Annotated in this window: 68 protein-coding genes, 3 rRNA genes, 10 pseudogenes and 2 riboswitches (2 of these 83 only partly in view); of the genes and pseudogenes, 30 read left to right on the forward strand and 51 right to left on the reverse strand. The window is 72.2% G+C overall.

The genetic code is table 11. The features are described from left to right. From ACXKR8_RS10185 to ACXKR8_RS10230, 10 genes and pseudogenes are all read right to left on the reverse strand, one after another. A protein-coding gene (locus ACXKR8_RS10185) for an ABC transporter substrate-binding protein (RefSeq protein WP_458272582.1) crosses the window boundary here: on the reverse strand, nt 1-313 show its start. The gene continues 1,370 nt to the left of window position 1, outside the view; the window shows 313 of its 1,683 coding nt (coding positions 1-313); it begins with the start codon at nt 311-313; its stop codon lies beyond the left edge, outside the window. A 140-nt stretch (nt 314-453) separates the two neighbouring features. Then, on the reverse strand, nt 454-864 hold the full coding sequence (locus ACXKR8_RS10190; RefSeq protein ID WP_458272583.1) for a nuclear transport factor 2 family protein: 411 nt from the start codon (nt 862-864) through the stop codon (nt 454-456). Continuing rightward, on the reverse strand, nt 861-1,295 hold the full coding sequence (locus tag ACXKR8_RS10195) for an ester cyclase (RefSeq protein ID WP_458272584.1): 435 nt from the start codon (nt 1,293-1,295) through the stop codon (nt 861-863). The genes ACXKR8_RS10190 and ACXKR8_RS10195 overlap by 4 nt, the downstream gene beginning before the upstream one ends. A 29-nt stretch (nt 1,296-1,324) precedes the next feature. Next, nucleotides 1,325-2,116, reverse strand: a complete 792-nt coding sequence (locus ACXKR8_RS10200) for an SDR family NAD(P)-dependent oxidoreductase (protein WP_458272585.1) — start codon at nt 2,114-2,116, stop codon at nt 1,325-1,327. Next, nucleotides 2,101-8,271, reverse strand: a pseudogene (locus tag ACXKR8_RS10205) (SDR family NAD(P)-dependent oxidoreductase); the annotation flags it as partial. The gene ACXKR8_RS10200 and the pseudogene ACXKR8_RS10205, both read right to left, overlap by 16 nt. Nucleotides 8,272-8,351: 80 nt before the next feature. After that, entirely contained in the window at nt 8,352-8,711 is a 360-nt protein-coding gene (locus ACXKR8_RS10210) for an acyl carrier protein (RefSeq protein ID WP_462100437.1), read from the reverse strand. A 374-nt stretch (nt 8,712-9,085) separates the two neighbouring features. After that, nucleotides 9,086-21,328, reverse strand: a pseudogene (locus ACXKR8_RS10215) (SDR family NAD(P)-dependent oxidoreductase); the annotation flags it as partial. 58 nt (nt 21,329-21,386) lie between these two features. Beyond that, nucleotides 21,387-30,533 carry a type I polyketide synthase gene (locus tag ACXKR8_RS10220; protein ID WP_458272586.1) on the reverse strand — a complete coding sequence of 3,049 codons (9,147 nt, stop codon included), beginning with the start codon at nt 30,531-30,533 and terminating at the stop codon, nt 21,387-21,389. A gap of 146 nt (nt 30,534-30,679) precedes the next feature. Next, nucleotides 30,680-30,850 carry a helix-turn-helix domain-containing protein gene (locus ACXKR8_RS10225; RefSeq protein ID WP_462100438.1) on the reverse strand — a complete coding sequence of 57 codons (171 nt, stop codon included), beginning with the start codon at nt 30,848-30,850 and terminating at the stop codon, nt 30,680-30,682. Beyond that, nucleotides 30,823-33,387 (reverse strand): AAA family ATPase, encoded by a 2,565-nt coding sequence (locus ACXKR8_RS10230; protein WP_462100439.1) that lies wholly within the window; start codon nt 33,385-33,387, stop codon nt 30,823-30,825. The genes ACXKR8_RS10225 and ACXKR8_RS10230 overlap by 28 nt, the downstream gene beginning before the upstream one ends. Before the next feature lie 452 nt (nt 33,388-33,839). Between ACXKR8_RS10230 and ACXKR8_RS10235 the strand changes: the two genes are divergently transcribed. Beyond that, nucleotides 33,840-34,220, forward strand: coding sequence for a hypothetical protein (locus tag ACXKR8_RS10235; RefSeq protein WP_458272588.1), 381 nt, complete (start codon nt 33,840-33,842; stop codon nt 34,218-34,220). Nucleotides 34,221-34,349: 129 nt separating this feature from the next. Further along, nucleotides 34,350-35,676: pseudogene (locus ACXKR8_RS10240) on the forward strand (GNAT family N-acetyltransferase). On the opposite strand, the gene glmS reads toward ACXKR8_RS10240, so the two are convergent. The 3 genes from glmS to lnt all read right to left on the reverse strand — a co-directional run bounded on the left by glmS (nt 35,663) and on the right by lnt (nt 39,458). Beyond that, entirely contained in the window at nt 35,663-37,489 is a 1,827-nt protein-coding gene (glmS, locus tag ACXKR8_RS10245; protein WP_458272589.1) for a glutamine--fructose-6-phosphate transaminase (isomerizing), read from the reverse strand. The pseudogene ACXKR8_RS10240 and the gene glmS sit on opposite strands and share 14 nt — an antisense overlap. 45 nt (nt 37,490-37,534) lie before the next feature. Beyond that, complete coding sequence (locus tag ACXKR8_RS10250; protein WP_458272590.1) at nt 37,535-37,798, reverse strand: hypothetical protein; 264 nt, start codon at nt 37,796-37,798, stop codon at nt 37,535-37,537. 88 nt (nt 37,799-37,886) lie between these two features. Continuing rightward, nucleotides 37,887-39,458 (reverse strand): apolipoprotein N-acyltransferase, encoded by a 1,572-nt coding sequence (gene lnt / locus ACXKR8_RS10255; RefSeq protein WP_458272591.1) that lies wholly within the window; start codon nt 39,456-39,458, stop codon nt 37,887-37,889. A 198-nt stretch (nt 39,459-39,656) separates the two neighbouring features. Between lnt and ACXKR8_RS10260 the strand changes: the two genes are divergently transcribed. Beyond that, nucleotides 39,657-39,920, forward strand: a complete 264-nt coding sequence (locus tag ACXKR8_RS10260) for a hypothetical protein (protein ID WP_458272592.1) — start codon at nt 39,657-39,659, stop codon at nt 39,918-39,920. A 10-nt stretch (nt 39,921-39,930) separates the two neighbouring features. Here ACXKR8_RS10260 and ACXKR8_RS10265 read toward each other — a convergent pair whose 3' ends face one another. The 3 genes from ACXKR8_RS10265 to ACXKR8_RS10275 all read right to left on the reverse strand — a co-directional run bounded on the left by ACXKR8_RS10265 (nt 39,931) and on the right by ACXKR8_RS10275 (nt 45,972). Then, nucleotides 39,931-40,914, reverse strand: coding sequence for a phospholipase D-like domain-containing protein (locus ACXKR8_RS10265; protein ID WP_458272593.1), 984 nt, complete (start codon nt 40,912-40,914; stop codon nt 39,931-39,933). Nucleotides 40,915-41,096: 182 nt separating this feature from the next. Then, nucleotides 41,097-44,111: a tetratricopeptide repeat protein gene (locus ACXKR8_RS10270; protein WP_458272594.1), complete on the reverse strand. Its 3,015-nt coding sequence runs from the start codon at nt 44,109-44,111 to the stop codon at nt 41,097-41,099. A gap of 1 nt (nt 44,112) precedes the next feature. Then, nucleotides 44,113-45,972: an HSP90 family protein gene (locus ACXKR8_RS10275; protein ID WP_458272595.1), complete on the reverse strand. Its 1,860-nt coding sequence runs from the start codon at nt 45,970-45,972 to the stop codon at nt 44,113-44,115. 461 nt (nt 45,973-46,433) lie between these two features. Here ACXKR8_RS10275 and ACXKR8_RS10280 point away from each other — a divergent pair, with 461 nt between their 5' ends. From ACXKR8_RS10280 to ACXKR8_RS10290, 3 genes and pseudogenes are all read left to right on the forward strand, one after another. Continuing rightward, a complete protein-coding gene (locus tag ACXKR8_RS10280; protein WP_462100440.1) occupies nt 46,434-47,144 on the forward strand; it encodes a helix-turn-helix domain-containing protein in 711 nt (236 codons plus the stop codon). A gap of 240 nt (nt 47,145-47,384) precedes the next feature. Then, nucleotides 47,385-48,953 (forward strand): tetratricopeptide repeat protein, encoded by a 1,569-nt coding sequence (locus tag ACXKR8_RS10285; protein WP_462100441.1) that lies wholly within the window; start codon nt 47,385-47,387, stop codon nt 48,951-48,953. A gap of 151 nt (nt 48,954-49,104) precedes the next feature. Beyond that, nucleotides 49,105-50,450 (forward strand): annotated as a pseudogene (locus tag ACXKR8_RS10290) (pyridoxal phosphate-dependent decarboxylase family protein). 7 nt (nt 50,451-50,457) lie between these two features. On the opposite strand, the gene ACXKR8_RS10295 reads toward ACXKR8_RS10290, so the two are convergent. Beyond that, complete coding sequence (locus ACXKR8_RS10295; RefSeq protein ID WP_458272598.1) at nt 50,458-50,871, reverse strand: organic hydroperoxide resistance protein; 414 nt, start codon at nt 50,869-50,871, stop codon at nt 50,458-50,460. A gap of 94 nt (nt 50,872-50,965) precedes the next feature. Between ACXKR8_RS10295 and ACXKR8_RS10300 the strand changes: the two genes are divergently transcribed. From ACXKR8_RS10300 to ACXKR8_RS10310, 3 genes are all read left to right on the forward strand, one after another. Further along, nucleotides 50,966-51,508, forward strand: a complete 543-nt coding sequence (locus ACXKR8_RS10300) for a MarR family winged helix-turn-helix transcriptional regulator (RefSeq protein WP_462100442.1) — start codon at nt 50,966-50,968, stop codon at nt 51,506-51,508. Next, on the forward strand, nt 51,501-51,788 hold the full coding sequence (locus ACXKR8_RS10305; protein ID WP_458272600.1) for a DUF5302 domain-containing protein: 288 nt from the start codon (nt 51,501-51,503) through the stop codon (nt 51,786-51,788). The genes ACXKR8_RS10300 and ACXKR8_RS10305 overlap by 8 nt, the downstream gene beginning before the upstream one ends. A gap of 110 nt (nt 51,789-51,898) precedes the next feature. Beyond that, a complete protein-coding gene (locus ACXKR8_RS10310) occupies nt 51,899-53,629 on the forward strand; it encodes a VWA domain-containing protein (RefSeq protein ID WP_458272601.1) in 1,731 nt (576 codons plus the stop codon). Nucleotides 53,630-53,641: 12 nt separating this feature from the next. Here ACXKR8_RS10310 and ACXKR8_RS10315 read toward each other — a convergent pair. Continuing rightward, nucleotides 53,642-54,987, reverse strand: a pseudogene (locus tag ACXKR8_RS10315) (aminotransferase class I/II-fold pyridoxal phosphate-dependent enzyme). Nucleotides 54,988-55,067: 80 nt separating this feature from the next. Between ACXKR8_RS10315 and ACXKR8_RS10320 the strand changes: the two are divergent. The 3 genes from ACXKR8_RS10320 (at nt 55,068) to ACXKR8_RS10330 (ending at nt 58,639) form a co-directional block, all read left to right on the forward strand. After that, entirely contained in the window at nt 55,068-55,709 is a 642-nt protein-coding gene (locus ACXKR8_RS10320) for an FMN-binding negative transcriptional regulator (protein ID WP_458272603.1), read from the forward strand. 254 nt (nt 55,710-55,963) lie between these two features. Next, entirely contained in the window at nt 55,964-57,382 is a 1,419-nt protein-coding gene (locus ACXKR8_RS10325; protein ID WP_458274942.1) for a sugar porter family MFS transporter, read from the forward strand. Nucleotides 57,383-58,111: 729 nt separating this feature from the next. Continuing rightward, nucleotides 58,112-58,639 (forward strand): NUDIX domain-containing protein, encoded by a 528-nt coding sequence (locus ACXKR8_RS10330; RefSeq protein WP_458272604.1) that lies wholly within the window; start codon nt 58,112-58,114, stop codon nt 58,637-58,639. Between the two features lie 290 nt (nt 58,640-58,929). Here ACXKR8_RS10330 and ACXKR8_RS10335 read toward each other — a convergent pair whose 3' ends face one another. Together ACXKR8_RS10335 and ACXKR8_RS10340 are read right to left on the reverse strand one after the other, a co-directional pair. Beyond that, complete coding sequence (locus tag ACXKR8_RS10335; RefSeq protein WP_458272605.1) at nt 58,930-59,832, reverse strand: dihydrodipicolinate synthase family protein; 903 nt, start codon at nt 59,830-59,832, stop codon at nt 58,930-58,932. A gap of 52 nt (nt 59,833-59,884) precedes the next feature. After that, entirely contained in the window at nt 59,885-60,847 is a 963-nt protein-coding gene (locus ACXKR8_RS10340; protein ID WP_458272606.1) for a redoxin family protein, read from the reverse strand. A 202-nt stretch (nt 60,848-61,049) separates the two neighbouring features. Between ACXKR8_RS10340 and ACXKR8_RS10345 the strand changes: the two genes are divergently transcribed. Further along, nucleotides 61,050-61,202, forward strand: coding sequence for a hypothetical protein (locus ACXKR8_RS10345; protein WP_458272607.1), 153 nt, complete (start codon nt 61,050-61,052; stop codon nt 61,200-61,202). A 112-nt stretch (nt 61,203-61,314) separates the two neighbouring features. Next, nucleotides 61,315-61,701 (forward strand): hypothetical protein, encoded by a 387-nt coding sequence (locus tag ACXKR8_RS10350; RefSeq protein ID WP_458272608.1) that lies wholly within the window; start codon nt 61,315-61,317, stop codon nt 61,699-61,701. Nucleotides 61,702-61,748: 47 nt separating this feature from the next. On the opposite strand, the gene ACXKR8_RS10355 is transcribed toward ACXKR8_RS10350, so the two are convergent. Continuing rightward, the gene (locus ACXKR8_RS10355) at nt 61,749-62,312 is read right to left on the reverse strand and encodes a Clp protease N-terminal domain-containing protein (RefSeq protein ID WP_458272609.1); all 564 of its coding nucleotides are present in this window, start codon (nt 62,310-62,312) and stop codon (nt 61,749-61,751) included. Between the two features lie 206 nt (nt 62,313-62,518). On the opposite strand from ACXKR8_RS10355, the gene ACXKR8_RS10360 reads away from it, so the two are divergent. Continuing rightward, nucleotides 62,519-63,229 (forward strand): HAD domain-containing protein, encoded by a 711-nt coding sequence (locus tag ACXKR8_RS10360; RefSeq protein WP_458272610.1) that lies wholly within the window; start codon nt 62,519-62,521, stop codon nt 63,227-63,229. Here ACXKR8_RS10360 and ACXKR8_RS10365 read toward each other — a convergent pair. Beyond that, the gene (locus ACXKR8_RS10365; RefSeq protein WP_458272611.1) at nt 63,207-63,881 is read right to left on the reverse strand and encodes a PadR family transcriptional regulator; all 675 of its coding nucleotides are present in this window, start codon (nt 63,879-63,881) and stop codon (nt 63,207-63,209) included. The genes ACXKR8_RS10360 and ACXKR8_RS10365 overlap by 23 nt on opposite strands. Nucleotides 63,882-64,089: 208 nt before the next feature. On the opposite strand from ACXKR8_RS10365, the gene ACXKR8_RS10370 reads away from it, so the two are divergent. Together ACXKR8_RS10370 and ACXKR8_RS10375 are read left to right on the forward strand one after the other, a co-directional pair. Further along, nucleotides 64,090-65,121 (forward strand): hypothetical protein, encoded by a 1,032-nt coding sequence (locus ACXKR8_RS10370; RefSeq protein WP_458272612.1) that lies wholly within the window; start codon nt 64,090-64,092, stop codon nt 65,119-65,121. Between the two features lie 152 nt (nt 65,122-65,273). Further along, on the forward strand, nt 65,274-66,017 hold the full coding sequence (locus ACXKR8_RS10375) for a variant leucine-rich repeat-containing protein (protein ID WP_458272613.1): 744 nt from the start codon (nt 65,274-65,276) through the stop codon (nt 66,015-66,017). Nucleotides 66,018-66,065: 48 nt separating this feature from the next. Here ACXKR8_RS10375 and ACXKR8_RS10380 read toward each other — a convergent pair whose 3' ends face one another. Then, entirely contained in the window at nt 66,066-66,755 is a 690-nt protein-coding gene (locus tag ACXKR8_RS10380; RefSeq protein ID WP_458272614.1) for a hypothetical protein, read from the reverse strand. A 164-nt stretch (nt 66,756-66,919) separates the two neighbouring features. On the opposite strand from ACXKR8_RS10380, the gene ACXKR8_RS10385 reads away from it, so the two are divergent. Next, on the forward strand, nt 66,920-67,870 hold the full coding sequence (locus ACXKR8_RS10385; RefSeq protein ID WP_458272615.1) for a hypothetical protein: 951 nt from the start codon (nt 66,920-66,922) through the stop codon (nt 67,868-67,870). Nucleotides 67,871-67,883: 13 nt separating this feature from the next. Here the strand turns inward: ACXKR8_RS10385 and ACXKR8_RS10390 are convergent, their stop codons facing one another. Both ACXKR8_RS10390 and ACXKR8_RS10395 read right to left on the reverse strand, forming a co-directional pair. Continuing rightward, nucleotides 67,884-69,311: an MFS transporter gene (locus ACXKR8_RS10390; RefSeq protein ID WP_458272616.1), complete on the reverse strand. Its 1,428-nt coding sequence runs from the start codon at nt 69,309-69,311 to the stop codon at nt 67,884-67,886. 47 nt (nt 69,312-69,358) lie between these two features. Continuing rightward, nucleotides 69,359-69,986, reverse strand: a pseudogene (locus ACXKR8_RS10395) (PadR family transcriptional regulator). A gap of 86 nt (nt 69,987-70,072) precedes the next feature. On the opposite strand from ACXKR8_RS10395, the gene ACXKR8_RS10400 reads away from it, so the two are divergent. From ACXKR8_RS10400 to ACXKR8_RS10410, 3 genes are all read left to right on the forward strand, one after another. Further along, on the forward strand, nt 70,073-70,519 hold the full coding sequence (locus ACXKR8_RS10400) for a nuclear transport factor 2 family protein (protein WP_458272618.1): 447 nt from the start codon (nt 70,073-70,075) through the stop codon (nt 70,517-70,519). Between the two features lie 95 nt (nt 70,520-70,614). Beyond that, nucleotides 70,615-71,181: a SigE family RNA polymerase sigma factor gene (locus tag ACXKR8_RS10405; protein WP_458272619.1), complete on the forward strand. Its 567-nt coding sequence runs from the start codon at nt 70,615-70,617 to the stop codon at nt 71,179-71,181. Beyond that, nucleotides 71,178-71,840, forward strand: coding sequence for a SecDF P1 head subdomain-containing protein (locus ACXKR8_RS10410; RefSeq protein ID WP_458272620.1), 663 nt, complete (start codon nt 71,178-71,180; stop codon nt 71,838-71,840). The genes ACXKR8_RS10405 and ACXKR8_RS10410 overlap by 4 nt, the downstream gene beginning before the upstream one ends. A gap of 1 nt (nt 71,841) precedes the next feature. On the opposite strand, the gene ACXKR8_RS10415 is transcribed toward ACXKR8_RS10410, so the two are convergent. Continuing rightward, nucleotides 71,842-72,648, reverse strand: a complete 807-nt coding sequence (locus ACXKR8_RS10415; RefSeq protein ID WP_458274943.1) for a CPBP family intramembrane glutamic endopeptidase — start codon at nt 72,646-72,648, stop codon at nt 71,842-71,844. Nucleotides 72,649-72,753: 105 nt separating this feature from the next. Then, entirely contained in the window at nt 72,754-74,280 is a 1,527-nt protein-coding gene (locus tag ACXKR8_RS10420; protein WP_458272621.1) for a glutamate--cysteine ligase, read from the reverse strand. Nucleotides 74,281-74,693: 413 nt separating this feature from the next. Between ACXKR8_RS10420 and ACXKR8_RS10425 the strand changes: the two genes are divergently transcribed. Together ACXKR8_RS10425 and ACXKR8_RS10430 are read left to right on the forward strand one after the other, a co-directional pair. After that, a complete protein-coding gene (locus ACXKR8_RS10425; protein ID WP_462100443.1) occupies nt 74,694-75,326 on the forward strand; it encodes a hypothetical protein in 633 nt (210 codons plus the stop codon). 272 nt (nt 75,327-75,598) lie between these two features. After that, nucleotides 75,599-75,790, forward strand: coding sequence for a DUF5999 family protein (locus tag ACXKR8_RS10430; RefSeq protein WP_458272623.1), 192 nt, complete (start codon nt 75,599-75,601; stop codon nt 75,788-75,790). A gap of 80 nt (nt 75,791-75,870) precedes the next feature. Here the strand turns inward: ACXKR8_RS10430 and gcvP are convergent. Continuing rightward, a pseudogene (gcvP, locus tag ACXKR8_RS10435) lies at nt 75,871-78,766 on the reverse strand (aminomethyl-transferring glycine dehydrogenase). A gap of 53 nt (nt 78,767-78,819) precedes the next feature. Then, nucleotides 78,820-78,921, reverse strand: a riboswitch (glycine riboswitch). Nucleotide 78,922: 1 nt separating this feature from the next. After that, nucleotides 78,923-79,015: riboswitch (glycine riboswitch) on the reverse strand. Between the two features lie 150 nt (nt 79,016-79,165). On the opposite strand from gcvP, the gene ACXKR8_RS10440 reads away from it, so the two are divergent. Further along, nucleotides 79,166-80,449 (forward strand): PRC and DUF2382 domain-containing protein, encoded by a 1,284-nt coding sequence (locus ACXKR8_RS10440; RefSeq protein WP_458272625.1) that lies wholly within the window; start codon nt 79,166-79,168, stop codon nt 80,447-80,449. 45 nt (nt 80,450-80,494) lie between these two features. Here the strand turns inward: ACXKR8_RS10440 and ACXKR8_RS10445 are convergent, their stop codons facing one another. The 14 genes from ACXKR8_RS10445 to ACXKR8_RS10510 all read right to left on the reverse strand — a co-directional run bounded on the left by ACXKR8_RS10445 (nt 80,495) and on the right by ACXKR8_RS10510 (nt 96,603). Further along, the gene (locus ACXKR8_RS10445; protein WP_458272626.1) at nt 80,495-81,961 is read right to left on the reverse strand and encodes a DNA polymerase IV; all 1,467 of its coding nucleotides are present in this window, start codon (nt 81,959-81,961) and stop codon (nt 80,495-80,497) included. A gap of 46 nt (nt 81,962-82,007) precedes the next feature. Further along, entirely contained in the window at nt 82,008-82,751 is a 744-nt protein-coding gene (locus ACXKR8_RS10450) for a SanA/YdcF family protein (protein ID WP_458274944.1), read from the reverse strand. A gap of 62 nt (nt 82,752-82,813) precedes the next feature. Next, on the reverse strand, nt 82,814-83,497 hold the full coding sequence (locus tag ACXKR8_RS10455; RefSeq protein ID WP_458272627.1) for a MerR family transcriptional regulator: 684 nt from the start codon (nt 83,495-83,497) through the stop codon (nt 82,814-82,816). Nucleotides 83,498-83,708: 211 nt separating this feature from the next. After that, nucleotides 83,709-84,182: a bifunctional nuclease family protein gene (locus ACXKR8_RS10460; RefSeq protein ID WP_370149843.1), complete on the reverse strand. Its 474-nt coding sequence runs from the start codon at nt 84,180-84,182 to the stop codon at nt 83,709-83,711. Nucleotides 84,183-84,229: 47 nt separating this feature from the next. After that, nucleotides 84,230-84,985 carry a transcriptional regulator FtsR gene (ftsR, locus tag ACXKR8_RS10465; protein ID WP_458272628.1) on the reverse strand — a complete coding sequence of 252 codons (756 nt, stop codon included), beginning with the start codon at nt 84,983-84,985 and terminating at the stop codon, nt 84,230-84,232. A gap of 19 nt (nt 84,986-85,004) precedes the next feature. Continuing rightward, on the reverse strand, nt 85,005-85,826 hold the full coding sequence (locus tag ACXKR8_RS10470; RefSeq protein ID WP_458272629.1) for an FHA domain-containing protein: 822 nt from the start codon (nt 85,824-85,826) through the stop codon (nt 85,005-85,007). A gap of 109 nt (nt 85,827-85,935) precedes the next feature. Next, nucleotides 85,936-86,769, reverse strand: a complete 834-nt coding sequence (locus ACXKR8_RS10475) for a DUF881 domain-containing protein (RefSeq protein WP_458272630.1) — start codon at nt 86,767-86,769, stop codon at nt 85,936-85,938. Between the two features lie 42 nt (nt 86,770-86,811). After that, on the reverse strand, nt 86,812-87,144 hold the full coding sequence (locus ACXKR8_RS10480; protein ID WP_458272631.1) for a small basic family protein: 333 nt from the start codon (nt 87,142-87,144) through the stop codon (nt 86,812-86,814). After that, nucleotides 87,141-88,040, reverse strand: a complete 900-nt coding sequence (locus ACXKR8_RS10485; RefSeq protein WP_458272632.1) for a DUF881 domain-containing protein — start codon at nt 88,038-88,040, stop codon at nt 87,141-87,143. The genes ACXKR8_RS10480 and ACXKR8_RS10485 overlap by 4 nt, the downstream gene beginning before the upstream one ends. A gap of 130 nt (nt 88,041-88,170) precedes the next feature. Continuing rightward, the gene (locus ACXKR8_RS10490; protein ID WP_458272633.1) at nt 88,171-90,669 is read right to left on the reverse strand and encodes a sugar phosphate nucleotidyltransferase; all 2,499 of its coding nucleotides are present in this window, start codon (nt 90,667-90,669) and stop codon (nt 88,171-88,173) included. Nucleotides 90,670-90,763: 94 nt separating this feature from the next. After that, complete coding sequence (gene pgsA / locus ACXKR8_RS10495; protein ID WP_458272634.1) at nt 90,764-91,372, reverse strand: CDP-diacylglycerol--glycerol-3-phosphate 3-phosphatidyltransferase; 609 nt, start codon at nt 91,370-91,372, stop codon at nt 90,764-90,766. Nucleotides 91,373-91,482: 110 nt separating this feature from the next. Beyond that, nucleotides 91,483-91,598, reverse strand: a 5S ribosomal RNA gene (gene rrf, locus ACXKR8_RS10500). Nucleotides 91,599-91,687: 89 nt separating this feature from the next. Further along, nucleotides 91,688-94,812 (reverse strand): 23S ribosomal RNA (locus ACXKR8_RS10505). Between the two features lie 265 nt (nt 94,813-95,077). Beyond that, nucleotides 95,078-96,603, reverse strand: a 16S ribosomal RNA gene (locus tag ACXKR8_RS10510). Together the 16S, 23S and 5S rRNA genes form the textbook arrangement of a ribosomal RNA operon. Nucleotides 96,604-97,138: 535 nt before the next feature. On the opposite strand from ACXKR8_RS10510, the gene ACXKR8_RS10515 reads away from it, so the two are divergent. After that, nucleotides 97,139-97,588, forward strand: a complete 450-nt coding sequence (locus tag ACXKR8_RS10515; protein WP_458272635.1) for a PTS sugar transporter subunit IIA — start codon at nt 97,139-97,141, stop codon at nt 97,586-97,588. A 33-nt stretch (nt 97,589-97,621) separates the two neighbouring features. Then, nucleotides 97,622-99,292 carry a phosphoenolpyruvate--protein phosphotransferase gene (ptsP, locus tag ACXKR8_RS10520; RefSeq protein ID WP_458272636.1) on the forward strand — a complete coding sequence of 557 codons (1,671 nt, stop codon included), beginning with the start codon at nt 97,622-97,624 and terminating at the stop codon, nt 99,290-99,292. A gap of 24 nt (nt 99,293-99,316) precedes the next feature. Here the strand turns inward: ptsP and ACXKR8_RS10525 are convergent, their stop codons facing one another. The 5 genes and pseudogenes from ACXKR8_RS10525 to ACXKR8_RS10545 form a co-directional block, all read right to left on the reverse strand. Continuing rightward, the gene (locus tag ACXKR8_RS10525) at nt 99,317-101,326 is read right to left on the reverse strand and encodes an acetoacetate--CoA ligase (protein ID WP_458272637.1); all 2,010 of its coding nucleotides are present in this window, start codon (nt 101,324-101,326) and stop codon (nt 99,317-99,319) included. A gap of 276 nt (nt 101,327-101,602) precedes the next feature. After that, nucleotides 101,603-102,682: pseudogene (locus ACXKR8_RS10530) on the reverse strand (adenylosuccinate synthetase); the annotation flags it as partial. Then, nucleotides 102,679-103,695: a hypothetical protein gene (locus ACXKR8_RS10535; protein ID WP_458272639.1), complete on the reverse strand. Its 1,017-nt coding sequence runs from the start codon at nt 103,693-103,695 to the stop codon at nt 102,679-102,681. The pseudogene ACXKR8_RS10530 and the gene ACXKR8_RS10535, both read right to left, overlap by 4 nt. Nucleotides 103,696-103,727: 32 nt before the next feature. Next, nucleotides 103,728-104,903 (reverse strand): BUD32 family EKC/KEOPS complex subunit, encoded by a 1,176-nt coding sequence (locus tag ACXKR8_RS10540; RefSeq protein ID WP_458272640.1) that lies wholly within the window; start codon nt 104,901-104,903, stop codon nt 103,728-103,730. After that, nucleotides 104,900-105,612, reverse strand: a pseudogene (locus tag ACXKR8_RS10545) (NUDIX hydrolase). The gene ACXKR8_RS10540 and the pseudogene ACXKR8_RS10545 overlap by 4 nt, the downstream one beginning before the upstream one ends. Between ACXKR8_RS10545 and ACXKR8_RS10550 the strand changes: the two are divergent. Further along, nucleotides 105,577-105,708 carry a hypothetical protein gene (locus tag ACXKR8_RS10550; RefSeq protein WP_462100779.1) on the forward strand — a complete coding sequence of 44 codons (132 nt, stop codon included), beginning with the start codon at nt 105,577-105,579 and terminating at the stop codon, nt 105,706-105,708. The pseudogene ACXKR8_RS10545 and the gene ACXKR8_RS10550 overlap by 36 nt on opposite strands. A gap of 94 nt (nt 105,709-105,802) precedes the next feature. Here the strand turns inward: ACXKR8_RS10550 and ACXKR8_RS10555 are convergent, their stop codons facing one another. After that, the gene (locus ACXKR8_RS10555; RefSeq protein WP_458272642.1) at nt 105,803-106,375 is read right to left on the reverse strand and encodes a TetR/AcrR family transcriptional regulator; all 573 of its coding nucleotides are present in this window, start codon (nt 106,373-106,375) and stop codon (nt 105,803-105,805) included. Between the two features lie 87 nt (nt 106,376-106,462). Here ACXKR8_RS10555 and ACXKR8_RS10560 point away from each other — a divergent pair, with 87 nt between their 5' ends. From ACXKR8_RS10560 to ACXKR8_RS10570, 3 genes are all read left to right on the forward strand, one after another. Continuing rightward, nucleotides 106,463-107,191 carry an SDR family oxidoreductase gene (locus ACXKR8_RS10560; protein ID WP_458272643.1) on the forward strand — a complete coding sequence of 243 codons (729 nt, stop codon included), beginning with the start codon at nt 106,463-106,465 and terminating at the stop codon, nt 107,189-107,191. A 69-nt stretch (nt 107,192-107,260) separates the two neighbouring features. Then, complete coding sequence (gene mmuM, locus ACXKR8_RS10565) at nt 107,261-108,175, forward strand: homocysteine S-methyltransferase (RefSeq protein ID WP_458272644.1); 915 nt, start codon at nt 107,261-107,263, stop codon at nt 108,173-108,175. Nucleotides 108,176-108,382: 207 nt separating this feature from the next. Then, nucleotides 108,383-108,541: a hypothetical protein gene (locus ACXKR8_RS10570; protein ID WP_458272645.1), complete on the forward strand. Its 159-nt coding sequence runs from the start codon at nt 108,383-108,385 to the stop codon at nt 108,539-108,541. Nucleotides 108,542-108,573: 32 nt separating this feature from the next. Here the strand turns inward: ACXKR8_RS10570 and ACXKR8_RS10575 are convergent. From ACXKR8_RS10575 to ACXKR8_RS10585, 3 genes and pseudogenes are all read right to left on the reverse strand, one after another. Further along, nucleotides 108,574-113,197 (reverse strand): annotated as a pseudogene (locus ACXKR8_RS10575) (coiled-coil domain-containing protein). A gap of 6 nt (nt 113,198-113,203) precedes the next feature. Then, the gene (locus ACXKR8_RS10580; RefSeq protein ID WP_458272647.1) at nt 113,204-114,082 is read right to left on the reverse strand and encodes a hypothetical protein; all 879 of its coding nucleotides are present in this window, start codon (nt 114,080-114,082) and stop codon (nt 113,204-113,206) included. Nucleotides 114,083-114,176: 94 nt separating this feature from the next. Further along, nucleotides 114,177-115,343: the 3' portion of a hypothetical protein gene (locus tag ACXKR8_RS10585; protein WP_458272648.1), read on the reverse strand. It continues 333 nt past the right edge of the window; 1,167 of the gene's 1,500 nt are visible here — the last part of the coding sequence; its start codon lies beyond the right edge, outside the window; the stop codon is at nt 114,177-114,179.

The raw sequence follows: 115,343 nt of genomic DNA on the forward strand, positions 1-115,343 counted from the left end.
CCCAGGACTTGGCCAGCCAGGGGTGGAAGTTGCCCTTGGTGTCCTCGGAGACCAGCGAGTCGACGATGTTGCGGTCGATGGCGCCGGTGATGTCCTGCTGGTTGACCTGGATGTCGAAGGAGACCGGTTCGGTGTCGATGGCATAGGTGAGCGAGCCGCCCTGCACCGGCGTGCCGGCGGGCACGGCCGAACCGGAGCCGGCGCCCGCGCCGGAGCCGCCGGAGCTGCACGCGGCGAGAAGCAGGGCCACTGCCGTGGTTCCGGCCAGCAGGGAGAGGTTGCCGGATCTGGATCGCGCTCGGGATCGGGACATGCGGGAACTCCTGGGTCAGGGGCGGGGATTCGCTGAAGTCGACGCGAGCCGGGGCCGACCTGCGGACGGCCCGGGGATGCCTCGAAGCTATCGAGACGCCCCCGGGCCGCCGTACCCCTAGCGGACCCCTAGCGGACCCCTTAGCTGCCTGTCGCAGCAGCTGGGTAGCGCGGGACGGAGCGGCGGAGCCTGATCCGCCAGCCCTGCCCGGTCCGCTCCAGCACGTCCAGGTAGTCGCCGTTGTGGACGCTGCCGTCGGCGAGGATCGCCAGATAGCGGCTGCGGCCCCGGACGGTGCCGTCCTCGTCGACCGTCAGCACGGTGTCCAGGGTGTGGTGGTCGGGCGACTGCGCGCCGAGGGCCTCGTTGAACTCCCGGATGGCGTCCAGGCCGCGGAAGAACCTGCTCTCGGCACGGACCAGTTCGATCGTCCCGTCCTTGCTGAACACCTGGTCCAGCGCGTCCCGTTCGCCGTTGTCGAAGACATGCGCGAACAGCGCCAGCAACTGCCGGATCTCCTCGCGGTCCTGCGGCGTCAGTTCAGTGCTCACAGGGCCGGTCCGGTCAGCTGCTGGACGATGCCGAGCCGGTCCGGCAGCACGTTGTAGCGGACGACCTGGCCGTCCCTGATGGTGAGTGAGCTGATGCTGCGTCCGGTGAACCGGCGGCCGGTGCCCTCGACCCCGAAGATCGCGCCCTCGTGGATGCCGGCGATGGTCCAGAAGGCGATCACCCGGTCCCCCTCGGCGACCAGGTCGTCCAGGGTCACCTTCAGGTCCTTGACGCTCTGCCAGAGCCACTCCAGGTGCCCGCGGAAGTCCTCGCGGGTGCCGCTGCCGCCCACGCCGACCCGGGTCTCGTCGGCGGCGTCGGCCGCCAACAGCTCCTCCAGCAGCTCGATCCGCTGCCCGTTGACCAGCTCCTCGAAGTACCTCCGGGCGAGCTGCTTGTTGGCCTCAATGGTGTCGGTCACGGTGCTCATGCGTTGTCTCCTTCTGGGTAGGTGGACAGCTACTTGGTGGAGAACGGGGCCGGCGGCGGGAGCAGGATGCCCCCGTTCGCAGTGAGACCCCCGTCGACCGGGACTGTCACCCCGGTCACGTAGGAAGCGGCAGGCGAGGCCAGGAACCAGACGACCTCGGCCTGCTCGCGCGGCGCGGCCCAGCGCTGGGCCGAGATCCGGCGGGTGACCGCCGCCCCCAGCTCGGGGTGGGCGACAACACCGCTGGTCAGGGCGGTAATGGTGCCGCCGGGGGCGATCGCGTTGATCCTGATGTTCTCCGCCGCGTAGTCGATCGCGGCACCGCGCACCAGGTTGATCACCGCGGCCTTGGTGGCGTTGTAGCCCCAGGTCCCCGGGTCGCCGCGGAGCCCGGACACCGAGGAGGTGGCGACGATCGCCCCGCCCCCGGACGCCCGCAGGGCCGGCACCGCCGCCCGGATCCCGAGCGCCACGCCGCGCACATTGACCGCGAACAGCCGGTCGAAGCGCTCGATCGCCCCGGCGGACTCCAGCGGCCCGGAGCCGCCGATGCCGGCGTTCAGAACGGCCACGTCCAGTCGGCCGAAGTGCTCCAGCGCCAGCCGGACCGCGCCGACGCTGGTCTCCTCCACGGCGACGTCACCGACCAGGGTGACCACGCCGTCCAGGACCGCGAGCTTCGCCAGGCCCTCCTCGTCCACGTCCACGGCCACCACTCGGTGGCCGCGTTCCTGGAACAGCCGCACCGTCGCCTCGCCGATGCCGGACGCGGCTCCTGTGACGACCGCCACCGGGGGCGCCGCCGTTACTGGACTGACCATTGCTGCTCCTTGTTCTCGATCCACTGCCGGACGGCGTCCGCCGTCGTCGGGGTGTGCTGCTCCAGCAGGGTGAAGTGGTCGCCGGGGACGTCCACCGCCTCGTGCGGGAGGGGCCAGTAGGCGCGCCAGTCGAAACGCCCCGTCGGGTCGACCACGGTGCCGCGCAACGGGGTGTCGGCGCGGACGGACAGGATCGGCGCGTCGACGGGCTTGGGCTGCCAGCCGTCGAAGACGGTGTTGTAGCCGCCCATCGCGGTCAGACTGGCGTCGCTCCAGACCATGTCGTACTGCTCGATCCGGTCGAGCATCCCGGTGAGCATGGCGGTCAGCCACCACTCCCCCATGCCCTCGCGGGTGGCGCTGTCGATCGGATAGGCGTCGATCAGCGCCAGGCCGGACGCGGGTCGCCCCAGCTCCTCCAGCCTGGCCGCGACCGCATGGGCCACGCAGCCGCCCATGGAGCGGCCCACCACCACGAACGGCCGCTCGTCGCCGACCACCCGCAGCACCGTCTCGACGTGCAGCCGGAGGAAGGTGTCCAGGTCCTCCGGAAGGCTGTCGTCGGCCTTCCAGCCGGGCGAGGGGAGAACGAAGACATCGCGCTCCCCTTGGAAGGAGTGGCCGAAGCGGGCGTACTCGTGCGGCCCGGAGATGGCGCTCAGCGCCGGGAAGCAGACCACGGCTGCCTTGCCGGTTCCTGAGGCGAGTTGGATCGGCGGCAGGGCGTGGGTGTCGCGCTCCTCCGCACCGAAGCGGGAACGCAGATGCGAGGCGATCCCGATCAGCGCCGAGGCCTGGGCGAAACTGCCCTGGGCGGCGAGCCTGCGGTAGAGCTCCGAGAGCGGGTGCTGCGGGTCGGCGGGGGTTGTCCCAGCGGCCGGGGCGACCTGCTGAAGTGATGGTTCGCCGAGCTGTTCCCGCAGGTGGGAGGCCAGTTGGACGGGGCTGGGCTGGTCGAAGGTGACCGTGGGCGGTAGCCGTAGGCCAGTGACGACGGTGAGCCGGTTGCGCAGTTCCACGGCGGAGAGGGAGTCGAGGCCGAGGTCATTGAAGGCACGCTCGGCCGGCACCGCCGCCGGCTCGGTGCCGAGCACATGGGCCACCTCGGTCCGCACCAGGTCGAGCAGCACCGCCGTGCGCCCGTCCTCGTCCAGTCCGGCCAGCCGCTGGGCGAGCGTCGGACCGCCGACGGCGGCGGTGCGGGCGGGACGGCGGAGCGGACGGACCAGGCCGCGCAGCAGGGCCGGGACGGCGGCGCCGCGTAGAGCATTCAGATCGAGTGGGGCGGGCACCAGGTAAGGGGCCGCCAACTTCTCCGCGGCGTCGAAGAGTTGCACGCCCTGCTCGGAGGAGATCGGCCGGATCCCGGCCCGGGCGGCCCGACGCAGATCGGCCTCGGTGAGCTGGGCGGTGACCCCACTGGCCGCGGCCCACTGGCCCCAGGCAAGGGACTGGGCTGGCAGACCCTCGGCGCGGCGATGGGCGGCCAACGCGTCCAGAAAGGTGTTCGCGGCCGCGTAGGAGGACTGACCGGGACCGCCGAACAGAGCGGCCACCGAGGAGTAGAGAACGAAGGACACCGGGTTGTGCTGATGCTGCGTCAGTTCATGCAGGTTCCAAGCCCCTTCGGCCTTGGGACGGAGCACGCCGTCCAGGCGCTCGGGGGTGAGCGAGGCGATCACGCCGTCGTCCACCACGCCGGCCGTGTGCACCACTGCGGTGAGCGGGTGCTCCGGGCGAATCGTGGCCAGGGCGGCAGCCAGGGCGTCACGGTCAGCGATGTCGACCGCCGCGAACTGCACCTCCGCGCCCAGCTCGGCGAGTTCGGCTTGCAACTGCTGAGCGTCGGCGGCGTCGGAACCGCTGCGGGAGAGCAGGAGGAGATGCCGCACCCCGCGGGTGGCAACCAGATGCCGAGCCAGCAGTCCGGCCAGCACGCCGGTGCCGCCGGTGATCAGGACGGTGCCGTCCGGATCCCAGGGTCCGGGTTCGGGGTCGTGTTCGGGCGCGGCTGCGGCACGGGCCAGCCTCGGGACCAGGGCAGCCCCTGCGCGCAGCGCGAGTTGGGGTTCACCCGCTGCGAGAGCGGTGCTCACGGCGGCGGCGAGGGCGGCCTCGGACGCGGGGTCGTCGTCCAGGTCCACCAGCAGGATCCGGTCCGGGTGTTCGGCCTGTGCGGAGCGCAACAGGCCCCATACGGGCGCGGCCACCAGATCCGCCCGCTCGGTGTTGGTGACGGCAACGGCGTTGCGAGTCACCGCGACCAGGCGGGTTGCCTGCCAGCGGTCGTCGGCCAGCCACTCCTGAGTGAGCGTCAGAGTGCTTCGCAGGGAGCCCCGCACGGCCTCGGGAACGTCCGCGCCCGCACCCAGGCCGACGTTGACCGCAAGCCAGGGGCGTGCCTCCGCGCCGGGCTCGATGGAGGCCAGGTCGGGGTATGAGCGGTGCTGCTCGGCTGCCTCCCCGGACAGCGGCAGTTCCTTCCAGTCGAGTTGGAACAACGCGTCCTGCAGATCGGTTCGGGCGGAGGCCAGTTGTGCCGAGGAGACCAGCCGGGCGCGCAGCGCCTCGACGGATGCGACCGGCGCGCCGGTCGCATCGGCCACGTCCACCGAGATCGTCTCAGGGCCGGTATAACGCAGCCGGACGCGGAGCGCGGTCGCTCCGGCCGCATACAGTCGCACGCCCTCGTAGGCGAAGGGGAGCCTGCTCGATCCCTCCGGGGTGCCGGTGAGGCTGTCGTGCGCGGTCAGGTGCACCGCGGCGTCGAGCAGGGCCGGGTGGATGCCGAAGGCCTCGGCCTGCTCGCGCTGGTCCTCGGGCAGGGCCACGGTGGCGTAGAAGGTGTCGCCGTCGCGCCAGGCGGCCTGGAGTCCGCGGAACGCGGGACCGTAGGCCAGTCCGGCGTCCGCCAGCGCCTCATAGACCCCGTCGACCGGGTGCGGCTCGGCCCCGGCCGGCGGCCAGGGGCCCGCCGCGAAGGGCTCCTGCGGCTGCTGCGGGGTGTCGAGCAGTCGGCCTGAGGCGTGCCTGCTCCAGGCAAGCTCAGCAGCAGACGAAGGGGACGCGTCCGCCGGGCGGGAGTGGAGGGTGACCGGCCTGGCGCCGGTCTCGTCGGGAGCGCCCACCGCGACCTGGAGGTGGACCGCGCCGCGGGTGGGCAGCACCAGCGGTGCTTCGATCACCAGCTCGTCCAGGGTTCCGGCGCCCACCTGGTCGCCGGCCCGGATCGCCAGGTCCAGCAGGGCGGTGCCGGGGACCACGACGGTGCCCTGCACCGCGTGGTCCGCCAGCCAGGGGTGGGTGCGCAGCGAGAGGCTGCCGGTGAGCACGACTCCGTCGTTGTCCGGCAGGGTGACGGCCGCCCCCAGGAAGGGGTGGTCGATCGCGCCGAGGCCGAGACCGGAGGCGTCCACCGTCCGGGCCGCGGGCTCCAGCCAGTAGCGGCGGCGCTGAAAGGGATACGTCGGCAGATCGACCTTGCGCGGCCGGAGGCCCTCGAACAGCGCCGACCAGTCCACGCCATGGCCCCGGACATGGATCCGGCCCAGCGCGGCGACGGCGGTGAAGGCCTCGGGCCGGTCCCGGCGGCAGACCGGGACGGCCACGGCTTCCGGCAGCGTTTCGGTGACCAGCGCGCTCAGCGTGCCGTCGGGGCCCAGCTCCACAAAGGTGGTGACCCCGGACGCGGCCAGCTCTCCCACCACATCGCTGAAGCGCACAGCCGCGCGGACCTGCCGGACCCAGTAGTCCGGGCTGGTCAGCTCCTCGGCAGCGGCCAGCCGACCGGTCACGTCCGAGATCACGGGTATCCGCGGGGCCGCGTAGGTCAGGGTGGCGGCGATCTCTCCGAACTCGGCCAGCATGGCGTCCATGTGCGGGGAGTGGAACGCATGGCTCACGCGCAGCCGCCGGGTCCGCCGCCCGCGGACGGTGAACTCCTGGGCGACCGCGAGCACGGTCTGCTCATCGCCGGACACCACCACCGAGGTCGGGCCGTTGACGGCGGCGACTGACACTCCGTCACCGTGCCCGGCCAGCACGGCGAGCACCTCGTCCTCGGCCGCCTCGACGGCGACCATCGCCCCGCCGCCCGGCAGCGCTGCCATCAGCCGGGCCCGTGCCGCGACCAGCGCCGCCGCATCCGGCAGCGACAGCACGCCCGCCACATGGGCCGCCGCCAGCTCGCCGATGGAGTGACCGGCGACAAAGTCGGGGCGGACGCCCCAGGACTCCAGCAGTCGGAACTGGGCGACTTCGAGCGCGAACAGCGCGGGCTGGGTCAGCCCGGTGTCGTCGAGCCCGTCGCCGGACTCCACCACCTCGGCCAGCGAACGGCCGAGCAGCGGGTCGAGCTCGGCCGCCACCGCGTCGAAGGCGGCGGCGAAGGCCGGATACGCGGCATACAGGCCTTGGCCCATGCCGACCCGCTGGCTGCCCTGGCCGGTGAAGAGGAAGGCGAGGCCGCCCGCGCCGGCTGCCGAGCCCTGCACCAGATCCGATGCCGAGTCGCCACGTGCGAGTGCCCGCAGCCCCTCGGCTCCGCCGACCAGCACGGCTCGCTCGCCGAGCAGGGCCCGGGTGGTGACCAGCGAGTACGCCAGGTCCACCGGGTCGGGGGCCGCGCCGGCGTCCAGGCTGTCGGCCAGCCGCGCGGCCTGGGCCCGCAGCGCGTCGGGCGTGCGTGCGGACAGCAGCAGCGGCAGCGGGGTTGCCGGGCGCGGCGCCGGCACCGGCTGCGCCTCGGCCACGTCGGCGAGCGAGTCGGCTTCGGCAGCGACGTCGGCAATCGGGGCCTGCTCGATGATCACGTGGGCGTTGGTGCCGCTGGCGCCGAAGGCGGAGACGCCGACCCGGCGCGGGCCCTCGGTCTCGGGCCAGGCACGGGCTTCCGTCAGCAGCCGCACCGCGCCCGCCGACCAGTCCACGTAGGGGGTCGCCTCGTCGGCGTGCAGGGTGCGCGGCAGCACCCCGTGCCGCAGGGCCTGCACCGTCTTGATGACCCCGGCCACCCCGGCCGCCGCCTGGGTGTGGCCGATGTTGGACTTCAGCGAGCCGAGCCAGAGCGGACGGTCCGCGTCCCGGTTCTGGCCGTAGGCGGCGATGATCGCCTGGGCCTCGATCGGGTCGCCCAGCGAGGTGCCGGTGCCATGTGCCTCCACGGCCTGCACCTCGGCGGGCGTCAGCCGGGCGTTCTCCAGCGCCTGCCGGATCACCCGCTGCTGTGCGGGGCCGTTGGGCGCGGTCAGGCCGTTGGACGCACCGTCCTGGTTGACCGCCGAGCCGCGCAGCACCGCCAGCACCTCATGGCCGTTCCGCTGGGCGTCGGAGAGCCGCTCCACCAGCAGCAGCCCTACCCCCTCGGCCCAGCCTGTCCCGTCCGCACCCGCGCCGAAGGCCTTGCAGCGGCCGTCGGCGGAGAGCCCGCGCTGCCGGGAGAACTCCACGAAGCCCTGCGCCGTGGACATCACACTGACGCCGCCCGCGAGCGCGAGGTCGGACTCCCCCGAGCGCAGCGACTGCGCCGCCAGGTGCAGCGCCACCAGCGAGGACGAGCACGCCGTGTCGACCGTCACCGCCGGGCCCTCGAAGCCGAAGGTGTAGGAGATCCGGCCCGAGGCCACACTGTCCAGGCCGCCGATGCCGAGGTAGCCCTCCAGCTCCGTGGGCGCGTCCTGGAGCCTGGGGGTGTAGTCGCCGCCGGCGATGCCCGCGAAGACCGAGGTCCGGCTGCCCTTGAGGCCGGTGGGGTCGATCCCGGCCCGTTCGAAGGCCTCCCAGGCGGTCTCCAACAGCAGCCGGTGCTGCGGGTCGGTGGCCAGCGCCTCGCGGGGCGAGATGCCGAAGAACTCGGCGTCGAAGTCGGCGACGGTGTCCAGGAACCCGCCGTGCCGGGTGTAGGAGGTGCCGGTCTGCTCCGGGTCGGGGTCGTAGAGCGCCTCCAGATCCCAGCCGCGGTTGTCGGGGAACTCGCTGATGACGTCGCTGCCTTCGCTGACCAGCCGCCACAGGTCCTCGGGCGAGGCGACCCCGCCGGGGAGGCGGCAGGCCATTCCGATGATGGCGATCGGCTCCCGGCGGCTGGTCTCGACCTCCAGCAGGCGCTTCTGCGCCTGTCTGGCGTCGGCGAGCGCGCGCTTCAGATACTCGCGGAGCTTCTGGTCGTTCGCCATGGCAGTGGAGGCCTCTCAGGGTGATGTGACGGTGTGTCGGAAGGGATGGATCTGACGGTTGCTCAGAGGGATTCGGCGTTCCGGTCCATCAGCTCGAACAGCTCCTCGTCGGTCGCGGTCTCCAGGTCGAGTTCGTCGTCGAGGCTGAGCAGTCCGCTCTCCTCGTCGCCCCAGCGGTCCACCAGGGCCCGCAGTCGGGCCAACAGCCCGTCGAGGTCCTCGGCGCCGCCGCCGGTCGCCGCGAGCGCCTGTTCCAGCGCGGTCAGCGAGGCGGCGGCGGTGAGCGGGGCAGCGGCGGAGCCGTCGGAGGGGAGTTCGGCGAGCAGATAGTCGGCGATGGCGGCCGGGGTCGGGTGGTCGAAGACCAGCGTGGCCGGCAGTTCCAGACCGCTGGCCACGCCGATCCGGTTGCGCAGTTCCACCGCGGTGAGCGAACTGAGCCCGAGGTCGCGGAACGCACGGTCGGGTCGATCCCGGCGCTGCCGGTGTGGCCCAGGACCACGGCCACCTCGGCCAGGACCAGGCCGAGCAGCGCGGTCGCCCGCTCGGACGGCTCCAGCCCGGCCAGCCGCAGCGACCAGGCCGGCCCGGCGTCGCCGGACGTGGACTGCAACTGCGCCAGCGTGGCGCTCACCGTGGTGTTGGAGACCACCGCGTCCAGCCAGTACCGCTGCCGCTGGAACGCATAGGTCGGCAGCGCGACCTGACGTGGCGTCACCCCGGTGAAGGCGGCCGACCAGTCGACCCGCACTCCGCGCACATACAGCTCGGCGACCGAGGCGAGGAAGCGCCGCAGATCCCCCGCGCCGCGCCGCAGCGAGCCGACCACCGCACTGCTGCGCCCTTCGCCCGCCGACTCCAGCGTCTCCTGGAGCGGGACGGTGAGCACCGGATGCGGGCTGACCTCGACAAATGCCGTGTGGCCCTGGGCGGCGAGGGCGCGCACCGCCTCCTCGAAGCGGACCGTCTGGCGCAGGTTGGTGACCCAGTACTCGGCGTCCATGATCGCGGTGTCGATCCAGTCGCCGGTCACCGTGGACAGCAGCGGCACGGTGGCGGTGCGCGGCCGGACCGGCTCCAGCAGGGTGAGCAACTCCTCGCGGAGGTCCTCGACCTGGGCCGAGTGCGAGGCGTAGTCGACCTGGATCAGCCGGGCCCGGACGTCCTCCGCCTGGTACTCGGCGACCAGTTCGGCCAGCGCGTCCGGGTCCCCGGACACCACCACCGAGGAGGGCCCGTTCACCACCGCGACGGAGATCCGGCCCTGCCAGCGCTCGATCCGCCGGCTCACCTCGGCGGCCGGAAGCGTCACCGAGGCCATGCCGCCGCGCCCGGACAGGGCCAGGATGGCCCGGCTGCGCAGGGCGACCACCCGGGCGGCGTCGTCCAGGGTCAGCGCACCCGCCACGCAGGCGGCGGCGATCTCGCCCTGGCTGTGGCCGACCACGGCGTCGGGACGCACGCCGTAGGAGGTCCACAGCTCGGCCAGGGACACCATCACCGCCCAGAGCGCGGGCTGCACCACATCAACCCGGTCAAGCCCTGGGGCGGACTCGGCGCCGCGCAGCACCTCCAGCAGCGACCAGTCGGTGTGGGCGGCCAGGGCCTTGGCGCAGTCGGCGATCCTGGCCGCGAACACCGGTGCGGTGTCCAGGAGTTCGACCGCCATCTCGGCCCACTGCGAGCCCTGTCCCGGGAAGACGAACACGGTCTTCCCGGTCAGGTCCGCCGTTCCGGTGACCAGCCCGGGGGCCGGGTCGCCGGCGGCCAGCGCCTGCAGCCCTTCCAGGCTGTCGGCCGCACCGATGACCACCGCCCGCTGCTCCAGCGCACCACGGCTGGTGAGCAGCGCATGGGCGGCGTGCACCGGCTCGGGCGCGCCCTCGGCGGCGAGGTGCTCGGCCAGCTTGGCTGCCTGCCCGCGCAGCGCCTCGGGCGTACGGGCCGAGATCAGCCAGGGCAGCGCCACCGGGGCGGCGGCCACCGGCTGCGGCGTTGCGTCGGTCGGACCTGCGGGCTGCTGCGGGGCCTGCTCGATGATGACGTGGGCGTTGGTGCCGCTCACGCCGAACGAGGACACACCGGCCCGGCGCGGACGGCCGCTCTCCGGCCAGGGCTGAGCCTCCGTCAGCAGCCGCACGCCTCCGTCCTGCCAGTCGACATAGGGGGAGGGCTGGTCCACATGCAGTGTCTGCGGCAGCAGACCGTGCCGGATCGCCTGCACCATCTTGATGACGCCGACCGCACCGGCGGCGGCCTGGGTGTGGCCGACATTGGACTTCAACGAGCCGAGCCAGAGCGGCTGTTCCGGGTCGCGGTCCTGGCCGTAGGCGGCGATCAGGGCCTGCGCCTCGATCGGGTCACCCAGGGTGGTGCCGGTGCCGTGGCCCTCCACGGCGTCCACCTGATCCGGCGTCAATCCGGCATTGCCGAGTGCCCGCCGAATCACCCGCTGCTGGGACGGTCCGCTCGGCGCGGTGAGGCCGTTGGACGCGCCGTCCTGGTTGACGGCCGTGCCACGGACCACGGCCAGCACCTCGTGGCCGAGCCTACGTGCGTCGGACAGTCGCTCGACCAGCAGCAGCCCCACTCCCTCGCCCCAGCCGGTGCCGTCGGCGGCGCCCGCGTAGGCCTTGCAGCGGCCGTCGGTGGAGAGAGCGCGCTGGCGGCTGAACTCGACGAAGGTGGTCGGTGTGGACATCACCGCGACGCCGCCGGCCAGCGCCAGGTCGCACTCCCCCGAGCGCAGCGATTGGGCGGCCAGATGCAGCGCGACCAGCGAGGAGGAGCAGGCCGTGTCGACCGTCACCGCCGGGCCCTCGAAGCCGAAGGTGTAGGAGATCCGGCCCGAGGCGACACTGCCCGCGCTGCCGTTGCCGAGCCAGCCCTCCAGCTCCGCCGGGACCTCACGGACCCGTGGTGCGTAGTCGTGGTACATCACCCCCGCGAAGACCCCGGTCCGGCTGCCGCGCAGGGTGTCCGGGTCAATGCCGGCGCTCTCCAGCGCCTCCCAGCTGGTCTCCAGCAGCAGCCGCTGCTGCGGGTCGGTGGCCAGCGCCTCGCGGGGCGAGATGCCGAAGAATCCGGCGTCGAAGTCGGCCGGGCGGTCGAGGAAGCCGCCGTGCCGGGTGTAGGAGGTGCCGGGGTTCTCCGGGTCGGCGGAGTAGAGCGCCTCCAGATCCCAGCCCCGGTCGTCGGGGAACTCGCTGATCGCGTCACCGCCGCTGGCGACCAGCCGCCACAGGTCCTCCGGCGAGGCGACCCCGCCGGGGAGCCGGCAGGCCATCCCGACGATGGCGATGGCGTCGTCGTCCGGCTCCGCAGTGGTCGGCTCGGTGGGCGTCGGGGCGGGTTCCGGGACGCTGCCCAGGAGTTGGGTGCGCAGGTGTTCCGCCAGCGCGCCGGGGGTCGGGTGGTCGAAGACCAGGGTGGCCGAGAGCCGCAGGCCGCTGGCCGCGTTGAGCCGGTTGCGCAGCTCGACGGCGGTGAGCGAGTCCACACCCAGCGCGGTGAAGGCCCGGTGCGCGCCGACCGTCCCGGCGTCGGCGCCCAGCACCGTGCCGACCTCGGTACGGACCAGGTCCAGCAGCAGGGCGTCACGCTCGGCGTCGTCCGGTAGCGCGGTGAGCCGCTGGGCGAGCGAGGAGGCCGCGGGTGCGGCCGTCCCGGTGCTGGCCGTGCGGCGGGTCGGCCGGACCAGCCCGCGCAGCAGCGGCGCGACCGTCCCGCCCGCTGCGCCGAGCGCGGTGGTGTCGAACGGCGAGGGAACCAGCAGCGGACGGTCCGGGAGCCGCAGCGCGGCGTCGAACAGAGCAGTCCCCTCGGCGGAGGTCAGCGGCTTGATGCCGAGTCGGACCAGCCGGGCCAGGTCGGTGGCGGTGAGGTGGCCGGTGATCCCGCTGGCCTGGGCCCACTGGCCCCAGGCGAGGGACTGGGCCGGCAGACCCAGCGCCTGTCGGTGGGCGGCCAGGGCGTCCAGGAAGGTGTTGGCGGCGGCGTAGGAGGACTGGCCCGGCGAACCGAGCACCCCGGCCACGGAGGAGTAGAGCACAAAGGCGGCCAGGTCAGGCTGATCCTTCGTCAGTTCATGGAGATTCCAAGCCCCGTCGAGCTTGGACCCGAGCACGGTGTCGAGGCGTTCGGCCGTCAGCGAGCCGATCACCCCGTCGTCCACCACACCGGCGGTGTGCACCACGGCGGTCAGCGGGTGCTGCGACGGTATCGCCGCGAGGACGGCGGCCAGGGCGTCGCGGTCGGCGGCATCGGCGGCGGCGAGCGTCACCTGTACGCCCAGGGCGGCGAGTTCGTCCCGCAACTCGACCGCGCCGGGTGCGGCGGAGCCGCTGCGGGACAGCAGCACCAGCTGCCGCACACCGCGTTCAGCGACCAGGTGTCGGGCCAGCAGCCCACCGAGCACTCCGGTGCCGCCGGTGACCAGCACGGTCCCGTCCGGGTTCCAGGGCAACGCGGTGGCGGTGGCGGCGGCGCTGTCCGGGACGGTGGCGCGGGCCAGTCGTGGCACGTGCACCAGCCCGTCGCGCAGGGCGAGTTGGTTCTCGTCGGCGGCGCGTGCCGCGTCGATGGCCGCGCCGAGTACAGCCTCGGAGGCGGCGCTGCCGTCCAGGTCGACCAGCAGGAAGCGGTCCGGGTTCTCGCTCTGCGCGGAGCGCAGTAGGCCCCAGACCGAGGCCGGCACCGGGTCGGTGTCGGCGAGATCTGTGACGGCGACGGCGTTGCGGGTGACCAGGATCAGACGTGCAGCGGGGTCGTTGTCGTCGGCCAGCCAGTTCTGCACCAGCGTCAGGGTGCTCCGCAGCACGGTCCGCACCTGGGTCGGCACGTCGGCGTCAGCGGCCGATGGACCAGCTGCGGCCACCACATCCACCCAGGCGGGTGCGGTCGGGGCCGCGGTGGTGGCGGGCAGCGGAAGGACCGGCCATTCCACCGTGAAGAGTGCGTCCTGGCCCAGCGCCGGCGCGCCGCCGAGGTGTCCGCTGGTCACCGGGCGAGTGGCCAGTGAGGCGATGGAGACGACCGGCGAACCGGTAGCGTCAACGGCCTGCAGCGAGAAGCTCTGCGGACCGTCCACCCGCAGCCGGACCCGTAGGTCGGCCGCGCCTGCGGCATGGAGTGCCACGCCCCGGTAGGCGAAGGGCAGTTGCGGCCCTGCTGCCGGGTCGGTACGCAGTCCCGGCAGTTGCAGCGCCGCGTCCAGCAGCGCCGGGTGGATTCCGAAGCGCGCGGCCTGCTCACGTGGGGCGTCCGGGAGTCCGGCGGTCGCGTAGTAGGTGTCACCGTCGCGCCAGACCTGGCGCAGGCCGCGGAAGGCAGGCCCGTACTCCAGCCCCGAGGCGGAGAGCGCCGCATAGACCTCGTCGATCTCGACCGGCAGCGCGCCGGTCGGCGGCCACACCTCCACGGTGAAGTCCGCAGCTGCCGGCAGCGGCTCTGCGGACAGCACGCCGACCGCATGGCGGACCCAGGCGCCGTCCTGCTCCGGGCGGCTGTGCACGGTGACCGAGCGACGGCCGGCGTCGTCGGCCTCCCCCACCGCCACCTGGATCTGCACGCCCCCGTGCTCGGGCAGCCGCAGCGGTGCCTCGACCACCAGTTCGTCCAGGGTTCCGGTGCAGGCCTCGTCGCCGGCCCTGATCGCCAGTTCCACCAGCGCCGCGCCCGGCAGTAGCGCTGTGCCCAGAGCAACGTGGTCGGCCAGCCAGGGGTGGGTGCGCACGGACAGGCTGCCGGTGAGCAGCACCCCGTCCGCGTCCGGCAGGGTCACCGTGGCGCCGAGCAGCGGGTGGTCCACGCTGCCGAGGCCCAGGCCACCGGCGTCCGTCGAGCGGACGGCGGGCTCCAGCCAGTAGCGGCGGCGCTGGAAGGGATAGGTCGGCAGATCGACTCGGGCCGGGCGCGGACCGGTGAACAGCGCGGTCCAGTCCACGGCGTGGCCCTGGACGTGGACCCGGCCGAGCGCGGTGACGGCAGTGAGCGGCTCGGACCGGTCCCGGCGCAGCGTGGGCACCGCGACGGCGTCCGGCAGGACGCCCGTGACCAGCGCGGTCAGCGTGCCGTCCGGGCCGAGCTCGACGAAGGTGCCGGCGTCGTTCTGCTCCAGCGCGGCGACCGCGTCGCCGAAGCGGACGGCCTCACGGACCTGCCGGACCCAGTAGCCGGGGTCGGCCAGTTCGTCGGCGGTGGCGATCCGACCGGTCAGCGTGGACACCAGCGGGATCTGCGGTGCCGCATAGGTCAAGGTCGCGGCGATGGCGCCGAACTCGGCCAGCACGCCGTCCAGGTGCGCGGAGTGGAAGGCATGGCTGACCTTGAGCCGCCGGGTCCGGTGGCCCTGGTCCGCGAACTGCTGGGCGACGGCCAGCACGGCCTGCTCGTCGCCGGAGACCACGACCGCGGTCGGGCCGTTGACGGCGGCGATGGAGACAGCGCCGCCGTGGGCGGTCAGTGCGGCCAACACCTCGGCCTCGGTGGCCTGGATCGCGGCCATCGCCCCGCCGCCAGGGGCCGCCTGCATGAGCCGCGCCCGCGCCGCGACCAGCACGGCCGCATCGTGCAGCGAGAGCACACCGGCCACATGGGCCGCCGCCAGCTCGCCAATGGAGTGGCCGGTGACAAAGTCGGGGCGGACGCCCCAGGACTCATAGAGCCGGAACAGCGCGACCTCCACCGCGAACAGGGCCGGCTGGGTGTAGCCGGTGTCATCGAGGCCGACCCCGGAGCCGATCACCTCCGCGAGGTGCCGGTCCAACAGCGGGTCCAGCTCGGCGGCGACGGCGTCAAAGGCCGCCGCGTAGGCGGGATACGCCGCATACAGCTCGCGTCCCATCCCGGTGCGCTGACTGCCCTGCCCGCTGAACAGGAAGGCCAGGCCGCCCGCGCCGGCCACCGAACCTGACACCAGCTCAGGCCCGGACTCGCCGCGAGCGAGCGCCCGCAGCCCGGCCGGATCGCCGAGCACCACGGCACGCTCCTCCAGTGCGGAGCGGGTGGAGGCCAGTGCGTAGGCGGTGGCAAAGAGCTCGGGTGCGTCGGCGGTGTCCAGTAGGTCGGCAAGCTGTCCGGCGGCCGTGGCCAGCGCCTGCGGGGTACGGGCCGAGACCACCCAGGGCAGCACCGCGGGGGCCTGGTCGGCCTCGGGTGCAAGCGGCGCCGTCTCCGGGGCCTGCTCGATGATGACGTGGGCGTTGGTGCCGCTCACCCCGAAGGCCGACACCGCCGCCCGGCGCGGCCGGTCCAGCTCCGGCCACTGCTGAGCCTCCGTCAGCAGCTGTACACCGCCCGCCGACCAGTCCACAAACGGCGAAGGCGCGTCCACGTGCAGGGTCCGCGGCAGCAGCCCATGGCGAATCGCCTGCACCATCTTGATGACCCCGGCCACGCCGGCCGCGGCCTGGGTGTGGCCGATGTTGGACTTCACCGAGCCCAACCACAGCGGCCGGTCCTCGTCTCGGCCCTGGCCATAGGTCGCGATCAGAGCTGTCGCCTCGATCGGGTCGCCCAGACGGGTACCGGTGCCATGTGCCTCCACCGCGTCCACATCGCCGGTGCCGAGGCCGGCACTCGCCAGCGCCTGCCGGATCACCCGCTGCTGGGACGGGCCGCTGGGGGCGGTCAGACCGTTGGACGCACCGTCCTGGTTCACCGCCGAGCCGCGCAGCACCGCCAGCACCTCATGGCCGTTCCGCTGGGCGTCGGAGAGCCGCTCCACCAGCAGCAGCCCCACGCCCTCGGCCCAGCCTGTCCCGTCCGCACCGGCCGCGAAGGCCTTGCAGCGGCCGTCCTCGGACATCGCGCGCTGCCGGCTGAACTCGATGAAGGTGGTCGGGGTGGACATCACCAGCACGCCGCCCGCGACCGCCAGGTCGGACTCGCCGGAGCGCAGCGACTGCGCCGCCAGGTGCAGCGCCACCAGCGAAGAGGAGCAGGCGGTGTCGACGGTCACCGCCGGGCCCTCGAAACCGAAGGTGTAGGAGATCCGCCCCGAGGCGACACTGCCCGCGTTGCCGATCCCCAGGTAGGCCTCCAGCTCGTCCGGCACCTGCTGGGCCGCCGAGCCGTAGTCGCGTCCGGAGGTTCCGGCGAAGACACCGGTTCGGCTGCCGCGCAGCGCGTCCGGGTCGATGCCGGCCCGCTCCAGCACCTCCCAGGTGGTCTCCAGCAGCAGCCGCTGCTGCGGGTCCACGGCGAGGGCCTCGCGACGGGAGATCCCGAAGAACTCGGCGTCGAAATCCGCCGCGCCCTCCAGGAAGCCGCCGTGCCGGGAGTACGAGGTGCCCGGACGGTCCGGGTCGGCGCTGTAGAGCCGGTCCAGATCCCAGCCGCGATCGGTCGGGAACTCGGTGAGGGCGTCCACGCCCTCGCTGACCAGCCGCCACAGGTCCTCCGGCGAAGCGACCCCGCCGGGGAAGCGGCAGGCCATGCCGACGATGGCGATGGGGTCGTCGTCCGTACGCACGGCGACGGCGGGCAGCAGCGCGGCCGGGGCCTGGTCGCCGCCCCACAGCTCCTCGGCCAGCCAGTCGGTGAGCGCGGTGGGCGTGGGGTGGTCGAAGACCACGGTCGCGGGCAGCCGACGGCCGGTCACCGCGCCGAGGCGGTTGCGGAACTCCACGGCGGTCAGCGAGTCGAAGCCCTGGTTGCGGAAGGCCTTCGCCGGATCGATGTCCTCGGCCGAGCCACGCCGCTGCACCAACGCCGCTGCCGCCCGGACGATCCCGAGCAGGCCACGCCGCCGCTCACCAGCAGGCAGGCCGGTCAGACGGGCCGTCAGGTCACTGGAGTCGATGGATGACGCAACGTCACCGACCTTTTCCCGAAGAACTCCGGGAAGCTCAGCGGCCAGTGGGTGGCTTCGGCCGCGGAAGAAGGCGGCCCAATCGACGTCGGCGACCACCAGGTGGCTCTCGTCCTGGTCCAGGATCTGCCCGAGCAGTTCCACCGCGGGCTCGGCGGGCAGCGACGCCAGCCCGTGCCGCAGCAGTTGCTCCTCCGCGCCCGAGGCGGCGATGCCGGCCCCGGCCCAGTGGCCCCAGGCGACGGAGGTGGCGGTGAGCCCGGCGGCTCGGCGCTGAGCAGCAAGGGCGTCCAGGTAGGCGTTGCCGGGGGCGTAGTTGCCCTGGCCGGGGATGCCGCAGAGGCCGGCCACCGAGGAGAACAGCACAAACGCCGACAGGTCGAGGTCCGCCGTCAGCTCGTGCAGATACTGCGCCGCACGTACCTTGGCCCGCAGCGCGAGGTCCAGGTGCTCGGGGGTGAGGGCGGTGATCAGGGCGTCGTGCAGGGCGGCGGCGGTGTGCACCACCGAACCGAGCGGGCGGTCGGCCGGGATTCCGGCGAGCAGGGCCTCGACTTCGGCCCGGTCGGAGATATCGGCGGCGGCGAAGGAGACCGCCGTGCCGAGCGCGGTCAGTTCGGCCGCCAGCTCGGCCGCGCCGGGGGCGTCCGCGCCGCGCCTGCTGACCAGCAGCAGGTGCTCGGCGCCGCGACCGGCCAGCCAGCGGGCGACATGGCCGCCCAGGGCGCCGGTGCCGCCGGTGATCAGGGTGGTGCCGCGGGGAGTCCACGGCTCCGGGCTGTCGCCTGCTGTCGAGGCAGGGGCCGGGACCAGGCGGCGGCCGAAGACTCCGGCGGAGCGCAGGGCGACCTCTGCCTCACGTCCCCGGCCCTGGCCCCGCTCCTGGTCCGCGAGCAGTCCGGCCAGTTGCTGCCAGCTGCGGGCGTCCGGTGCGGACGGGAGGTCGACCAGGCCGCCCCACTGCGCCGGGCTCTCCACCGCGAGGATCGCGCCGAAGCCCCACACCAGCGCCTGGTCCGGCGCGGTGACCGGGTCCGAGGGACCGGTGGAGACCGCGCCGCCGGTCAGGAACCAGACCGGAGCGGTGGCCCCGCTGTCCTCAGCCGCCTGGGTCAGCGCCACATTCGCGGCGTAGGACCAGGGCACGGCCGGGTACGCGGGGTGGCTGCCCTCGCCGAGCCCCAGCAGCGACACCACACCGGCGACCGGCTCGTCGGCCAGCACGCCCAGCTGCTCGGCGAGCGCGGCGCGGTCGACCCCGTCAGCGGCGACGAGGACCGGCACCACCTCTGCGCCGCGCGCGGTCAGCTCCCGGCTCAGCCCGGCGGCCCAGGCGTGGTCGGCGTGGGTCGCGGGCACCGCCAGCAGCCACCGCCCCGACAGCCGCTCAGCCGCCGTCACCGGCACCGGGCGCCACTGCACCCGGTAGCGCCAGGAGTCCGGCCCGGAGAGGTCCGCGCCGCCCCCGACTCTCGCCAGCAGTTCCGGCGAGCGGGTGGCGTCCAGCCAGTAGCGCTCCCGCTGGAAGGCGTAGGTGGGCAGCTCGACCTGACGGGGCTTCACTCCGCCGAACGCCGCCGTCCAGTCCACCCGCACGCCGCGGACGTGGAGTTCGGCCGCTGACGTCAGCCAGCGCTCCTGGCCGCCGTCGCCCCGGCGCAGCGAGCCCACCACCACGGTGTCGCGCACCTCGGCGTCCGCCAAGGTGTCCTCGACCGCTCCGGTGAGCACCGGATGCGGGCTGACCTCGATGAACACGGTGTGCCCGTCCGCCGCCAGCGCGCGTACCGCCTCCTCGAAGCGGACCGTGCGGCGCAGATTGGCGAACCAGTAGTCGGCGTCCATGCCCGCCGTGTCCTGCCAGTCGGCGGTCACCGTGGAGAACAGCGGGACGTCGCCGTTCCGCGGCCGGACCCCGCCGAGCAGTTCCGTCAACTCGCCGCGCAGCCCCTCGGTCTGGGCGGAGTGCGAGGCATAGTCGATGGCCACCGGACGGGCCCGGACGCCCTCGGCGGTGTAGGCGGCGGTGAGTTCGGCCAGGGCCTCCAAGTCGCCGGAGACCACGGTGGAACTCGGGCCGTTGACCACGCCGATGGAGAGCCGCTCGCCCCAACCGGCGATCCGGGCCTCGACCTCGGCGACCGGACCGGCCACGGCGATCAGCCCGCCGCGTCCGGACAGTGTGGCCAGGGCCTGGGCGCGCAGGGCGACGATCCGGGCCGCGTCGTCCAGGGTGAGGCCGCCGGCCACATAGGCGGCGGCGACCTCCCCCTGGCTGTGACCGACCACGGCGTCGGGGAGGACGCCGTAGGACTTCCACAGTTCGGCGAGGGCGACCATCACCGCCCAGAGCGCGGGCTGGACCACATCGACCCTGTCCGGGTCGGGGGTGCCGTCGACGCCGCGCAGGACGTCGAGCAGCGACCAGTCGGTGTGCGGGGCGAGCGCGGCGGCGCACTCCTCCAGCTTGGCCGCGAACACCGGCGAGGTCGCCAGCAGTTCGGTGGCCATGCCGACCCACTGCGAGCCCTGGCCGGGGAAGACGAAGACGGTCTTCCCGGTGACATCGGCGCTGCCGCGGACCACACCGGGGGCCTCCTCGCCCCGGGCGAGCGCGGCGACGCCTGCGGGGTCGCCGACGACCACGGCGCGCTCTTCCAGCAGCGCACGGGTGGTGGCCAGCGCATGAGCGGTGTGCAGTGGCGATTCGGCGGTCTCAGCGGCGGCGTCGAGGTGCGTCGACAGCCGTGCGGCCTGGCCCCGCAGCGCCTGCGCGGACTGGGCCGAGAGCAGCCAGGGGAGCACGGCGGGGGTTGCATCGGTGGAGTCGACAGGCGCCTCGACTTCGGGGGCCTGCTCGATGATCACGTGGGCGTTGGTGCCGCTCACCCCGAACGCGGACACCGCCGCCCGGCGGGGCCGGTCGAGACCGGGCCAGGGCTGAGTCTCCGTCAGCAGCCTTACTGTGCCGTCCGACCAGTCCACATACGGGGACGGCTGGTCCACATGCAGGGTCTTCGGCAGCACGCCGTGGCGCAGCGCCTGCACCATCTTGATCACACCGGCCACACCGGCCGCGGCCTGGGTGTGGCCGATGTTGGACTTCAGCGAGCCCAGCCACAGCGGCCGGTCGGCCGAGCGTCCCTCGCCATAGGTGGCGATCAGCGCCTGCGCCTCGATCGGGTCGCCGAGACGGGTCCCGGTGCCGTGCGCCTCCACCACGTCCACATCGCCGGCGCCCAGGCCGGCCGCGTCCAGCGCCTGCCGGATGACGCGCTGCTGGGACGGGCCGTTGGGGGCGGTGAGCTGGCTGCTGCGGCCGTCCTGGTTCACGGCGGAGCCGCGCAGCACGGCCAGTACCCGGTGGCCGTTCCTGCGGGCGTCGGCGAGCTTCTCCAGCACCAGCACGCCGGCGCCCTCGCCCCAGGCGGTGCCGTCGGCCGCGCCGGCGAACGGCTTGCAGCGGCCGTCGGGGGCCAGGCCGCGCTGCCGGCTGAACTCGATGAACATTCCGGGGGCCGCCAGCACGGTCGCGCCGCCCGCGAGCGCCAGCGTGGACTCGCCGGTCCGCAGCGACTGCGCGGCCAGGTGCAGCGCCACCAGGGAGGAGGAGCAGGCGGTGTCAATGGTGACGGCCGGGCCCTCCAGGCCGAGGGTGTAGGCGATCCGGCCGGACGCCACGCTGGTGGTGCTGCCGGTCAGCACATAGCCGTCGGTCTGCTCGGCGGGAAGGTGGTGCAGGCTCGGCCCGTACTCCTGGGCGATCACCCCGGCAAAGACACCAGTCCGACTGCCGCGCAGGGCGGTGGGGTCGATGGCCGCATGCTCCAGCGCCTCCCAGGCGGTCTCCAGCAGCAGCCGCTGCTGCGGGTCGGCGGCCAGCGCCTCGCGCGGGGAGATGCCGAAGAACCCGGCGTCGAAGTCGCCCGCCTCGTAGAGGAAGCCGCCCTCGCGGGCATAGCTCCGGCCGTGGCGCTCCGGATCGGGGTCGTAGAGGTGGTCCAGATCCCAGCCGCGGTCGGTCGGGAAGGGGCCGATCACGTCCCGCTCCTCGGTGACCAGGCGCCACAGGTCGTCGGGGGTGCGCGCGTCGCCGGGATAGCGGCAGGCCATCCCCACGATCGCGATCGGCTCGTCGTCCTGGGAGTGCGCGCCGGCCTGGGCCGCAGCGGCAAAGACCTCGGCCTCACGCAGGCGGCCGCGAGTCTCGTGGAGCTCGGTGGCGACCCGGTTGAGGTAGTCGCGGAGCTTCGCCTCGTTCGTCGTCATCTGTGATCGGCCTCTCTCAGGAAATTCCGAGCTCGTTGTGCAGGAAGTCGAAGATCTCGTCGTCGCCGACACCGGCAATCCGGTCGGCGATGTCGTCGGCGGCCACCGGGGCCACCGCCACGTGCGGGCTCCTGGCCGGCCGGTCCTCGGGGACCAGCCGTTCGCGCAGATGAGCCGCCAGGGCAAGCGGCGTGGGGTGGTCGAAGACGGCGGTGGTGGGGAGGCGCAGACCCGTCGCGGCGTTGATCCGGTTGCGCAGTTCGATGGCTCCGAGCGAGTCGAACTCGGCGTCCATGAAGCCGATTTCGGGGCGGATCGCGTCCGGTCCCGGGTGGCCGAGCACGGTGGCGGCGTGGGACCGCACCAGGACGAGCAGCAACCGCTCCTGCTCCGGCTTCCGTTTGCCTTCCAGCCGCTGCAGCAGTTCCGCCACCTCGTCGACGGCGGCGGTTGCGGTGACGGCCGGGGCCGGACGGCTCCGGACCAATCCGCGTAGCACCGGAGCGACCTCGGCGGCCGCTCTGGCACCGGTATCGATCGCGGCGGGTGCAAGAGTGGCGAAGGGGCTGTCGAGGGCGGCGTCGAAGAGGTCGAGGGCGTGGGCGGTGGTCATGGGCGCGAGCCCGGTCCTGGCCAGCCGCTCCGCTTCGGTGCGGCTGAGCCGGGCGGCGAGGCCTCCGGCCTCGGCCCAGTGCCCCCAAGCCAGCGAGACGGCCGGCAAACCGCGGCTTCGCCGGTGCTGGGCCAGTCCGTCCAGATAGGTGTTGGCGGCGGCGTAGTTGGCCTGGCCGGGGTTGCCGAGCAGACCGACCGCCGAGGAGAACAGGACGAACGCGGCCAGATCCAGGTGCTCGGTGGCCCGGTGCAGGTTCCAGGCCCCGGCGGCCTTGGGGCGGGTGACCCGGGCCAGCCGCTCGGGGGTGAGCGAGGCCAGCAGCACATCGTCCAACACCCCTGCGGCGTGGATGATCCCGGTCAGCGGGTGCTCGGCCGGAACCGCTGCGAGCAGCGCCGCCACCGCGTCGGGGTCGGCGGTGTCACCGGCGGCGATGGTCACCTTGGCGCCCAGGGCGGCGAGTTCGGAGCGGAGTTCGGCTGCTCCTGGCGCGGATTCACCTTGACGGCTCGTCAGGACAAGGTGTCGCACGCCGTGATGAGTCGTCAGCCGACGGGCGACGAGTCGTCCCAAGGTGCCGGTGCCGCCGGTGACCAGCACGGTTCCCTCAGGAGCGAGAGCGACCGGGAGGGTGAGGGCGAGCTTTCCGGTGTGTCGGGCCTGGCTGAGCCGGCGCAGGGCCTGCTTCGCCTGCCGCACGTCCTGGGCCTGAACGGGGAGTGGCGTGAGCGCACCGCTGGCGAACAGGCCGCCGAGGACGGCGAGGATCTCGCCGATCCGGCCCGGGTCGACGTCGAAGAGGTCGAAGGCCTGGTAGGTGGCCCCGTTGTGGTCGGCCGCCACGACGGCCGGGTCGCGCGGGTCGGTCTTGCCCATCTCGATGAAGCGGCCCCCGGGGGCCAGCAGTCGCAGCGAGGCGTCGGTGAATTCCCTGGCCAGGGAGTTGAGCACGACGTCCACACCACGGCCCGCGGTCACCCGGCGGAAGTCCTGCTCGAACTCCAGCGTCCGGGTCGAGCCGATGTGGTCACGGTCCAGGCCCTGCCCTCGCAGGGTGTCCCACTTGGCCGCGCTCGCCGTTCCGAACACCTCGGAGCCGCTGTGCCGGGCGAGTTGCACGGCGGCCTGGCCGACACCCCCGGTGGCGGCGTGCACCAGCAGGGACTCTCCGGGCCGCAGTCCTGCCAGGTCATAGAGACCGTGATAGGCCGTCAGGAAGGCCACCGGCACGGAGGCCGCCTGCGCAAAGGTCCAGCCGTCGGGGATCCGGACCAGGAGACGGTGGTCGGTCACCGCGATCGGTCCCAGCGTGCCCTGGACCAGGCCCATCACCCGGTCGCCGACCCGCAGTGCAGTGACTGCTCCGCCGGTCTCCAGGACGATGCCCGCGCCCTCCGCGCCGATGCTGGCACCGCCCGGGTACATCCCCAGCGAGATCAGCACATCGCGGAAGTTCAACCCCGCCGCACGCAGCGCGATCCTGACCTCACCGGCCTTGAGAGGACGGGTGGTCTCCGGCGCCGGGAGCAGCGCCAGGCTGTCGATGCTGCCGGGGGTCTCGGTGTCCAGCCGCCAGGCGTTGGTGCCGGTCGGTGGGACGAGGGCATCGGAGCCGCGCACCGGGACCAACCGGGGAGCGAACAGCTCCCCGTCCCGCAGTGCGAGTTGAACCTCGCCCGAGGCGATGGCAGCCGGCACGGCAGCCTGGCTCTCGGCCGTGCCGTCCAGGTCCAGCAGCAGGAAGCGGTTGGGGTGTTCGGCCTGCGCGGTGCGGACCAGGCCCCAGACGGCGGCGGCGGCCGGGTCGGGGACGTCCTCGCCCGGGTGGGTGGCGAGGGCGCGGTGGGTGGCCAGCACCAGCCGGTTCGGCCCCGCCTCCTCCTCGGCCAGCCAGGAGTGCAGCAGTTCCAGCGTCTCCGCGGCACTCTGTACCCGGGAGACCACGACGCCGACCGGGACGGGCGGTGCCGGCGAGGTGACCGGCAGCGGCTGCCAGTCGAGCCGGTAGCCGGTGTCGGCCGCGGTGGCTGCCACCGTCCGCAGGGTGAGCGAGTCCACTGTCGCGACGGGCGCGCCGGTGCTGTCGGCGAGATCCAGGGCCACGGTGTCACGGCCGGTCGGCCGGATCCGCACCCGCAGCGCGGAGGCGCCGTACCGACGCACCGCCACTCCGGCCCAGGCAAAGGGGACGCGGGGGCCGCTAGTCGGACCCTCAGCCTCGTTCGGCAGGAGACCGACCACGGCGTGCAGGGCGGCGTCGAACAGGGCAGGGTGCAGCCGGAATCCGGAAGCCTCGGTGGACCCGCCGGCGACCTCGGCGAATACCTCGTCGCCGAGCCGCCAGGCGGCCGTGAGGCCGCGGAACGCGGGTCCATAGCCGTAGCCGAGGTCGGCCAGCCGCTCATAGAGCCCGCTGACGTCCACTGCCACCGCCCCGACCGGCGGCCAGGCCTCCACGTCGGTGCTGGGGGTAGCGACGGCGTCGGCGAGGGTGCCGGCAGCGTGTCGGGTCCACTCCCCCGCCGGGCCGCCCGCGGTCGCCTCCGCGCGGGAGTGCACTCGAACTGATCTGCGTCCGCTGTCGTCGGGACCGCCGACGGAGACCCGGAGCTGCACCGCGCCGGTCGCGGTCAGCACCAGCGGCGCCTCCAGGCCCAGTTCCTCCACCAACCGCCCGCCGGAGCGCACCGCCGCGTCGACGGCCAGTTCCAACAGCGCCGTGCCCGGCAGCAGCACCCGGCCGCCGACGGCATGATCCGCCAGCCATGGGTGGGTCCGCAGCGACAGCCGCCCGGTCAGCAACAGGCCTTCGCTCTCCGGGAGTTCGACGGCCGCACCGAGCAACGGGTGATCGGCGGCGTCCAGTCCGGCTGTGGCAGGAGCAACCGTGGTGGGCTGGTCCAACCAGTGCCGGGTGCGCCGGAACGGGTAGGTGGGCAGCGCAACCTCGCGCAGCTGCCGTCCGGCGAATGCGGCGGACCAGTCCACCGGCACGCCTTGGACGTGCAGTTGAGCCAGCGCGTCGGTGAAGGCCTCGGTTTCGTCCCGGTCCTTGCGCAGTGCGGCGACGACCGTACGCTCGGTGTTCTCGTCGTCCAGGGTCTCGTTCACCAGGGCGGTGAGCACCGGCCCAGGTCCGAGTTCCAGGTACGCGGAGACGCCCAGCGCGTCCAGCGCGCTCACTCCGTCGTGGAAGCGGACGGCCTCCCGGATGTGCTGGACCCAGTACTCCGGGTCGCGTAGCTGCTCCGAAGTCGCCAGTGCGCCGGTGAGGTTGGAAATGACCGGGATCCGCGGCTCGGCGAAGTCCAGCCCGGCCGCGACCCTGCGGAAGTCGTCAAGGACGGCGTCCATGTGCGGGGAATGAAAGGCATGGCTGACCTGCAGCAACTTCGTCCGTCGACCCCGTGCGCGCCAAGTATCGGCGAGCCGCTGGACCTCATCGGCGTCACCGGAAATCACCACGGACGTCAGCCCGTTGATCGCCGCGATAGCAACTCGACCAGCCAACTCGGCTAGCGACGGGGAGAGTTCACCCTCAGTAGCTTGAAGCGCAGCCATCGCGCCCCCGGCCGGCAGCGCCTGCATCAGCCGCCCGCGGGCCGCGACCAAGGTGACGGCGTCGGGCAGGGTCAGCACGCCCGCTAGGTGAGCAGCCGTCAGTTCACCGATCGAGTGGCCGATCAGATGCGTCGGCCGTACCCCGAACGACTCGGCCAGCCGGAACAGCGCGACCTGCAGGGTGAACAGCGCCGGCTGGGTGTAGGCGGTGCTGTCCAGCAACGCGGCCCGCGCGCTGCCGGGTTCGGCGAACATCACCTGCCCGAGCGGGACGTCCAACTCGGCGTCGAACAGTGCCGCTGTGGTGTCGAAGGTTTCGGCGAAAACCGGGTACGCAGCTCGCAACTCACGCCCGGCGCCGAGCCGCTGACTGCCCTGACCGGACAGCAGAAAGGCCGTGCTGACAGCCCGTCGAGCCTCACCGCTCCGCACACCGGGCACGGTCACCCCGGCGGCGAGGGCCTGCAACCGCTCGACCCGCTCCGCCCGCGTGCCGCCCACCAGCACGGCGCGGTGGTCGAACCGGGCCCTGCGAACGGCCAGTGCATGGCCGATGTCGGCGACCGTGGCCTCGGACGAGTCGGCAAGCTGCGCCGCCAACCGTTTAGCCTGGGACCGCAGTTCGTCCTCGCCCCGCGCCGACAGCACCCACGGCGCCACGGTATGGTCCGCATCCGGACGCCCGGTCTCGACCCGCTCCGGTGCGGCCTCCAGGACCAGATGCGCGTTGGTGCCGCTGATCCCGAACGAGGAGACCCCGGCCCGGCGCGGACGCGCGTCCTGCGGCTGGGGCCAGGCGGTGGTCACGTCCGGTACGGTCACCGCCCCGGTCGACCAGTCGACATGCGGCGATGGCCGGTCGAAGTGCAGGGTGCCGGGCAGTTCGCCGTGCCGCATCGCCTGCACCATCTTGATGACACCGGTCACCCCGGCCGCCGCCTGGGTGTGGCCGATGTTGGACTTCAGCGAGCCGAGCAGCAGCGGCCGGTCCTCCTCCCGCCCTTGCCCATAGGTGGCGAGCACAGCCTGGGCCTCGATCGGGTCGCCCAGCGCGGTGCCGGTGCCATGCGCCTCGACCGCGTCCACCTCGGTGCCGTCCAGCCCGGCGGCCAGCAGCGCCTGCCGGATCACCCGCTCCTGCGCGGGGCCGTTGGGGGCGGTCAGCCCGTTCGAAGCACCGTCCTGGTTGACGGCGGAGCCGCGGATCAGGGCCAGCACGGTGTGTCCGTTGCGCCGGGCGTCGGAGAGCCGCTCCAGCAGCAGCAGGCCGACCCCCTCGGCCCAGGCGGTGCCGTCCGCGGCCGCCGCGAACGGCTTGCAGCGCCCGTCGGCGGCGAGCCCGCGCTGGCGGCTGAACTCAGTGAACATGCCCGGTCCCGACATCACCGCGACCCCGCCCGCGATGACCAGGTCGCTCTCCCGCTGCCGCAGCGACTGCGCGGCCAGGTGCAGCGCCACCAGGGACGAGGAGCAGGCCGTGTCAACGCTGATCGCGGGCCCTTCCAGGCCCAGCACATACGCCAGCCGCCCGGAGGCGACGCTGGTCAGGCTGCCGGTGAGGCCGTGCCCCTGGTGGCCCTCCGGCGTCTCGTGCAGCCGGGGCCCGTAGTCCTGCGGCGTCACCCCGACGAACACGCCGGTACGGGTCCGCCGCAGGTCCGCAGGGAGGATGCCGGCCCGCTCGACCAGCTCCCAGGAGGACTCCAGCAGCAGCCGCTGCTGCGGGTCCATCGCCGCCGATTCGCGCGGGCTCAGGCCGAAGAAGGCGCCGTCGAAGCGGTCCGCATCGTAGAGGAAGCCGCCCTGCCGGGTGGAGGAGGTGCCGGGACGCAGGCCCTCCGGGTCGTAGAGGCCGTCGAGGTCCCAGCCGCGGTTGTCGGGGAAGTCGCCGATGGCGTCGCGTCCGGAGCGCAGCAGTTCCCACAGCGCCTCGGGGTTGTCCGCCCCACCGGGCCAGCGCCCGCTCATGGCCACGATCGCCACCGGGTCGTCCTCGGGGACGGCACGCTTTTCCGGAACGGTCAAGCTGCTTGACGGTTCCTCAGGACGCGCCAGTGCCCGCAGATGGTCGGCCACCGCGCGCGGGGTGGGCCGGTCGTAGGTGAGCGTGGTGGGCAGGGCCAGGCCGGTCGCCGTGGCCAGCCGGTCGCGGAACTCCACGGCCGAGACCGAGTCGAAGCCAAGGTCCTTGAAGGTCCGGTCCGGGTCGACGGCCTGCGCCGAGGGCTGGCCGAGGATGATGGCAGCGCTGGTCCGCACGGTGTCGAGCAGCGTGGCATCGTCGTCCAAAGCCCGTTCCGGAGCAGGGGCCGGAGCAGGGGCAGAAGCCGGAGCGGCCGGAACAGGAGCAGACACCGGCTGCACCCGCCCCGCCGAGGTGTCGAACCACAACCGCCGTCGCTGGAACGCATAGGTCGGCAGTTCCACCCGGCGGGCGTCCGGACCGTAGAACGCGGCCCAGTCCACCCGACCACCGCGCACATGCAGCTCGGCGACAGCGGTGTGGAACTGCCGCAACCCGCCCTGGTCCCGGCGCAGCGTCCCGGTGACGGCGGCCGTCCCGTCCAGGATCTGGCCGAGGCCGACGGTGAGCACCGGGTGCGGGCTGCTCTCCACGAACGCCCGGTGCCCGTCCGCATGGGCGGCCCGGACCGCGCGGTCGAACTCCACGGTCTGCCGCAGGTTGCGGAACCAGTAGTCGGCGGTCAGTTCGGTGGTGTCGAGCCGGCCGCCGGTGACCGTCGAGTAGAACGCGGTGCGGGTGGCCCGCGGCCTGATGTCCGCGAGCAGGACCGGCAGCCGCTCCCGCAGCGGCTCCACCTGCGGGGAGTGCGAGGCGTAGTCGACCGGCACCAGACGGGCTCGGACGTCCTCCTCCTGGTAGGACGCGACCAGCTCCTCCACTGCTGCCCGGTCGCCGGACACCACGGTCGCCGAGGGCCCGTTGACGGCCGCGACGCCCAGCCGGTCGCCCCAGCGGCCCAGCCGTTCCCGGACCTCGGCCGCCGGCAGCGGCACCGAGGCCATCCCACCCGTCCCCGCGCCGCCGAACTCGGCGATGGCCCGGGCCCGCAGCGCGACAATGGCGGCGGCGTCCTCCAGCGAGAGCCCACCGGCCACATGCGCGGCGGCGATCTCGCCCTGCGAGTGACCGATGACGGCGTCGGGGTAGACCCCAGATGCCTGCCAGAGCGCGGCCAGCGAAACCATCACCGCGAACAGCGCAGGCTGCACCACGTCGACCCGGTCCAGGCCGGGCGCCCTCGGTTCGCCGAGCAGGACGTCGACCAGCGACCAGTCGGTGTGCGGGGCGAGCGCGGCGGCGCAGGCCCGGATGCTGTCGGCGAAGACCGGGGCGGTACGGAACAGTTCCCGGGCCATGCCGTCCCACTGGCTGCCCTGCCCCGGGAAGACAAACACCGTGCCGGCGCCGCCGTGCACCGTCCCCCGCACCAGCCCAGGAGTCTGCTGATCCAGCGTCAGCGCCCTTAGTAAGGAGAAAAGTTCACTACGATCAGCGCCCAGCACCACCGCCCGGTGCTCGAACGCGGTCCGACTCGTCCCCAGCGAGAATCCCACGTCCAACGGGTCGAGATCCGGCTGCTCCACCCGCGCCAGCAGCCGCGCAGCCTGCTCCCGCAGCGCCTCCGGACTGCGCGCCGACAGCGGCCACACGGTCTCCGCCGCGCCACCAAACCCCCTGCCCAACACAGGCGCGGGCGCAGCCTCGGCCACCACCACATGGGCGTTGGTCCCGCCCACCCCGAACGAGCTGACGCCGGCGATCAGCGGACGGTCCGGCCGCGGCCACGCCCCCGACTCGGTGCGGACCCGCAGCGCCAGCGTCTCAAAGGCGATGTCCGGGTTCGGTGTGCTGAAGTTCAGGCTGGCCGGCAGCCGACGGTGCTGGACGCTCAGCACCACCTTCAGCAGCCCGACGATTCCCGAAGCACCCTCCAAGTGACCGACGTTGGTCTTCGCGGAGCCCACCAGCAGCGGTTCGTCCACCGCCCGCCCGGTGCCCAGCGCCGCCCCCAGCGCAGCCGCCTCGATCGGGTCGCCGACCCGCGTCCCCGTGCCGTGCAGCTCGACGTACTGCACCCGCAGCGGGTCCACCCCGGCCCGCTCGACGGCCGTCCGCACCAGCTCCGCCTGCGCGGTCGCGCTGGGGACGGTGAGACCGTCCGTCGCGCCGTCGCTGTTGACCGCGCTGCCCAGCAGCACCGCCCGCACCGGGTCGCCGTCCGCGAGCGCCCGGGCCAGCGGCTTGAGCACCAGCAGCACCGCGCCCTCGCCCCGGACGTAGCCGTTGGCGCGGGCGTCGAAGGTGAAGCAGCGGTGGTCGGGCGAGAGCGCGCCGAAGCGGTCGACGGTGAGCGTGCTGTCAGGGGCGAGGTTCAGGTTCACCCCGGCCGCGAGAGCCACCTCCGACTCGCCGCTGCGCAGGCTCTCAACCGCCAGGTGCACGGCCACCAGCGAGGAGGACTGGGCCGAGTCCACGTTCAGGCTGGGCCCGCGCAGGTCGAGGGCGTAGGAGACGCGGTTGGCGATGATGCCCCGGTTGAGGCCGGTCAGGCTGTGCCGGGTGACCGCGGCGGGCGCGTGCTGGTGGACCAGGGTGGCGTAGTCGCCGGCGATGGAGCCGACGAAGACGCCGGTCCTGCTGCCGGCCAGCTGCCGGGGCAGGGTGCCCGCGTCCTCCAGCGCCTCCCAGGCCAGTTCCAGCACCAGCCGCTGCTGCGGGTCGGTGGCCGCCGCCTCGGCCGGCGAGATGCCGAAGAACTCGGGGTCGAACCCGTCGACCTGCTCCAGATAGCCCCCGGGACGCACCCCGCCGCCCGCGACAACCCGCCGCCCGGCCGGCTCTCCGATCGCGTCGCTGCCGCTGTCCAGCAGCCGCCAGAAGGCCTCGGGATCGGCCGCGCCAGGGAGCCGGCAGCCGTACCCGATCACCGCGACCGCTTCCGTGGCACCGGTTGCGGGCACGGGCGAGGTTGCGGGCACGGGCGACTTCGACTGCTCCTGGCGGGCCATCGCGAGCTTCCACTCCTGAGTAGGGCCGTCTCTTCCGGTTCCCAAGTCTTCCTAGAACGCGGAAGGGCAATAACCCCTCAGACCCCCCTATGGACCCCCTACCCGGCCAATTCGCGGCTGCCGTCCAGGGAGAACCGCAGGTCCACCCGACGACGGACTCCGAGCTTGCGGTAGACCCGGGTCAGGTGCTGCTCCACGGTGCTGACGGTGATGTAGAGCTTGCGCGCGATCTCACGGTTCGTCAGCCCGTGCACCGCCAGCTCGGCCACCCGCCTCTCGGCGTCGCTGAGTTGGGTCGGGTCCCCGTCCGGAACGGCCGCCGTGGCCTCGAACGGGAACAGCTGGGGGGCGTGCTGGCGCGGGCGAGTTGACGGGACGACAACTGCCGCGCCCGCCGCTCGGCCGGACGGCCCCGGCCGGGGTCGCCCTCCGCGTGGTGCGCACGGCCCAGTTCGGCGAGGACCTCGGACGCGCCCGCCTCGTCGCCCGCGGCCTCCAGCGCCTCGACCGCGCGTTCCAGCAGCCCGGCCCGCTCGTGCTCGGCCCCGGCCGACGCGCGGACCCGCAGCGTCATGCCGCGCACCCGGGCGTACCCGGCCGGTCCCAGGTCGGCGAGCTGGCGGTCGGCCTGGGCCGCTGCCGCGTGCGGCCGGTCCAGGGCGAGGTGGGCCCGGGCGGCGCCGAGCCGCCAGGGCACCACACCCGGCAGGTGGTCGATGCCCCACCGGGCCAACGCGTCGCCGCAGGCCTGGAACTCGGCCAGGGCCTCCTCCGCGCGGCCCACCGCCAGCAGATAGCCGCCGCGGGCATACCGGTAGTGCACCCCGGCCGGGGTGCGGAACATCTCCTCGGGGACGGGCAGGGCCAGGTAGGCCTCGGCGTCCTCGTAGCGGCCCAGTTCGGTGCGGGCCGTGATCATGGTGGACAGCGGGAAGCCGACCGCGACACCCCAGTGCTCGGGGCGGATCCGGGCGAACGCCGCGCGGGCGGCCTCCTCGGCCCGGCGCGGGTCGCCCCGGCGCAGCGCGGTCTCGGCCAGCAGCGCCGAGAACAGCGCCTGCGCGTGCGGGTCGCCGTGCACGTCGGTGCGCCGGGCGAGCGGGCCGCACCAGTGCTCGGCCCGGTCCGCGCGGTCCCCGTAGACCAGTACGGTCAGCGCGGCGGTGAGCGACTCGACCGGGGTACGGCCGAGCCGGGCCTCACGGAGCACGGCCTCGGCCCTGAGCACCGCGTCCGGCAGCGGCGTGCCGTCGAACAGCGCGCCCAGGATCCGCAGCCCGTCCTCGGTCCCGGACCAGCCCGCGCCCTGGAGCGGCTCCGGCGGGAGCAGGACCGGGTACCAGTAGTCGAGCCAGGGCCGGATCCTCCGGCCGCCCTCCGCCCCGAGCCCGTCCAGGGCGGCGACCCCCTCGTCCACCCGGCCGTGCCAGAACAGGTACTTGACCGCGGCGATGCCGTCCTGCGGACCGCCTTCGGCAGAGGCGCCGGGCAGCGAGGGCACGCAGTGAATGACCACGGCGTCGTCGACCGAGCCGTCCGACGCGACCACCGCCTCAAGCACCGACTCGGGCTCCGCCTCCGACGCTTCCGACTCCTCTGGCTCCTCGGGCACGCCGACGACCTCCCAGGGCCCGAGCCGGTGCCCGTCCGCCGCGCGCACCTGCTGCTCCACCTCCTGGACCCCCGCGCCCGCCGCCCGCAGCAGGTACGCGGCCCGCCGGTGCAGCGCGGCGAGATCCTCCGGCTGCACCGCCGCGAGCAGGTCCCCGCCCCCGGTGGGGTGGCGGAAGCCGCCGCCCGCGAACAGTCCGGACGCGTGCAGCAGGTAGAAGGCGCGGTCGAGCGACTCGGGGGCGAGCAGCAGCAGGTCGGCGAGCAGCTCGGGTTCCGCGGGACCGCCCAGCACGGCGACCCCGCGCGCGCAGCGCAGCGCCAGCGGGTCCATCCGGTGCAGGCAGTTCATCAGGCCGCGGCGGTAGCTCTCGCCGACGACGAGTCCCTGCCCGGTGTGCTCCGGATCCTGGTCCTCCAGCAGCGCGTGCACCAGCAGCGGGTTGCCGCCGGTGAGGGCGTGCGCCTCGGCCGCGAGCCGGCGGCCGGTGTGCTCGCCGAACCGGTCCTGCAGCACGTCGGCGACCTGACCCGGGGTCATCACCAGCAGCTTGACCATCCGGTGGTGCGGCTGGCGGGCCAACTCCACCTCGAAGAAGGGGTTCGGCGGGGTCATCGTCTCCCGTGAGCTGAGCAGCGTCAGCACCCGGGCGTTCCTGGTCCGGCGGACCATGTAGAGCAGGAACTCCAGCGACTGCACGTCCGCGTCCTGCCGGTCGTCGACGGCGAGGACCAGCGGCGACTGCTCGGCGAGCCGCAGCAGGATGGTGCACAGCCCGTTGAGCGCGCGCACCGACGGTCTCAGCATGGTGGTGTCCGACGGGGGACGGGTCCGCGGGTCGACCGGTACCAGGTCCTCCAGCAGCCGTTCCGCCTCGTCCCGGTCGTCGGGGTCGAGATCCGCGCTCTGGAAGATCTGCCGGGCCACGCCCAGCGGGAAGTCACGCTCCAGCGGGGACCCGGTGGCGACCAGCACCCGGGCGCCGCCGGCCGCGGCGAAGTCCGAGAAGGCGTGCAGTAGTTCACTGCGACCGCTGCCCACCGAACCGTTCAGGGCGACGACCCCGCCGGCGCCGCGGACCGTGCGCTCCAGGGCGCAGCGGAGTTGCGCGAACTCACGGTCGCGTCCGGTCGGGGCGAAACTCGGGGCGTGACGGGGGGCATCGGTTGCGGGCTGTGCGGGAGACGTGGACATCCGCTCTCCTGGAGCAGGGCAGGACCGGGACGCGCGACGCTGCGCTCCCCCATCGTGCAAGGGGCCGTGAACGGGGTTGCCGAGCAGATGCAGACCCCGGCAACCGCGTCACGCGGGCCTGGTGGTGGTTCTCTGCACATGCTGAAAGAACGTCAGGGGCCTTGCGGCCGACGGTCTCAGCGACAGAGGGAACCGGCGTGTCGGACCAGGTCGATGTCGAGCCTGGCCACCAGCCTGAGCCGAACGGCATTGCTGCCGTGCACTCGCTGCATGACCGACTCCCCGTCCCCGACTCCACCATCTGCGTGCATTGTCCGGTCCGAGTGTAGGAATCCCTGGTCCACCACGTCAATCGACCCCTGCCCCCAGGCAGCTGACCAGCCTCCACTGTCAGTCCCCGGTGCGACAATTGAGGGAGTAAGCAGGTCCCCTTCACCACTTGGGAGACACGGATGAAGAGCTCCATCGGAACCGCCGTCAGCTTCCTCCCGCCGGGCACTCCGAGCGATGTCTGCTCCGCCTGGAACCGCGCCGCCCTCGCCGCTACCATCGCCACCAAGGCCAGCCGGCTCGGCCTGGGCTCCGACCTGTCCGAGTCCCAGATGGCCGGCCTGGCCCAACTCGTACGCGACAGCGAAGGCGACCGCAAGCCCCGACCCCTGTCCGCCAGGACCCGGGCCGCGATACGCGCCGCCCTGCGCCCGCCGCTCACCGCCGAGAACGACCCGGCCCAGGTCGCCGCCGCCGTCTTCGCCGCCCTCCCCGACACCCCCCTCCCGATCACCGCCGACGACGGACGCCGCTACTACCTGATCGCCGTCCCCGCCGTCTGAGACCTCCGCAATCCGCGTCGAACCCGTAAGCGGAATCCGAAATTACGGACAAACCAGAACCAAAGAGTCTTAACGTTCTGGTCATGATCCGTTTGTGATCACGAAACACCGGTTCGGCAGGATGCTTTCATGGACAACCTGACGAACCGCAAGCACCAGGCGAAGCACCACTGGCGTCGCGACACAGTGGAGCTCTCCGCGGTGTTCCTGGCCGTGGCTCTGGCCGATCTGATCGCCAATGTCGTGGTGCACGGCCATGACGGTCCGGTGCTGCTGGTGGCCTCGGCGCTGGCGCTGATGGCGACGGCCGGCTGGCACAGCTGGTGGAAGCAACGCCATCCAGACGCCCCGCCGGGGCCCGCCCCGGGCGACATCAGCGGGGCCTCAGGCGGGGTCGGATCAGCCCCGCTGCCCATCGAGGAGCAGGCGCTGTGGCGGATCCGGGCCACCGTGCCCGACGCCCCCGGCAGCCTGGCCGGGCTGTGCCGGGCGCTGGCCGACCTGCCGGTCAACATCATCTCGATGCAGGCGCACCGCTCGCCGAGGACACCGTGGACGAGTTCGTGGTGCAGGCCCGCGCCGACACCGCCGCGGCGGAGATCACCCGCGCCGTGGTCGCGGCCGGCGGCACCGAGGTCTGGCTGGAGCGCGCCGACGCCCACGACCTGGTGGACGTGCCGACCAGGATCCTCAACCTCGCCACCCGCACCGCCCTGGACGCCGCCGAACTGCCGCTCGCGCTGCGGGCGCTGTTCGGCCGCTGCAGCATCCGCTCGCTGCCCGCCGAGATCGACGAGGACGAGCTGGACGGCAGCGCCATGCGGCTGCGCGACCCGTCCGGCGGCGTGCTGGTGGTCACCCGGGACGAGCCCCGTTCACGCCGACCGAGTTCGCCCGCGCCCGCGCCCTGATCGAGCTGGACGCCCAGCTGGGACCCCGCGTCCCGGACACCCGCGACCTGCTCACCCTCGCGCCGAAGGACGAGCTGACCGTCCGCCGCGCCGACCCCTCCGACCGGGCCGCCGCCGTCGCCCTGCACGACCGCTGCAGCGCCGGGACGCTGCGCCGCCGCTACCACGGCCCGGTCAACGACAGCGACCGCTACCTGGGCCACCTGCTGGAGCCCCGCTTCGGCCAGACCCTGACCGCGGAGACGCCGGACGGCGACCTCGTCGCGCTCGCCCACCTGATGTGGGACGACGACAGCGCCGAGATCGCCGTGCTGGTCGAGGACGCCTGGCAGCGCCGGGGCCTGGGCTCCGAGCTGGTGCGCCGGCTGGTGGAGCTGGCCCAGGACGCCGGGATCGGCGAGGTCTACGCGGTCACCACCGCGTCCAACAGCGGCATGATCGCCACCCTGCGCCGGCTCGCCGTCCCGCTGGACTACCAGGTGGAGGACGGCACCCTGGTGATCACCGCCCACCTGACGATGGAACCAGCCGCTACTCGACGGTGACGCTCTTCGCCAGGTTCCGCGGCTTGTCGACGTCCCGCTCCAGCGCCACCGCCGCGTAGTAGGCGAACAGCTGGAGCGGGATGCCGAGCAGGATCGGGTCCAGCTCGGGCTCGTTCTTCGGGACCAGGATGCAGTCCTCGGCCAGCTTGGGGTCCGGCGCGGTGTGGCCGACCATCAGCACCGGGCCGCTGCGGGCCCGGATCTCGCCCATCGCGGTGAGGTTCTTGTCCCGCAGCTCGTCGTCCGGGACGATCGCCACGGTCGGCAGGTCGGGGCCGATCAGCGCCAGCGGCCCGTGCTTGAGCTCGCTCGCCGGGTAGGCCTCCGCGTGCACGTAGGAGACCTCCTTGAGCTTCTGCGCCCCCTCGCGCGCCACCGGGTAGCCGCGCACCCGGCCGATGAACATCATTCCCTCGTGGCCCGCGTACTTGGCCGCGAGGTCGGCGATCACCTTCTCCTGCTCCAGGATCTGCCGGATCTGGTCCGGGATCGCCTTCAGCCCGGCGCAGATCCGGCGGCCGTCGGCCGGGGAGAGGTCGTGCACCCGGCCCAGGTGCAGCGCGATCAGCGCGAAGGCGATGGCGGTGGAGGTGAACGCCTTGGTCGAGGCGACCGAGATCTCCGGGCCCGCGTGCAGGTACATCCCGCCGTCGCACTCGCGGGCGATGGCGCTGCCCACAGTGTTGACCACGCCGAGCACCTTGCCGCCCTTGCGCTTGATCTCCTGGACCGCGGCCAGGGTGTCATAGGTCTCGCCGGACTGGCTGACCGCGATGTAGAGGGTGTCGGCCTCGATCACCGGGTTGCGGTAGCGGAACTCCGAGGCGGGCTCGGCGTGGGCGGGGATCCGGGCCAGCTCCTCGATCAGCTGCGCGCCCAGCTCGCCCGAGTAGTACGCCGAGCCGCAGCCGAGGATCTTCACCCGGCGGAAGGCGCGGGCCTCCCGGGCGTCCATGTTGAGGCCGCCCAGGTGCGCGGTGGAGAAGCGCTGGTCGATCCGGCCGCTGAGGGTGCGCTCGACCGAGGTCGGCTGCTCGTGGATCTCCTTGACCAGGAAGTGGGCGTGGCCCGCGGTGTCGTAGGAGGCCTCCTCCCAGTCCACGGTGGAGGGCTGCTTCGCGGTGGCGCGGGCGTCCTCCTGGGTGAAGGTGTTGAAGCCGTCGGCGCGGACGGTGGCCAGCTCGCCGTCGTCCAGGTGCACCACCTGGCGGGTGTAGCGGACCAGGGCGGCGACGTCGGAGGCGGCGAACATCTCCTTCTCGCCGATGCCGAGCACGATCGGGCTGCCGTTGCGGGCCACCACGATCCGGTCCGGCTGGTCGGCGTCGATGACGGCGATGCCGTAGGTGCCGACGATGCGCTTGAGGGCGGCCCGCACGGCGTCCTCCAGCTCGACCCCCTCGGTGGCGAGGCCGGCGATCAGGTGCGAGAGCACCTCGGTGTCGGTCTCGGACTGGAACACGCAGCCGTCGGCCTGCAGCTTGGCGCGCAGCTCGTCGGCGTTCTCGATGATCCCGTTGTGGACCACCGCGATCCGCTCGGCCCCGTCCAGGTGCGGGTGCGAGTTGGCGTCGCTGGGCACGCCGTGGGTGGCCCAGCGGGTGTGGCCGATGCCGGCCTTGCCGGTGAAGCGCGCGGGGACGAGCGCGGCCAGCTCGGCCACCCGGCCCTTGCTCTTGCGCACCTTGAGCGCGCCCTTGGCCGCGACGGCGACACCGGCGGAGTCGTACCCCCGGTACTCGAGCCGCTGGAGTCCTTCCAGCAGGATGGGCGCGGCGTCCCGGGGACCGATATAGGCGACGATGCCACACATACGGGGCTCCTTCTTTGAGGGTGAGGAGGAGTGAGCGGAGAACGGTCAGCCGTAGATCAGCCGACGCAGTTGGCGGGCGGACAGCTCGGGCGCTCGCACGCGCCGTTGCCGCAGTTCCGCCGCGATCCGCTCGAAACAACGGTCATTGGTCAGTCCGCGCGCCTGCAGCTCGGTGTGGCGGCGGCGCACGTACTCGTCGGTGCTCTCGGCGAAGTACGCGAGCACGTCGGCGACGACGCGGGCCGCCTCGTTGGGACCGAGCGCGGTGGTACGCGCCAGGTGGTCGAGGAGGTCCTCATGACTGGACACGAGGGAAGACCTTACGCAGATCTACTCATGAAACCAATATTCCTGCCCGAAATCGGGCAGGAAACCTCCCGACCGCTTGATTCACCCATCAGTGGCCGCGTCGGCGGCGGGCCAGCAGCAGGGCGCCGGCGCCGGTGACGGCCAGCAGCAGGCAGCACAGCGAGGGCAGCCAGTTGCCCCAGCGGTCGTAGAGGGTGGTGCCGGTGGCCAGCGGCATCCGGTAGGTGGTGGTGCCCCGGTCGTCGGTGCCCATCGGCTCGCCGATCCGGCGGCCCAGCGGGTCATAGGCGACGCTGACCCCGGTCAGCGTCGCCTGCACCACCGGACGGCCGGTCTCGGCGGCCCGGAAGGCGGCGAGCGAGGCGTGCTGCTCGGGCGCGGCGGTGTCCTGGAAGCTGGAGGTGGACGACTGGATCACCACCAGCTGCGCCCCCTTCCGCACCAGCGCCCGGCTCATGTCGGGGAAGGCCGACTCGAAGCAGACCAGCGGCCCGATCTTCAGCGTCCCGCCGCCCGGCTCCGGCACGGTCATCACCACCGGGGTGTCGCCCCGGCGCCGGTCCACCGCGGCGGCCTTGGAGAACGAGGTGATCCAGCCCAGCACCGGCCGCATCGGGATGTACTCGCCGAAGGGGACCAGCCGGATCTTGTCGTAGCGCTGCCCGGTCAGCCCCTGCGGGTCGACCAGCACCGAGCTCTTGTAGATCGCCCCGTTCGGCCGGGCCGCGTCCACATTGACCAGAAGGTCCGCGCCGGTCTGCGAGGACAGCCCGGCCAGTTGCGCGACCAGGTCGGGACGGGTCGCCAGGTCGTAGCCGAGGCTGCTCTCACCCCAGACCACCAGGTCGGGGCGGGTGCCGATCAGGCCGCGGGTGAGCGCCTCGCCGCGGTCGGTGCGGTCGTCCAGCGTGGCCGAGCCGCCCGGCTGGACCACCGCGATCGACACCGTCCGGCCGGTCAGCCGCGGCTGCGGGGCCCAGGCCAGAGCAGCGAGGGCGCCGGCCGCCAGCACCGCGACCGTGCCGTAGGCGACGAAGGAGCGGCCCCAGGCGGCGATCAGCACCACCACGGCGGTGTTGACCACGACGATCAGCAGGCTGTCCAGCCACACCCCGCCGACCGAGGCCAGCACCAGCGCCACATGCTGCTGGTACTGGCTGGCCCCGAGCAGGCCCCAGGGGCCGCCGAGGTACTGCCAGGAGCGGATGGTCTCGATCGCCAGCCAGCCGCACGGGACCAGGACCACCGCGGCGGCCGCCCGTCCCGCGTCCGGCCTGCCCCGCAGCAGCCGCCAGACCAGCCAGCCCCAGGGCGCCCAGAACGCCCCGAGCAGCCCGGCCAGGACCAGGATCGCCACGCTCAGGGTGGGGATCAGCCAGCTCATCACCCCGATCAGGAAGCCCAGGCCGCCCCACCAGCCCAGCACCATCGCCCGCCGCGCGGTCGGCGCGGCCCGCAGCACCAGCATCAGCGGCACCAGGCAGACATAGGCGAACCACCACCAGCCGACGGTGGGGAAGATCAGCACCGGCAGCGCCCCGGTCGCGGCGGAAAGCAGCGGCATCCTCGAACGCCGGACGAACCGGGTCAGCCGACCGGGCTCCCCGGCGGCCGCCGCCCCGGCTTCCGCCTTGGCCGGTTCGGCGGGCCCCGGTTCCACGGGCCCAGATTCGGCCTCCGCGGTCCGATCTCCGCTCGGGCCCCTCCCGGCGACAAAGCTCACGTTCGGTCCTCTCGCTGAACAACCAACCCAGTCTCGGCGCATTCCCGCTGATCAGCACCTTGAACATGCCAATCCTCGCAGACGCCGCTTCCCCCTGCGGCATCGCTGGTGCACCCTGGAGACAGGGAGGCTGACATGGCATCACGTCCGGAACGTCACGGGAGCCGTCGCCGCCGCACCCGGCGGGTGCTGGCGCACGGGGCGCGCCAGGTGGTGATCGCCCTGGGCGCGCCGATGCGGTTCATGGCGAGCCATGTGCCCTTCTGGTCGGCCGGCGCCGGCCGCGAGGACCGCGGCCCCGGTGGCTGGAGCCCACCGTCGGCGGGCGACCGCGAACCCCGGCGCCCCAAGCCCGGACCCCCGGCGGACGCGATCGCCCTGACCGAACCACGCGGCTGAACAGCAGGCGTCAGGCCGCCGCGCCGCCCGCGTAGTCGCTGGCGAAGGCGGTCTCGATCACGGATTCGACCGCGGTGTCGGTGAGGATGATGCCCAGCTCGCGGTTGTTGCTGAGCGAGTTGCTGGTGATGTTCATCGATCCCGCCTCGACCTTCGCCGTGGACAGGCCGTAGTCCGCGACCAGCGCTTTCGCGTGAATGTAGTAGCCGGTGCTGGAGGAGTAGCCGCGGACGGTGCCCCCGGCCGCCTTCACCTTGGAGACCTCGGAGGAGTAGTCGCCTGGGCTCTCCAGCACCACCCGCACGGTGACCCCCGCCTTGGCCCGGGCCACGATGGCGTTCACCACGGTGCTGTCGCTGAACTCCTCCTCCTCGACGTCCAGGGTCTTCGTGGCGCCGTTGATCACCGTGAGCAGCCGGCTCCGGGAGTCGGTCGGGGACCACAGCAGGTCGGTGGCGTCGCCCGGGGTGACCGCGGTGTGGGCGTAGTCGGCGGCGAAGACCTTCTCGATCGCCGCGACATCGGCGGCGTTGGAGTCGAAGACCCCGTAGTCGCGGCTGGTCGGGTAGTACTTCGCGGTGAGGTTGCCGGTGAGGATCAGCGACTTGGTTCCGTCGACGGTGATGGTCTTCTGGTGGGTGTAGACGTACGAGGTGGAGGAGTAGACGACACCGACGCCGGCCGCCTTGAGGGTCGAATAGGCGGAGGCGTTGGTCGAGGTCTCCTGGCGGTCCAGGATCACCCGGACGGTGACGCCGGCCTTCTCCCTGGCCACCAGGTCGGCGACCGCGGTGCTGTCGCTGAGCTCGTACATGGTCATGTCGAGCGTGCTGCTCGCCGAGTTGATGAAACTGTAGATCGTCGGCTCGCTGCCGCTGAGCGAGAAGGCGAACGCCGAGTAGCTGCCGGCCGCGTGCGCGGGGACGCTGCCGCCGAACGCAGCGGCGCCCACGGCGAGGGCTATCCCGGCACGGCGTATGGAGGGACGAGTCATCGGTGTCTCCCGGGAGACTTGATGGGTCGTCAGGCCCGCTGGACTGACGCGGGACCAGAAGACCACGCGCGTAGAACCGACGGAAGACATCTCCGGTTAACTTGACATGTCCATACGTCTACGCGCGTATTGCTTCACCCTCATCCGGCCCGCCCACGCGGGGCGGGCCGGACACGCCACGCTCAGTCGGCTGCGGCCTGCTGCTCCAGCCAGGCCAGTACCGCTGCAGCTCGCTGGCCAACCTGGGCCAGCGCCTCGCCCGCCTCCTCGGCCAGCGCCTGGACCTGCTTGAGCTCGGCGGCAGCCACCCCGTGCCGGCCGGTCTCGATCCGGATCCGGGCCGCGTCCAACCGCGCCTGGGCGCTCAGCGCCGGGCCCGGGTCCGCGCAAGCGGCGAAAGCCTCGGCGGCGGTGCGGTAGGCCTCCCATGCCTCCTCATAAAGGGCAGCCTGCAGCTCAGGGGTGATCGCGAGTCCGTTCCACCCCTCGTCCTCGGCCACGTCCCGGAGCAGCCCGCCCAACTGGCGCCAGGTATCGGCCTGCTCGCGGCGCAGTTCCTCCGCGTCCTCAACCGGAAGCGCCGGGTCGGCGATCGCGGCCCTGGCCGCGGCCTCGGCCTGCAGCATCAGCGCCCGGCCCGGGTCCGCGTCGCGTCCCCTGCTGAAGCTCAGCCAGGCCCGGGCCCGGAGCGTGCGGACCACCATGCCCGGCACCCCTGCCTCCGCCCACAGCCCCTGTGCCCGTAGATACACGGCCTCGGCCTGCTCGGCGCGACCGGCCGCGCTCAGCGCCTCCGCGGTGTTGGAGGCCAGCTGCGCCGAAGGATAGGGCTCACCCCAGCCGTCGACGATCTGCGCGGCCCGCGCGAACTGCTCCGCCGCCTCGGCGTGTTCGCCCAGCTCGCCCAGCGACTGCCCCAGCGCCCGCCGGGCCGCGACCTCGGCCCGCTCACCACGGGCGATCAGGTCCGGCAGGGCGGCCTGCAGCACCTCGGCGGCCTCGGCGTGCCGTCCCAGGGCCTGGTAGCAACCGGCCAGCCGGTGCCGGGCGGCCGTGCCCTCGGCTGCGGCCAACCCGGCCTCGTCCAGCCAGCGGGTGGCCTCCAGCGCATGCTGGACCGCCTGCTCATGGGCCCCGCGATGGCTGAGCAGATCGGCCAGCAGCAGCTGGGCGCGTCCGGCGTCCTCGGCGCCGAGGAAGCCCTCGCCGTGCCGCAGCGCCTCCTCCGCGGCGGCCTCGGCCGCGGCCAGGTCGCCCAGTTGGGCGTGCACCCGGGCCAGCGGGAGCAGCATCTCGGCCGCGTCCCAGGGCTCCTCGGCCAGCAGATAGGCGTCCGCGCTCGCACGCAGCGCCGGCAGCATCAGCTCGAACTCCGGCTCGGCCAGCCCGGCCCGGTTCCGGTGCACATCACCGAGCAGCCCGTGCATCGAACGGATCTCAGCCGCTCCCGCCCCCTCTGCCCGGCCGATGGCCTCGATCGCCTCGACCGTCTCGGCGAGGGCCTCCTCCACCTCCGCCCGGGCCAGATCCTGTTCGGCCCCCGGCTCGCTGCTGTCGCCGACCAGGACGCTCAGCACCCGGGTCCGGCAGAGCTGCGCCACCGCCAGATTGCGGGCGCTGCCCCGGCCCGCGGCCAGCGCGGCGCGGGCTGCGGCCACCGCGGTCTCGGCCCGCCCCCGGGCCTGCTCGACCCGCCCGGCGAAGGCGGTGGCGAGGGCAGCGCGCCCCTCGCCAACTGCGGCGTCACCGTCCTGACCGATGGCCCGATAGGCCTCCGCCGCCTCCTCGAAACAGAGCACAGCCGCCTCCGCGTCCTCGGCCGCCCCGCGAATGCCGCGCTGGGTGGCGAGCTCGGCCCGCAGCAGGCCGTCTGGAACCCGGTCCCCCAGCGCGGCCTCGACCGCGAGCCAGGCCTGACGGGTCGTCGGATGGCCGATCTCCCGCAGCCGCCGGGCCTCGGCCACCAACTCCTCGAACGACGCGCTCCCCGAAACCGAAACCGAAGGCGAGACCGAAACCGGCACCGAACCCCCCAACACCGCGCTCACCCCCAGCGGCAACCGCTCCAGCACCGGCTGCTGCCGGATCCGCCGTTCACTGTCCGCCGAGACCGAGTCCGTGCCATTGCGCCGGTCGAACCGCCCGGTCAACTCACTCCGCAACGACTCGCAGTGCTCCCGCAACGAGGCCACCGTCCAACTGCCGCCCTGCGGAACCGAAGCAGAACCCGAAGCAGAACCCGACGTCGGCCCCGAGGTCGCCCGCTCGCCCAGGCCCAGCCCGATCAGCCGGTCGAGCAGCAGCACCGCCGCCTCCAACAGCGACAGCACGCTGTCCGGGTTGCCGCCGGCCACCAGGTACCGGGCGTGCTCGGCCAGGATCTCCAGGCCGCGCGCCTCATTGCCGGTGAGCGCGCAGAACTCGATGTGCCGGCCGACCGTGGCCAGCAGGCTCTCATTGCCCCGCGCCATCCGGTAGCCGCGCAGATGGTTGGTCCGGGCCTGGTCGATCCGGGCCGGATCGCTGCCGCCCAGCCGCAGCAGCGGCAGCAGCGCGTAGGAGAGCACCCGGTGCGGCTCCTCGGCGCAGGTCAGCCGCCCGGCCAGGACCTCGGCCCAGCGCTCCAGGGCCAGTTCGTCGCGGCCCTGGAAGGCCTCCCAGCGGCCCTGGCTGCCGGCCTCGCAGGCGTGGCAGTTGCTCATCCGGTCGCGGTCCCCGGCCAGCCAGTCGGTGTAGGCGGCCTCGGCCCGCGGGATGTCGCCCAGATGCCAGGCGACGAAGAACTCCTCGGCCCGCACCGTCCGGCTGCGGTATCCGGCGAGCCGGTAGCGGCGCTCCATCTCGCCGAGCCACTGCTCGATCGAGGCGAGCGGGATGTCCGGGTAGTCGATCATGCTCCCGGTGACCCACTTGAAGCGCCAGAACAGCTCGTAGGCCATCTGGTCGTCGAAGCGGCCCGGGTCCTCGTCCCACATCTGCAGCATCCGGGCGAAGGGCACGAACATCTTGCCGCGCTCGGCGCTGTACTCGTACGCGGTGATCAGCTGGGACAGCGTCTCCAGCAGCAGCGCGGTGTCGCCGGTGTCCTCGGCCTGCGCCACCAGTTCCTCGGCCCGGGCGTTGCGGGCCGTGCCGTTGGGGGCGCGGTGGTTCTCCCACACCGCGGCCCGGATCTGCTCGATTCGGTCGTCGGTCATGTCAGACCTCCCCCTGCCGCTTCGGCTGCGAGTCATGGGTGGCCCAGTCCAGCAGCCCCAGGAAGGAACGGTTGAGCAGCGCCGAGTCCGCTGAACTCAGCGGCCTGCGGGAGAGCAGCAGCGCCTGCCCGTAGAGGGCTTCGACGGCGATCCCGGCCAGTTCCCGGTCCTCGATCGCGGCGATCCTGCGCACCAGCGGGTTGTGGTGGTTGAGCACCAGCCGGGCCCGGGGCGCGCTGCCGCGCAGCGAGCCGAGGATGCCGGCCCAGAGCGCGTCGGAGCTCTGCTCGGTCTCGGCGCGGGCGCGCTCGTGCCGTGCCTCGCGGTCGTCCAGGTGCAGCGCGGGCACGCCGACCGGTTGGAAGGTGCGCAGCGCCACGTCGCAGCCGAGCGGTTCCAGCCGGGTGCGGGCGGTGGCCAGGAAGGAGGCGAGGGCCAGCTCGACCCCGGGCTCGACCGGGTCCAGGCTGGCGGTGATCGTGCCGGCGTCCAGGTCGGCGACCACCGTGCCCGGCAGCACCTGCGGCAGTAGCGCCACCAGGTCGGCGTCATAGGTGTAGCCGCCGTTGACGACGCCGATGCCCTGGGCGGCGGCGATCGGGGCGATCTGGCGGAACTCCTCCACGCTGGCGGCCAGGTGGACCGTGCCGTGGTCCCGGGCGAAGGCGTCCAGCGAAGTACGCCCGTCGCTGGTCTCCACGGTGAGCCAGGGCAGCATCAGCCGCAGCATCTCCGGGTCGTGCCTGGCCAGCGACTTGACCCCGAGCTGATGCACCGCCAGAAAGCGGCCGAGCCGCTCCGGGTCGCCGGCGGCCAGGGTCTCCAGCCAGTTCCGGACGGTGCCGCCCAGCGCCTCCCGCACCGCGGCCAGGGTCTCGTCCTCGTAGAGGCTCTCCCGGGAGGCGGTGGGCCGCAGCGTGTCAGTGTCGAGCACGCAGCGGACGAAGAAGGCCCACTCAGGGAGCAGCCCCTCGGCCCGGTCGGTGAGCAGCATGCCCTTGAGTGAGACTCGGTGCCCGCCGCGCTGGGTCGGGCTGGCGGCCGCGGGCAGGATGTAGCCGACGCCGCGGATGCCGGCCAGCGGCACGTCCAGGTCGATGACGTCCAGCGGTTCGAAGCCGAACAGCCCGGCGCAGTGCCGGGCCAGGGCGACCCGGCGGGCGGCCGGGGTCGGGTAGGGGCGGGCCCAGACCGGCGGCAGCTCGGTGACCGGCTGCTCGACCCCGTCCGGGCCGACCACGGCCACGTCGTAGGGCAGCAGCGAGCCGAAGTCCCGGGCCAGCTCCAGCACCCGCTCCGGGGCCAGCCACTCCCCCGCGCCGGGCCGGGCGACCAGGTGCACGGTGGTGCCGGGCTCGGTGCGGGCCTCCTCGGGCAGTGTCCGCACGGTGTACGAGCCGTCGTCGCGGGCCGCCCACTCCACCGGCGGCTCCTGCGGGAAGCGGGCGGAGCGGGTGACCACCCGGATCTCCTGGGCGACCACGAAGCAGGCCAGCAGCCCGATCCCGAACTGGCCCAGGAACTCGCGCCGGGCCGACTCCAGGCCGTCCCGCTTGGAGCTGCGGCCGATGGTGGCCAGCAGGGTGTGCACATCGCTGCCGGTCAGACCGATGCCGGAATCCTCTATCCGCAGCTCGCCGGGCCCGGCGTACAGCCGCACCAGCGCGGGCGCGTCCGCGTCGTCGAGCCGCCGCGCGGTGATCGCGTCGACGGCGTTCTGCAGCAGCTCGCGGACGTAGACCCGCGGGCTGGAGTAGAGGTGGTGCGAGAGCAGGTCGACCAGGCCGCGCAGATCGACCTGGAAGGTGTGGGCGGACGGTTCGGCGCCGCCGGTGGCGGCAGGGCGTGCTTCAGGTGTCATGGAGTGGGTGCACGGTCGTGGCCGCACGTGGTCGGGCGATCAGCAGCTGATCGCACAAAGGGGGGACGCCGCCCATGGTAGGGGCGCATGCCGACGGCCGACCAGGGAGTTTGTAGGCTCCCTGATCATGGGTCACACCCTCCCACCCGGGTCTGACAATCGCCGCTCTTCCCCTTCTGGGGCTACCAGGACGTGACGCTGGAACGTCCTGGCGCGGTGGGGCCGCCGCCACCCCCGTGGGCGGCGGCCTCCACCCGCCCGCGATCGGCGATCCGCCCGCTGCTCTCGGCAAGATCGGCCGTGCCCCCACCCTCGGGCCGCGGGCCGGGGCGGGTCAACGCCGTTTCGGCGATGTGGGACAGATCTGGGACAGCCGCCCCGCCCGAAAGGTCGGGGACGGACGGATATAGGGTCCGTCCAGCAATGGACGTGCAGGAACTGGTGTACGAGAAGGGGTCTCCATGGGCGGCGTCGGCACGAGCACCACCGGTCCCGGACCGGTCGGCGACGATCCGTCGGGTCGACTGGCCGCCGAACTGCGCGGGCTGCAGGCCTCCTCCGGCCGGAGCCTGCGCGAGCTGGAGGCCGACACCCACGCCAGCAGTTCCTCGCTGTCCCGCTACCTGACCGGGCGCTCGCTGCCGCCCTGGCCCGTGGTCGAGGCCCTGGCCCGACTGGCCGACCGCGACCCGGCGCTGCTCCGGCCGCTCTGGGAGGCCGCCCGCAAGGGACGCTCCGCCGCCGGCTCGGCCAGGAACGACCTGCCCCGGGACACCCTGCGCTTCGTCGGCCGGTCGGCCGAGTGCGGGCTGCTGCTGGCCGAACCGGGGGTCTGGGTGCTGGACGGGATGGCCGGGGTCGGCAAGACCGCCCTCGCCGTCCACACCGCGCACCTGATGGCGGACACCCACCCGGACGGGCGGTTCTACCTCAATCTGCACGGGCACACCTCCGGCCGCGGCCCGATGCAGCCGGACACCGCGCTGGAGACCCTGCTGCGCGCGCTGGGCCTGCCCAGCGGCCGGATCCCCGAGGACAGCGACGAGCGAGCCGCCCTGTGGGCGGGCCGAACTGGTCTCCCGACGGGCCGTGGTGGTGCTCGACAACGCCGTGGACGAGGCCCAGGTCGGCCCGCTGCTGCCGGGGACGACCGCGAGCGGCGGTGCTGGTGACCAGCCGGCGGCGGATGGTCGGCCTGGACAACGTCCGCCCGCTCTCGCTGGATGTGATCGCCCCGACCGAGGCGGTCGAGCTGTTCACCGCCGTCGCCGGCGAACGGACCGACCCGGCCGAGCGCGAGGCCGTCGAAGAGATCGTGCGGCTCTGCGGATACCTGCCGCTGGCGGTCCGGATCTGCGCCGCCCGGCTGCGGCACCGCCCGGCCTGGACCGCGGTCGCGCTGGTCGACCGGCTTGCGCCGGGAGAACCGGCGGCTGGCCGAACTGGACGCCGGCGACGGCGGGGTGGCCGCGGCCCTGGCCCTGTCCGCCTCGCAGCTGGACCGGCCCTCGGCCCGGCTGTTCGGGCTGCTGGGCTCGGCGCCCTCGCCCGAGGTCGACGCCTATCTGGCCTCGGCGCTGGCGGACTCCCCGCTGGAGGAGACCGAGCAGCTGCTGGAGGACCTGGTCGATGTGCACGTGCTGGAACTCCCGGCCTCGGGCCGCTACCGGCTGCACGACCTGACCCGTGACTACGCCCGCAGCCGGGAGGTGCCCGACCGGGACACCGCGCAGCACCGGATGTTCGACTACTACCTGCACTGCACCATCTCCGCCGCCCAGCTGTTCGACCCCTACCAGGCGGCCCGGTCGAGTGCCACCCCGGTGGTCCACCGTCCGTCCCACGCACCGGAGTTCGCGGACCGGGAACAGGCCGTGGCCTGGTGGGAGTCGGAGTCGGGCAACCTGGTGGACGCGGCCAGGGCGGCGCTGGAGGCGGGCGAACCGCGCCGGACCATCGCCCAGGCCAGAAAGGCCAACCGCTTCTTCCTGCTGCACGGCCGGACCCAGGAGTGGATCACCATGAGCGCGCTGGCCCTGCGGGCGGCCCGGCAGACCGGCGACGCCGGTGACGAGGCCTGGTCGCTGCTGGCCTGCGGCGCCGCCTGCCGCCGGGCCGGGGACGTGCCCGGCGCGCTGGCGCGACTGCGCGAGGGCCGGGAGCTGGCGCTGCGGCGCGGGCCGGTCAGCGACGAGGGCTTCATCCTCAACGCGCTGGGCCTGGTCCACGGCGACCTGTGGGAGCTGGACACCGCGATCGAGACCTTCCAGGAGGTCATCGCGGTGTTCGAGGCGGCGGACGACTCCCGGGGCACCGGCGTGGCCATGGTGAACCGGGCCGAGATGCTGCTCCGGCGCGGGCGGGTGCCGGAGGCCCTGGACCAGGCCAGGGCCGCCCTGCGGATCTTCGAGGCGGATGTGAACCCGGCCGGCGCGACCAAGGCCCATGGCGTCCTCGGCGCGATCCAGCACCGGCTCGGCGATCTCGACGCCGCCCGGGACAGCTTCCAGGCCTCGCTGGAGAGCGCCCGGCGGATCGGCTTCCGGGAGCTGGAGGTCAGCGCCTGCAACGGACTCGCGGTGACCGGCCGGGACGCCGGCGACCTGGCCGCGGCCTTCGCCCACCACGCGGAGGTGGCCCGGCTGGTCACCGAGGAGGACCACCCGGAGCAGCCCGGCTTCCTCAACGACCGGGCCCGCACCCACCTCAGGGCAGGACAGCACCGACAGGCCGGGGACGACGCGGCCCAGGCCCTCGACCTCGCCCGCGAACGCCGCAGCGCCTACGAGGAGGCCCGCGCGCTGCGCACTCTGGCCGCCCTCGCCTCCTCGGCGGGCGAACCGGGGGCGGGCGGCCCGGAGGCGGGCGGCCCGGGGGCGGGCGGCCCGGAGGCGGGCGGCCCGGAGGCCGAGCAGCTCACGGCCCAGGCCGCCGCGATCCTCGCCGCCCTGGGCGCCGACGACGCCGCCCCGCTGCCCTGAACCCCGCGAAACCGCAGGCTGACCTGCGGACCTTCCCCCGCGTCCCCGTACCATCGTGGCCATGAACGACTTCCGTACGGCGGGGCACGCCGCCGTGGACCTGCTGGCCGACTACCTGGGGGCGCTCCCCGAAGGACCGGTCTGGCAGCCCATGGACCCCGCCGTCCGCGAGCGCCTGCTGACCCTCCCGCTGCCGCGGGGCGGCCGCGGTCTGGACGAGCTGGTCGCGGACATCGGCGGCGAGGTGCTGCCGTATCCGATGGGCAACGGCCACCCCCGCTTCTTCGGCTGGGTCAATGCCGCCCCCGCCCCGGCCGGGGTGCTGGCGACGCTGGCCGCCGCCGCGATGAACCCCAGCTCGGCCGGCGGCGACCACGTCGACGTGCACCTGGAGCGGACGGTGGTCCGCTGGATCGCCGAGCTGGCCGGATTCCCGCACCAGCCCGGCGGCGGGCTGCTCACCTCGGGCGCGTCCATGGCGACCATCGTGGCGCTGGGATCGGCTCGCAACCGGGCCGCCCGACTGCTGGGCGTGGACGTCCGGGAGCAGGGCGTGGCCGCGCTGCCGCCGCTGGTCGGCTATGTCAGCGCGGAGACCCACTCCTGCGTCCGCAAGGCCGCCGAGCTGCTCGGCCTGGGCAGCCGCAACCTGCGCGCGGTCCGCACCGACGCCGCCGGGCACCTGGACCCGGTCGCGCTGCTCGACCAGGTGCGGGCCGACCGCGCGGCCGGGCTGCACCCGTTCCTGGCCGTCGCCTCCGCCGGGACGGTCAACACCGGCGCGGTGGACGACCTGGCCGCGATCGCCGACCTCTGCGCGGCCGAGGAGCTGTGGCTGCATGTGGACGGCGCTTATGGGGCCTTCGGGGTGCTGGACCCGGTCTCGGCGCACCGCTACACCGGTCTTGACCGCGCCGATCGCTGGCGCTGGACCCGCACAAGTGGCTCGGCGTCCCGGTCGACTGCGGCTGCGTGCTGGTCCGCGACCCGGTGGAGCTGCGCGGCACCTTCAGCCTGGTGCCCGCCTACCTGCGCGACGACAACGCGGACGGCCTGGGCTGGTTCTCCGAGTACGGCATCGAGCAGACCCGCCCGTTCCGCTCGCTGAAGGTCTGGGCCACCATCGCCGCCTCCGGCCGCGACGGGATCTCCCACGGCGTGGCCCACTGCACCGCGATGGCCCGCCGCCTCGGCGAACTCGTGGACGCCGAACCGGCGTTGGAACTGCTGGCGGCGGTGGAGACCTCCATCACCGCATTCCGCTACGCCCCTGACGGCGCATCAGAGGCCTTGCTGAACCAGGTCAACCAGGCGCTCCCGACCGCGATCCAGGAACGCGGCCGCACCTTCGTCACCGGCACCGTGCTGGACGGCCGGGAGGCCGTCCGCGCCTGCCTGATCAACCCCGCCGTCACCGAGGCCGACCTCGCCGTCCTGGTCGAGGAGGCCGTCGCCACCGGCGCCGGCCTCCTCGCTGCACTGACCGTCACGTCCTGAACGGGTCCTACTCGACGACGAGCTCGACCGGGATGTTGCCGCGGGTGGCGTTGGAGTACGGGCAGACCTGGTGCGCCTGGTCGACCAGCTTGCGGCCGGTGTCGCCCTGCAGCGCCTCCGGGAGCTCGACCCGCAGCACCACGGCCAGGCCGAAGCCGCCGGTGCCGTTGCTGCCGATGCTGACCTCGGCGGTGACCGAGGCCTCGCTGGTGTCGACCTTCTCCTGGCGGCCGATCAGGCCGAGCGCGCTGGCGAAGCAGGCGGCATAGCCGGCCGCGAACAGCTGCTCGGGGTTGGTGCCCTTGCCGTCGCCGCCCAGCGCCGGCGGCATGGCCAGGGTGAGGTCGAGCTGGCCGTCGGAGCTGATCGCACGCCCCTCGCGTCCATTGGCAGTGGCTGCGGCGGTGTAGATGGCGTCCATGGCTGTCCCCAATTCAGTGTCCGAGTTGTCCGTGCCTGAGCCTCAATAACAGCACACAATTCAATTGCGCACAACTAGATAGTATCCTTGAGGCATGTCGCAGCAACCGCCCGCCACCGAAGACCTCCTCCGACTGGAGCACCAGGTCTGCTTCGCCCTGCACAGCGCCTCCCGGGCCTTCGGCGGCGTCTACCGCGAAGCCCTGCGCGACATAGAGCTCACCTACCCCCAATACCTGGCCATGCTCACCCTCTGGGAACACGGCGAGCTGCCGGTCAAGCGGATGGGCGAACTGCTCCGCCTGGATTCCGGCACGCTCTCCCCGTTGCTCAAGCGGCTGGACACGGCGGGGCTGGTGCAGCGCACCCGGAACCCGGAGGATGAACGCTCCGTCATCGTCCGGTTGACGTCGGCGGGATCCGCGCTGCGCGATCGGGCCCAGCAGGTCCCCCGCACCATCGCCGCCAGCACCGGCCTGGACCTGGACGAAATCCAGGCGCTGCACGGCATGCTCAACCGCCTCACCGAGCGACTGGACGCGTCATTGGCCCCGCCGCCGCGGAATGATCAACCGAGACCCCGTTCCCGTGCCAGACTGTGCCTGCACTCGACCGATACAGGAGGTCCCCATGGCTGATGACGCAGCTGCCGACAGCGCGACCGGCGCCGCGACCGCGCCGGATGAGTCGGCAGAGATCTCGACCGAGACAGCGGCGACTGAGAGCGCCGCGACCGAGAACGCCGCGGCCGAGAGCCCGGCGGAGGACGTCAAGCGCAAGTTCCGCGAGGCCCTCGCCCGCAAGAGCGGCCAGTCGGCCGACGCCGCGGCGGCGGGCGGCTCCGGTGAGTCGTCCAAGATCCACGGCACCCACGGCAAGTCCGGCGGGCAGCGCGACTTCCGCCGCAAGAGCGGCTGACCGAGCACCGACAGGAAGCCGGCGGAATGCCGGCAACAAGCAGAACGGCGGGCCACTCGGCCCGCCGTTCTGCTTGTTGCCGCCCTGCTGCAAGCGGCAGGATGTCCTGCATGACCACCATGCGCAAGGGCTCAAACCTCCCCGTGCCGACGACCGCCCTGCACGCGGTGGTGAGCTGGCGCAACGACGGGCGCACGCCCGATGTGGACGTGTCCGCGCTGCTGCTCGCCACCACGGGCAAAGTCCGCTCGGACGCCGACTTCGTCTTCTACAACCAGCCGACCCACGCCTCCGGCTCGGTCCGACATGAGGGCAAGCGGGTCCAGCCCGGCGAGACCATGGACGCGGTCCTGGTGGATCTGGGCCGGGTCGAACCGGGCATCGACCGGATCGTGGTCGGCGCCTCGGCCGACGGCGGGACCTTCGGCCAGGTGCCCGGGCTCCGGCTGCGGGTGCTGACCCAGGACGGCGGGGCGGTCGCCGAGTTCGACATCGAGGGCGCCAGCAGTGAGACGGCGTTCCTGTTCGGCGAGTTCTACCGGCGGGCCGGGGAGTGGAAGTTCCGCGCCGTCGGCCAGGGCTACGCCTCCGGGCTCGAGGGCCTGGCCACCGACTTCGGCATCTCGGTGGAGGGCGACGACAACGCCCCCGCCGCCCAGCAGCAGGCCCCGGCCCCGCAGGCCCCGCCGCAGCCGCCGCCGGCCGCCCCGTACCAGCAGCCCCAGGCCCCGGCCCCGGGGTACGGCCCGCCCCCGGCCGGCTTCGGCCCCCCGCCGCCGGTCTACGGCTCGCCGGTCCCGGCCGCGAACCCGCAGTACCAGCAGTACGCCCAGCCGCAGTACGCGCAGCCCACCCAGGCCGTCCAGGTCCCGCCGTCCTACAGCGCCACCCCGCCCGGGCCTCCCGGACCGCCCCCGGCCGCCCCGCTCTACGGCGCGCAGCCCGGGTACGCCGCCCCGGCCGCGCCGGCCGGCCCCGGCGGGATCAGCCTGAAGAAGCAGAAGCTGATCAACCTGGAGAAGCAGCTCGCCGACCGCGGCGACCAGAACCTGCTCGACCTCACCAAGCGCGCCGCGATCACCCTGGAGAAGCGCGGCCTCGGCGAGCACACCGCGCGGGTCGCGCTCTGCCTGGACATCTCCGCGTCCATGTCCATGCTGTACCGCTCCGGCAAGGTCCAGGCGCTGGTGGAGCGGGTGCTCGCGCTGGGGCTGCGCTTCGACGACAACGCCGAGGTGGACGTCTTCCTCTTCGGCCGCGACGGCCACGAGGCCGGCAGCGTCGGGCTGACCAGCTACCAGGGCTGGACCGACCAGATGCTGCAGCGGTGGCGGCTGGAGGGCGGCACCGACTACGCCGCCGCGATGCACCTGATCCGCAAGCAGTACTTCGGCTCCGGCAGCAAGCGCAAGAAGCCGCACGCGGACCGCCAGCCGGTCTATGTGATGTTTGTGACGGACGGTCACACCACCAGCGAGCAGGCGACCAAGGACCATGTGATGTCGTCCAGCTACGAGCCGCTGTTCTGGCAGTTCATGGGGATCGGCCGCTCCTCCAAGTCGGTGGACGCCCCGCCCGCGGCGCAGGCCCCGCCGCCGCCGCCGGTCAGCCAGTCGCGCTTCGCCCGCCGGATGCAGAGCCTGACCGCCAACTGGGGCGACGGCACCTTCCGCTTCCTGGAGGAGCTGGACGACATGCCCGGCCGCTTCCTGGACAACGCCGACTTCTTCTGCGTCCAGGACCCGGCCAATCTGTCGGACGAGCAGCTGTTCGAGCTGATGATGAACGCCTACCCGACCTGGCTGCAGCAGGCCCACGCCCAGGGCCTGATCACCCCGTAGCACCGAACCGGTTCACACCCCGCGGACGTCGCCGCCCCGCGTACGCAGCACCGCGGCGACGTCCTCGGCCAGCCCCGGCAGGTCGTCGGCGGCCAGCCGGGACACCGTGAGCCGGATCCCGGGCGGCGAGGCCAGCCGGAACCTCGCCCCGGCCGCCACCCCCCAGCCGCGCTGCAGCAGCCCGGCCACCGCGACGGTCTCGTCCGGCACCGGGATCCAGACGTTCAGCCCGCTGCGCCCGTGCCCGGTCACCCCGCGCGCGGCCAGCTCCGCCAGCAGCCCGTCCCGCCGGGCCCGGTAGGAGGCCGCGGCCGGGGCGGTGTCCTCGGCCGCCCACAGCGCCGCCACCGTGCGCTGCAGCAGATGGCTGACCCAGCCGGCGCCGAGCCGCTGCCGGCCCTTCACCCGGTCGACGGTTTCGGTGTCCCCGGTGAACACCGCCACCCGCAGGTCCGGGCCCAGCGATTTGGCCGCGGAGCGGACCACCGCCCACGCCGCGGTGCTCGTGCCGCCGTCGGGTCCGGCGCAGAGCGGGTGGATCGGCAGGTCGACGATGCCGTGCCCGTGGTCGTCCTCGACCAGCAGCACCTCCGGGTGCCCGGCCAGCAGCCCGCGCAGCACGGCCGCCCGTTCGGCGCCGACCGAGGCCCCGGTGGGGTTCTGGGCCCGGGAGGTGACCACCACCGCCCGTACCCCGTCCGCCAGCGCCCGGGCCACCTCGGCCGGGACCGGGCCCTGGTCGTCCACCGCGACCGGCACGGCCTTCAGTCCGAGCGCGGGCAGCAGGTCCATCAGGCTGCCCCAGCCGGGATCCTCGATCGCCACCGAGTCGCCGGGGCGCAGCCGGGCCAGGAAGATCCGCTCGATCGCGTCCAGCGAGCCCGAGGCCACCCCGACCGGCCCGGGAGGCAGGCCGTCAGCGGCGAAGGAGGCCTCGGCCAGGGCCCGCAGCCGGGGGTCGACGGCCGGACCCCCGTACATCACCGGGTTCGCGGCGTGAGCCAGCGCGGCCTCCCGCGCGGCCTGTTCGAGGCCGGGCAGCAGGGCGGTGTCGGGGTTGCCGTCGGCGAGGTTGCGCGCGCCGTCGGGGAGGTCCAGCCTGGCCGAGTCGCGCGGGGTCAGCGAGGGCCTGGCCCGGACCCGGCTGCCGCGGCGTCCGGCGGTCTCGATCACCCCGCGGTCGCGCAGCAGCCGGTAGGCGGCGGCGACAGTGTTGGGGTTGACCCCAGCTCGGTGGCGAGGTCCCGGAGCGGGGGCAGCGCGGCCCCGGGCTCCAGCTCGCCGCTGCCGACCGCCTGCTCGACGTCGGCGGCGATCTCTGTGGCACGGCGTCCGCGAATCCGATAATCTCCTAGCACAAAGATCATTATGCACTAGTGCATATCTGCCTGTCGAACGCGCGAGGACGTGACCCCACCATGCCGATCCACCCCCGGCCATGCTGATCCACCCCTGGGACCGGGGCGGCGACGACGAGTGGCGCGGGTGGCTCGCCCAGCGCGACTTCGGCCTGCTCGCCGCCAACGGCCCGGACGGCGCCGCGCCCGTCCTGGTCCCCACCCACTTCCTCTACCCGGGCCACCCGGGCGCGGACGAGGTGCTGCTGCACCTGGCCCGGCCGAACCCGGTCTGGGCCGCGATCGAGGCCAACCCCCGGCTCACCCTGGCCGTGACCGACGACTACGCCTTCGTCCCCGGCCCCTGGCGCGCCCCGGCCGGCGTCCCGGCCGAGGAGGGCGTCCCCACCAGCTACTACACCTCGGTGCATCTGGTCTGCAGCGCCACCGTGGTCGACGACCCGGCCGAGAAGGCCGCCCTGCTGGACCGTCAGGTGCGACGGTTCCAGCCGGACACCGAGCACCGGCCGATCGTCCCGGGCGAGGGGCCGTTCGGCCGGATGCTGTCGGGCATCCGCGGGCTGCGGCTGCAGATCACCGAGGTGCTGCCCAAGTTCAAGTACGACGACAAGAAGCCGGTCGAGCTGCAGACCGAGGTGGCCGAGCGGCTCAGGGAACGCGCCCTCCCCCGCGACCCCGCCGCCCGGGCCCAGCTGCTCCGCCGCCGCGACGCCCGCAGCTAGGCCCGCAGCCAGGCCCGGCGGGCCAGGCACCCGGCACCTCCCATGGCGGCACGGCTGCTACCACAACCGTCGAACACTGACGCGACATCACCACGACTGCCCTGGGCCGTCCGGGGCAGGCTCACACCCGGACGGCGCAGGGAACGGCCCTGCTGCCACCCCCGTCCGGATCAACGTTCATACGCTGGTCGGACGGACCATCAGCGCAGGGCGGCGGCCACCACCGCGGCCCGCAGCACCTCCGGGAGCCTCCACTGACCAGCACCGCGACACCACAGCCCCGTGCCTCCGGAGAAGGCAGCATCGGCCACGTCGTCTTCATCGCCGCGGCCGCGGCCATGGGCGGGTTTCTCTTCGGCTACGACAGCTCCGTGATCAGCGGTGCCGTCACCGGCATCCAGAAGCACTTCGCCGTCGGCAGCGGCGAGACCGCGCTGGTGGTGTCCTCCGCCCTGCTCGGCTCCGCGGTCGGCGCGATGGGCGCGGGCTGGCTCGGCGACCGGATCGGCCGGATCAAGGTCATGCAGATCGCGGCCGTGCTCTTCGCCATCAGCGGCGTCGGGTCCATGTTCCCGCCCAACATCTTTGTGCTCGGCGTCTGGCGCGTGGTCGGCGGCATCGCCATCGGCATGGCCTCGGTGATCGCCCCCGCCTACATCGCCGAGGTGGCGCCGCCCGCCATCCGCGGTCGGCTGGCGTCGTTCCAGCAAGCCGCGATCGTGCTCGGGATCTTCATCTCCCAGCTCGTCAACTACGCCCTGAACGAGGGCGCCGGCGGCAGCCCCAACAACCCGATCGCCGGCATCCAGGCCTGGCAGTGGATGCTGGGCGTGGAGACCATTCCGGCCCTGGTCTACTTCCTGATGTCCTACGCGATCCCGGAGTCCCCGCGCTTCCTGATCTCCATCGGCAAACTGGACCGGGCGAAGCAGGTCCTGGTCGACGTCGAGGGCCCGGAGAGCGACCCGGACGCCCGCATCGCCGAGATCCAGGGGGTCATGGCCAGCGAGCACAAGTCCAGCCTGCGCGACCTGCTCGGCGGCCGGGCCGGGTTGAAGGCGATCGTCTGGATCGGCATCGGCGCCTCGGTGTTCCAGCAGTTCGTCGGCATCAACGTGATCTTCTACTACTCCTCGCTGCTGTGGCAGTCGGTCGGCATCAACGCCAGCAACTCGCTGCTGATCAGCGTCTCCACCTCACTGGTCAACATCATCGGCACGGTCATCGCGATCGCCCTGGTCGACCGCATCGGCCGCCGCCCGCTCGCGCTGGCCGGCTCGGCCGGCATGGCCGTCGCGCTGGCCACCGCCGCCTGGGCCTTCTCCTACCGCCACGGCACCGGCACCACCGCCACCCTGCCCAACCTGCAGGCCACCGTGGCCCTGGTCGCCGCCCACGTCTTCGTCCTCTGCTTCGCCTTCTCCTGGGGCGTGGTGGTCTGGGTCCTGCTCGGCGAGATGTTCCCCAACAAGATCCGCGCGCTGGCCCTCTCCGTTGCCGCGGCGGCCCAGTGGATCGCCAACTGGGCCATCACCGTCAGCTTCCCGTCCCTCTCCGACTGGAACCTCTCGGCCACGTACGTCATCTACGCCTGCTTCGCCCTGCTCTCGATCCCCTTCGTCTACTTCTTCATCAAGGAGACCAAGGGCCGCACCCTGGAATCCATGGGCTGACGCCCCGGGTTCGGACGGCTCCCGCAGGGTGCTTCTGACCTGGAACTATCGTGCTTCGACCGCATCAGAGGGGCTGCTCCTCCCACCAGGAGGGCGGCCCCTCCGTGGTACCCGGGTGTCAGTTACCCGACCGGTCCCGTCCCGGCCCGCTGCACTGCGGCGAGCGCCGACCTCTACCCGGCCGGGCACGTCACCACCGAGGAGCGTCCCGGGCATCCGCTGGTCTGGGCTGTCATGGCCTGTGCCAAGTACATGGGCGGCCGATGATGACCGCAGTCGCCCCGAACGACGGCCGCGTACTCGACGTGCCCGGTGCGGCATGACGGCCCCGACAGCCCGACGCCGTGACTACTACCGGGAGCCGACCGAGGGTATGCGGGCACGTCTGTTCGGCGACGACCCAGACTCCCCGACCCGGTCCGGCCGCTCCCATGGGAGCGGCACGTCCGTTCCTTCCCGCGCTTGGGTGATGCGAAGACCAGGCCGACGCCGGGCAGCGTCTTCACCTGGAACCCGACGTGGAGCCATCCCGTGTCGAATCCGATCTCATCAACAGATACAGGTGCTGCCCGCGACCGCCGTATCGATCACCCGCCGAGCCTGTCGGTACCCACCGCGACCAGCGAAGGAGTAGACAACGGAGACATCTCCACAGGCACCAGCCCTGCCCGAGGCACTGCACGGGATGATGGTGGCTTCGATGTCAGTGGGCCGCCGTATGGTGGCCCGATGATCCGGAACGTGGTCGACAAGCGGGCCGTCGAGGCGGCGGTCCTCGATGCCCGGCAGGCGGTGGCCAGGTTCGATGGCGCCTGCGAGTGGCTGGCCGCTGCCAAGCTGGGGCCGATGGAGCCGCTCGCGGCCGAGGTCTGGGTGTTCGACGAGGGCCTTTCCCGGGTTCTGCTGGTGAAGCACCGTTGGCGGGGGTGGGTTCCGCCGGGCGGGAAAGTCGAGGTCGGGGAGACACCGCGCGAGGGGGCGGGTCGAGAACTACTCGAAGAGACGGGCCTTCGAGTGCAACTGTTGCCCGAACCAGCAGCGGTGGCGGTTCGCTCCTACCACCCGGACTATTCGGTCACCCTCGGGTTGTCGTATGCCGCGGTCGTTGATGCGGCGACCCCGTTGGTCGCGGAGAGCGGGCAGCCGGTGGCCTGGAAAGATCTGAACGAGGACTGGGAGAGCTGCTTTCCCCACGATCCCTCCCGCATCCGTCAGCATGCGGCGTGGCTGACGGCTCGTCGGGCGGACCGTCACTGAGCGGCTGACGTGGTTCCGCCCCCGCGGACGACGACGATCGAGCGGGGTCCGCGCGTGCCCACGATCGCCCTTCTGCACGCGATCGCCCAGGAGCTCGGCGTGCCTACCGCCGCACTGCTCGCGGAGGCCCCGGCCGCCGCAGCGAAGACCCCGAGACGAGACCGGGCGGGGCACCGCCACCATCCAGGTGCGTCAAGCTCACCCGCGGCACCCGGACGGTGGCCGACAGCCGCCCGCGCCCGCGCCCGCGAAAGTCTGAGGAGGCCCGGTCGTCTCGCGAGTCGCCGCATTCACGCGTGCAGTCGCAGCTGTTCGAGCACCTCGGCGACCCGGGCGCGGTCGTCCCCTTCGAGGCCGCGCAGCGGTAGTGGGAGGCTGCGGGGCGGGGTGAGACCGACCTGGGCGGCGGCCTCGGCGATCACACGGAGGGAACCGTGCTGGGCGTAGAGGTCCCACAGCGGTTGGAGCCGCTGCGACTCCTCCCGGGCGCGATCGGCGTCGCCGGCCTGGGCGGCCCGGGTGATCGTCAGGGCCGGTTCGGGGAAGGCGCCGGCGACCACCGAGTACCAGGCGTCGCACCCGGCGTTCAACCCCGCCGCCCCGAAGGCATCCCCGCTGACGCCCACGGTCACCGTCGCCGGCAGGATCTGCCGCAGCCGCTGGATCCGGGCCGCGGCGGACTCGGCGGCCGCAGGGTCCGCGGGTACGCCGGGGATCTTGACGGACGCGACGTGCGGCAGCCCGGCCACCCGCGCGTACAGCTCGTCGGTGAAGGTGAAGCGGGTGGTGCCCGGGTTGTCATAGACCACCAGCGGCACCGAGAGCTCCGCCGTGACGTCCTCGAAGAGCCCGAACACGTCGTCCTCGGTCAGCGGCTGATACGACACCGGTGCCAGCAGCACGCCGGACGCCCCCGCGTTCTGCGCGTCCTCGGCCGCCTCCAGCACGTGCCTGGTGCGCAGTGCGCCGATGCCCACGACCACCGGGGTGCGCCCGGCGTTTTCCACGGCGACCCGGGCAGCGCGGGCGCGTTCCTCGCGGGTCAGGTAGGCGTACGACCCGGTGGAACCCAGTGCCCCGATCGAGTCGACTCCGGCGGCGGCAAGCCGGCCGACCAGGGCCGCGAAGGCCTTCTCGTCGATACCGGATTCGTTGATCGGGGTGAGCGGAAAGGCACTGAGGCCAGTGAACACGGCGGGCTCCCGGATGGCTGTGCGGTCAAGGGGGGTGAGGCGAAGGCGGTCGCTACCGAGGGTTCGTCCGCAGCCAGGTCAGCACCTGGTGGGCGTGCTCGTTCGGCGGGAAGACCGGATAGAAGACGTGCTCGATCACGCCGTCGCGGATGATCAGCGTAAGCCGCTTGTAGAGCGTCGTCCCGTTCGCCTCGAACGTGGGCAGATCGAGTGCCTGGGCCAGGTTCCGTGCGGGGTCGGAGAGCATCTCGAACGGCAGCCGGAGCCTTTCGACGACCTCGCGCTGATAGTCCGTCTCCTGGCTGGACAGGCCGAACACCCGGGCCGCGCCGGCCGCGAGCAGGTCCTGGTGGTGGTCACGGAATCCGCATGCCTCAGGGGTACAGCCGCGGGCCCCGGGGATCGCGTCCCAGCCCTCGGGCAGGTCGATGCCCGGGCGGCCGGTGAGCGGGTAGATGTAGAGCACCGTCCGGCCCTCGCCGGGCGCGTCCAGGCGGACCGTCGCACCACCGGTGCTGCGCAGTTCCAGGGTCGGCGCCGGCTTCCCGGGCAGATGGGCGGCCGCGCCGTCGTCCTCGGGTACCGGAAGGCCGGCGGGCAGGCTCGCGTAGTCGGGCATCAGATCGTCTCCTTCGTCTTCGTCCGTTGCTGGGACACAGCTGTTGCGGTGAGCGGCCTGTCGCAGGTGCGCGATCAGCGCCGTCCGGCGCGCGGTGAGCTGCTCGATGCGCTGGGAGAGTTCATCGATCGCCTCCCGATACTCGGCCAGCGAGGCCGGGCAGTCGTCGGCGTGCTGATGGCCGACGGCGAGGCAGTCCAGGAACGGCCTGGTCCGCTCCACGGGAAGCCCGAGACCGCTGAGCGCCCGGATCTCCCGTGCGAGCAGCACGTCGCGCTCGCCGTAGTCCCGGTAGCCGTTGGACAGTCGCTCGGGCCTCAGCAGCCCCAGCGACTCGTAGTAGCGCACTGCTTTGGTCGTGACGCCCGCCTGTCGAGCCAGCTCGCCGATCTGCATGTCTCTCACCTCGACTCACGCTAAACCCTGCCCCCGAGGGTAAGGTCAAGCCGCCGAGGATCGCCTACGAACTGAACGGGACGCCAGGCCGGCCCGGCCCCGTCGACCATGCGGTGCTGCGGGCCAAGCAGCGTCACGGGCTCCGCGTGGAGCGGGCCATCGCGGGTACGCGCTGCGAACCACTCCATTCCCTGGGGGCATCATGTTCCACTTCCTGGGCGTCGTCGCGCTCGTCCTGCTCGTCTTCCGGATCGTCAAGCTGAGCCGCAACGACACCGACGGCCGCGGCTGCATGGGCGCGATCATGCTGGCCGCGGCGACGGTGGTGCTCGGCTACTGGGTGATCGTCGGCTGAAGGCCGGCCGGCGGCTTCCGGCAGGGTGTTGCCCGCGACTGACCGCTTCCGTCATCATCGCGAGGTCAGCCGCGTGCTCGCACGTCCGACGTCCGACCATGGAGCCGACCCTGTGCCCACGCCCGCCAGGCCCTCCGCGGCCGCCCTGGACAGCATTCGCGCCATCCGTAAGAGATTTGACCAGCCACAGGCGGCCGGCCCGGCCGGGTTCAGCCGCGCCGACGTCGGCACGCTCCTGGACGAGATCGACCGGCTGCGGACGCTGCTGTCCGGCGGGACCACCGAGTACGCCGTCCAACCGTTGATCGACGGCCGCCCCGGCGGCACCGAGGAGTACGGCACCGCCCGCGAGGCGCTGCTGATCCGCCTGGAGCAGCACCGCGACCAACAGCTCCCGGGCTACCGGCTCACCGTGCTGACCCGGCAGACCCTCCGCACCGACTGGACCGAGACCGCAGACCCCGAACTCCGCAACCTCCTTGACGGCCCGTCGGATTGACAGTTCGTCGGATTGACGACCCGTCCGATTGACGACCCGCCGGAGCGCTAGCGTTCCTCGCCCCGGCCTCGGTCCCGACCCCGACCCTCGGCCGAAGCCGCGGCCCGCACCCGCGCGGCTGTGCTCGACAGTTCGATGCCGGCTCCGAGCAGCACCTCGGCGGCCCGGCTCTCCTCATCGGAGGCCAGCTCGGCCAGCAGGTCCAGCGCATCCGGTTCGCCGCCGTCTCGCATCAGCGCGGCCAGTTCCGCGCGGCCCAGCGCCGCGGCCGCCGAACGGCTCCATCCCGGGGGCGCGGACGGGCGCGACCGGGCGACGTTCGCGCCCTCCCCCGGACGCCAGTCGCGGCCGAAGCCGATGCTCCGCTGCGCCAGATAGCCCATCAGCCGTGCTGCCTGCGGCGGGAGCTCAGCGATCAGCCCGAGCGCCCGCTGGTCCGACTCCAGCAGGGCGTGCAGCAGATGCCCGGTGTCGATCTCGGAGTCGCCGGCGCGGACCGCTCTGCGTCGCGCCCGAGCCGCGACCGGCTCCAGGGCGCCCACCTGTTCGGGGCGTTCGTTCTCGGCCGTCGGAGGGTTGCCCGAGGTACTGCCGAAGAGATTCAGGGACACGTGATCCACCACATCGTCAGGGACGGGGTAGGGGCGGCACGGCCACAGTGGCCCGCTGCCAACCGGCAGTCTGCTGCGAAGCGTGACCAGCAGTCAACCCACAGATACGATCTACCCATTGTCCTCACCGTGCGTGGTGCGCCCCTCACGTTACGCCGCCACTGGCCCGTGCCGCTCCCACCGGGGACGATGCGCGTACTTACGCCATGACTCGCCATGTTTCGCCACGGGGCGCGCAAGCGCGCCACCCGGCGCGCGCCACACTCCCGCGCCCCCAATGCCGTGCAACCACTCGGGGCCCCGGTTCGTCCGACACCACAGGACCGACCGGCCGAACCACCCACCGCACCGCCCCCGCCGTCCACCGGAGCCCACCGGAGCCCTCCATCGACCCACTGCCCGCAACTGCAGCCGCAGCCGACGCGGCCCCGGCCCCGGCCGCCAAGCCGCTGCTCTACCTCGACATCGACGGGGTGCTCAACCCGGTCTGCCCGCGCCCCGCGGCCGAGTTCACCGCCCACCGGATACACGGCTCCACCGTGCTGATGTCGGTGCGCCACGGCAGTTGGCTGCGCGAACTGTCCGCGGTCTACCAACTGGTCTGGGCCAGCACCTGGGAGGCCCAGGCCAATCTCTGCATCGCCCCGCTGCTCGACCTGCCCGCGCTGCCCTTCGTCCCGGTCGGACGGCGGGCCGGCCAGCCCGCGGGCGACTGGGCGCCGATCCTGCGGCACGCGGCCGGACGTCCGTTCGCCTGGGTGGACGACCTGATTCCGGACGCGGTGCTGCTGGGTTCCGCCGCCAGGGCCGACCGGCTACTGCTCCCGGTCGACCCCGGTCAGGGACTGCGCCGCAGCCATGTGGACCGGCTGCTGCGCCGGCCCCCGGTCCTGCTCAGCTCTCCTCGGCGAGGATGAGGTAGATCCGCTTCCTCGCGTCGGCGAGCACCGCCAGCGCCTTGGCGCGCTGCTCGGGGGTGCCGGTGACGACGACCTGGCGCAGCGCGTCCCGTACGGCGCCCTCGGCCTGGCCGAACTCCCTGACGGTCTGCCAGTGCTCGCCCTGCCCGGCCTCCTCCCACGGCGCCTCGGGGCCGGCCTCGGCCTCGGTCCGACCGCTGTCGGTGAGCTGGAACAGCTTCTTGCCGCCCGCCTCCTCGCCGGTGACCAGGCCCTCCTCCTCCAGCATCTGCAGGGTCGGGTAGACCGAGCCGGGGCTGGGCTTCCAACTACCGCCCGAGCGCTCCGCGATCTCGCGGATCATCTCGTAGCCGTGCATCGGCCGGTCCTTCAGCAGGGCCAGCAGCGAGGCACGTACGTCCCCGCGCCGCGCCCTGCCGCCGTGCCGCCCGCCACGGCCGCCGGGGCCGCCCCGGAAGGGGCCGAAGCCGGGACCGAACGGCCCGCCGGGGCCGCCAGGGCCGCCGAAGCCGGGCTGCGGCGGCCCGAAGCCGCCGAACGCCTCCCGGAACTCCGCCCGCGATCCGCGGCTCCGGTGGCCGTGCTCTCCCCGTCCGCCCCGACCAGGACGGCCGGGCTGCGCGGGGTCAAAAGGGATTCCTGAACGCATGATTTTCGTTCCTTTCATGAACGACTGTCTTGATGCCTCAACGATATATCGGAAGCACTCACTCGGCAAGTACCAATCTTGACCGGTCCGCGAAGACCGCCCGCGGGGTGCCCTGAACTTCGACAGCAGCACTGGAACCGCGAGGTTGCTGCCGGGGTGCACAGTGGTCGAGGCCTCCGGGAGGTTCGGGAGGTTAAGGTCGCGTTCCATGACGAGGACCACGCCCCCACGCCCGCTCGACGTCGAGGCACTCTTCCCGGAACTGGCTGCCTACCGAGGTACGACGACGCGGCTCCACCCACGGCCGGGCAGTCCGCAGGTGTCGGCCAGTTCGGTGGGCGGTCCGATGCTGTGGCCCGCGGACGAGCCGTGGCCGGTGTGCGACGAGGCCCATGGCCGCGGGCGGGGGCACCGCCCGGCCGACATCCACCGCTACCGGCAGGTCCTGGCTGCCGCATGGGCTCGTGGACGGAACGCGGGCCCTACGGAGGAGGAGCGGGGACTCCTGACCGAACTGAACAGGGCGCGCCGGATCCCCGAGGCGTCAGAGTCGGACCCGTTGCCGATGATCGGCCTGGCGCAGTTGTACCGGCGGGATGTCCCGGACCTTCCGGACGGGCCGGCGGACTGCGACCTGCTCCAGGTGTTCTGGTGCCCCTTCGACGCTCATGGCCCGGGCCGGTACGACCTGAACCTGCATCTGCGCTGGCGGCGGTCCTGGGAGGTCAGGGAAGTGCTGGCCCTTCCCCCGCAGCCGCTGGTCGTCGGGTCCGCCGGGTTCGTGCCCGAGCCCTGCGTACTGCATCCGGAGCAGGTGGTCACCTACCCGTTCGCCGGCCTCCTGCCTGAGGAGTTGTGCGCCCGGCTCGACGCCTGGGACGAAGCCAGGGAAGAGGAGGCCGAGCAGTCGGCCGACACGAGCCCGGCCGGTCCGCTCGGGTACCAGTACGACCTGTCCATCCCTCCCGGCTGGCGCGTCGGCGGTTACGCCTCCTGGCACACCACTGATCCGTACCCCACGGACTGCCAGACCTGCGGGACGCCGATGCGCCTGCTGCTCACCGTCGACAGCTCGGAGTGGGACGGCGGCAGCGGCAGCTGGAAGCCGCTTGAGGAGCGCGACCTTCCCGCACATCGGTTCGCCCTCCCCACCGAAGTCATCGTGGGCCGAGCCGGCGAGCTGAATCTCTTCTCCTGTCCCACCGATCCCAACCATCCACACCGCTGGAGCATTCAATAGCCCACATGTGGCGGCAGCGCACCTGGTTCGGCACTCCGCCTTTCGGTGAACGCCACCCCGGGCGGGCTCGCTCGCTATTATCGTCGCCATGACGAAAAGTGCTATCGTCCGGCTGACGTTGCATGCGGACTGCCCACCGCCCGGAGGATGCCGTGGAAGACCAGCTGCCTTGCCACACCGTCTTCAAGCCGGGCTGCGCCCGGATGCTCCAGGCTCCCACGTGGTGCCACGAGGACGAGTGGACCACGGACGGCGGCCGGCGAACCGGGCCGAGCCTGCGCGAGGACCTGCCGGAACGCCACCTGCGCATCCTGGCGGCGAGTCCGGCCCCCGACGTGCGTGTCGCTGTGCTCACGCACCCCGGCACGCCTCCCGATCTGGTGGACCGGATGCTCGACGATCCCACCTCGCACGTCCGGAGTACCGCCATCAGGCGCACCACCGACGTCACGGCCCTGCGGCTGGGTGCACGCGGCGAGTGGTATGTCCGCGTCGCCGTGGCCTCGAACCCGAACACCCCGGGCCGCCTGCTGGCGAAGCTCGCCCGCGACCGGGATCAGCAGGTCCGGGTTTCCGTCGTCCTCAATCCGGCAGTCCCGCCGCGACTGGTCGACAAGGCGGCGCGCAGCAGGAATGACGTCGTTCGCTGGTGGGCGCTGTACCGGACGACCGACCGGAAGCTGATGCGGGCCACGGCAACGTCCGGCGACGCGGAGGACCGGCAATGGCTGGCCGACAACCCCCACCTCCCGCTCGACGTGCTCACGGTGCTCGCGGAGGACCCGTCTCCCAGGGTCCGCGGCAAGGTGGCCGCCCACCCCGCGTGTACGCCGGACCTCCGCCGCCGGATCGAAGCCGGCCCCAACCCCGGCCGAGACGTCCGCTCACCGGCCTGACGAGCCGTCACAGACCCGGCGGCTGCGGCGCCACCGAGATCCGCGGCGTCACACAAAGCCCTCCTCCATGAGCTCCGCCCCATCGACACGCACCCGGTGCCGCTGCCCCGAACCCTCCACGACTCGGGACCAGCTGGTCACCTCGAGTTCCGCCTGCAGCGAGCCGATGCTTTGCGCGGTCAGCAGTTTGATGCTGAAGCCGCCGTAGAAGCCCGGCACCGGGAACCACAGCGCCGGCTCGCGCAATTCCGTCAGCGGCTCCACCTCGGGCAGGCGCAAGCGGTGCTCCACGATCAGCTCCGCCGCCCACTCACGTCCCCGGATCACGCTGTGCAGTACTTCGCGCAGCAGCGCCGACTCCCCGGCCGGAACACTGTGGAGTGGCTGGGGATGCAGCGTCCGCGCGAGGTGGTGGTGGCCGCACCGCTGGGCGATGTCGTACGCGGTCTCCCCTGCCGCGGCACCACCGATCGTGCGCAGGGTGCGCCAGGCCCCCGCCGCGACCAACTGCTCGGCCACGGCCTCCGGGGCACCGTGCCAGGCGGCCTGGTGCAGCGCGGTGTAGCCGGTGCTGCCGCCGACGCGGGTCGCATTGGCCAGTTCCGCGTTCGTCCCGACCATGGCCAGCACAGCAGGCCAGTCGCCGCCGTGGGCGGCGTCGGCCAGCGCGTCGCGTTCGGCGAGGTTGGCGTCCTTCAAGGTGTCACGGCTGCCGTAACCACCCCAGGTGACTGTCATGCGGCCGAGGATAGTTGCGCCAGGACACACTGGTTGTCACCGTCCGAGCAGCGTGGACTGCGTGTCGTGTCGGGTCGTGTCGGGTCGTCTCGTGGGGTGCCTGCCGCGGTGGAGATCGGCTTCGGCATGATGGGCATGATCAGCACGAAGCGCACCTTTGATCGATGGGGGACCCAGTGGGCATATTCCGGCGCAGTGAACGTCGTGACGGGGCGGATCTGCCGCGTGACGCGGACCTGGCTTTTCTCTCCGAGGCGGAGGCCGCCCGACTGCGCTCCCTGGTCCGGGTGGCCTTCGCCGAGCGCGGCATCGAGGTCACGGTCGAACCGGAACGCGTGACCACGGACGCCGGTTGGCGCTTCGGCCTCAGCAATCTCGCGGCGGTGTGCCACAACGACAGCCGCGGCCCCGGGTCCTGGCAGAAACTGGTGGAGGGCCATGTCAAGGTGCTCATCCGCTCGATGGACGGACAGCAGGCTCTCCGCGCCCTGCCGCGCGAACAGTTGCTGGCCCAGCTGTACCCCCGCTTCATTCCCGGCGATCCCGCGAACGTGAAGGCCTTCGGCTACGGTCGCCCGTCCGTCCCGGGGCTGCTGGAGGTGCTGGCGCTCGACCTCCCGGAGACCGTCGACATGCTGACCGCGGACTCCCTCTCCGAGTTGGGTGAGATCCCGGCCCTCCGGGAGCGCGCGTTCGAGAACCTCCGGGCCGTCCGCGTCGACAAGCACAAGGTGGTCAGGGAGAAGGACGGAACCCACGTCCACCTGCTGGCGGGGCGCTCGTACTTCATCGCGAGCCTGGCCCTGGTCCTGGACGAGGTCGTCGGCCGCTACACCAAGGGTGCGGCCGCGCCGGACGGTGTCCTGGTCGCCCTGCCGCACCGGCACCAACTCGCCTTCCACGTCGTCCGCGACCGGAGCGTGGCCCCGTCGCTGCAGGCCCTGGCCCGGTTCGCTGCCGCAGGCTACGCCGAGTCGCCGGGCGCGCTGTCCCCCTCGGTGTTCTGGTGGCACGAGGGCGGCTTCACCCAGGTCGCCACCCAGAACAGCACCGGCCTGCACATCCAACTCTCCCAGGAGGCAATGGATCTGACGGAGCGTCTGGCGAACAGCTGAGCACTGCCACTGTTCACGGAGTTGCGGCGGTGCGTCCGGCCAGCAGGACGGCCAGGGCGCTCGGCACCAGCAGCACGGCGAAGGCCGCGCCATAGCCGGCGGCACCCGCCGGGTGGGTGCCCAGCAAGATGTTGAACATGGCGGAGGCGATCCCCATGACCGTGATCTGGCCCAGGTTCTGGGTGGTCTGCATCGCGCTGCTGGCATAACCCTGCCGACCGGGCGGGCTGTGGACCAGCGACAGCAGGGTCAGGGACGGGGCGAGCAGCCCCATCCCGAGCGCCGCGACGATCATGGACGAGGCGGCGGTCAGCGCCGGCGTCGCCGGGATCGTCCCCACGACCGCGATCGCCGCCGCTGCCGCCAGCAGCAGCGCACCGGCCGCCACCAGCCGCTGCCGGGGGAAACGTTCCAGCAGATGGCCCTGGGCCCAGGAGGAGGCGGCCCAGGCCAGGGCCGCCCCGGTGAAGGCCAGGCCGGTCACCGCGGCGGACACCTGCCGGACGCTGTCCAGCAGCAGCGGCACAAAGGCCTCCAGCGTGAAGTACGCGCCCGAGCCGAGCCCACGCAGCAGCACGGTGGCGGGAAGGCCACGCGCCGCACGGAGGGTGCCGGGCGGGAGCAGCCGGGGCGCGAAGGTCGCCAGCAGGGTGAGTCCGGCCGCCCCGCACAGCAGATGGCGCGGGTCCCAGCCGGAGACGGCGTACTGCCCCAGCGCCGCGCCCAGACTCACCGCACCCGCGGCCAGCAGCGGCGGGCGCGGCCGCTTCTCCCCCGCCGCGGACGCCGCTTCGGACGCCGCCGCAGGCCGCGACCGGTCGCGCAGCAGCATCAGCACCGCCAGCGCCGGGAGCAGGTTCAGTGCGGCCAGGCCGAGGAACACCACCCGCCAGGACCACCACGCGGCCACCAGTCCCGCCAGCGGCGGCCCGGCCAGCGACGGGACGATCCAGCAGGTGCTCATCAGCGCCAGCGCACGTGGCCGCAGGTGTGCGGGGTAGGACCGGCCGATGGCGGTGTTGATCGACACCGCGACCATCCCGGCCGCCACTCCGTCCAGGAAGCGCCCGGCGGCCAGCTGCCAGATGGAGGTGCTGCTGCCCGAGACCAGCAGGGTGACCACCCCCAGCGCCACGCCCGCCGCCAGCGGGCCACGGGCGCCCCAGCGGTCGGCCCAGTCGCCCCCCAGCACCCCGCCCAGCAGGCTCGCCGCCACAAAGCAGCCCGCCACCAGCGGGTAGAGCGAGATCCCGTGCAGGTCCTGGGCGGCCAACGGCAGGGTGGGCGCCACAGCGAGCGCGGCGAACCCGGTCAGGAACATCACCACCGCGAAGCTCGCCGTCACCGCCAGGTACGTACGCGAGTACAGCCCCTCCGCGACGGCCTCGGCCCCCACCGGCACCTGGTCGGCCACCGCGTTGTCGCGCTGAGCGTCCGTCATGACGACCCTCCCCCTTGATCGTCAGTACCCTACGACACCCCCAGCCGTCAGCGCCGAGCCGGAGCAGGGGCCGGAGCAAGGGCCGGAGCAAGGGCGAGGGCAGGGGCAGGGGCCGGAGCCGCCGCCCGCTCCCGCAGGACGTCCGCGGTGCGCAGGCACCAGTCGCGGGTGTCCTGTTCGAAGGCCAGGCCGCGCAGGCAGGTCAGATAGGGGCCGATCCGGCTGCCCCCGCGCAGGAACTCCTCCTCGCCCGTCTCGCCGCGCATCCGCCGCAGCAGCTCGCCGAACAGCTCGATCCTGGCTCCGGCCGCGGCCGCGCGCGCGCTCCGCCAGCTGTTCGATCACCGGACCGGTGCCGATCCGGTCCACGGCCTGCACCTTGACCAGCAGGTCGTCGCGGATGAACGAGGGCTTGGACGCGGCCGCCGCGAACCGCTCCAGCTCGGCGTGGCCGGCCTCGGTGACCCGGAACAGCCGCTTGTTGGGCCGGGTCTCCTGGACCACCTGCCGCCCGGCGACCAGCCCCTCCCGCTCCAGCTTGGCCAGCTCGGCGTACAGCTGCTGGGGCAGCGCGTGCCAGAAGTTGGCGACGCCCACGTCGAACGCCTTGGCCAGCTGGTATCCGCTGTACTCACTGTCCAGCAGGGCGGCCAGCACCGCGTGTCGCAAAGCCATCGAAACGGCCCTTCCCCTTCGTCGTCCGCCCAGGGCATCATACTCAAGAATGTGATTAGTCCTATCCTTGAGTATCTGGAGCAATCATGACCGCCGCCACCATCACCGCACGCTTCCGCGCCGCCATCGAGTCCGGCGACCAGACCGCGCTGGAAGACCTGTTCACCGAGGACATCCGCCTCTACAGCCCGGTGAAGTTCACCCCCTTCGAGGGCAGGCCGATGGTGCTGGGCCTGCTCAACGTGCTGCTGCGCACCTTCCACGACTTCCGCTACGTCGGACAGTTCGAGGGCACCGCCGAGACCAGCACCGACGGCCAGGAGGCCCCCTCCGACATCCTCGTCTTCCGGGCCACCGTGGACGGCAAGGAGATCCACGGCATGGACCTGCTGCAGTTCGACGAGGCGGGCCGGGTCAAGGAGTTCACCGTGATGGTCCGCCCGCAGTCCGCGGTGCAGGCCCTGGGCCAGGCGGTGCTGGCCGGCCTGGTGGCCGACGGTCTCGCCCCCGCGCCCGAGCCCGCGCCCCGCTGACCAGGTCCGGCCCGCATCAATCACAGAAGTCGCGCCCCGAAGGCAGTGGATCGACGTCCCGCTCCCGTGTGTAGGGGGGACTGAGGGAGGGCGCATTGAAAGCCGACGACGAGCGGGAGTTCCGCGAGTTCGTGGCCGCGCGGTCGAAACCGCTGCTGCACACGGCGTATCTGCTGACCGGCGACTGGGAGCAGGGGCGCGACCTGCTGCAGACGGCGCTCGCCGCGACGGCCGCACGCTGGTCCAAGCTGCGTGACCGGCAGCAGCCGGAGGCGTATGTGCGCCGGGCGCTGTACCACGCGCAGGTGGACCGGACCCGGCGGCTCAGCTGGCGCCGGGAGACGGTCACCGCCGAGCTGCCGGAACACCCGCTGCCGGGGCCGGACCACGCCGACGCCATCGCGCAGCGCCAGGACATCGTGGCCGCGCTGCGCCGACTGCCCCAGCGGCAGCGCGCGGTGATCGTGCTGCGCTACTTCGAGGACCGCCCGGACGGCGAGATCGCCGAGATCCTCGGCATCGCGCCGGGAACCGTGCGCAGCCAGACCCACAAGGCACTCACCGCGCTCCGGGTGGCGTTCAGCGACCGCCACCCGGCCGCGGAACAGGGCCACGAACAGGACGGGGACCAGCCCGTGAACGTGAAGGGGGCGGCGGTATGACCGACCACGTGATCAGCGAGGACGAGCTGCACCGGCAGCTCCAGGCCGACCAGGGCGAAGCCGCCACCGTGCACCTGATCGGGCTGGCCGACGGCGCGCTGCGCCAGGCCCGGCACCGGCAACGGGTACGGACCGGATTCGCCGCCCTCGCCGTGGTCGCCGCCACGGCAACGGGGGTCGCCTCCAGCGGTTGGTTCGGCGGCACCCTGCTGGCCGGCCCCGCCGCACCGGGCTCCGGCACGGTCGTGCTGGCCGAGCAGATCAACTTCCTGCCGGTCACCTCGTCCAAACCGGGCGCCTGCCCGCCCGGCGGCGGCTACCCCTCGCTGGACAGTCCGACCGTCTGCTACCAGCTGGACAAGGCCAAGGGGCTGACCGCCACCGCTCCCGGCGCCGTGGTCACCCGTTCAGCGTTCACCGGTGGCTGGATGGTAGAGCTGCACCTGCACGGGAAGGACGTGGCGGCATTCGCCGCCCTGACCGGTTCCCTGGCCGAGCACCCCACCGGTTCCGACAACGAACTGGCCTGCGTCATCAACGGCAAGGTGCTCTCCGCCTCCACCTTCACCGCCTCGATCACCGACGGAGTCACGCCCCTCGTCGGCGACTTCACCCAGCAGTCGGCGACCACCCTGGCCGACCAGCTGACAGGCGGGTAGCTCAGGTCGGCAGCCAGCTGACGTGCCCGGCCAGCAGCACATAGCCGACGAAGGCGACGGTGTCGATCAGGGTGTGCGCGATCGCCAGCGGGGCGACCCGGCGCCAACGCTGGTAGAGCAGGCAGAAGATCAGCCCCATCACCAGGTTGCCGACGAACCCGCCGACCCCCTGGTAGAGGTGGTACGAGCCGCGCAGCAGCGCGCTCGTCGCCATCGCCGCAGGCCAGGACCAGCCCAGCTGGTCCAGCCTGCGGAGCAGGTAGCCGACCACGATGACCTCCTCGACCACCGCGTTCTGCGCGGCCGAGAGGATCAGCACCGGGATCCGCCACCACACGTCCGGCAGCGAGCTGGGGACCACGGTGAGGCTGACCCCCGCCGCGTGCGCGCCCAGGTAGAGCGCGAGCCCGGAGCCGCCGATGGCCGCCGCGATCAGGAAGCCCTTGCCGAAGTCGTTCCAGCGGCGGGTCAGGTCGAAGCCCAGGGCCCGCAGCGAGGTCCCCTCGCGGAGCAGCAGATGGGCCACCAGCAGCACCGGCACCAGCGCCGTGGCGATGCCGAACAGCTGCCAGCTCAGGTCCAGCCAGGGCCGTCCGGGCGCCAGCGAGCCGTTGAGCTGCGCGGTCTGGGTGCTCAGCTTGGCGGGCGCGGTGAGCGAGCCGATGAAACTGATCACCGCGCTGACGGCGTTCGCGCCGAGCGACAGCGCGAGCACGAGGAGGAGTTCCTGGCCGAGCAGCCGCCGGGTGAGCCCCGCCGGAGCCGGCAGCAGGCCGTCCACGCTGCTGGTACTGCCCTTGCTACTGATACTGCTCACGGAGACTTCTCCCGCACGACGATCACACAGCGATCACACGACGTCATCCGACGATCGATTCGGCCGATCATCGCACAGCACCCTGTGCCGGGAGCCTCAGCGCACCGGCCAGGTGTGCACCGGCGCGCCCTCCCGCATCAGCTCCATGTAGCGCCGGGTCATCCCCTCTAGCGCCGCGCCCCGGTCGAGCCCCAGCCGTTCCCGCAGGTCGTGGAAGACCGCGCTCTGCCAGGCCGCGCCATTGGTGTTGCGGACGCAGCGCTGCTCGATGATCCCCAGGTAGCGGTCCCGGTCGACCGGCTCCACCCCCCAGGCGTCCAGACCGGCCTGGGCCAGCGGCAGCAGTTCGTCCAGGACGAGCTCCCGCACCGGGATCCGGGAGACCCCGCCGCCGGCCCGCACCGCGGGCCCGCGCGCCCCGATCCGTCCGGCCCGGGGCCACCACAGCTCGGTGTCCAGGCCGTGCCGCGCCGCCAGGTGGAAGTTCTCCGCCGCGAGCGCGAACGGCAGCCGGGCCCAGACCGGTCGCGGCTGGTCGGCCAGGGCGCGGACCAGGCCGTAGTAGAAGGCGGCGTTGGCGAGGGTGTCCTCCACGGTCGGACCGGCCGGCAGCGCCCGGTTCTCCACCCGGAGGTGCGGCACCCCGTCCAGCACGTCGTAGACCGGGCGGTTCCAGCGGTAGATGGTGCCGTTGTGCAGCTTGAGCTCGCGCAGCGTCGGGATGCCGCCGGCCGCCAGCACCTTCACCGGGTCCTCGTCGTCACAGATCGGCAGCAGCGCCGGGAAGTAGCGCAGGTTCTCCTGGAACAGGTCGGTCACCGAGTCGATCCAGCGCTCGCCGAACCAGGTGATCGGCCGGACGCCCTGGGCCTTCAGCTCGGCCGAGCGGGTGTCGCAGGCCTGCTCGAACAGGATCGGACGGGTCTCCCGCCACAGCTCGTGGCCGAACAGGAACGGCGAGTTCGCCCCCAGCGCCAGCTGCGGCCCGGTCAGTGCCTGGGCCGCGTTCCAGACCGAGGCGAACCGGCCGGGCGTCACCTGGAGGTGCAGCTGCAGCGAGGTGCCGGCGGCCTCGGCGACGATGGACCTGGACTCGAACCTCAGCCGCTCCACCCCCTGGATGTCGAGCTGCATGCCCTCCCCCCGCGCGGCCAGGATCTGGTCGTTGAGCAGCTGGTAGCGGTCGCCCCGGGAGAGGTTGTCGAGGACGGCGTGCTCGCTGGTCAGCGTGGGCAGGATGCCGATGGTGACGATCCGCGCGCCGACCTCGGCGGCCTTGCGGTCGGCGTAGCGGAGCCCGGTGTCGATCTCCTCGCGCAGCTCCTCCAGGACCCGGCCGCCGAGCCGGTGCGGGGCGATGTTGACCTCGATGTTGAACCGGCCCAGCTCGGTCTGGAAGTCGCCGCTGGCGATGGCGTCCAGCACCTGCTCGTTGAGCATCGCCGGGTGCCCGTCCTCGTCGGCCAGGTTGAGTTCGAGTTCAAGGCCCATCCGCGCCCGGGGCCGGTCGAAGCGATGCTCCACCAGCATGGCTCCGAGGGCCTCCTGGCACTGGCTCAGCTTTCTGCGGTAGAGCTGACGGTCCGCCAGTTCGGAACTCCCGGTTGCGACCTTCTCCCCCATGGGCCATGTCCTCCTCGGTCGACGGCGTCCCTGCCCGGCCGTACCCGCGCGTGGGCATCATGCCCAGCCCCCGAGATCGATAGCCCGCCCTCGGGGCATGTGCCAACTCGCTCTGACGTACACAATCGTTCGCGAACCCCACTTGCAGTCGCACACGCTGGGTAGTAGAAGAGTCACGGCGCGCATCCGTTCGTATAGACTCACCCTCACGGGTAGGAGTTGTATGGGGCCATCCGCAAGGGCCCTGATCGACCGGCACCCTCAAGCCACCGCAGCACCGCAAAGCCACGCACCAGCCCCGAATACGCCCCGAGAGCATGTGAGCAGCCACCGGCCACTGGCGCTCGCCCCCGCGTCGGAGGCCCCTCGGCACGTTCCCGCACCGCCTGTCTTGCCCCGAGAGGCGAACCCATATGTCGCTGACGATGCCCCAGCCCCCCGCTGCCGCCCTGCGCGCCGTGATCGGTGCGCTCGACTCCCCGAACGCCGTCCGCGCGGTCCGCACCGCGGCCATGCGGCGCAGGACCGGAGCACTCACCCCGGCCCACCCGCTGCCCGTCCATGTCTTCGACCCGGCCCCGGCGAGGCAGGCGGCGGTACCGGCGACGCTGGAGGCCCGGGAGCTCCCGGTCGCCGCGGCTCCGGCCGGCCTGGCCGGTACCCGGCGCACCGGCTGGCGCTTCCTGATCCGCGAGGAGGAGGAGATCGTCGCCGCGGCGGACACCCATGAGACCGCGGAGGGCCACTCCTTCGCGCACTTCGCCGAGGGGCCCTACCCGCTGGCCACGCTGCGGGCGCTGCAGCAGGCCAAGCAGCACACCGCGGGGTCACCCACCGTGTACCTGCCGCGACTGCTCTCCGTCCCGGGGCACTACATGACCGCGCTCTGGCTGCACCCTGTGCTCGACCGGTCACAGAGCGCCGACCTGCTGATTCCGCTGGCGCCCGCGCCGCTCGGGGTCACCTCGCACCTTCCGCACGACGCCGACGAGCTGCTGTCGCTGCTCTCCCTCGGTGACGGACAGTTGCTGACTGCGACCCATTGACCACCATCGGCCGAACCCGCCAGTAACACCACCCGAAGTGACCATGCCGAGCATGGTCACTTCGTCATGCCCTACCGCAGGAACGGGGCCCGAACGGGTGGTCCCTGAAAGAGAGTGGTGACGCATGTCACCAAACTGCTGCGGAAGTGTCCCCGGCGGTCGACACTGGGAACCAGCGCGGTAAGCATCAGCCTCTACCCGAGAAGCAGGCGGTTCACACCTCCGAAGCGGACCGCGCAGTGATCTGCAACTCTGAATCGAGGGTACGAGCTATGTGCCAGCACCGTCCTGACTGCCCGTCGGCCGACTCCACCGATCGTGAAGCCGCCGTCGTCGTGGCGAGCCACCCCGAACAGGGCTGGAGCCTGCTGTGCAATGGCATCCTCCTGTTCGAGGACACCGGAGAGATCCTTCCCGACGGCCGGGTGATCGCCCCGAACCGCACCCTCGTCCACGCGGCCTGAGCGACGACCGCGAAAGCGGAGGGGCCGCCACCGAACGCTCCGGTGGCGGCCCCTTCTTGCTGCTCTGAACACCTACCCCGCTAGACGTACTCCTCCAGCGGCGGGCAGGAGCAGACCAGGTTGCGGTCACCGAAGGCCCCGTCGATCCGGCGCACCGGCGGCCAGTACTTCTCCGCCGGGTTCACCCCGGCCGGGAACACCGCCTCCTGGCGGCTGTACGGGTGCTCCCACTCGCCGGCCAGCAGCGCGGCCGTGTGCGGGGCGTTGCTCAGCGGGTTGTCGTCGGCCGGCCACTCGCCCGCGCCGACCCGGTCCACCTCGCCGCGGATGGCGATCATCGCCTCGCAGAAGCGGTCGATCTCGCCCAGGTCCTCGCTCTCGGTGGGCTCGATCATCAGCGTCCCGGCCACCGGGAAGCTCATGGTCGGGGCGTGGAAGCCGTAGTCGATCAGGCGCTTGGCCACGTCGTCCACGCTCACCCCGGCCGACTTCGCCAGCGGCCGCAGGTCGATGATGCACTCGTGCGCGACCAGCCCGGCCGGGCCTGTGTAGAGCACCGGGTAGTACGGCGCGAGCCGCTTGGCGATGTAGTTGGCGCTGAGCACCGCGACCTGGGTCGCCCGCTTCAGCCCCTCGCCGCCCATCAGCCGGACGTACGCCCAGGAGATCGGCAGGATCGCGGCCGAGCCCCAGGGCGCGGCCGCGATCGGGCCGACCCCGGTGGCCGGACCGGCCGAGGGCTGCAGCGGGTGGTTCGGCAGGTACGGGGCGAGGTGCGCGCGCACCGCGACCGGGCCGACGCCCGGGCCGCCGCCGCCGTGCGGGATGCAGAAGGTCTTGTGCAGGTTCAGGTGCGAGACGTCGCCGCCGAACTTGCCCGGCTTGGCCAGCCCGACCATGGCGTTGAGGTTGGCGCCGTCCACGTAGACCTGGCCGCCGGCCTCGTGCACGGTGGCGCAGATGTCGGCGATGTTCTCCTCGAAACACCCCGTGCGTGGACGGGTAGGTGACCATCAGCACGGACAACTGGTCCCGGTGCTGCTCGATCTTGGCGTGCAGGTCCTCGACGTCCACGTCACCGTCGACCAGGGTCTTCACCACGACCACCCGCATCCCGGCCATCACCGCGCTGGCGGCGTTGGTGCCGTGCGCCGAGGAGGGGATCAGGCAGACGTCGCGCCCGGCGTCGCCGTTGGCGTGGTGGTAGGCGCGGACCGCGAGCAGCCCGGCCAGCTCGCCCTGCGAGCCGGCGTTGGGCTGGATGCTGACCTTGTCGTAGCCGGTGAGCTCGGCGAGCTGGTCCTCCAGCCCGTGGATCAGGCTCAGGTACCCGGCCGCCTGCTGCTCAGGCGCGAAGGGGTGCACCTCGGCGAACTCCGGCCAGGTGACCGGCTCCATCTCGGTGGTCGCGTTGAGCTTCATGGTGCAGGAGCCCAGCGGGATCATGCCCCGGTCCAGCGCGTAGTCCTTGTCGGCGAGCTTGCGCAGGTAGCGCAGCATCCCGGTCTCGGAGCGGTGCGCGTGGAACACCGGGTGGGTCAGGTAGTCGTCGCCGCGGCGCAGCGCCTCGGGCAGCTTCTCCCCGGCCGCCGCGTCCAGCGCGTCCACGTCGCCGAGCGGTACGCCGAAGGCGGTCCAGACCGCGGTCAGGTCGGCCCTGGTGGTGGTCTCGTCGCAGGAGATCCCGACCAGGTCGGCGTCGACCTGGCGCAGGTTCACCCCGGTCAGCCGGGCCGCGTCGACCACCTCGGCGGCCCGTCCGGGCACCCGCGCGGTGACGGTGTCGAAGAACTCCCCGTGCACCACCTCGACCCCGCCCGCGCGCAGGCCCTCGGCCAGCACCGAGGCGTAGCGGTGGGTGCGGGCGGCGATGTCCCGCAGCCCGTCCGGGCCGTGGTAGACCGCGTACATGGACGCCATCACCGCGAGCAGCACCTGCGCGGTGCAGATGTTGCTGGTGGCCTTCTCCCGGCGGATGTGCTGCTCACGGGTCTGCAGCGCGAGCCGGTAGGCGCGGTTGCCGTCCACGTCCACGGAGACGCCGACCAGGCGGCCGGGCAGGCTGCGGGCGTACTCGGCGCGGACGGACATGTAGCCGGCGTGCGGTCCGCCGAAGCCCATCGGGACGCCGAAGCGCTGGGTGGTGCCGATCGCGATGTCCGCGCCCAGCGAGCCGGGGGACGCGATCAGGGTGAGCGCCAGCAGGTCGGCGGCGACCGCGACGATCGCGCCCAGGCCGTGCGCCTGCTCGATCACCGGAGCGAGGTCGCGGACCGCGCCGGAGGCGCCGGGGTACTGCAGCAGCACCCCGAAGACCCCGCGCTCGACCAGCTCGGCCGGGATGCCGGCGCTGAGGTCGGCGACCACGGTCTGCACGCCCTGCGGCTCGGCCCTGGTCTGGATCACCGCGATGGTCTGCGGCAGGGTGTCGGCGTCGATGACGAAGACCCCGCCCTTGACCTTGCCGACCCGGCGGGCCAGCGCCACGGCCTCGGCGGCGGCGGTGCCCTCGTCCAGCAGCGAGGCGCCCGAGGTGGGCAGCCCGGTCAGGTCGGAGACCACGGTCTGGAAGTTGATCAGTGCCTCCAGCCGGCCCTGCGAGATCTCCGGCTGGTAGGGCGTGTACGCGGTGTACCAGGAGGGGTTCTCCAGCACATTGCGGAGGATCACCGGCGGGGTGAAGGTGCCGTGGTAGCCGAGCCCGATCATCGAGCGCAGCACCTGGTTGCGTCCGGCCAGCTCCCGCAGCTCGGCCAGCACCTGGGCCTCGGAGCGGGCGGCGGGCAGGTCCAGCGCCTCCAGGCTGCGGATCGCGCCGGGGACGGCGGCGGCGGTGAGCTCGTCCAAGCTGCTGTAGCCCACCTGGGCCAGCATCTTCGCCTGGGCGTCGGCGTCCGGGCCGATATGGCGGCCCTCGAAGGGACTTGACTGCTCGAGCCCGGCGAGCCCGGTGCGGGGGGAAGTCGGGGAAGTCATGGCGGGGAAGCCTCCTGGTCTGACCCGAGTGGCACTGTGGGCGTGCCGGGACGACCTCCCCCTCTGTCATGTGGACCTGAGAGCTTCACCGGCCGCAGCCGGTTTTCACCGTCGGTGAGGGTCCGCGTACACGGATTCCTGCTTTCCAGAGTTGACCTTGCACGCACGGTACGGATGCCTGAGAGATTCCGGGGAGGAGTTGCTCCTTCGGCGCCGCCAGCGATGCACGGACTCTCCCGCGCGTGCTCGACCGGTCAACGCCAAGACTATCAGCGCCCCTCGAGGCGCCCTCGAATGGCGCAGCGACACACCCGCACGGCCCCCGGGGCTCGACAAATCGATCTTTATACCTTTTCGTATGAGTTGACCATCTATGCGTCGTGAGGAGTGGATCGAGCCGTGCAGACCGAAATCGACCCCAGGGACCTGATCGGCCACAAGGCTGTGGACCGCAACGGCGACAAGATCGGCACCGTGGACGAGGTGTACCTCGACGACGCCACCGGCCGCCCCGAGTGGGCCGCCGTCCGTACCGGACTGTTCGGTCGCGACGCCTTCGTACCCCTGACCAGCAGTGAGTTCATCAGCGACGAACTGCGCGTCCCCTATGAGAAGTCGCAGGTGAAGGACTCCCCCGACTTCGGCGTGGGCCAGCACCTCTCCCCCGAACAGGAGCTCCAGCTGTACCGCTACTACGGGTTGGACGTCCCGCACAGCGACAGCGGTTCCGGCACCGCCGCGGCGGCGGCAGCGGCCAAGACCAGCGCTCCGGCCGCGACCACCACCGCTGCCCAGCCCGTGGTGGCAGCACCGGTGGCAGCGGCCGCCGCGGCGACGACGGCAGCCACGGTGACCGGCAGCACCCCGATCGCGCCGCCCGCCCCGCAGGCCACCGCCCCGCAGGCCCCGGCCGCGCCGGCCGCCGACCGGAGCCGCACCGCGGCCTTCATGGCGCCCGCGGCAGGACCCGCCACGCAGACCGCGCCGACCACTCCCACCACGCCGAGCACGCCCAGCACCTCGGCCGCGCCGGTGCCTTCGCTGGCCAAGGCCGCACCCCGGCCCGATCCGCTGACCGACCCCCTGAACGACCCGCTCACCGGTCCGCTCCCCGGCGCCGCCGCGGCGGCGCCCACCACCTCCTCCCCCGCGTCGCTGACCAAGCAGGAGCCGCAGGGCGACCCCGGCCGGGGCGGCGTGCCCGAGCCGATCGAGTTCGTCTGCCGCGAGGAGCGCCTGGACATCTCCACCGAGTGGCGCGTCCTCGGCCAGGCCCGGCTGCGCAAGTACGTGACGGCGGAGCAGGTCGAACGCCGGGTGCCGGTGATCCGCGAGCGGATCCGGGTCGAGCGGGTGCCGGTCGGCGCGGAGGAGCGGGCCCAGCTGACCGACCAGGCGATCGCCGAGAGCACCGAGGAGGTCACCCTGCACGAGCAGCGGGTGATCGTCCGCAAGACGGTGGTCCCGGTGGAGCGGATCCGGCTGGTGACCGAGCGCTTCACCGAGGAGGAGATCATCAGGGACGAGCTGCACCGGGAGCACATCCAGGTCCAGGACAGCACCCGCCCCACCGGACCGAGCCCGGTCCCCGGCTCCGGCCAGCCGGACCAGTCGGCCCCGACCTCCGGACCCTCCAGCTCGACCGGCCGCCCGGACCTCCCCGGCCACGCCATCGGCGCCTGAACCCCAGGGGTGGGGGCGTGACGTCCCCACCCCTGCGCGGCAGCGCTACGCCGCCCCCCGGGCGATCGACGGCGGGTCCACCGGTTCCAGCGCCGGGTCTTCCACCGCGAAGGTGCGGACCCGTCCCGGCTTCGCCCAGGGCTGCTCGAAGCGCACGGTGACCCGCCCCACGCCGCTGCCCTGCACCCAGCCGAGCCCGTGCTCGGTGTGCCGCACGTCCTGCCCCGGCATCCAGCGCCGGCCGGGGACCTCGCTGCTGCCCGGGTGGAACGCCCGCGGCCCGTCCGGCCCGCCGTACGCGGCCTCCGCCGCGGCGGCCCCGGCCTCCGGCTCCACGCCGCCGTCCAGCTCCTCCGCGCCCTCCGCCTCCGCGGCCAGCTCGGCGAAGGCCTCCTCCTCCGCCTCACGCAGGGCCTGGGCCTGGGCGAAGAGGTCCTCCTGGGTGTAGTCGGCGAGACCGGACACGCCCACCCCCAACAGCCTTACTCCGCCGATCAGTTCGACCTGCTCCAGCAGCCGCCGGGCGATCGCCGCGATCACCAGCGGATCGTCGGTGGGCGCGGGCAGGGTCTCGGAACGGGTCAGCGTGGAGAAGTCGAACCGGCGCACCTTGATCACCACGGTCCGCCCGGACCGCCCGGCCGCCCGCAGCCGCCGGACGCAGCGCTCGGACAGCCGGTCCAGCTCCGCCCTGATCCGCTCCCGGTCGGCGAGGTCCACCTCGAAGGTGTCCTCCACCGAGACCGACTTGGCGTCCCGCTCGGCCACCACCGCGCGCTCGTCCACGCCCAGCGCCAGCGCGTGCACCCCGGCGCCGTGCGCCCGGCCGAGCAGCCGGACCAGCTCGTCCTCCGGGGTGGCCGCCACCTGGGAGACCAGGGTGATGCCGAAGCGGCGCAGCGTCTCCGCCGTGGCCGGGCCCACCCCGGGCAGCGCCCGGACCGAGAGCGGGCCGAGGATCTCCCGCTCGCGTCCCGGCTCGATCAGCACCAGGCCGTCCGGCTTGGCCTGCTCGGAGGCGATCTTGGCGAGGAACTTGGTGCCGGACAGGCCGACCGAGGCGGTCAGCCCGACCTCGGCCAGGATGTCCGCCCGCAGGTCCTCGCTCAGCGCCCGCACCAGCGCCGCCCCGGCCGCCGGACCGCCCTCGCGCAGCAGGTCGCCGTAGGGTCCTGCCTCCAGGTCCACGAACGCCTCGTCCAGGCTCAGCGGCTCCACCAGCGGGGACAGCGCCCGCAGCAGGCCCATCACGTAGTCGCTGACCTGCCGGTAGAGCTCGAACCGGGGGATCAGGAAGGCGGCGTTGGGGCAGCGCCGCCGCGCCTGCGCCATCGGCATCGCCGAGTGCACCCCGAACACCCGCGCCTCGTAGGAGGCCGTGGCCACCACCCCGCGCCCGCCCAGGCCGCCGACGATCACCGGTTTTCCGCGCAGGCTCGGCTTGGACGCCTGCTCCACCGAGGCGAAGAAGGCGTCCATGTCGAGGTGCAGGATCGACGGCAGGGACCGCATCCCCCGATCATCGCGCACCCCACTGACAATCCGGCGGCAGCCGGTCTCAGCCGGTCGCACCCAGTCTGGCCAGCGTGTTCACCTTCGGCCCGAGCAGGTGCGGATCGGGGTTGAACAGCACCTGCAGCGCCGCCTCGCCGGCCGCGGGCAGCTCGCGCACCCCGCCGTAGTACCAGGTGGCGTCGTGCGCCTCGTCGACGCCGATCCCGTAGGAGTCGATCCCGGCCGCCCGGCACAGCGCGATCGCCCGGCGGATGTGGAACCCCTGGCTGACCAGGATCGCCCGGTTCACCCCGAAGATCCGGTGCGCCCTGGCGCAGGAGTCCCAGGTGTCGAAGCCGGCGTAGTCGCGGACGATCCGGTCCGCGGGGACGCCGTGGCCCATCAGATAGGTCCGCATCGCGTCCGGCTCGTCATAGCCGACGTGGCCGTTGTCCCCGGTGACCAGCAGCGCCCGGACCTTCCCGGCCCGGTAGAGCGCCAGACCGGCGTTCAGCCGGTTCGCCAGGTACGGCGAGGGCTTCCCGTCCATCAGGCCTGCGCCGAAGACCACCACGACCGGGGCGTCCGGCGCGCTGGCCACGGTCCGCAGCCGCCCCGCCTCGGCGGTGTAGAGCCAGGCTGGCGGCAGCGACACCAGCGCGATCAGGACCACCGCGGCCTGGAACGCCCGGCGCTGGCCGCGCCTGGTCCGCAGCGCCGCGACGCGCCTCCCGGCCCATCCCCGCACCCAGCCCCGCAGCCTGCCCGGCGCGAATCCGCCTGCCATCCGGTGCAGCAACGCCGCCATCATCCCGACCCCACCCGTCGTCCACGCCCCACGTCGGGGCTCTGACGACTGCGGACGCCGGATCAGCCCGCGCGGTTGCGCCGACGTGCGAGTTCGTCGCCGGGATCGTAGCCGGTCAGGGTCTCGCCGGTGTCCACCCGCTCCCCCTGCAAGCGTCCCAGCGCGGTCTCCAGCTCGCGCCAGACCGCGCCCAGCGCGATGCCGAACACCCCCTGGCCGCCCTGCAGCAGCTCCACCAGCTGGTCCGGCGAGGTGCACTGGTACACCGAGGCGCCGTCGCTCATCAGCGTGATCCCGGACAGGTCCGCGTCGCCGCAGGACCGCAGGTGGACCACGGCCGCCCGGATGCTCTGCAGCGAGACGCCGGCGTCCAGCAGCCGCTTGACCACCTTCAGCAGCAGCACGTCGGTGAAGCCGTAGAGCCGCTGGCTGCCGGAGCCCTGGGCCGCCCGCACGGTCGGCTCGACCAGTCCGGTCCTGGCCCAGTAGTCCAACTGGCGGTAGGTGATGCCGGCCGCCGCACAGGCGGTGGGGCCGCGGTAGCCGATCAGCTCGGTGCCCGTCCCGGCCGCGCCGAGCGGCTCCGGGATGACCTCGTCCGGGCTGGGGCCGACCTGGCCCGGCACCACCGGTGGGACGGTCTCCCAGCCGATCCTGGCCGGCCTGGCGGCCCGCCGCGGGCTGCGAAGCCCGGGGTGGATCGGGCAGGAACCACCTGCGGCCGTGCTGTCGCCGGTGCTGCTCACGCGGCCCTCCGTCCACTCGACTCACGGAAGCGTCGCTTGAAGTGGCGAGGTGGCGCACTCCGGACGTCCACACCCGACGTTAGGCAGTTGCCAGAGGCGCGTCAACGATCGCCACGCTCGGCATGGCGGGTGATGTCAGCCTGATGAGTGGTTTAGCGTGCCCTGTTCCGGGGTACGGGGTGTCGGATAAGCAATCACGTGGGTCCTTCGGCTACTGGTTGCTGCTGCCGAAGTCCTCCGGCGAGATCTGGTCCAGGAACTCCCGGAACCGCTCGACCTCGTCCTCCTGCTCGTCCGGGATCGCGATCCCGGCCTCGTCGAGCACCCCGTCGCTGCCGTAGATCGGCGCACCGGTCCGCAGCGCCAGCGCTATGGCGTCGGACGGACGGGCGCTGACCTCCACCCCGCTGGCGAAGACCAGCTCGGCGTAGAACACGCCCTCCCGCAGATCGGTGATCCTCACCTCGGTGAGCTGCTGCCCGACCGCCTCCAGGACGTTCCGGAAGAGGTCGTGCGTGAGCGGTCGGACCGGAGTCATGCCCTGCTGTGCGAAAGCGATGGCGGTGGCCTCCCCCGGGCCGATCCAGATGGGGAGGTAGCGGTCGCCCCCGACTTCGCGCAGAAGCACGATCGGCTGGTTCGACGGCATCTCCACCCTGACACCCACGACGTCTAGCTCGTTCACACCCGCAACCCTAGGGCGCTGGGCCCCGATACTCCAGTTCTCACGGGTCAGACTCCCGGATGGGCGCGCAGGCCGACCTGCACCAGCGCCGCGTGCAGCCGCACCGAGAGGGTCGCCAGCTCCCGTGCCAGCGCCGCCGCGTGGGCCCGGGTCTGCGGGTTGCGGTGCCGCCGCAGCGGCGCCACCACCTGCTCCACCAGGCCGACCTCGCGGTCCGCGGCGGCTTTCACCGCGCGCAGGTGCCGGGGTTCCAGGCCGAACCGGCCCAGCTCCGCGACCAGCCGGGCGACCTGGAGCATCTCCGGGTCGAATCCGCCGTCGGAGGTCGCCGCGACCAGGCCGTAGGACTCCCAGTCGGCGAGCTGCTGCTCGGCCACCCCGGCCGCCGCCAGCAGTTCCGCCCGGCCCAGCCGGGGCCCGGGCACGAACGCGTCCCTGGCCACCTGCTCCACCACGGAGGAGCCGCCGGCCGCCGCCGTGTGCTCGGCGCCGGGCAGCTCGGGCGGCGCCTCGCCCGCGTCCATGGCGTCCAGGTGCTCCCTGATCACCCGCAGCGGCAGGTAGTGGTCCCGCTGCATCCGCAGCACATAACCGAGCCTGGTGACGTCCTCGCGGCTGAACTTCCGGTAGCCGGAGGGGGTCCGCTGCGGCTCGACGAGTCGCTCCGCCTCCAGGAAGCGGATCTTGGAGATGGTCACCTCGGGGAACTCGTCCCGCAGGACCCCGAGTACCGCACCGATGCTGAGCAGCTGCCTGCCCGCCTCGACAGCACCAGCCTCGAACCCGCCGTTGTCACCCTGCACAGACCACTCCTCCGTGGTTTCAGTACCCCCTGCGGCTTTCGAAGAACACCAGCCGGTACTTGCCGATCTGGACCTCGTCGCCCGTGCTCAGCGGCACCTCGTCGATCCGCTCGCGGTTGACGTAGGTGCCGTTCAGGCTGCCGACGTCGGCGACGCCGAAGCCGGTGGGCGTGCGCCGGAACTCGACATGCCGCCGGGACACGGTGATGTCGTCCAGGAAGATGTCGCTCTCCGGGTGCCGCCCGGCCGTCGTCAGTTCGGTGTCGAGCAGGAACCGGCTGCCCGAGTTGGGGCCGCGCCGGACCACCAGCAGCGCCGAGCCCGGAGGCAGGGCGTCCACGGCGGCCTGGGCCTCCGGCGAGATCGCCGGGGTGACCTGGGCCGACACGTCCGGGTCGTACGCCTCGAGTCCGGAGATCGAGATGGTCGACGTCTGCTCCGAGGGCCGCTCCGCCTGGCCGCGGGCCCGCAGCGGCGCGCCGCAGTTGGAGCAGAATCGGCTGGCCTCGGGATTGCTGCTCCCGCACCGGGTGCACACCGCCATGCCTGCGGCCTCCTGTCGAGGGTAGGGATCGGTTCCGAACCCTCCACCTGAGGTTGAGGGTACTGCCTCCGGTGCTATCGGACCCGCACCGCCGACCTCCGCGTGTCGCGGATCCTCCCGGTACAGCGGACGGTCCTGCTGCGCGGTCGCGAAGGTCTGGGTCTCCGCCTCGCGCATACCGGGCACCTGCTGCTGGGCCCAGCCCTCCTCGTCCGCTCTGCGGTGACGTGCGGTGGGCGCCTCGACGGCACCCTGCTGCGGGGACTTCCGACCGAACAGCTTCGAGAACAGACTCACGGACGATTCCCCTTGCGTGAACACGAGCCTGCCCGGAGGCAGGGTGAAGCCATCATGGACGATAGTTGAGAACTGCGGTCGACGGGGCCCTCTGCGGCCCGGCGCCCGGTCACGGCTGCGCCGGGTGAGCGTAGTCAGGAGTGGTCAGCGGGATCAAGGCCGTCACCGACAACGACTTCTGCTGGGAGACGGTCGCCGTCGCCTTGAGCTGGCGGACCGACTGCACCACCCCGCCGGGAATGCCCAGCGCGGTGTCCAGGTCGTGCGCGTTGCCGATCACGCTGAACCGGTAGGGCTGCGAGACGGTTTTGCCGCTGATCGACACCGACCCGGCCGAGGCGTCGGAGAACCAGGTTCCGGCGACCACCCGCACATCGTTGATCTCGACCGCCTCCGCCCCCGCCGCGCGCAACTCCTCCAGAGTGTTGAGCAGCATATCGGCCTGGACCTTGCCGCCGGGGTCCTTGACGGTCAACACGATGCCCGGCCCTGTCGCCGCCACCGTGCCCGCCAGCACGCCCAACTGCTGTTCCTTGGTACGGGTCTGGATCTGGGCCTCCTTGGCCTGCTGCGAGCTGTTCTGCAGCGTCGCCAGGGACTCCTGCAGCTGCTGCCGCTCGGTGTCCAGCCGCTGCTGCCGGGCGTCGACCTCGTCCAGCACCCGGACCAGGTCCTCCTGCCGGGCGCCGCGCAGCTGCTGGCTCTCGGAGTTGGTGGAACGCACCTGGATCGCCAGGCCCAGGCCGAGCGAGAACAGCAGCAGCGCGACCACCAGCTGGGCCCGGGACACCCGGGGCGGCCACAGCGCGGCTGCCAGCCGCTGCCGGCCGCTCTCCGGCCCGTCGCCGGGCACGTCGTCCGGTGTCCCGTCCGGCGCGCCCTCCGCCGCGTCCTGGTCCTGCCCCACCCGCTGCTCCCGCCGCTTCCGACCTGCGCCGATCATCCTGCCATCCGTCCTACCCGGCCCGAGCACCGGGTGCACAAGCTAGGCACGGAAGACATGGCGCCGGATCGCGGCGGCATTGGAGAAGATCCGGATCCCCAGCACCACGACCACGCCGGTGGACAGCTGCGAGCCCACCCCGAGCTGGTCCCCGAGGAACACGATCAGCGCGGCCACCACCACGTTGGAGAGGAAGGAGACGACAAAGACCTTGTCGTCGAAGATGCCGTCGAGCATCGCCCTGATCCCGCCGAACACCGCGTCCAGCGCCGCCACGATGGCGATCGGCAGATACGGCACCATGGCGGTGGGAATCCCTGGCTGGACGAACAGCCCGACGACGACCCCGACGACGAGGCCAAGTACGGCGATCACGGTGTTGCTCCTCCCCTGCCGGTCGGCGCCGCGTACAGCAGGCTGCTCCTGGCAGCCGCCGGCAGGTCGACCCGGTCCTCTGCGGTCATGCTGAACTGAATGCCATAGCCGGTCTTGAGCTGGTTCAGGTAGATCCCGCCGTCGACGGCCTGCTGGAACCGCCCGACCAGCGAGCCGCCGCCGATGGCCTGCACCGTGTAGGGCAGCACCAGCGGGTGGTTGTCGACCAGTATCGCGTCCCCGGCCGCCCTGATCGCGGACAGCGAGGTCAGCCGCTGGCCGTTGACCGCGATGCCCTCGGCGCCCGACTGCCAGAGCGCGTCGGCCACCAGCTGGAGGTCGCGGTCCCGCACCCGGCCCGCGTTGCCGAAGCCGGAGGCGGTCCGCGGATCCGTCCCGCCGCCGGTGTCCGCCGTCGCCGAGTCGTCGAGCACGATCTGCATCCCCGGACCCTCGGCCGCGGCCGCCCCGGTCACCAGCTGGAGCTGCTGCAGCAGCGTGCTGTCGGGGCTGGTCGGCTGCTTCCCCAGCTGCTTGACCTGGGCCTGCAGCTGGTCCACCTGCTGCTGGGCCGCGTCGGCGTTCGCCTGGGCGGTGCCGACCCTGGATACCAGCTCCTGCCGCTCCTGCGCGGCCACCGGAGCGGACGCCCTGACCTGCACCGCGCCGATGGTCAGCACCAGGGCCGGCAGCATCAGACCGGCCGCGAGCGCGAGCTTGCCGCGCAGCGAGGTCGGCAGCCGGCTGGTGCCGTACTGGCCCCGGCCGCGCGCCGCCTCGGCATAGCCCTCGTCGAGACTGTGCTCCATGACGCTGGTCAGCAGCGACATGGACGCGTCGGGCCGCGCGTAGCGCGCCGCCCGTTCCGCCCCGTCGTCCTCACCCGTGCCCGGCATGGGCCACATCGTCGCACGTCGGCTCAGCTTCCCCGACGCAACTCGCGTCCCACGGGACGAAGCCGGGACCGGATCGTGACAAAACGATCCGGTCCCGGCAAGCCCTCGGCGGCCCTGCCGCGGCTGCCCGCTACGAGTGGTCGGTGGCCTCGACCACGGCGCCCCACTCGTCCAGCAGCGCCTGGGTGGAGGCGTCGTCCGGGCCCTCGGCCCAGAGGTGGGTGACCGCCTCGGCCGGGTCGGGCACGACCATGGTCCAGCGCCCGTCCGGCTCCACCACCCGCACCCCGTCGGTGGTGTCCACGTCCCTGGTCCCGGCCGCCTCGACCACCGAGCGCATCACCAGGCCCTTGGCCGACCAGGGGGTCGCAAGATCCCGGCGGTGCACATGCGCCTTGGGGATCCTGGCGTCGATCTGGCTCAGCGTGAGCTGGGTCCGCGCGACCAGGCCGACCAGCCGGACGAAGGCGGCCGCGCCGTCGAAGATCCCGCTGAACTCGGGGATGACATAGCGCCCGCGCCCGTCGCCGCCGAAGATCGTGCCCTCGGCCGAGGCCGCCCGGGTCAGGTCGTCCGGCGAGGTGGTGGTCCACAGCACCTGGGTGCCGTGGTAGGCCGCGACCTGCTCGGCGATCCTGGTCGTGGTCACCGGGAGCGCCACCTTGCCGCTGCGGCCCTCGGCCGCGACCAGGTCCAGGAACACCAGCAGCGCCCGGTCGTCCTCGATCAGGTGCCCGCGCTCGTCGACGAAGGAGACCCGCTCGCCCACCGGGTCGAAGCGCACCCCGAAGGCCGCCCTGGACGAGGCCACCAGCTCACCGAGCCGGACCAGCCCGGCCCTGCGCTCCTCCGAGGTCTCGGTCGGCCGCGCCTCGTCCATGCCCTGGTTGACGGTCAGCGCCTCGATGCCGAGCCGGCCCAGGATGCTGGGCAGAACCAGGCCCGCGCTGCCGTGCGCGGCGTCGATGACGACCTTGAGGGCCGCCTCCGGCACGCCGCTGGTGTCGATGGCCCGCAGCAGGGTGCCCGCGTAGGAGTCGAACACGCTGCTGGGGAAGGTCAGGTCGCCGATCTCACCGGGGAACGCCCGGCGGTACTCCTGCCGCCCGTAGACCCGGTCCAGCTTCCGCTGCCCGGCCTGGGACAGGTCGGCGCCGCGCTCGTCGAAGAACAGGATGTCGAGGGAGTCCGGCACCCCCGGCGTGGTCCGCAGCATGATCCCGCCGGCGCTGCCTCGCGCCGTCTGCTGCCGCGCCACCGGCATCGGCACGTTCTCCAGGTCGCGGACGTCGATCGCGCTGGCCTGCAGCGCCGAGATCATGGCCCGCTTGAGCGCACGGGCGCCACGCGAGTGGTCACGGGCGATGGTGACCGTCGCGCCCTTCTTCAGCGTGGTGGCATAGGCGCCGGCCAGCCGCACCGCGAGCTCGGGGGTGATCTCCACATTGATGATCCCGGACACGCCACGGGCGCCGAACAGGTGCTCCTGGCCGCGGGACTCCCAGATGACCGAGGTGTTCACCACGGCCCCGGCCTCGATCGTCTTGAAGGGGTACACGCGGACATTGCCCGCGATGATCGACTCCTCCTCGATCAGGCACTCGTCGCCGATCACCGCGCCGTCCTCGATCCGCGCGGCCCGCATCACATCGGTGTTCTTCCCGATGACGCAGCCGCGCAGATTGCTCTGCGGCCCGATGTAGACGTTGTCGTGGATGATCGCCCGGTGCAGGAACGCCCCGCGCTTCACCACGACATTGCTGCCCAGCACGGTGTTCTCACGCAGTTCGACGCCCGCCTCGACCTTGGCGTAGTCCCCTACATAGAGCGGGCCGCGCAGGATCGCCTCGGGGTCGACCTCGGCGCCCTCGGCCACCCAGACGCCCGGGGAGATCTCAAAGCCGTCGATGTCGACGTCGACCTTGCCCTCCAGGACGTCGGCCTGCGCCTTCATATAGCTCTCGTGCGTGCCGACGTCCTCCCAGTAGCCCTCGGCGATGAAGCCGTAGATCGGCTTGCCCTCCTTGAGCAGCTGCGGGAAGACGTCCCCGGACCAGTCCACGGAGGTGTCGGCCGCCACATAGTCGAAGACCTCGGGCTCCATCACATAGATGCCCGTGTTCACCGTGTCCGAGAAGACCTGGCCCCAGGTCGGCTTCTCCAGGAAGCGCTCGACCCGGCCCTCGTCGTCGACGATGGTGATCCCGAACTCCAGCGGGTTGGGCACCCGGGTCAGGCAGACCGTCACCAGGGCGCCCTTGGAGCGGTGGAACTCCATCAGCTCGGTGAGGTCGAAGTCCGTCAGCGCATCACCGGAGATGACCAGGAACGAGTCGTCCTTCAGCGCGTCCTCGGCGTTCTTGACGCTGCCCGCGGTACCGAGCGGGGTCTCCTCGTTCGCATACGTCAGAGTCATTCCCAGTTCTTCGCCGTCACCGAAGTAGTTCCGGACCAGCGAAGCGAGGAACTGCACGGTCACGACGGTCTCGGTCAACCCGTGGCGCTTCAGCAGTCGGAGCACATGCTCCATGATCGGACGATTCACGACAGGAAGCAGGGGCTTGGGCATGCTCGAGGTCATCGGGCGCAGGCGTGTGCCCTCGCCTCCGGCCATCACAACGGCCTTCATGTCGGGTGGTTCCTCCTTGTGGCCTTGGTGGACGTGACTGGTTCACATCCTCCGGCCAGACCCTTGGACAGGACACCCGCACGGGGCATCTGGGTCAGCCGGCCGCGGCACCCGTCCGGACCAGCCGTCGGGTCTGAACCGCGTACAGGATCCCTGCCCACCAGTAGAGGGTTGTACCCCACCAAACGAACGCCCATCCGATGACGAATGCCACACTTCCGAGCCAATCACTCCTCTCGGTGAGGAGAAGCAGCGGAAATGCGTACATCAGATTGAACGTGGCGGCCTTCCCGAGGAAATTCACCTCGGGCGGCCCGTAGCCGTGCTTCCGCAGCACCGGCAGCAGCGAGGCGATGAATACCTCGCGTCCCAGCAGCAGCACGGTGAGCCACCAGGGCATGATCCCGCGCCAGGTCAGCCCGACAATGGTGGACAGCACGAACAGCCGGTCCGCCAGCGGATCCAGCAGCTGGCCGAGCCGGCTGATCTGCCCCCACTTCCGCGCCAGCTTGCCGTCGAGATAGTCGCTCACCCCGCTGGCCATCAGGATCAGGACGGCCCATCCGTCGTTGTGCGGGCCCCCGAAGACCGGCCACAGCACCAACCAGAGAAAGACCGGCACGCCGACCAGCCGCGCCATGCTCAGCATGTTGGGGATGGTGAACACGCGGTCGGTCTGGACTCGGGTCTCCTGAACCTCCACCCGGGGCCTCCTGCTGACGGGACGGACGATGTACCGGAACTTTACCCTGTCGGGTCCTGAACGCAGTAAAGCCCCCTGACGATTGGTCAGGGGGCTTTACTGTAATGGTTGTTCGGCGGCGTCCTACTCTCCCACAGGGTCCCCCTGCAGTACCATCGGCGCTATGAGGCTTAGCTTCCGGGTTCGGGATGTTACCGGGCGTTTCCCTCACGCTATGACCACCGAAACACTATGAAGTTGACACGCACCTGCCCCCATCATTGCGGGGGCAAACGGGTCGTGACTTCAGAACTGCACAGTGGACGCGTAGCAACTATGGTCAAGCCCTCGGCCTATTAGTACCGGTCAGCTCCACCCCTTACAGGGCTTCCACATCCGGCCTATCAACCCAGTCGTCTACTGGGAGCCTTACCCACTCGATGGTGGTGGGAGTCCTCATCTCGAAGCAGGCTTCCCGCTTAGATGCTTTCAGCGGTTATCCTTTCCGAACGTAGCCAACCAGCCATGCCCTTGGCAGGACAACTGGCACACCAGAGGTTCGTCCGTCCCGGTCCTCTCGTACTAGGGACAGCCCTTCTCAAGACTCCTGCGCGCGCAGCGGATAGGGACCGAACTGTCTCACGACGTTCTAAACCCAGCTCGCGTACCGCTTTAATGGGCGAACAGCCCAACCCTTGGGACCTACTCCAGCCCCAGGATGCGACGAGCCGACATCGAGGTGCCAAACCATCCCGTCGATATGGACTCTTGGGGAAGATCAGCCTGTTATCCCCGGGGTACCTTTTATCCGTTGAGCGACGGCGCTTCCACAAGCCACCGCCGGATCACTAGTCCCTGCTTTCGCACCTGCTCGACCCGTCGGTCTCACAGTCAAGCTCCCTTGTGCACTTACACTCAACACCTGATAGCCAACCAGGCTGAGGGAACCTTTGGGCGCCTCCGTTACATTTTAGGAGGCAACCGCCCCAGTTAAACTACCCACCAGACACTGTCCCTGATCCGGATCACGGACCCAGGTTAGACATCCAGCACGACCAGAGTGGTATTTCAACGACGACTCCACCCAAACTGGCGTCTGAGCTTCAAAGTCTCCCACCTATCCTACACAAGCCGAACCGAACACCAATATCAAGCTATAGTAAAGGTCCCGGGGTCTTTCCGTCCTGCTGCGCGAAACGAGCATCTTTACTCGTAATGCAATTTCACCGGGCCTATGGTTGAGACAGTCGAGAAGTCGTTACGCCATTCGTGCAGGTCGGAACTTACCCGACAAGGAATTTCGCTACCTTAGGATGGTTATAGTTACCACCGCCGTTTACTGGCGCTTAAGTTCTCAGCCTCGCCCCGTCGAAACAGAGCTAACCGGTCCCCTTAACGTTCCAGCACCGGGCAGGCGTCAGTCCGTATACATCGCCTTACGGCTTCGCACGGACCTGTGTTTTTAGTAAACAGTCGCTTCTCGCTGGTCTCTGCGGCCGGCCCCAGCTCAAGGAGCAAGTCCCATCACCAGTTCCGGCCCCCCTTCTCCCGAAGTTACGGGGGCATTTTGCCGAGTTCCTTAACCATAGTTCACCCGAACGCCTCGGTATTCTCTACCTGACCACCTGAGTCGGTTTGGGGTACGGGCCGCCATGAAACTCGCTAGAGGCTTTTCTCGACAGCATAGGATCATCCACTTCACCACAATCGGCTCGGCATCAGGTCTCAGACTATATGTGCGACGGATTTGCCTATCACACGTCCTACACCCTTACCCCGGGACAACCACCGCCCGGGCTGGACTACCTTCCTGCGTCACCCCATCGCTCACCTACTACCCTGTTGGGTCAGCGGCTCCACCACTCCCATCCATCCGAAGACTTCAGGGCGGCTTCGCGGCTTTAGCATTCAGAGGTTCGACGTTGGCGCTTCAAAGCGGGTACGGGAATATCAACCCGTTGTCCATCGACTACGCCTGTCGGCCTCGCCTTAGGTCCCGACTTACCCTGGGCAGATCAGCTTGACCCAGGAACCCTTGGTCAATCGGCGCAAGAGTTTCCCACTCTTGTATCGCTACTCATGCCTGCATTCTCACTCGTGAACCGTCCACGACTGGCTTCCGCCGCCGCTTCACCCGGCACACGACGCTCCCCTACCCATCACAACACCCGTTGGGGCTTCACGTTGCAATGACACGGCTTCGGCGGTGTACTTGAGCCCCGCTACATTGTCGGCGCGGAATCACTTGACCAGTGAGCTATTACGCACTCTTTAAAGGGTGGCTGCTTCTAAGCCAACCTCCTGGTTGTCTCTGCGACTCCACATCCTTTCCCACTTAGCACACGCTTAGGGGCCTTAGCCGGTGTTCTGGGCTGTTTCCCTCTCGACCATGGAGCTTATCCCCCACAGTCTCACTGCCGCGCTCTCACTTACCGGCATTCGGAGTTTGGCTAAGGTCAGTAACCCGGTGGGGCCCATCGCCTATCCAGTGCTCTACCTCCGGCAAGAAACACGCGACGCTGCACCTAAATGCATTTCGGGGAGAACCAGCTATCACGGAGTTTGATTGGCCTTTCACCCCTAACCACAGGTCATCCCCCAGGTTTTCAACCCTGGTGGGTTCGGTCCTCCACACGGTCTTACCCGCGCTTCAACCTGCCCATGGCTAGATCACTCCGCTTCGGGTCTTGGGCGCGCTACTCAATCGCCCTATTCGGACTCGCTTTCGCTACGGCTACCCCACACGGGTTAACCTCGCAACACACCGCAAACTCGCAGGCTCATTCTTCAAAAGGCACGCAGTCACGATCAGTAAGGGCAAGCCCTCCTGACGACGCTCCCACGGCTTGTAGGCACACGGTTTCAGGTACTATTTCACTCCGCTCCCGCGGTACTTTTCACCATTCCCTCACGGTACTGTCCGCTATCGGTCACTAGGGAATATTTAGGCTTAGCGGGTGGTCCCGCCAGATTCACACGGAATTTCTCGGGCTCCGTGCTACTTGGGAGTTGCACAAGCAAGCCGTACAGGTTTCGTCTACGGGGGTCTTACCCTCTACGCCGGACCTTTCGCATGTCCTTCGACTACCCATACGGTTTCTGACTCGCCCAGAAGTCGGCAGACAACTGAAGTGCAATCCCACGACCCCAACCACGCAACCCCTGCCGGGTATCACACGTGACTGGTTTAGCCTCATCCGATTTCGCTCGCCACTACTCTCGGAATCACGGTTGTTTTCTCTTCCTGCGGGTACTGAGATGTTTCACTTCCCCGCGTTCCCTCCACACCGCCTATGTGTTCAGCGGCGGGTGACAGCCCATGACGACTGCCGGGTTTCCCCATTCGGACACCCCCGGATCAAAGCTCGGTTGACAGCTCCCCGGGGCCTATCGTGGCCTCCCACGTCCTTCATCGGTTCCTAGTGCCAAGGCATCCACCGTGCGCCCTTAAAAACTTGGCCACAGATGCTCGCGTCCACTGTGCAGTTCTCAAGCAACGACCAACCACCCACCAGTACAAGCATGGGGCCGGCGTTCAGAGGGGACTTCCGTTCCCTCAGGACCCAACAGCGCGCCCGACACCACCCACCCCACCAGACCTCGTTCCACGCGCCGAAGCGCAGTACCAGAGACCCGAAGGACCGTGCGGTGCCGAATAGTCAACGTTCCACCCATGAGCTGGCCACCGTCAGACAGATGCTGACGCAGTGGCACTGTGCTCCTTAGAAAGGAGGTGATCCAGCCGCACCTTCCGGTACGGCTACCTTGTTACGACTTCGTCCCAATCGCTGGTCCCACCTTCGACAGCTCCTTCCCTTACGGGTTAGGCCACCGGCTTCGGGTGTTACCGACTTTCGTGACGTGACGGGCGGTGTGTACAAGGCCCGGGAACGTATTCACCGCAGCAATGCTGATCTGCGATTACTAGCAACTCCGACTTCATGGGGTCGAGTTGCAGACCCCAATCCGAACTGAGACCGGCTTTTTGAGATTCGCTCCACCTCGCGGTATCGCAGCTCATTGTACCGGCCATTGTAGCACGTGTGCAGCCCAAGACATAAGGGGCATGATGATTTGACGTCGTCCCCACCTTCCTCCGAGTTGACCCCGGCAGTCTCCTGTGAGTCCCCATCACCCCGAAAGGCATGCTGGCAACACAGAACGAGGGTTGCGCTCGTTGCGGGACTTAACCCAACATCTCACGACACGAGCTGACGACAACCATGCACCACCTGTATACCGACCACAAGGGGGCGTACATCTCTGCACGTTTCCGGTATATGTCAAGCCTTGGTAAGGTTCTTCGCGTTGCGTCGAATTAAGCCACATGCTCCGCTGCTTGTGCGGGCCCCCGTCAATTCCTTTGAGTTTTAGCCTTGCGGCCGTACTCCCCAGGCGGGGAACTTAATGCGTTAGCTGCGGCGCGGACCACGTGGAATGTGACCCACACCTAGTTCCCAACGTTTACGGCGTGGACTACCAGGGTATCTAATCCTGTTCGCTCCCCACGCTTTCGCTCCTCAGCGTCAGTAATGGCCCAGAGATCCGCCTTCGCCACCGGTGTTCCTCCTGATATCTGCGCATTTCACCGCTACACCAGGAATTCCGATCTCCCCTACCACACTCTAGCCTGCCCGTATCGAATGCAGACCCGGAGTTAAGCCCCGGGCTTTCACATCCGACGCGACAAGCCGCCTACGAGCTCTTTACGCCCAATAAATCCGGACAACGCTCGCACCCTACGTATTACCGCGGCTGCTGGCACGTAGTTAGCCGGTGCTTCTTCTGCAGGTACCGTCACTTGCGCTTCTTCCCTGCTGAAAGAGGTTTACAACCCGAAGGCCGTCATCCCTCACGCGGCGTCGCTGCATCAGGCTTTCGCCCATTGTGCAATATTCCCCACTGCTGCCTCCCGTAGGAGTCTGGGCCGTGTCTCAGTCCCAGTGTGGCCGGTCGCCCTCTCAGGCCGGCTACCCGTCGTCGCCTTGGTAGGCCATTACCCCACCAACAAGCTGATAGGCCGCGGGCTCATCCTGCATCGCCGGAGCTTTCCACGCACACCCCATGCGGAGATGCGTCGTATCCGGTATTAGACCTCGTTTCCAAGGCTTGTCCCAGAATGCAGGGCAGATTGCCCACGTGTTACTCACCCGTTCGCCACTGATCCACCCCGAAGGGCTTCACCGTTCGACTTGCATGTGTTAAGCACGCCGCCAGCGTTCGTCCTGAGCCAGGATCAAACTCTCCGTGAATGTCATCAGGTAATCCTGATAGCACCCGCGAAAGAGCGGCACGACGATCAGCGGAATAGCCGACCCCGTGCACTGCGTCCTCGCTAGTGTTTACTGCATTATCTTGCCAAATGAAACTTGGCGTTGACTTTTGGCACGCTGTTGAGTTCTCAAGGAACGGACACTTCCTTCAGGCGGCTTTCACACCGGACCCTCTGGGCGTTTCGTTCTGTGTTCCAAATCTTAGCAGACCGTTTAACTCGCCCGATCCACTCCGGTTTGAATTACCGGCCGCCTGTTCGGAGGCACGCGCAACCCTAGCGCAATTTACTTGCGGTTCGAAATTGGCTTGCCGCCGACACGCCGCAGTCATGCTGGTTGCGGTGGGCGGATCGCCAACGTTACATGGCTGTGCTTGACGGAGCAAACCAGCACGCCAGGGACTTTTGGCCCTGTCGGACGCAGCGGTGAAGTGTCCTAAGTTAAGTTGATTTAGGCTGATCCCGACGCCCGCGCGAGCGCGTGTTGCCGCAGTTGCCGCAATGGAGGCTTGAGCATGACGACAGTGACGTCCCCCCTGGCTGGACGCGCCATCGGACTCGCCGCAGTACCGGACCCGGTGTTCGCCGGTGCGATGGTCGGGCCCGGTACCGCGATCGATCCGGTGCGCGAGCCCGGGGACGCGGTGGCGCCGGTGACCGGGACTGTCGTCTCCATGCACCCGCATGCCTTCGTCGTCATCGACGACCAGGGCCACGGCGTGCTGGTGCACCTGGGGATCGACACCGTGCAGCTGAACGGTGAGGGCTTCGAGCTGCTGGTCAGCAAGGGGGACAGCGTGAAGCAGGGACAGCCGGTGATCCGCTGGAACCCGGCCGCGGTGGAGGCGGCGGGGAAGTCGCCGATCTGCCCGATCGTGGCGCTGGAGGCCTCGCCCGAGCAGTTGAGCGCGGTGCAGGAGGCCGACGACGTCGCGGTCGGGGACGACCTCTTCACCTGGAAGTAAGCGAAGCACCCAACCCGAGCGGAGACCGGTGAAATGACAGAGACGCTGCGCGGCGTGGGCGTGAGCCACGGGGTCGCGATCGGACAGGTCCGGCACATGGGCACGGCGGTGCTGGAACCGCCGGCCAAGCAGACGCCGACCGAGGAGGCCCCGCGCGAGCAGGCCCGGGCCCGGCAGGCGGTCGAGGCCGTGGCGGCCGACCTGCAGGCCCGCGGCAATCTGGCCGGCGGCGAGGCGCAGGCGGTGCTGGAGGCGCAGTCGCTGATGGCGCTGGACCCCGAGCTGATGGCAGACGTCGAACGGCGGATCGCGGTCGGCAGCACCGCCGAGCGCGGCGTCTACGACGCCTTCGCCTCCTACCGGGCGCTGCTCGCCAACGCCGGCGACTACCTGGCAGGCAGGGTGGCCGACCTGGACGATGTGCGGAACCGGATCGTGGCGCGGCTGATGGGGGTGCCGATGCCGGGGGTTCCGGACAGCGATGAGCCGTATGTGCTGATCGCGCGGGATCTGGCGCCGGCCGACACCGCGCTGCTGGACCCGACCCTGGTGCTTGGTTTTGTCACCGAGGAGGGCGGACCGACCAGCCACAGCGCGATCCTGGCGCGGGCGCTGGGGGTGCCGGCCGTGGTCGCCCTGCCCGGAGCCACCCAGATGGCCGAGGGCGTGGTCGTGGCGGTGGACGGCAGCACCGGGGAGGTCCTGCTGGATCCCTCCGCGGAACAGCAGGACGAGCTGCGGCGGGTCGCGGCCGAACGGAAGGCCGCGCTGTCCGCGTCGACCGGCCCCGGGCAGACCTCCGACGGCTACAAGGTGCCGCTGCTGGCGAACATCGGCGGCCCGGCGGATGTGGCGGCGGCGCTGGCGGCGGGGGCCGAGGGGGTGGGGCTGTTCCGTACCGAGTTCCTGTTCCTGGACGACTCGACCACGGCGCCCTCGGAGGAGTCGCAGGTCGCGGCCTACCGCAAGGTGCTGGAGGCGTTCCCGGAGGGGCGGGTCGTGGTCCGGGTGCTGGACGCGGGCGCGGACAAGCCGCTGGACTTCATGACCCCGGCCGACGAGCCCAACCCGGCGCTCGGTGTGCGCGGGCTGCGGAGCCTGCTGGAGCACCCCGATGTGCTGGGGACCCAGTTGCGGGCGCTGGCCAAGGCGGTCCAGGGGCTGCCGGTCTACCTCGAGGTGATGGCCCCGATGGTGGCCGACCGGATCGACGCCAAGGCCTTCGCCGATGCCTGCCGGGAGGCCGGGCTCAAGGCGAAGTTCGGCGCGATGGTGGAGATCCCCTCGGCCGCGCTGCGGGCCAGGTCGATCCTGCACGAGGTCGAGTTCATCTCGCTGGGCACCAACGACCTGGCCCAGTACACCTTCGCGGCGGACCGCCAGGTGGGCTCGCTGGCCCGGCTGCAGGACTCCTGGCAGCCCGCCCTGCTCGACCTGATCGCCATGTCGGCGGACGCGGCCAAGGCCACCGGCAAGAGCTGCGGCGTGTGCGGGGAGGCGGCGGCCGACCCGGTGCTGGCCTGTGTGCTCACCGGGCTCGGGGTGACCAGTCTGTCGATGGGCGCCAGCGCGATCCCCTACGTCCGGGCGACGCTGGCGAAGTACACGCTGGCGCAGTGCACCCGGGCCGCGGCGGCGGCTCGGGCCACCGACACGGCCGAGGAGGCGCTGGCCGCGGCCAAGCAGGTGCTGTCCGGAGAGTAACCGGACAGCCAGGCACGCGAGGGGTCATTCACCGGGGCGGTGGGTGGCCCCTTCGGCGTCGGCGCGGGCCCTGGCCAGGTCGACGAAGGGGGTGAGCGCGGCCGGGTTGTCCAGCGAGCCGGGGTTCACCGCCTGGGCGAGCGCGGTCCCGCCGAGGATGCGCTTGATCGGGACCTCCAGGCGCTTCCCGGTGAGGGTGCGCGGCAGCGCGGGGACGGCGATGACCTCGTCCGGGACATGGCGCGGGGACAGTTGTTCGCGGATGGCGCCGCGGATCGCGCCGCGCAGGTCGTCGTCCAGGACGGTGCCGTCGGCGAGGACCACGAAGAGCGGCATCCAGTAGCCGCCGTCCGGCTGCTCCAGGCCGATGACCAGGGACTCCCGGATCTGCGGCAGGCGTTCGACCACCTCGTAGATGTCGGCGGAGCCCATGCGCACGCCCTGCCGGTTCAGAGTGGAGTCGGAGCGGCCGTGGATGACGACCGTGCCGCGGGTGGTGACGGTGATCCAGTCGCCGTGCCGCCAGACGCCCGGGTAGGTGTCGAAGTAGCTGGCGTGCAGCCTGGCCCCGTGCGGGTCGTTCCAGAAGCGCAGCGGCATGGACGGGATCGGCTTGGTGCAGACGAGCTCGCCGACCTCGCCGACGACGGCCCTGCCCTCGGCGTCCCAGGCCTCGACGGCGGCGCCGAGGCTGGGGGCCTGGATCTCGCCGAGGTACACCGGGAGGGTGGGGACGCCGCCGACGAAGCAGCTGCAGAGGTCGGTGCCGCCGCTGACGCTGGCGAGCCAGATGTCCGGGCTGACCTGCTCGTAGATCCAGCGGAAGCCGTCCGGCGGGAGCGGTGACCCGGTGGTGCCGATGGCGCGCAGCCGGGACAGGTCCAGATCGCGGGCCGGGTGGACGTCGGCCTTGGCGCAGGCGGTGATGTAGGCGGCGGACGTCCCGTACACGGTCACCTCGGCGCGTTCGGCGATGCGCCACTGGGCGTCGGTGCCGGGGAAGCCGGGGCTGCCGTCGTAGGTGACGATGCTGGCGCCGACCAGCAGGCCTGCCAGCAGGAAGTTCCACATCATCCAGCCGGTGGAGGTGTACCAGAAGAAGCGGTCGGCCGGGCCGAGGTCGAGGTGCAGTCCGGCCTGCTTCAGGTGTTCGACCACGATGCCGCCGTGGCCCTGGACGATGGCCTTGGGCAGTCCGGTGGTGCCGGAGGAGTAGAGCACCCAGAGCGGGTGGTCGAAGGGGAGCTGGTCGAAGACCGGTTCCTGGGGGTTGGCCAGTAGCTCGTCCCAGCTCAGGGTGTCGGCCGGGGCGGGGGTGCCGAGCAGCGGAATGTGCACCACCTGGCGCAGCGAGGGGAGTTCGCGGCGCAGCTCGGCGACGATGTCGGTGCGGTCGTGCACCTTTCCGCCGTAGCGGTAGCCGTCGACGGCGAACAGCAGCACCGGTTCGAGCTGCTGGAACCGGTCCAGGACGCTGCGGGCGCCGAAGTCGGGAGCGCAGGAGGTCCAGATGCCGCCGACCGCGGCGGTGGCGAGCAGGGCCACGGCGGCCTGCGGGATGTTGGGGACATAGGCGCCGACCCGGTCCCCCGGACGGACGCCGAGGCGACGGAGCTCGGCGGCGAGCGAGCCGACCTGGCGGCGCAGTTCCGACCAGCTGAGCACGGACGGCTCGGGGTCGGCCTCGTCCAGGTGCAGGATAGCCGGGGTGTCGGCGTGGGCCGGGTCCTCGCCGTGGCGCAGGGCGTGTTCGGCGTAGTTGAGGCGGGCGCCGGGGAACCAGACCGCGCCGGGCATCGAGGCGTCGGCGAGGGCTGTGCTCGGAGGGGTGCTGAAGCGGACGTCGAACCAGCTGCTGACGGCGGTCCAGAAGCGGTCCAGGTTGTCGACGGACCAGTGGTGCAGCTCGGCGTAGTCACCGGTGGGGGCGCCGTGGTGCTCGGCGGCCCAGCGTTGGAACCTGGCCAGGTTGCTGGCGGCGCGGGTCGGGTCGGGCTCCCAGAGGGGGGTGGCGGACGGGTCTGCGCTGCTCATGGGGGCCTCCGGCGGTGCGGCTTCGTTGCCAGAGAGGAATCTTTCATGTGAACGGGCGTTAAGCCAAGACTGCCGGGGCCGGGGTGAGCAGGTGTTTGTCGGTGGAGCGGGGGCCTTCGGAGCTGAGCAGGACCGGGTGTCGAGGGCGGCCTCGACCGCCTCGGTCCAGGCCCGGGGGCTGGGTCCGGGAGTGCTGGTGCGGCCGGGGCGGGCCTTGAGCAGGGTCGCGGTGAGGTCGGCCTGCCGGGCCAGGTTGCCGGGTTCAGCGGCGGGCAGCGCGGTGAGTTCGTCCCCGCGCAGGTCGTAGGTCTCGCAGAGGGAGAGGTAGGGGAAGCGGGCCGGGGCGTCCAGGTGGGTGAGGGCCAGCGCGTCGGCTCCGCCGCAGGCGGCGAGGGCGTAGCGGTGCGCGACCAGGTCGAAGTGGCCCCGGCGGAAGGCGCCCTGCCAGCGGCCGTGGCCGTTGTGGGCCTCGGGCAGGGCCGCGGTCAGCGCGCGGTCCTCGCTGACCAGCGGGCCGGGGCCGTGGCGGGTGGTGTAGCTGCGGAGGACGCCGAGCCGCAGCGCCGGGCCGGCCGCGGGCCCCGCCTCGGCGATCAGGGTCTCGGCGTTGGCAAAGGTGGTGGTGGACCAGGTGGTGTACGGGTGGAAGCCGTGCCACTCGTCCAGCAGCACGCCCTGGGCGCCCTCGAAGACGGTGCGGGCGGTGCGCAGCAGTCGGGGCAGGTAGCCGGCGTCAGTAAGGGTGGTGTGCGCGGCGAAGGCGCGGAAGGCGGTGGCGCAGTCGGCCGGGGGCGGGCCCAGGGGTTCGGCGAGGCCGAGGTCGGCGGTGAGGCGGTCGCGGAGCCGGGTGAGCAGCGCGAGCAGCCGGGTCGGGCTGGCGCAGTCGCCGGCGGTGGGCGCGTCCTCCGGGTGGGCCAGTGCGTAGCCTGCGGTCTCCCCCACCCCGACGCCGCAGGAGCCGTGCCGGGCCTGGCCCCTGGCGGTCTCCCTGAGCCGGTTGGCGGCGGCGTGGTACGGGGTGGTGAGCAGGGCCCGGCGGTCCACGGTGAGCCGGGCGAACGGGTCGGCGACGCCCAGGGTGCGCAGGTGGGCGGCCTCGGTGGCCAGCGCCAGCGGGTCGACCAGCATGAACCGGGAGAGGTGGGTGCGGACGCCCGGCACCAGGGTGCCCGAGCCGAACTGGGCGAAGGTGTGGTGCCGGCCGTCCGGGGCGACCACATTATGCGCGGCCTGGGCGCCGCCGTTGAAGCGGACCACGGTGTGCACGTCCGTGCTGCGGCAGAGGTGGTCGACCACGCCGCCCTTGCCGGCGTCGCCGTAGCCGAGGTCCACCACGATGGTGTGGGGAGCGTTCACAGCCTTGTCGTCCCTGAACCGATGGTGCCGGGGTCGGTGCCGGTGCCTGTGCCGTCGTCGCCCAGCAGGGAGCTGCCGGCCACGGTGACGGCGCTGTGGCGGCGGGCCACGGCGGCGAGGGCCTTGCCGACCGAGCCGGCCGAGCTGGAGCCGATGTCGGCGAGGTCGTCCAGCCCCTCCTGGAGGTCGATCGCCTCCTCGCCGAGGCCGATGGTGAGGGCGATGGTCTCGCAGACCGCGTCCAGGTCGTCCAGCTCCAGGACGTTCTGGCCGAGCAGTCGGCGCCAGGGGTCGAGGACCTTGGCGTTGCCGGAGTAGGCGGTGCCGGCCGGGAGGATGTAGTAGACGTCGAACTTCTGCTGCAGCTCCGGGAGCAGCCGGGTGAGCGGGATGTCCTCGGTCAGCCGGTCGCCGATGACCTCGCGCACCTCGCGGGCCTTGACCTTCCCGTACGGGAGTTCGTCGCCGATCAGGAAGAGGTAGCCGCGGCGGCCGCGCTTCTCGTGGCAGTCCAGCGAGGTGTGGCGGGCCATGGCGTACATGGCGAGTTCGTAGGACTCGGTCATCTGGCCCCCGCCGCCGCCCTCCAGGAAGATGTTGCCGAGGTCGTCGTCCATCCGGTTGTCGGACTCGAACTGGCCGAGCTGGAGCGGCACCCGGTCGCAGGTGGCGTCGCCGACGGCGCCGAAGAGGATCTGCGGGTCCTGGGTGTAGCCCTTGCGCAGCAGCAGGCCGAACAGTTCGGGGAGCTTGGTCTGCAAGGTTCGCGGAACCGCCTGCATGGATCCGGTGACATCGAAGAGCACGGAGATGGCAAGGGAGTTGGGGTGCTCGTCGGAATCCCGGCTCTCGCGGATGCTGAGGCCCTCGGGGTCGAGCGAGGGGTGCGCCTTCCAGCCGCTGCGGGCGCCGCCGCGGGCGCGGGAGCTGTAGTCGAAGGGGTCGGCGCCGGTGGCGGCCCGGTAGCTCGCGGCGGCGTCGTAGACATTGGTGGACCAGGATCCGCTGCCCATGGTGGGCTCCTTTGCGGTGTGGTGACGTTTCGTCAGTTGGGAAGGCGGAGCGGGCGGAAGGTGCGGGGGCCGTAGAGCCGGTCGAGCAGGTCGTCCAGCTCGGTGAGCAGGCGCCAGGCGTCGTGCGGACGGCGGCGCTGCTCCGGCAGGGTGCTGCCGGTGACGAAGGCGCGTAGAGCGGGCGGGATCTGATCGCCCATCAGGGTTTCCATGCAGCGGCTGGCGAGGTGGATGTCGGTGGCCTCGGTGGCCGGCTCGCGGGCCAGGACCTCCGGCGGGTAGCTGTCGCGGTGCCGCTCGACCAGCGCCGGGACCGGCGCCGGATCGCCGGTGACCGAGTAGCACCAGTCGACCAGGACCACACCGTGCAGTTCCGGGTGGACCAGTACGTGCTCGGGCAGGACAGCGCCGTGCCGGACGCCGGCCCGGTGGGCGTAGCCGAGGACGACCAGCAGCCGGCGCCAGATCCAGGCGGCGTCACGCGGGTCGACGCCCTGCGGCCAGGCGGCGAGGAGGTCGGTGAGCGGGTGGAAGCCGTCCAGCCGCAGGACGGCGTTGACCTGGCGGACGGGGCGGGACGCCGGGTCGGCGGGGCCTCCCGGGGCGGTGGGGTCGGTCGGGTCGGTCGGGTTGGTCGCCTCGGTGTAGCGGAAGGTCTCGACCAGGGTCGGCACATAGGCGTGGAAGCGGGGGTCGCCGTGCCGGGCGAGCCGGGTCAGCGCGGTGGCCTCCCGGGCGATCAGGTCGTTGTCGGCGGGTGAGCGCGGGATCTTGAGCAGTACGTCCAGGTCGGTGTACGGGTCGCGGTGGGGTGCGGCCCGGGCCCGGCGGAGCACCGCGAGGTCGCCGACGGCGTGCAGCTCGCCGGTGGTGTAGCGGTGGTGCGGGGTGGTCAGTGTGCCCGGGGGCGGGGCTCCCGCCGCGCTGTGCGCGGTGTACCGGGCGTTGAGGGCGGCGCAGGCGGCGGTGGCCTCGGCGGCGCGGCCGGGGGGTGCGGTGTCCGGGTGCAGCAGGCGGACCAGGTGGCGGTAGCGCCGGGCAGCCGCGTGCGGGTCGGCGCCGAGGAGTTCGGTCGCGGTGGCGGCGGTCCTGACGGCGGCGAGGGCCTCGTCGAAGGTGCCGGGCCGGGGCGGCGGCTTGGGCGCGGTCGGGGTTCGGGGCGGGGTCGTCGGCCGGGTTCTGGGCGGGGTTCTTGGCGGGGGCGTCACCGGATGTCCTCCTCGCGATCGGGGCGGAGCAGCGCCGGGTGCAGCAGGCGGGCGTCGCCGCGCTGGTAGAGGCGGGCCCGGGGGCCGCCCCGGGAACCGCCGTGGGCGGTGGTGCGGCCGGTGCCCTCCACGAAGCCGGGCACCGAGAGCACCTTGCGGTGGAAGTTGCCGGGGTGGAGCTTCTCGCCCCAGATCTGCTCGTAGACCGCGCGGAGGTCGGAGATGGTGAACTCGCGGTCGAGGAAGGCGGTGCCGAGGGGGGTGTACTCCAGCTTGGAGCGGGCCCGGTCCAGGGCCGCGACGAGGATCGCGGCGTGGTCGAAGGCAAGGTCGCCGGGCCCTCCCCTGCGGGGTCCGGCGACCAGGTCGAGTGCGGACACGGCGACCCACGCGGCTGCGGCCGCGTCGGTGCCGGCCCGGGGGGCGGGCAGGTCGGGGGCGAAGGCCAGGTACGCGACCGAGATGACATGCATCCGGGGGTCGCGGGCCGGGGTGCCGTAGGAGCCCAGCTGTTCCAGGTGCACCCGGTGCAGGCCGCGGCGTCCAGGCCGGTCTCCTCGGCGAGTTCGCGGGCGGCGGCCTGGTCCAGGTCCTCCTCCCCGGCGCGGACGAAGCCGCCGGGGAGGGCCCAGCAGCCCTGGAACGGCGGCGCCGCGCGCTGCACCAGCAGGACGTGCAGCTCGTCCTGACGCAGGGTCAGGGCGACGATGTCGACGGTGACCGCGACCGGCGCGAAGGCGCGCGGGTCGTAGGCGGCGAGCCACGCCTGCTCGTCCAGCGGGTCCTGCTGCGGGCTCTGCGGTGACATCGGGCGCTCCGGGCTGTTGTTCTCAAGGTGAGTGTTTCTCTAACTGAGAACAACTTAGCGCAGCGGCATCCACGACGCCAGGGGGTTTCGGTCAGTCGCGGCGGAGGGCGTCCAGGGCGGGCATGAGTTCTTCGGTGAAGGCGGGGCCGACCTGGGCGTGTTCGTTCATCAGGCGGTACCACATGGCGCCGAAGACCATGTCCACCACCGTGTCCACCGGCACCCGCCAGTCGCCGCAGCGCTCCAGTGCGGTACGGAGCAGGGTGCGGCGGCCGGTGATGTAGGCGCGGCGGGTGGCGGAGAGCTCCGGATCGGCGACGGCGTCGGCGGTGACCCCGACCAGGACGTTGGCGACCGGCTTCCTGGTGGCGAGGGTGAAGGTGTCGTCCAGGAAGGCGCGCAGGTCGGCCCGGGGGTCGGCGGTGGGGACCGGCAGGACGTGGGCCGCGCCGATCTCAGCGAGCGCCTCCAGCAGGACCGCGCCCCGGGTGGGCCACCAGCGGTAGACCGTCTGCCGGCCGACGCCGGCCGCCTCGGCGATGCCCTTGATGGTGACCGCGGTGTAGCCGTCGCGGAGGGCGAGGGCGGTGGCCGCGTCCAGGATCGCGCGGCGGGCGGCCTCGCTGCGGGGGCGGCCGAGGGCGGGGGACTGCGGTTCTGTCATGGCTGGACTTTACAAGACACCATGTCTCGATACATAATCGAGGCACAGTGACTCGTAAAGAGCGTCACTGAAGGGGATGGGGGAGAGATGTCCGAGCGCGTAGTGATCATCGGTGGCACGTCCGGCATCGGACTGGCCACGGCGGAGCAGTTGCTCGGCCGCGGGTACGAGGTGGTCGTCGGCGGCCGCGACGAGCAGCGGTTGGCTTCCGCGCTGCGGGAGTTGAAGGGCGAGCGGGTGACCGGGCGGGTGGTGGACGCCACCGACGAGGAGCAGTTGGCGGCGTTCTTCGCCGAGGTCGGCCGGTTCGACCACCTGGTGGTGACGGTGTCGGTGCACGGCGGGATCACCTCGCTGCTGGACGTCACCGCGGCGGAGCTGCGGCGGCACAACGAGGGAAAGCTGATCCCGCAGCTGCTCACGGTCAGGGCCGCCCTCGGCACGCTGCGGGCGGACGGTTCGGTGACCCTGCTCGGCGCGGTGAGTTCGCAGCTCAGCGGGGCCGGACTGGTCGCGCTCAGCTCGGCGAACGCGGCGGTGGAGGCGGCGGCGCGGGTGCTGGCGGCGGAGCTGGCGCCGCGGCGGGTGAACGCGGTGTCGCCCGGCGTGATCGACACCCCGTGGTGGGACTGGGTGCCCGAGGCGGCCAGGGCCGAGACCCTGGCGGGCGCCTGCGCGGGCATCGCGCTGGGCCGGCCGGGGCGTCCGGAGGAGGTGGCGCACGCCGTCGCCTTCCTGGTCGAGAACGGCTACACGACTGGTGTGGTGCTGACGGTGGACGGCGGAGCGCGGCTCGGGCCGGTGGCAGCGGGGTGACGGCGCCTGGCGGCCGCGGGTGACCACGTAGGGTTGGCGGACCGACGTCTGCGCCCGGAGGCACCACCGATGACCAGGACCGACCGCTCCCCCGCCTCGTTGGCCGCGGCCCTCGCCGAGGGCGTCCTCGTGCTGGACGGCGGGATGGCGAACCAGCTGGAGGCGGCCGGGTACGACCTGTCCGACGCCCTGTGGTCGGCCCGGCTGCTCGCGGACGCGCCGGAGGCGGTCTCGGCCGTGCACCGGGCCTACTTCGAGGCCGGGGCGCAGGTCGCGATCACCGCGAGCTACCAGGCCAGCTTCGAGGGGTACGCCAAGGTCGGCATCGACCGGGACGAGGCCGAGGGGCTGCTGCGGCGCAGCGTCGAGCTGGCCCGGGCCGCGGCCGGGGACGTGCCGGGGCGCTGGGTGGCGGCCTCGGTGGGACCGTACGGCGCGGTGCTGGCCGACGGCTCGGAGTACCGGGGCCGGTACGGGCTGAGCGTGGCCGAGCTGGAGCGGTTCCACCGGCCGCGGGTGGAGGTGCTGGCCTCGGCGGCCCCCGACGTACTGGCCCTGGAGACCATTCCCGACCAGGACGAGGCGGAGGCGCTGCTGCGGGCCGTGCGGGGGCTGGACGTCCCGGTCTGGCTGTCGTACAGCGTCGCCGGCGGCCGCACCAGAGCCGGGCAGCCGCTGGAGCAGGCGTTCGAACTGGCAGCCGGGAACGACCAGGTGGTCGCGGTGGGGGTGAACTGCTGCGCGCCAGAGGAGGCCGCGGAGGCGGTGGCGCTGGCGGCGTCGGTGACCGGGAAGCCGGTGGTGGTCTACCCCAACAGCGGAGAGGGCTGGGACGCCGAGGCGCGGGCCTGGGCCGGGCCCTCGACCTTCGACCCGCAGCGGGTGGGCGAGTGGACCCGGGCCGGCGCACGGCTGGTCGGCGGCTGCTGCCGGGTCGGCGCCGAGCAGATCGCCGAGCTGGCGGGGACCCTGCGCGGACGCTGAGCCGCGGGCGGCGGCGCCGAGCCGCGGGCGGCGGCGGAACCGCCGGGTGAGAAAAGCGGGGTCGCCGGAATGACCGGGGCGGGAGCGGGCAGGGTCTTCTGGTCGGGAACGAGCCGGGGGGCGCTGGTGGCAGGTCGGGTGTCGGACAGGTCGCGCAGGGCGCGGGTGCGCTGTCTGCTGGGCTTCGGGGTGACCGTGAACGCACTGATGTTCACGATTCTGGGATCGGTGGCGCACGCCAGCTACACCCCACTGGCGCTGGGGGTCTCCGCAGCCGGGATCTTCACCACCACCTGGTTCCTGCTGGACGCAGGCATCGCCTACCAGGCCGACACCCAGCGCCGCCGGGCCGGGCGGCGGCTTTGAGACCGACCGGTCCAGGGCCTACTGACCTCCGGTCAGCCGACCGGCTCCGCCTCCGCCGGGCGGCGGAACATGCGGGTGGCGGTGACGGCGCCCTGGATGTCGGTGTCGTCGGGGTCGATCACCGGGAGGCCGGGGCGGAGGTGTTCCTCGACCGAGATGTACTTGAGGCCCGCGCGCAGGTCGGCGTCGTTGCGGAGGCGGATGATCAGCGGGAACTCGGCCAGCGCGTTGGCGTCCAGCAGGCCGGTGGTGTAGATCAGTTGGACGCCGAGGGCGGAGGCCACCGCGCGCTGGAGCTCGATCAGGTACGTCGCGTTGGCGCGGCCGATCGGGTTGTCCAGGAAGAGGGTGCCGGCGTGGGCCAGTCGGGCCTGCCCCCGGTCGTTGGCGCGCAGCGCGGCCATGGTGCAGTACAGGGCGATGGCCGCGGTGAGCAGTTGGCCGCCGGAGAAGACGTCGGACATCTGACTGACCGAGACCCGCTCGGCCCGCAGCACCGCGTCCGGTTTGAGGATCTCGACCGCGACGCCCTTGGGCTCGACCGCCGCGTGGACCCCGCGCAGCAGCAGCGAGATGCCGTCGCGGCGGCCCCAGTCGCTGGTCGCCCCGGTCGCGCCGGGGCGGCGGACGGCGGCGCGGGTGGCCTCGTCGATGACCAGGCCGAGGCGTTCGGTGAGCACCGAGTGGTCCGGGTCCTCGAAGCGGATCCGCAGGAACTCCTGTCCTGACCACTCCCCCAGCCCCTCCGGCAGTCGGGACAGCCGCTGGGCCGCGCGCAGCGTCGCCAGCGAGGTCTCGACCAGCCCGCGCAGCCGGTCGACGATGCTGTCGCGATTGCGTTCGAGCTGCTCCAACTCGTCGGTGAGGACCCGCAGCCGGGGGGCGAAGGCCACCGCCCAGGCCGCCGCGTGGTCGGGCAGGGCGGCGGCCGGAAGCTCGCGGATCTGCTGCCGGGCCGGGGTGCGGACGGCCTCGTAGCGGGTGGCGTTGGCGTGCCGGACCAGGGCGTCCGAGGTGTCCCGGACGGTGAGGTCGGCGGCGGCCAGCTCGGCCCCGGCGGCGCGCAGGCTGCGCCGGATGTCGGCGGCGGCCTGGCGGGCCTCGGCCAGGGAGCCGGCATAGGGGGCCGGGGCCTCTTCCTCGGTCTCCGGGGTAGCGGCGGCGGGCTCGCGCAGGCCGTCCCGGAGCTGGGCCGCGGTCTCGTCGAACTCGGCGGCGGCGTGCTGGGTGGCCTCCAGCGCGCGCTGCAGCTCGCCGTGCACCGACCGGCTGGCGGCCAGCAGGTCGGTGTGCCGGGCCAGTTCGGCGGTGGCGGCGCGGAGCAGGGCCTGGGCGTGCCCGGTGTCGGTCGGGACCAGCTGCTCGGGCAGCTCGGTGTGGGCGTCCCCGGTGACCGGGGCGCTGCGCTCGGCCTCGCCGCGGAGCCGGCCCAGGTGCTCGCTGGCGGTGGAGGCGCGGGTCTCGATGGTCTGGACGAGATCCTCGGCCCGGGCGGCGGCGGCCTGGCGGCCGGGGCCGTCGGAGCCGTCCGGGCTGCTCAGCAGCTCCTCGGCGCGGCTGCGGACCTTGTTGGTGAGCCGGTCCAGCTCGGTCCTGGCGGCGGACTCGTCGCCCTCGGCCCTGGCCTGCTCGGCGCGCAGGTCGGCGCCGACCCCCACCTGCTCATAGAGCTGGGAGGCGGCGTGGTGGGCCTCGCGCAGCGCGGCCAGCGAGGCCGGCGGCCCGGCATCGGCCCCGGCCGGCTGCTCGCTGTCGGGCAGCTCCGCGCTGGGGAGCTCGGCGCGTTCGGCGCGCAGCGCGCGGACGGTGCGGCGGGCGTCGTCGGCGGCGCGCTGGGCCGCGCGGCGGTCCTCCTCGGCGGCCAGGGCGCGTTCGGTGCACTGCTGCTGGCGCTGCTCGGCCTCGGCGCCCTCCTCCGTCAACTCCCGCACGCGGCCGGTCCAGTTGGCGCGCTCGCGGAGCCGGAAGGCGAGCCCGGCCAGGGCGTCGGCGCGGCGGCGGGCCTGCTGGGCCGCCTCGCTGCGCTCGTCCCGCAGCCGGGACGCCTCGGCGTGCTCGGTCTCGGCCTCCTGGTGCTCCGAACGGGCGGTGGCCAGCTCGGCGTTGGCCAGCTCCAGCGCGGTTCGGGCAGCCTCGGCGTCGGCCGCCATCGCGGCCAGTATTCCGTCCGGGCAGCGGGCCCGCCAGGACGCCAGACGGCCGCTGACCAGCCGGTCCGTGCCGAGGCGGGCGGCCAGGGCGCGGATCTGCTCGTCCCTGGCGGCGGTGCGGTCGCGGAGCTGGCGGCGCTCCTCGTCGGCGGCGTTCTCGTCGTGCATGGCCGGGTTCGGCGGGACCAGGAAGAGGTCACGCGAGGTGTCGGGCCCTGGCGCCACCGGCCCGAGTAGCGCGGCGGCGGTGCCGACCGCGACGGCGGAACGCGGCAGCAGCGCGGCGGCGGAGAGCACCTCGCGGGCCCGCTGCAGCGCGGCCGGGTCGGTGACGATGACCCCGTCCACCAACTGCGGGCGGGCGTCGAGGATCCGGTCGTGGTCGGCCGGATCCACTGACTGGGCCAGATAGCGCCAGCCGGGCAGGGCCGGCACGCCGTGCTCGCCCAGGTACTCGACCGTGGCCAGCACGTCCGGGCCTGGCGGCAGCAGGCCGCCGTCGCCGAGCGCGGCCAGCACCCGGGCGTCGGCGGCGGCGGCGGTGCGCAGCTCGAACAGGGTGCGCTCGGCGGCGGTGACGGACTCGTCCAGCAGTTCCCGCAGCGGGTCGGCGGAGCGGTCCAGCGCCTCCGGGGACAGCTCGTCCGGCAGCACGCCCAGCAGCTCGGCGGCACGCGGCTCGGCGGCGAGCCGGCCCGCGACGTCCTGCTCGGCGGCGAGCACGGTCTCGGCGGCGGCGAGGGCGTCGCTGGCGCGGGCGGCGGCCAGTTCGGCGCGGTTGCCCCGGGCGGCGGCCTCGCGGGCGCGGGCAGCGGTCTGCTCAGCCGCGCCGCGGGCCTGGACCCAGGCGGCGGAGGCGTCCTTCTCGGCGTCGGAGGCGTCCAGGGCGGCCCGGGCCGGGTCGATCACATCCGCGTCCGGGGCCGCGTTGCCCGCGTCGATCCAGCCGGAGCGGACCGCCGCCTGGGTCTCCTGCTCGACCTCGGCCAGGCGCTGACGGAGGTGCTCGGTCTCGCTGCGGGCCTTCTGGGCCGCGGTGGTGGCGCCGGTGGCGTCGCGGCGGGCGGCCTCGCCCTCGGCCTGGAGCGCGTCGGCGCGCTGCTCCTCCTGGTCGGCCTGGGCCTCGGCGGCGTCGGCCGCCGCGTCCAGGGCGCCGACCAGGGCCCGGGCGGCCCGGGTACGGGCGGCCAGAGCGGGCGCGGCGTCCCGTTCGGCCTCGCGGATGGCGGCGGAGACCCGGGCCGCGCGGTCGGCGGCGGAGCGGTGACGGAGCACCAGTTCGGTGGCCTGCCAGGCGGAGTGCAGGGTGCGGGCGTCCAGCAGCTCCTTGCGCAGACCGGCGGCGGTGCCGGTGGCGGCGGCCAGCGCCAGGCTGGCATGACGGTGCGTCAACTCGGCGGTGATCAGCGACTGCCGGGTGCGGGTGTCCTCGGCCTCGGCGACGGCGGAGCCGGCCTCGGCGACCTGGGCGGCCAGCTCGCGGGAGCGCTCGCGCTCGGCGACGGCGCGGGTGCTCAGGGTCCGGGCCAGTCGGCGGGTGCGGCGCTCGGCGGAGCGGTGGGTCTCCCGGACCGACTCGCGGGCGACCGCGGTCTCGGCGATCCGGCGCAGCAGGTCCAGCGAGCCCGAGGTGAAGTCGCGGTTCGGCGGTGAGCTCGGCGCGGCGGCCCAGCTTGTTGGCGAAGCCGTCGGCCAGGCCGTCGGTGTCCCGGGTGTCGGTGACGGCGCGGAGCAGCAGGTCGGTGAAGTCGGCGTCGCTCTTCACCGCGAACAGGCCTGCGGCCTCGCCCTCGTCGGCGTTCATCTCGCGCTGGTAGCGGAAGAGTTCGGGGTCGAGGCCGAGGCCGCCGAGGTGCTCGATCCAGCGGTCGTGGCCCTCCTCCCAGGTGAGGTCGAGGTCGGGGTAGGCCTTGTCGGCCTCGGTGAGGGCGTCCCGGAAGCCCTTCATGGTCCGGCGGCGGCCTCGCGCCGACACTGCGGGGGCGTCAATGCCCGGAGCGGGGAGCAGGGTGGTGCGCTCGGCGACCGGGAGGCCGTCCAGGCCGAGGCCGGGGCCGGGGCGGAAGGAGTACCAGGCCTCGGCGAACTTGCGGGGGTCGGTGGAGACCTGGCGGCCGCGCCACTCGCTGACCTTGCCGACCACCACGGTCTCGCCGGTCAGGGTGTGCTGCCACTCCAGGGCGACATGGCCGCAGTCGTCGGCCAGCAGGAACTTGCGCAGCACGCCGGAGCTGGCGCCGCCGAGGGTGTTGCGGTGGCCCGGCAGCATCACCGAGAAGATCAGCTTGAGCAGCACCGATTTGCCGCCGCCGTTCTCCAGGAACAGCACCCCGGCCGGGGCCGGCCGGCGCGGCGGGCCGCTCTGCTCCTCGTCGAAGAAGCCGGGCTGGGTGGGCGCGGGCTCGGGTACGGGATCGCCGACACCGCTCAGGTCGAGCACGGTGTCGGCGTACCGCGCACCGGCTGGGCCGATGGAGTAGAGGCGGACCCGGTTCAGCTCGTACATGGGGCGTCAGTTCTCCGTGCTCGAAGTGCTGGAAAAGAAGGGCAGGCCGGCGTCGGCGACCAGTTCCTCGGTGGGGTCGGGCGGCAGCAGCGTCGCGCTGCCGTCGCTGACCGGGACCACGCCGAGGGCCAGCAGCTCGCTCATGGCCGCGCTGCCGGCCAGGTCGCGGACCTGGAGCTGGTAGCGGGCGGTGGTGCGGAAGGTGCCGCCGGAGTCGTCCGAGGTGCGCTGCAGAAAGCCGGAGTCGACCAGGAAGGCGGTGGCCTTGCCGACGATGCCGATGGTGGATCCGGAGAGCCTGCGGGCGTCCTTGGTGGCGCCGGTGGCGCTGCGGCGCGCGTACACCCGCCAGGCGACCTCCAGCCCTGGCGCGTCGCTGACCGGATCGCTGTTGGCGCCCTCGGCGTCGGCCTGGTCCTCCAGCCGGCGGCAGACCTGGCGGACGAAGGTGTCCACGCCGTTGACGGTGATCCGGCCGAGGTAGCCGTCGTCGGCGAGGTCCTCGGGGCGGGGGAAGGCCAGGGCGGCGACGGCGAGATGGGCCAGGCCGTGCAGGAAGCGGTCGGTGGACTCGGAGGCGGCGCGGCGGGAGTAGTCGCCGAGGCGGACCGCGAAGACCGAGTCCTCGGCGGCGGCGACGGCCATCCCGGCCCGGGGCGAGACCTCCAGGACGATCAGCCCGAGGCCGGTGGCGACGGCGTCCGCCAGCCGGGAGAAGGCCGGGTCGTCCCGGTAGCGGCGGACCAGCTCGCCGTACTCGGCGTCCCGGGCGGGCAGCAGTTTCGGCTGCAGGCCGAAGGAGACCAGCCGGGAGGCGTCCGCGACGTCGCCGGGGCTGATCCCGGGCGGGGCGGGGGGCACGGGTGCGTCGGCGTAGGCGGTCACGGGCGCGGCTCCTGGCGGTGCGGGTTCCCGTCGAACGGGCCGAAGGGGTTGAACGGGGTGGGGTCGGTGGGCGGCGCAGTGCCGCGGGTGGCGGTCATGGGGCGGCCTCGCTGCGGTCGGCGGCCATCGCGGCGGCGTCGAGCAGGGCGCTGCCGACGATGAGGTCGGCGCCGCCGAACTCCGGGTCGTCCAGCCGGGTGCCGTCGTCGACGGCGAACAGTAGCCGCTCCTCGCCCTGGCGGTAGGCCGTGCCGACCGAGGGGCTGGCCGAGTGGATGGCCAGCAGGGCGACCAGGTAAGGGAGTTCGTGGTCCCGGCGGCGGGCCTCGGCGAGCAGCCCGGAGAGCCGCCGCGGCGCGTCGGGGGGCAGGTCGAGCAGTTCGTGCGCGGCGTCCAGCTGGGCCTCGGAGAAGCGGCTGTCGTCGGGGGTGTCCATCAGGTCGGGCTCGGGCAGTTCCGCGCCCAGGTGCTCGCGTTCCAACGGCGGGGTGAGCAGCACGTCCACCAGGTCGGTGACCCGGACCGAGACCGGGGTGCGCAGCCCTATGGCATTGCCGAAGAAGGCGTCGGTGACCTGCGTCGCCGATGCGAACGGCAGCCGCAGCAGCGGGGCGAGCAGTTGCCCGTAGAGGTCGAGGCCGCTGCGGGCGGTGGGGGCGGCGAAGGCCTGCCGGTCCTGCTCGGCGCGGAACAGCGGGCCTGCCTCCAGCAGCCGGGTCTGCAGCTGGGTGTGCCGGCGGATGCAGTCCTTGACGATGTCGACCAGCTCGGCGGCGCGGCGCTTGTGCTCCGGGTCTTCCGACTCGTCGCGGGCCCGGCGGATGTTGGTGAGGATGGCGTTCTCGTGCCGGTAGCGGTCTGCGATGTGGTCCAGGGCCTCGGCGATGAGGTCGGGGACGGTCTCCATCCAGTCCACCGCGCGGACGTTGCGGCGGGTGGCCTCCAGCGCGCGGCGCAGCGTCTCGGCGAACTGGACCGTGCGGTAGCGGGCCTGCTCCGCGGCGAGTTGGGCGTCGGCGAGGCGGCCGCGGCTGATCAGCACCTCGAGTTTCACCTCGGCGGCGATCTGGGCGCTGGTGACATCCGTGTCCAGCGCGCCGACCAGGACGTTCACCGCCTCGTCGGTGGTGCGGAGGTAGACGCCGCCGTCCGGCCCGGGCACCTCCTCGATCAGCTTGAAGTCGTAGTCGCGGCGGACGTAGGAGCCGTCGGTGGCGAAGGTGCCGTAGACGGCGCGGAAGCCGCGGTCCACGCTGCCGAC

Source organism: Streptacidiphilus sp. PAMC 29251 (assembly GCF_054208735.2).

Bases quoted from the DNA above. Each gene is read 5' to 3' on its own strand.
- ACXKR8_RS10195 (WP_458272584.1), bottom strand. From the start codon at position 1,295: ATGAGCACCGTGACCGACACCATTGAGGCCAACAAGCAGCTCGCCCGG.
- ACXKR8_RS10200 (WP_458272585.1), bottom strand. From the start codon at position 2,116: ATGGTCAGTCCAGTAACGGCGGCGCCCCCGGTGGCGGTCGTCACAGGA.
- ACXKR8_RS10230 (WP_462100439.1), bottom strand. From the start codon at position 33,387: ATGTCCACGTCTCCCGCACAGCCCGCAACCGATGCCCCCCGTCACGCC.
- ACXKR8_RS10235 (WP_458272588.1), top strand. From the start codon at position 33,840: ATGAAGAGCTCCATCGGAACCGCCGTCAGCTTCCTCCCGCCGGGCACT.
- glmS (WP_458272589.1), bottom strand. From the start codon at position 37,489: ATGTGTGGCATCGTCGCCTATATCGGTCCCCGGGACGCCGCGCCCATC.
- ACXKR8_RS10260 (WP_458272592.1), top strand. From the start codon at position 39,657: ATGGCATCACGTCCGGAACGTCACGGGAGCCGTCGCCGCCGCACCCGG.
- ACXKR8_RS10265 (WP_458272593.1), bottom strand. From the start codon at position 40,914: ATGACTCGTCCCTCCATACGCCGTGCCGGGATAGCCCTCGCCGTGGGC.
- ACXKR8_RS10270 (WP_458272594.1), bottom strand. From the start codon at position 44,111: ATGACCGACGACCGAATCGAGCAGATCCGGGCCGCGGTGTGGGAGAAC.
- ACXKR8_RS10275 (WP_458272595.1), bottom strand. From the start codon at position 45,972: ATGACACCTGAAGCACGCCCTGCCGCCACCGGCGGCGCCGAACCGTCC.
- ACXKR8_RS10280 (WP_462100440.1), top strand. From the start codon at position 46,434: ATGGGCGGCGTCGGCACGAGCACCACCGGTCCCGGACCGGTCGGCGAC.
- ACXKR8_RS10295 (WP_458272598.1), bottom strand. From the start codon at position 50,871: ATGGACGCCATCTACACCGCCGCAGCCACTGCCAATGGACGCGAGGGG.
- ACXKR8_RS10300 (WP_462100442.1), top strand. From the start codon at position 50,966: ATGTCGCAGCAACCGCCCGCCACCGAAGACCTCCTCCGACTGGAGCAC.
- ACXKR8_RS10305 (WP_458272600.1), top strand. From the start codon at position 51,501: ATGGCTGATGACGCAGCTGCCGACAGCGCGACCGGCGCCGCGACCGCG.
- ACXKR8_RS10310 (WP_458272601.1), top strand. From the start codon at position 51,899: ATGACCACCATGCGCAAGGGCTCAAACCTCCCCGTGCCGACGACCGCC.
- ACXKR8_RS10320 (WP_458272603.1), top strand. From the start codon at position 55,068: ATGCTGATCCACCCCTGGGACCGGGGCGGCGACGACGAGTGGCGCGGG.
- ACXKR8_RS10330 (WP_458272604.1), top strand. From the start codon at position 58,112: ATGATCCGGAACGTGGTCGACAAGCGGGCCGTCGAGGCGGCGGTCCTC.
- ACXKR8_RS10340 (WP_458272606.1), bottom strand. From the start codon at position 60,847: ATGCAGATCGGCGAGCTGGCTCGACAGGCGGGCGTCACGACCAAAGCA.
- ACXKR8_RS10345 (WP_458272607.1), top strand. From the start codon at position 61,050: ATGTTCCACTTCCTGGGCGTCGTCGCGCTCGTCCTGCTCGTCTTCCGG.
- ACXKR8_RS10360 (WP_458272610.1), top strand. From the start codon at position 62,519: ATGACTCGCCATGTTTCGCCACGGGGCGCGCAAGCGCGCCACCCGGCG.
- ACXKR8_RS10365 (WP_458272611.1), bottom strand. From the start codon at position 63,881: ATGCGTTCAGGAATCCCTTTTGACCCCGCGCAGCCCGGCCGTCCTGGT.
- ACXKR8_RS10370 (WP_458272612.1), top strand. From the start codon at position 64,090: ATGACGAGGACCACGCCCCCACGCCCGCTCGACGTCGAGGCACTCTTC.
- ACXKR8_RS10380 (WP_458272614.1), bottom strand. From the start codon at position 66,755: ATGACAGTCACCTGGGGTGGTTACGGCAGCCGTGACACCTTGAAGGAC.
- ACXKR8_RS10385 (WP_458272615.1), top strand. From the start codon at position 66,920: ATGGGGGACCCAGTGGGCATATTCCGGCGCAGTGAACGTCGTGACGGG.
- ACXKR8_RS10390 (WP_458272616.1), bottom strand. From the start codon at position 69,311: ATGACGGACGCTCAGCGCGACAACGCGGTGGCCGACCAGGTGCCGGTG.
- ACXKR8_RS10400 (WP_458272618.1), top strand. From the start codon at position 70,073: ATGACCGCCGCCACCATCACCGCACGCTTCCGCGCCGCCATCGAGTCC.
- ACXKR8_RS10410 (WP_458272620.1), top strand. From the start codon at position 71,178: ATGACCGACCACGTGATCAGCGAGGACGAGCTGCACCGGCAGCTCCAG.
- ACXKR8_RS10420 (WP_458272621.1), bottom strand. From the start codon at position 74,280: ATGGGGGAGAAGGTCGCAACCGGGAGTTCCGAACTGGCGGACCGTCAG.
- ACXKR8_RS10425 (WP_462100443.1), top strand. From the start codon at position 74,694: ATGTCGCTGACGATGCCCCAGCCCCCCGCTGCCGCCCTGCGCGCCGTG.
- ACXKR8_RS10430 (WP_458272623.1), top strand. From the start codon at position 75,599: ATGTGCCAGCACCGTCCTGACTGCCCGTCGGCCGACTCCACCGATCGT.
- ACXKR8_RS10445 (WP_458272626.1), bottom strand. From the start codon at position 81,961: ATGCGGTCCCTGCCGTCGATCCTGCACCTCGACATGGACGCCTTCTTC.
- ACXKR8_RS10450 (WP_458274944.1), bottom strand. From the start codon at position 82,751: ATGGCGGCGTTGCTGCACCGGATGGCAGGCGGATTCGCGCCGGGCAGG.
- ACXKR8_RS10475 (WP_458272630.1), bottom strand. From the start codon at position 86,769: ATGATCGGCGCAGGTCGGAAGCGGCGGGAGCAGCGGGTGGGGCAGGAC.
- ACXKR8_RS10485 (WP_458272632.1), bottom strand. From the start codon at position 88,040: ATGCCGGGCACGGGTGAGGACGACGGGGCGGAACGGGCGGCGCGCTAC.
- ACXKR8_RS10490 (WP_458272633.1), bottom strand. From the start codon at position 90,669: ATGAAGGCCGTTGTGATGGCCGGAGGCGAGGGCACACGCCTGCGCCCG.
- ACXKR8_RS10515 (WP_458272635.1), top strand. From the start codon at position 97,139: ATGACGACAGTGACGTCCCCCCTGGCTGGACGCGCCATCGGACTCGCC.
- ptsP (WP_458272636.1), top strand. From the start codon at position 97,622: ATGACAGAGACGCTGCGCGGCGTGGGCGTGAGCCACGGGGTCGCGATC.
- ACXKR8_RS10525 (WP_458272637.1), bottom strand. From the start codon at position 101,326: ATGAGCAGCGCAGACCCGTCCGCCACCCCCCTCTGGGAGCCCGACCCG.
- ACXKR8_RS10535 (WP_458272639.1), bottom strand. From the start codon at position 103,695: ATGGGCAGCGGATCCTGGTCCACCAATGTCTACGACGCCGCCGCGAGC.
- ACXKR8_RS10555 (WP_458272642.1), bottom strand. From the start codon at position 106,375: ATGACAGAACCGCAGTCCCCCGCCCTCGGCCGCCCCCGCAGCGAGGCC.
- ACXKR8_RS10560 (WP_458272643.1), top strand. From the start codon at position 106,463: ATGTCCGAGCGCGTAGTGATCATCGGTGGCACGTCCGGCATCGGACTG.
- mmuM (WP_458272644.1), top strand. From the start codon at position 107,261: ATGACCAGGACCGACCGCTCCCCCGCCTCGTTGGCCGCGGCCCTCGCC.
- ACXKR8_RS10570 (WP_458272645.1), top strand. From the start codon at position 108,383: ATGTTCACGATTCTGGGATCGGTGGCGCACGCCAGCTACACCCCACTG.